Annotated in this window: 98 protein-coding genes and 1 pseudogene (2 of these 99 running past the window's edge); 47 read left to right on the top strand and 52 right to left on the bottom strand. The window is 71.0% G+C overall.

Annotated features, from left to right (window positions below):
* Window positions 1-1,929: the 3' portion of an AfsR/SARP family transcriptional regulator gene (locus ABEA10_RS22955; protein ID WP_345467094.1), read on the top strand. 1,371 nt of this gene lie to the left of the window's left edge; 1,929 of the gene's 3,300 nt are visible here — the last part of the coding sequence; its start codon lies beyond the left edge, outside the window; it ends in the stop codon at window positions 1,927-1,929.
* Here the strand turns inward: ABEA10_RS22955 and ABEA10_RS22950 are convergent.
* The 3 genes from ABEA10_RS22950 to ABEA10_RS22940 form a co-directional block, all read right to left on the bottom strand.
* Window positions 1,913-2,656, bottom strand: coding sequence for an ABC transporter permease (locus tag ABEA10_RS22950; RefSeq protein WP_329256030.1), 744 nt, complete (start codon window positions 2,654-2,656; stop codon window positions 1,913-1,915). The two genes, ABEA10_RS22955 and ABEA10_RS22950, sit on opposite strands and share 17 nt — an antisense overlap.
* Window positions 2,653-3,594, bottom strand: coding sequence for an ATP-binding cassette domain-containing protein (locus ABEA10_RS22945; RefSeq protein WP_345467090.1), 942 nt, complete (start codon window positions 3,592-3,594; stop codon window positions 2,653-2,655). Before ABEA10_RS22945 ends, ABEA10_RS22950 begins: the two co-directional genes overlap by 4 nt.
* 134 nt (window positions 3,595-3,728) lie before the next feature.
* The gene (locus ABEA10_RS22940; RefSeq protein ID WP_345467087.1) at window positions 3,729-4,610 is read right to left on the bottom strand and encodes a pentapeptide repeat-containing protein; all 882 of its coding nucleotides are present in this window, start codon (window positions 4,608-4,610) and stop codon (window positions 3,729-3,731) included.
* Between the two features lie 203 nt (window positions 4,611-4,813).
* Here ABEA10_RS22940 and ABEA10_RS22935 point away from each other — a divergent pair, with 203 nt between their 5' ends.
* Entirely contained in the window at window positions 4,814-7,867 is a 3,054-nt protein-coding gene (locus ABEA10_RS22935) for an AfsR/SARP family transcriptional regulator (protein ID WP_345467085.1), read from the top strand.
* Here the strand turns inward: ABEA10_RS22935 and ABEA10_RS22930 are convergent.
* Both ABEA10_RS22930 and ABEA10_RS22925 read right to left on the bottom strand, forming a co-directional pair.
* Window positions 7,846-9,261, bottom strand: coding sequence for an FAD-dependent monooxygenase (locus tag ABEA10_RS22930; protein WP_345467083.1), 1,416 nt, complete (start codon window positions 9,259-9,261; stop codon window positions 7,846-7,848). The genes ABEA10_RS22935 and ABEA10_RS22930 overlap by 22 nt on opposite strands.
* Before the next feature lie 31 nt (window positions 9,262-9,292).
* The gene (locus ABEA10_RS22925; protein WP_345467080.1) at window positions 9,293-9,922 is read right to left on the bottom strand and encodes a TetR/AcrR family transcriptional regulator C-terminal domain-containing protein; all 630 of its coding nucleotides are present in this window, start codon (window positions 9,920-9,922) and stop codon (window positions 9,293-9,295) included.
* Between the two features lie 98 nt (window positions 9,923-10,020).
* Between ABEA10_RS22925 and ABEA10_RS22920 the strand changes: the two genes are divergently transcribed.
* The 4 genes from ABEA10_RS22920 to ABEA10_RS22905 all read left to right on the top strand — a co-directional run bounded on the left by ABEA10_RS22920 (window position 10,021) and on the right by ABEA10_RS22905 (window position 14,427).
* Window positions 10,021-10,944: a quinone oxidoreductase family protein gene (locus ABEA10_RS22920; RefSeq protein ID WP_345467078.1), complete on the top strand. Its 924-nt coding sequence runs from the start codon at window positions 10,021-10,023 to the stop codon at window positions 10,942-10,944.
* A gap of 42 nt (window positions 10,945-10,986) precedes the next feature.
* On the top strand, window positions 10,987-12,159 hold the full coding sequence (gene hutI / locus ABEA10_RS22915; protein ID WP_425550938.1) for an imidazolonepropionase: 1,173 nt from the start codon (window positions 10,987-10,989) through the stop codon (window positions 12,157-12,159).
* A 402-nt stretch (window positions 12,160-12,561) separates the two neighbouring features.
* Window positions 12,562-13,359, top strand: a complete 798-nt coding sequence (locus tag ABEA10_RS22910; protein WP_345467076.1) for a hypothetical protein — start codon at window positions 12,562-12,564, stop codon at window positions 13,357-13,359.
* A gap of 468 nt (window positions 13,360-13,827) precedes the next feature.
* Window positions 13,828-14,427, top strand: a complete 600-nt coding sequence (locus ABEA10_RS22905) for a response regulator transcription factor (RefSeq protein ID WP_345467074.1) — start codon at window positions 13,828-13,830, stop codon at window positions 14,425-14,427.
* Between the two features lie 42 nt (window positions 14,428-14,469).
* Here the strand turns inward: ABEA10_RS22905 and ABEA10_RS22900 are convergent, their stop codons facing one another.
* The 6 genes from ABEA10_RS22900 to ABEA10_RS22875 all read right to left on the bottom strand — a co-directional run bounded on the left by ABEA10_RS22900 (window position 14,470) and on the right by ABEA10_RS22875 (window position 22,453).
* On the bottom strand, window positions 14,470-16,176 hold the full coding sequence (locus ABEA10_RS22900; RefSeq protein WP_345467072.1) for an ATP-binding cassette domain-containing protein: 1,707 nt from the start codon (window positions 16,174-16,176) through the stop codon (window positions 14,470-14,472).
* 83 nt (window positions 16,177-16,259) lie between these two features.
* Window positions 16,260-17,885 carry an ATP-binding cassette domain-containing protein gene (locus ABEA10_RS22895; RefSeq protein ID WP_345467070.1) on the bottom strand — a complete coding sequence of 542 codons (1,626 nt, stop codon included), beginning with the start codon at window positions 17,883-17,885 and terminating at the stop codon, window positions 16,260-16,262.
* 55 nt (window positions 17,886-17,940) lie between these two features.
* Complete coding sequence (locus ABEA10_RS22890; protein ID WP_329256053.1) at window positions 17,941-18,060, bottom strand: SapB/AmfS family lanthipeptide; 120 nt, start codon at window positions 18,058-18,060, stop codon at window positions 17,941-17,943.
* 53 nt (window positions 18,061-18,113) lie between these two features.
* Window positions 18,114-18,233 carry a SapB/AmfS family lanthipeptide gene (locus tag ABEA10_RS22885; protein WP_329256053.1) on the bottom strand — a complete coding sequence of 40 codons (120 nt, stop codon included), beginning with the start codon at window positions 18,231-18,233 and terminating at the stop codon, window positions 18,114-18,116.
* Between the two features lie 7 nt (window positions 18,234-18,240).
* A complete protein-coding gene (lanKC, locus tag ABEA10_RS22880; protein ID WP_345467065.1) occupies window positions 18,241-20,796 on the bottom strand; it encodes a class III lanthionine synthetase LanKC in 2,556 nt (851 codons plus the stop codon).
* Between the two features lie 745 nt (window positions 20,797-21,541).
* Entirely contained in the window at window positions 21,542-22,453 is a 912-nt protein-coding gene (locus tag ABEA10_RS22875; RefSeq protein WP_329256059.1) for a helix-turn-helix domain-containing protein, read from the bottom strand.
* A gap of 750 nt (window positions 22,454-23,203) precedes the next feature.
* Here ABEA10_RS22875 and ABEA10_RS22870 point away from each other — a divergent pair.
* A complete protein-coding gene (locus tag ABEA10_RS22870) occupies window positions 23,204-23,407 on the top strand; it encodes a hypothetical protein (protein ID WP_345467061.1) in 204 nt (67 codons plus the stop codon).
* On the opposite strand, the gene ABEA10_RS22865 is transcribed toward ABEA10_RS22870, so the two are convergent.
* Together ABEA10_RS22865 and sppA are read right to left on the bottom strand one after the other, a co-directional pair.
* Window positions 23,388-23,873 carry a flavin reductase family protein gene (locus ABEA10_RS22865; RefSeq protein ID WP_345467059.1) on the bottom strand — a complete coding sequence of 162 codons (486 nt, stop codon included), beginning with the start codon at window positions 23,871-23,873 and terminating at the stop codon, window positions 23,388-23,390. The two genes, ABEA10_RS22870 and ABEA10_RS22865, sit on opposite strands and share 20 nt — an antisense overlap.
* A 178-nt stretch (window positions 23,874-24,051) precedes the next feature.
* Window positions 24,052-25,755, bottom strand: coding sequence for a signal peptide peptidase SppA (gene sppA, locus ABEA10_RS22860; RefSeq protein ID WP_345467057.1), 1,704 nt, complete (start codon window positions 25,753-25,755; stop codon window positions 24,052-24,054).
* A 107-nt stretch (window positions 25,756-25,862) separates the two neighbouring features.
* Here sppA and ABEA10_RS22855 point away from each other — a divergent pair, with 107 nt between their 5' ends.
* The 3 genes from ABEA10_RS22855 (at window position 25,863) to ABEA10_RS22845 (ending at window position 27,484) form a co-directional block, all read left to right on the top strand.
* Window positions 25,863-26,489, top strand: coding sequence for a prepilin peptidase (locus ABEA10_RS22855; RefSeq protein ID WP_345467054.1), 627 nt, complete (start codon window positions 25,863-25,865; stop codon window positions 26,487-26,489).
* A gap of 112 nt (window positions 26,490-26,601) precedes the next feature.
* A complete protein-coding gene (locus tag ABEA10_RS22850) occupies window positions 26,602-27,105 on the top strand; it encodes a GNAT family N-acetyltransferase (RefSeq protein ID WP_345467051.1) in 504 nt (167 codons plus the stop codon).
* A gap of 196 nt (window positions 27,106-27,301) precedes the next feature.
* Window positions 27,302-27,484: a hypothetical protein gene (locus tag ABEA10_RS22845; protein WP_345467048.1), complete on the top strand. Its 183-nt coding sequence runs from the start codon at window positions 27,302-27,304 to the stop codon at window positions 27,482-27,484.
* Between the two features lie 109 nt (window positions 27,485-27,593).
* Here the strand turns inward: ABEA10_RS22845 and ABEA10_RS22840 are convergent, their stop codons facing one another.
* On the bottom strand, window positions 27,594-28,457 hold the full coding sequence (locus ABEA10_RS22840; RefSeq protein WP_345467046.1) for a YmdB family metallophosphoesterase: 864 nt from the start codon (window positions 28,455-28,457) through the stop codon (window positions 27,594-27,596).
* Between the two features lie 189 nt (window positions 28,458-28,646).
* Here ABEA10_RS22840 and ABEA10_RS22835 point away from each other — a divergent pair, with 189 nt between their 5' ends.
* From ABEA10_RS22835 to ABEA10_RS22820, 4 genes are all read left to right on the top strand, one after another.
* Window positions 28,647-29,510: an adenosyl-fluoride synthase gene (locus ABEA10_RS22835; protein ID WP_345467044.1), complete on the top strand. Its 864-nt coding sequence runs from the start codon at window positions 28,647-28,649 to the stop codon at window positions 29,508-29,510.
* A 69-nt stretch (window positions 29,511-29,579) separates the two neighbouring features.
* A complete protein-coding gene (locus ABEA10_RS22830) occupies window positions 29,580-30,950 on the top strand; it encodes a cation:proton antiporter (RefSeq protein WP_345467042.1) in 1,371 nt (456 codons plus the stop codon).
* Window positions 30,877-32,598: a dihydroxy-acid dehydratase gene (gene ilvD, locus ABEA10_RS22825; RefSeq protein ID WP_345467040.1), complete on the top strand. Its 1,722-nt coding sequence runs from the start codon at window positions 30,877-30,879 to the stop codon at window positions 32,596-32,598. The genes ABEA10_RS22830 and ilvD overlap by 74 nt, the downstream gene beginning before the upstream one ends.
* Window positions 32,595-33,356, top strand: a complete 762-nt coding sequence (locus ABEA10_RS22820) for an SDR family NAD(P)-dependent oxidoreductase (protein WP_329256080.1) — start codon at window positions 32,595-32,597, stop codon at window positions 33,354-33,356. Before ilvD ends, ABEA10_RS22820 begins: the two co-directional genes overlap by 4 nt.
* A 72-nt stretch (window positions 33,357-33,428) precedes the next feature.
* On the opposite strand, the gene ABEA10_RS22815 is transcribed toward ABEA10_RS22820, so the two are convergent.
* Both ABEA10_RS22815 and ABEA10_RS22810 read right to left on the bottom strand, forming a co-directional pair.
* Window positions 33,429-34,760: a M20/M25/M40 family metallo-hydrolase gene (locus tag ABEA10_RS22815; protein ID WP_345467036.1), complete on the bottom strand. Its 1,332-nt coding sequence runs from the start codon at window positions 34,758-34,760 to the stop codon at window positions 33,429-33,431.
* Between the two features lie 24 nt (window positions 34,761-34,784).
* Complete coding sequence (locus ABEA10_RS22810) at window positions 34,785-36,227, bottom strand: MFS transporter (protein ID WP_345467034.1); 1,443 nt, start codon at window positions 36,225-36,227, stop codon at window positions 34,785-34,787.
* Window positions 36,228-36,455: 228 nt separating this feature from the next.
* On the opposite strand from ABEA10_RS22810, the gene ABEA10_RS22805 reads away from it, so the two are divergent.
* Window positions 36,456-37,517: an Lrp/AsnC family transcriptional regulator gene (locus ABEA10_RS22805; protein ID WP_345467032.1), complete on the top strand. Its 1,062-nt coding sequence runs from the start codon at window positions 36,456-36,458 to the stop codon at window positions 37,515-37,517.
* Here ABEA10_RS22805 and ABEA10_RS22800 read toward each other — a convergent pair.
* Together ABEA10_RS22800 and ABEA10_RS22795 are read right to left on the bottom strand one after the other, a co-directional pair.
* Window positions 37,498-38,298, bottom strand: a complete 801-nt coding sequence (locus tag ABEA10_RS22800; RefSeq protein WP_345467030.1) for an HpcH/HpaI aldolase family protein — start codon at window positions 38,296-38,298, stop codon at window positions 37,498-37,500. The two genes, ABEA10_RS22805 and ABEA10_RS22800, sit on opposite strands and share 20 nt — an antisense overlap.
* A complete protein-coding gene (locus ABEA10_RS22795; protein ID WP_345467028.1) occupies window positions 38,295-39,299 on the bottom strand; it encodes a carbohydrate kinase family protein in 1,005 nt (334 codons plus the stop codon). The genes ABEA10_RS22800 and ABEA10_RS22795 overlap by 4 nt, the downstream gene beginning before the upstream one ends.
* A 196-nt stretch (window positions 39,300-39,495) precedes the next feature.
* On the opposite strand from ABEA10_RS22795, the gene ABEA10_RS22790 reads away from it, so the two are divergent.
* The 3 genes from ABEA10_RS22790 to ABEA10_RS22780 are packed head-to-tail and all read left to right on the top strand — an operon-like array spanning window position 39,496 to window position 41,674.
* Entirely contained in the window at window positions 39,496-40,497 is a 1,002-nt protein-coding gene (locus ABEA10_RS22790; RefSeq protein ID WP_345467025.1) for an SAM-dependent methyltransferase, read from the top strand.
* The gene (locus ABEA10_RS22785) at window positions 40,497-41,312 is read left to right on the top strand and encodes a 2-keto-4-pentenoate hydratase (RefSeq protein WP_345467023.1); all 816 of its coding nucleotides are present in this window, start codon (window positions 40,497-40,499) and stop codon (window positions 41,310-41,312) included. The genes ABEA10_RS22790 and ABEA10_RS22785 overlap by 1 nt, the downstream gene beginning before the upstream one ends.
* Window positions 41,313-41,326: 14 nt before the next feature.
* Window positions 41,327-41,674, top strand: coding sequence for a nuclear transport factor 2 family protein (locus ABEA10_RS22780; RefSeq protein WP_345467021.1), 348 nt, complete (start codon window positions 41,327-41,329; stop codon window positions 41,672-41,674).
* Window positions 41,675-41,720: 46 nt separating this feature from the next.
* On the opposite strand, the gene ileS is transcribed toward ABEA10_RS22780, so the two are convergent.
* From ileS to ABEA10_RS22765, 3 genes are read right to left on the bottom strand one after another with little or no spacing between them, the layout of a single operon-like run.
* Entirely contained in the window at window positions 41,721-44,963 is a 3,243-nt protein-coding gene (gene ileS / locus ABEA10_RS22775) for an isoleucine--tRNA ligase (RefSeq protein ID WP_345467019.1), read from the bottom strand.
* A gap of 41 nt (window positions 44,964-45,004) precedes the next feature.
* Window positions 45,005-46,183 carry an acyl-CoA dehydrogenase family protein gene (locus tag ABEA10_RS22770; RefSeq protein WP_345467016.1) on the bottom strand — a complete coding sequence of 393 codons (1,179 nt, stop codon included), beginning with the start codon at window positions 46,181-46,183 and terminating at the stop codon, window positions 45,005-45,007.
* A gap of 52 nt (window positions 46,184-46,235) precedes the next feature.
* Window positions 46,236-47,564: an APC family permease gene (locus ABEA10_RS22765; protein WP_345467014.1), complete on the bottom strand. Its 1,329-nt coding sequence runs from the start codon at window positions 47,562-47,564 to the stop codon at window positions 46,236-46,238.
* A 92-nt stretch (window positions 47,565-47,656) separates the two neighbouring features.
* Here ABEA10_RS22765 and ABEA10_RS22760 point away from each other — a divergent pair, with 92 nt between their 5' ends.
* Entirely contained in the window at window positions 47,657-48,604 is a 948-nt protein-coding gene (locus tag ABEA10_RS22760; RefSeq protein WP_345467011.1) for a LysR family transcriptional regulator, read from the top strand.
* 47 nt (window positions 48,605-48,651) lie between these two features.
* Here ABEA10_RS22760 and ABEA10_RS22755 read toward each other — a convergent pair whose 3' ends face one another.
* The 6 genes from ABEA10_RS22755 to mtnP all read right to left on the bottom strand — a co-directional run bounded on the left by ABEA10_RS22755 (window position 48,652) and on the right by mtnP (window position 53,993).
* On the bottom strand, window positions 48,652-49,494 hold the full coding sequence (locus tag ABEA10_RS22755) for a cyclase family protein (protein WP_345467009.1): 843 nt from the start codon (window positions 49,492-49,494) through the stop codon (window positions 48,652-48,654).
* A gap of 28 nt (window positions 49,495-49,522) precedes the next feature.
* Window positions 49,523-50,191, bottom strand: coding sequence for a response regulator transcription factor (locus tag ABEA10_RS22750; RefSeq protein WP_329256108.1), 669 nt, complete (start codon window positions 50,189-50,191; stop codon window positions 49,523-49,525).
* Window positions 50,175-51,008 (bottom strand): sensor histidine kinase, encoded by an 834-nt coding sequence (locus tag ABEA10_RS22745; protein ID WP_345467004.1) that lies wholly within the window; start codon window positions 51,006-51,008, stop codon window positions 50,175-50,177. Before ABEA10_RS22745 ends, ABEA10_RS22750 begins: the two co-directional genes overlap by 17 nt.
* Window positions 51,009-51,332: 324 nt before the next feature.
* Complete coding sequence (locus ABEA10_RS22740; protein ID WP_345467002.1) at window positions 51,333-51,887, bottom strand: adenine phosphoribosyltransferase; 555 nt, start codon at window positions 51,885-51,887, stop codon at window positions 51,333-51,335.
* A gap of 2 nt (window positions 51,888-51,889) precedes the next feature.
* Window positions 51,890-53,077: a methionine adenosyltransferase gene (metK, locus tag ABEA10_RS22735; protein ID WP_345466999.1), complete on the bottom strand. Its 1,188-nt coding sequence runs from the start codon at window positions 53,075-53,077 to the stop codon at window positions 51,890-51,892.
* Window positions 53,078-53,114: 37 nt separating this feature from the next.
* Window positions 53,115-53,993 carry an S-methyl-5'-thioadenosine phosphorylase gene (mtnP, locus tag ABEA10_RS22730; protein ID WP_345466997.1) on the bottom strand — a complete coding sequence of 293 codons (879 nt, stop codon included), beginning with the start codon at window positions 53,991-53,993 and terminating at the stop codon, window positions 53,115-53,117.
* Window positions 53,994-54,230: 237 nt separating this feature from the next.
* On the opposite strand from mtnP, the gene ahcY reads away from it, so the two are divergent.
* Window positions 54,231-55,667, top strand: a complete 1,437-nt coding sequence (ahcY, locus tag ABEA10_RS22725; RefSeq protein WP_345466995.1) for an adenosylhomocysteinase — start codon at window positions 54,231-54,233, stop codon at window positions 55,665-55,667.
* 17 nt (window positions 55,668-55,684) lie between these two features.
* Complete coding sequence (locus tag ABEA10_RS22720) at window positions 55,685-55,876, top strand: hypothetical protein (RefSeq protein ID WP_345466993.1); 192 nt, start codon at window positions 55,685-55,687, stop codon at window positions 55,874-55,876.
* Between the two features lie 24 nt (window positions 55,877-55,900).
* Here the strand turns inward: ABEA10_RS22720 and ABEA10_RS22715 are convergent, their stop codons facing one another.
* A complete protein-coding gene (locus tag ABEA10_RS22715) occupies window positions 55,901-56,137 on the bottom strand; it encodes a hypothetical protein (protein ID WP_345466991.1) in 237 nt (78 codons plus the stop codon).
* Between the two features lie 209 nt (window positions 56,138-56,346).
* Between ABEA10_RS22715 and ABEA10_RS22710 the strand changes: the two genes are divergently transcribed.
* Together ABEA10_RS22710 and ABEA10_RS22705 are read left to right on the top strand one after the other, a co-directional pair.
* Entirely contained in the window at window positions 56,347-56,673 is a 327-nt protein-coding gene (locus ABEA10_RS22710) for an antibiotic biosynthesis monooxygenase (RefSeq protein WP_345466989.1), read from the top strand.
* A 53-nt stretch (window positions 56,674-56,726) separates the two neighbouring features.
* Window positions 56,727-57,068, top strand: coding sequence for a DUF190 domain-containing protein (locus tag ABEA10_RS22705; protein ID WP_345466987.1), 342 nt, complete (start codon window positions 56,727-56,729; stop codon window positions 57,066-57,068).
* Between the two features lie 9 nt (window positions 57,069-57,077).
* Here the strand turns inward: ABEA10_RS22705 and ABEA10_RS22700 are convergent, their stop codons facing one another.
* Window positions 57,078-57,449: a thioesterase family protein gene (locus ABEA10_RS22700; protein WP_345466985.1), complete on the bottom strand. Its 372-nt coding sequence runs from the start codon at window positions 57,447-57,449 to the stop codon at window positions 57,078-57,080.
* Window positions 57,450-57,687: 238 nt separating this feature from the next.
* On the opposite strand from ABEA10_RS22700, the gene ABEA10_RS22695 reads away from it, so the two are divergent.
* Window positions 57,688-58,851, top strand: a complete 1,164-nt coding sequence (locus tag ABEA10_RS22695) for an acyl-CoA dehydrogenase family protein (protein WP_345466983.1) — start codon at window positions 57,688-57,690, stop codon at window positions 58,849-58,851.
* A 41-nt stretch (window positions 58,852-58,892) separates the two neighbouring features.
* Here the strand turns inward: ABEA10_RS22695 and ABEA10_RS22690 are convergent, their stop codons facing one another.
* A complete protein-coding gene (locus ABEA10_RS22690) occupies window positions 58,893-60,875 on the bottom strand; it encodes a glycosyl hydrolase family 18 protein (RefSeq protein ID WP_345466981.1) in 1,983 nt (660 codons plus the stop codon).
* 159 nt (window positions 60,876-61,034) lie between these two features.
* Here ABEA10_RS22690 and ABEA10_RS22685 point away from each other — a divergent pair, with 159 nt between their 5' ends.
* Window positions 61,035-61,889, top strand: a complete 855-nt coding sequence (locus ABEA10_RS22685; protein WP_345466978.1) for an NUDIX domain-containing protein — start codon at window positions 61,035-61,037, stop codon at window positions 61,887-61,889.
* A gap of 51 nt (window positions 61,890-61,940) precedes the next feature.
* Window positions 61,941-62,870 carry a hypothetical protein gene (locus ABEA10_RS22680; protein WP_345466976.1) on the top strand — a complete coding sequence of 310 codons (930 nt, stop codon included), beginning with the start codon at window positions 61,941-61,943 and terminating at the stop codon, window positions 62,868-62,870.
* A gap of 123 nt (window positions 62,871-62,993) precedes the next feature.
* On the opposite strand, the gene ABEA10_RS22675 is transcribed toward ABEA10_RS22680, so the two are convergent.
* Window positions 62,994-63,947 carry a ribonuclease Z gene (locus ABEA10_RS22675; RefSeq protein WP_345466974.1) on the bottom strand — a complete coding sequence of 318 codons (954 nt, stop codon included), beginning with the start codon at window positions 63,945-63,947 and terminating at the stop codon, window positions 62,994-62,996.
* A 314-nt stretch (window positions 63,948-64,261) separates the two neighbouring features.
* Here ABEA10_RS22675 and ABEA10_RS22670 point away from each other — a divergent pair, with 314 nt between their 5' ends.
* Both ABEA10_RS22670 and ABEA10_RS22665 read left to right on the top strand, forming a co-directional pair.
* On the top strand, window positions 64,262-64,522 hold the full coding sequence (locus ABEA10_RS22670; protein WP_345466972.1) for a hypothetical protein: 261 nt from the start codon (window positions 64,262-64,264) through the stop codon (window positions 64,520-64,522).
* 282 nt (window positions 64,523-64,804) lie between these two features.
* Window positions 64,805-65,575 (top strand): SAM-dependent methyltransferase, encoded by a 771-nt coding sequence (locus ABEA10_RS22665; protein WP_345466970.1) that lies wholly within the window; start codon window positions 64,805-64,807, stop codon window positions 65,573-65,575.
* 48 nt (window positions 65,576-65,623) lie between these two features.
* Here the strand turns inward: ABEA10_RS22665 and ABEA10_RS22660 are convergent, their stop codons facing one another.
* Window positions 65,624-67,564, bottom strand: a complete 1,941-nt coding sequence (locus ABEA10_RS22660) for a Xaa-Pro dipeptidyl-peptidase (RefSeq protein WP_345466968.1) — start codon at window positions 67,562-67,564, stop codon at window positions 65,624-65,626.
* A 928-nt stretch (window positions 67,565-68,492) separates the two neighbouring features.
* Here ABEA10_RS22660 and ABEA10_RS22655 point away from each other — a divergent pair.
* Together ABEA10_RS22655 and ABEA10_RS22650 are read left to right on the top strand one after the other, a co-directional pair.
* A complete protein-coding gene (locus ABEA10_RS22655) occupies window positions 68,493-69,737 on the top strand; it encodes a phenylacetate--CoA ligase family protein (protein ID WP_345466967.1) in 1,245 nt (414 codons plus the stop codon).
* A gap of 8 nt (window positions 69,738-69,745) precedes the next feature.
* Window positions 69,746-70,789: a hypothetical protein gene (locus tag ABEA10_RS22650; protein WP_345466966.1), complete on the top strand. Its 1,044-nt coding sequence runs from the start codon at window positions 69,746-69,748 to the stop codon at window positions 70,787-70,789.
* A 10-nt stretch (window positions 70,790-70,799) separates the two neighbouring features.
* Here ABEA10_RS22650 and glgB read toward each other — a convergent pair whose 3' ends face one another.
* The 9 genes from glgB to ABEA10_RS22605 all read right to left on the bottom strand — a co-directional run bounded on the left by glgB (window position 70,800) and on the right by ABEA10_RS22605 (window position 82,351).
* Window positions 70,800-73,001 carry a 1,4-alpha-glucan branching protein GlgB gene (gene glgB, locus ABEA10_RS22645; RefSeq protein WP_345466964.1) on the bottom strand — a complete coding sequence of 734 codons (2,202 nt, stop codon included), beginning with the start codon at window positions 72,999-73,001 and terminating at the stop codon, window positions 70,800-70,802.
* Window positions 73,002-73,175: 174 nt separating this feature from the next.
* Entirely contained in the window at window positions 73,176-74,702 is a 1,527-nt protein-coding gene (locus ABEA10_RS22640) for a polyamine aminopropyltransferase (RefSeq protein ID WP_345466962.1), read from the bottom strand.
* A 113-nt stretch (window positions 74,703-74,815) separates the two neighbouring features.
* Window positions 74,816-75,241, bottom strand: a complete 426-nt coding sequence (locus tag ABEA10_RS22635) for a DUF350 domain-containing protein (protein WP_345466960.1) — start codon at window positions 75,239-75,241, stop codon at window positions 74,816-74,818.
* Window positions 75,242-75,251: 10 nt separating this feature from the next.
* Window positions 75,252-75,686: a DUF4247 domain-containing protein gene (locus tag ABEA10_RS22630; RefSeq protein WP_345466958.1), complete on the bottom strand. Its 435-nt coding sequence runs from the start codon at window positions 75,684-75,686 to the stop codon at window positions 75,252-75,254.
* A 14-nt stretch (window positions 75,687-75,700) separates the two neighbouring features.
* A complete protein-coding gene (locus tag ABEA10_RS22625; RefSeq protein WP_345466956.1) occupies window positions 75,701-76,216 on the bottom strand; it encodes a DUF2617 family protein in 516 nt (171 codons plus the stop codon).
* Window positions 76,217-76,834 carry a DUF4178 domain-containing protein gene (locus tag ABEA10_RS22620; RefSeq protein ID WP_345466953.1) on the bottom strand — a complete coding sequence of 206 codons (618 nt, stop codon included), beginning with the start codon at window positions 76,832-76,834 and terminating at the stop codon, window positions 76,217-76,219.
* 360 nt (window positions 76,835-77,194) lie between these two features.
* Entirely contained in the window at window positions 77,195-78,580 is a 1,386-nt protein-coding gene (locus ABEA10_RS22615; protein ID WP_345466951.1) for a maltokinase N-terminal cap-like domain-containing protein, read from the bottom strand.
* A 43-nt stretch (window positions 78,581-78,623) separates the two neighbouring features.
* Window positions 78,624-80,339, bottom strand: coding sequence for a maltose alpha-D-glucosyltransferase (gene treS, locus ABEA10_RS22610; protein ID WP_329262320.1), 1,716 nt, complete (start codon window positions 80,337-80,339; stop codon window positions 78,624-78,626).
* A gap of 14 nt (window positions 80,340-80,353) precedes the next feature.
* Window positions 80,354-82,351: an alpha-1,4-glucan--maltose-1-phosphate maltosyltransferase gene (locus ABEA10_RS22605; protein WP_345466949.1), complete on the bottom strand. Its 1,998-nt coding sequence runs from the start codon at window positions 82,349-82,351 to the stop codon at window positions 80,354-80,356.
* A gap of 529 nt (window positions 82,352-82,880) precedes the next feature.
* On the opposite strand from ABEA10_RS22605, the gene glgP reads away from it, so the two are divergent.
* Window positions 82,881-85,478 carry an alpha-glucan family phosphorylase gene (glgP, locus tag ABEA10_RS22600; RefSeq protein WP_345466947.1) on the top strand — a complete coding sequence of 866 codons (2,598 nt, stop codon included), beginning with the start codon at window positions 82,881-82,883 and terminating at the stop codon, window positions 85,476-85,478.
* A 63-nt stretch (window positions 85,479-85,541) separates the two neighbouring features.
* On the opposite strand, the gene ABEA10_RS22595 is transcribed toward glgP, so the two are convergent.
* On the bottom strand, window positions 85,542-86,279 hold the full coding sequence (locus ABEA10_RS22595) for an SDR family NAD(P)-dependent oxidoreductase (protein WP_345466945.1): 738 nt from the start codon (window positions 86,277-86,279) through the stop codon (window positions 85,542-85,544).
* Between the two features lie 48 nt (window positions 86,280-86,327).
* On the opposite strand from ABEA10_RS22595, the gene ABEA10_RS22590 reads away from it, so the two are divergent.
* Window positions 86,328-86,879 (top strand): MarR family winged helix-turn-helix transcriptional regulator, encoded by a 552-nt coding sequence (locus ABEA10_RS22590; protein ID WP_345466942.1) that lies wholly within the window; start codon window positions 86,328-86,330, stop codon window positions 86,877-86,879.
* Between the two features lie 36 nt (window positions 86,880-86,915).
* Here ABEA10_RS22590 and ABEA10_RS22585 read toward each other — a convergent pair whose 3' ends face one another.
* On the bottom strand, window positions 86,916-87,311 hold the full coding sequence (locus tag ABEA10_RS22585) for a winged helix-turn-helix transcriptional regulator (RefSeq protein ID WP_345466940.1): 396 nt from the start codon (window positions 87,309-87,311) through the stop codon (window positions 86,916-86,918).
* Between the two features lie 98 nt (window positions 87,312-87,409).
* Here ABEA10_RS22585 and ABEA10_RS22580 point away from each other — a divergent pair, with 98 nt between their 5' ends.
* The gene (locus ABEA10_RS22580; RefSeq protein WP_345466938.1) at window positions 87,410-88,294 is read left to right on the top strand and encodes an alpha/beta fold hydrolase; all 885 of its coding nucleotides are present in this window, start codon (window positions 87,410-87,412) and stop codon (window positions 88,292-88,294) included.
* 33 nt (window positions 88,295-88,327) lie between these two features.
* Here ABEA10_RS22580 and ABEA10_RS22575 read toward each other — a convergent pair whose 3' ends face one another.
* From ABEA10_RS22575 to ABEA10_RS22555, 5 genes and pseudogenes are all read right to left on the bottom strand, one after another.
* A complete protein-coding gene (locus ABEA10_RS22575; protein ID WP_345466936.1) occupies window positions 88,328-89,050 on the bottom strand; it encodes a hypothetical protein in 723 nt (240 codons plus the stop codon).
* Window positions 89,051-89,108: 58 nt separating this feature from the next.
* Window positions 89,109-89,921 (bottom strand): SWIM zinc finger family protein, encoded by an 813-nt coding sequence (locus ABEA10_RS22570; RefSeq protein WP_345466934.1) that lies wholly within the window; start codon window positions 89,919-89,921, stop codon window positions 89,109-89,111.
* Window positions 89,921-92,518: an SNF2-related protein gene (locus ABEA10_RS51225; protein WP_425550946.1), complete on the bottom strand. Its 2,598-nt coding sequence runs from the start codon at window positions 92,516-92,518 to the stop codon at window positions 89,921-89,923. The genes ABEA10_RS22570 and ABEA10_RS51225 overlap by 1 nt, the downstream gene beginning before the upstream one ends.
* A gap of 366 nt (window positions 92,519-92,884) precedes the next feature.
* Window positions 92,885-93,790: pseudogene (locus tag ABEA10_RS51220) on the bottom strand (SNF2 helicase-associated domain-containing protein); the annotation flags it as partial.
* A 602-nt stretch (window positions 93,791-94,392) separates the two neighbouring features.
* A complete protein-coding gene (locus ABEA10_RS22555; protein ID WP_345466932.1) occupies window positions 94,393-95,436 on the bottom strand; it encodes an SCO2583/SCO2584 N-terminal domain-containing protein in 1,044 nt (347 codons plus the stop codon).
* Window positions 95,437-95,574: 138 nt separating this feature from the next.
* Here ABEA10_RS22555 and ABEA10_RS22550 point away from each other — a divergent pair, with 138 nt between their 5' ends.
* From ABEA10_RS22550 to ABEA10_RS22535, 4 genes are all read left to right on the top strand, one after another.
* Window positions 95,575-96,354 (top strand): enoyl-CoA hydratase/isomerase family protein, encoded by a 780-nt coding sequence (locus ABEA10_RS22550; RefSeq protein WP_345466930.1) that lies wholly within the window; start codon window positions 95,575-95,577, stop codon window positions 96,352-96,354.
* A 66-nt stretch (window positions 96,355-96,420) separates the two neighbouring features.
* The gene (locus ABEA10_RS22545; protein WP_345466928.1) at window positions 96,421-97,293 is read left to right on the top strand and encodes a heavy metal-binding domain-containing protein; all 873 of its coding nucleotides are present in this window, start codon (window positions 96,421-96,423) and stop codon (window positions 97,291-97,293) included.
* 73 nt (window positions 97,294-97,366) lie between these two features.
* A complete protein-coding gene (locus ABEA10_RS22540; protein ID WP_329256178.1) occupies window positions 97,367-98,182 on the top strand; it encodes a heavy metal-binding domain-containing protein in 816 nt (271 codons plus the stop codon).
* A 13-nt stretch (window positions 98,183-98,195) separates the two neighbouring features.
* Complete coding sequence (locus ABEA10_RS22535; protein ID WP_345466924.1) at window positions 98,196-98,582, top strand: hypothetical protein; 387 nt, start codon at window positions 98,196-98,198, stop codon at window positions 98,580-98,582.
* Window positions 98,583-98,592: 10 nt separating this feature from the next.
* Here the strand turns inward: ABEA10_RS22535 and ABEA10_RS22530 are convergent, their stop codons facing one another.
* Window positions 98,593-98,976 (bottom strand): RidA family protein, encoded by a 384-nt coding sequence (locus ABEA10_RS22530; RefSeq protein WP_345466922.1) that lies wholly within the window; start codon window positions 98,974-98,976, stop codon window positions 98,593-98,595.
* A gap of 413 nt (window positions 98,977-99,389) precedes the next feature.
* Between ABEA10_RS22530 and ABEA10_RS22525 the strand changes: the two genes are divergently transcribed.
* Genes ABEA10_RS22525 through ABEA10_RS22510 form a run of 4 tightly spaced genes read left to right on the top strand, consistent with a single transcriptional unit; the run spans window position 99,390 to window position 104,857 of the window.
* Entirely contained in the window at window positions 99,390-102,749 is a 3,360-nt protein-coding gene (locus ABEA10_RS22525; protein WP_345466920.1) for a phosphodiester glycosidase family protein, read from the top strand.
* Between the two features lie 59 nt (window positions 102,750-102,808).
* Window positions 102,809-103,651 (top strand): M55 family metallopeptidase, encoded by an 843-nt coding sequence (locus ABEA10_RS22520; RefSeq protein ID WP_345466918.1) that lies wholly within the window; start codon window positions 102,809-102,811, stop codon window positions 103,649-103,651.
* Between the two features lie 17 nt (window positions 103,652-103,668).
* On the top strand, window positions 103,669-104,304 hold the full coding sequence (locus tag ABEA10_RS22515; protein WP_345466916.1) for a maleylpyruvate isomerase N-terminal domain-containing protein: 636 nt from the start codon (window positions 103,669-103,671) through the stop codon (window positions 104,302-104,304).
* 13 nt (window positions 104,305-104,317) lie between these two features.
* The gene (locus ABEA10_RS22510; RefSeq protein ID WP_345466914.1) at window positions 104,318-104,857 is read left to right on the top strand and encodes a YbaK/EbsC family protein; all 540 of its coding nucleotides are present in this window, start codon (window positions 104,318-104,320) and stop codon (window positions 104,855-104,857) included.
* 7 nt (window positions 104,858-104,864) lie between these two features.
* Here the strand turns inward: ABEA10_RS22510 and ABEA10_RS22505 are convergent, their stop codons facing one another.
* A complete protein-coding gene (locus ABEA10_RS22505) occupies window positions 104,865-106,304 on the bottom strand; it encodes a sulfatase family protein (protein WP_345466912.1) in 1,440 nt (479 codons plus the stop codon).
* Window positions 106,305-106,447: 143 nt separating this feature from the next.
* Between ABEA10_RS22505 and ABEA10_RS22500 the strand changes: the two genes are divergently transcribed.
* Window positions 106,448-106,933, top strand: coding sequence for a hypothetical protein (locus ABEA10_RS22500; protein ID WP_345466910.1), 486 nt, complete (start codon window positions 106,448-106,450; stop codon window positions 106,931-106,933).
* Between the two features lie 32 nt (window positions 106,934-106,965).
* On the opposite strand, the gene ABEA10_RS22495 is transcribed toward ABEA10_RS22500, so the two are convergent.
* A complete protein-coding gene (locus tag ABEA10_RS22495) occupies window positions 106,966-108,483 on the bottom strand; it encodes a DUF885 family protein (protein WP_345466907.1) in 1,518 nt (505 codons plus the stop codon).
* Between the two features lie 50 nt (window positions 108,484-108,533).
* Here ABEA10_RS22495 and ABEA10_RS22490 point away from each other — a divergent pair, with 50 nt between their 5' ends.
* The 5 genes from ABEA10_RS22490 to ABEA10_RS22470 all read left to right on the top strand — a co-directional run bounded on the left by ABEA10_RS22490 (window position 108,534) and on the right by ABEA10_RS22470 (window position 113,758).
* Entirely contained in the window at window positions 108,534-109,355 is an 822-nt protein-coding gene (locus tag ABEA10_RS22490; RefSeq protein ID WP_345466905.1) for a serine/threonine-protein kinase, read from the top strand.
* 45 nt (window positions 109,356-109,400) lie between these two features.
* On the top strand, window positions 109,401-111,023 hold the full coding sequence (locus ABEA10_RS22485; protein ID WP_345466903.1) for a serine/threonine-protein kinase: 1,623 nt from the start codon (window positions 109,401-109,403) through the stop codon (window positions 111,021-111,023).
* 108 nt (window positions 111,024-111,131) lie between these two features.
* Complete coding sequence (locus tag ABEA10_RS22480; protein ID WP_345466901.1) at window positions 111,132-111,791, top strand: hypothetical protein; 660 nt, start codon at window positions 111,132-111,134, stop codon at window positions 111,789-111,791.
* Window positions 111,792-112,016: 225 nt separating this feature from the next.
* A complete protein-coding gene (locus ABEA10_RS22475) occupies window positions 112,017-112,796 on the top strand; it encodes an electron transfer flavoprotein subunit beta/FixA family protein (protein WP_345466899.1) in 780 nt (259 codons plus the stop codon).
* An 11-nt stretch (window positions 112,797-112,807) separates the two neighbouring features.
* Entirely contained in the window at window positions 112,808-113,758 is a 951-nt protein-coding gene (locus tag ABEA10_RS22470; RefSeq protein WP_329256203.1) for an electron transfer flavoprotein subunit alpha/FixB family protein, read from the top strand.
* Window positions 113,759-113,835: 77 nt separating this feature from the next.
* On the opposite strand, the gene ABEA10_RS22465 is transcribed toward ABEA10_RS22470, so the two are convergent.
* On the bottom strand, window positions 113,836-114,197 hold the 3' portion of the coding sequence (locus ABEA10_RS22465) for an MFS transporter (RefSeq protein ID WP_345466896.1). The gene runs 859 nt beyond the window's last position; only the last 362 of its 1,221 coding nucleotides appear in the window; its start codon lies beyond the right edge, outside the window — the gene reads right to left on this strand; its stop codon occupies window positions 113,836-113,838.

The raw sequence follows: 114,197 nt of genomic DNA, 5'->3' as shown, positions 1-114,197 counted from the left end.
CGGGACCGGGCCGGCGCGGTGCGCAAGGACCTCGCGACCGACGTCCGCACATCGTCGACCCTGGCGCGCGTCTGCCGGGCGCTGGACGGGATGCCACTGGCGATCGAACTCGCCGCGGCCAGGTTGCGCACCATGTCCCTCGATCAGCTCGCCGACCGGCTCGACGACCGGTTCCGTCTGCTGACCGGCGGCAGCCGTACCGCGCTGCCGCGGCACCGGACGCTGCGTGCGGTGATCGACTGGAGCTGGGAACTGCTCACCGACGCCGAACGGATGGTCCTGCGCAGGCTCTCGGTGTTCTCGGGCGGGGCGAGTCTCGAAGCCGCCGAACGTGTCTGCGCGAGCACGGGGGGTGGGCCCGAAGGGCAGGGGGGTGGGAAGAACGTCGCGGGTGGGCCCGAAGGGCAGGGGGGCGGGAAGGACACAGCGGTCGAGGCGGGACAGGTGCTGGAGCTGCTGACCGCGCTGACCGAGAAATCGCTGGTGGTCACCGAGACCGAGGGGGCGCCACGCTACCGGATGCTCGGCACGATCAAGGAGTACGCCGAGCAGCGTCTCGCGGAGGCGGGGGAAGCGGATCTGGCGCGTCGTGCGCATCTGGCATACTTCACCGAATTCGCCGAAATCGCGGAGCCGCGCCTTCGCCGTGCCGAGCAGTTGGAATGGCTCGCCACCTTGGAGGCCGAGCACGACAACATCGGTGCCGCGATGCGCGGTGCGCTCGCGGCCGGCGAGGCGGACGGGGCGATGCGGCTCGCCGCGGCCGCCGGCTGGTACTGGTGGCTCGGCGGGCACAAGGCCGAGGGCAACGAGCTGATCCTGGCGGCCATCAGCCTGCCCGGCGACGTGGCCGATGAGATCCGGGCCGTGGTGTACGCGCTCGCCACGGGGTTCATGACCTCCGGGCGGGAGAGCGACCAGTACCAGGCGGAGGAGTGGATCCATGAGGTGCACGAGATCGACCAGCGTGTCCGGATCCGTCACCCGGCGGTCGGGCTGGTCGCCGCACTGGAACGCCTGCTGCGAGCGCCGGACGCGTACCTGTCCGCGTGGGAACCGCTGCTCGCCGCCGAGGACCCCTGGGCGCGCGCGCTCGCCCGGCTGCAGCTCGGCAAGATGCGGATCATGCTCGGCGACGGCGACCGGGACGCGGACGCCTCACTCGAGGCGGCGCTCACCGAGTTCCGCGCGCTGGGCGACCGCTGGGGGATCTCGCTCGCCCTGACCGAGCTGGCGGATCGGATCGCCGTGCGCGGGGAGTTCGCCGGTGCGTGCGAGCACTACGAACAGGCGATCACGGTCGTCACCGAGGCCGGTGCCATCGAGGACGTCGTACGGATGTGGTCACGGCAGGCCCAGTTGTACTGGCTGTCGGGAGACGAGGAGTCCAGCGCGGCCGCCATGGCGGAAGCGCAGCGGTCCGCGGAACGGGTCGCCTGGCCGGGGGCGCTGACCGAGCTGGCCCTGTCGAAGGCGGGGCTCGCCCGCTGGAGGGGCGACGCCGAGCAGGCGAGGCGGCAACTCGACGTCGCGACGGCCATGCTGGGCGACGCCGTCGAGCGGGCATCGGTCCGGGCGATGGCACACGACCTGCTCGGCTACCTCGCCGCGGATCTCGGCGAGGCCCGTGAACACCGCGTCGCGGCCTTCCAGGCGGTGTCCGAGGTGGGGAGTTCGGCCCTCATGATCGCCCAGGTGCTCGTCGGGATCGCGGATCTGGCGTTGCGTCAGGAACAGTACGAGCAGGCCGCGCGGCTGCTCGCGGCGAGCACCGGCGTGCGTGGTCTGCCGGACCGTTCCCACCCGGATGCGGCCCGGATCGAGCAGGTCGCGCGGCGTCGCCTCGGTGAGGTGCGGTTCACCGAGGCGACGCGGGAGGGGGCGCGGGCGAGCTGGCGTGAGCTGGTCGCCGTCACGCTCGCTTGCTGAACGTGGAACGCGCCCACAGGTACCCGACGAGACCGATGCCGACGCACCAGGCGAGCGCGGCGATCAGGTCGCTCGTGTCCGGCGCACCGGCCAGCAGCCCGCGCAGGGTTTCGATGATCGGCGTGAAGGGCTGGTACTCCGCGAACTGCCGCAAACCCTGCCCCATCTTCTCCGCCGGGACGATCGCGCTGCTGAAGAACGGGAGCATGACCAGCGGCACTGAGGCCAGACCCGCCGTTTCCGGGGACTTGGCCGCCAATCCCAGGGCGACCGTGAGCCAGCCGGCCGCGAAACCGAGCAGCACGACGATGCCGACCACGCCGAGCCAGTCGAGGAAGCTCGCCGACGGGCTGAAGCCCAGCAGGAAGGCGACTCCGGTGAGCGCCGCGATGGCGAGCAGGTTGGTCAGCAGGCTCGCGATGACGTGACCGGTCAACACCGCGCTGCGCGAGACGTCCATGACCTTGAACCGGTTGATGATGCCCTTGGTCATGTCGGAGTTCACCGACGTGGCCACGGACCCCAGCCCGTAGCAGACGGCCAGCAGCATCAGGCCCGGCGTCGCGTAGTCGACGTAGTCGACACCGACGCTGAAGGCGTCACCGAGCATGTACACGAACATCAACATGACCACGATCGGCATCAGGACCGCGTTGAACACCGTCATCGGGTTCCGGGCGATGTGTTTGAAGTTGCGGCGCAACATCACCATCGAATGGGACATCATTTCGCGACCACCTCCGTGGCGTGGCCCGTCAGGGCGAGGAAAACGTCATCGAGGTCCGGTGTCTGGACGGAGAACTCCTCGGCGCTGACCGAGTACTCGTCGAGCCTGTCCAGCAGAGCCCGCAACGACCGCGTGCCACCGTCGCCGGGAACCCGCAGGGTCAGTGCCTCGTCGTCCCGCGTGGAGCCGGGGAGGATCCGCGCGGCGGCGTCGAGTTCCGCCGCGGTGGTGAACCGGAGCCGGACGTGGGTCCCGGGGATCTGGCGCTTGAGCTCGCCGGGAGTGCCCTGAGCGACCAGGCGGCCCTGGTCGAGCACCGCGACCGAGTCGGCGAGCTGGTCGGCTTCGTCGAGGTACTGGGTGGTGAGGAAGATGGTCACGCCATCGGCCACCAGCTCGCGGATGATCGACCACATCGTGCGGCGGCTGCGCGGATCGAGGCCCGTCGTCGGCTCGTCCAGGAAGATGATCTGCGGGTCGCCGACGAGCGTCATCGCCAGGTCGAGCTTCCGGCGCATGCCGCCGGAGTAGGTCGACGCGGGCTTGTTCGCCGATTCGACGAGGTCGAAGCGCTCCAGCAGCCCGGTGACGACGCGCCTGCCGTCCTTGGCACGCACCGGGCTCAGATCCACCATCAGCTGGAGGTTCTCCTGCCCCGTCAGCAGCTCGTCCACCGCCGCGAACTGACCGGTGACCCCGATGGCGCGGCGCACCGCCTTGGCCTCGGTCGCGACGTCGTGTCCGGCGACGCGGGCCGTTCCGCCGTCGGCCTTGATCAACGTGGTCAGCACGTTCACCGTCGTCGTCTTACCGGCCCCGTTCGGACCGAGCAGGGAGAAGACCGTGCCCGCGCGGACATCGAAATCGACACCGTCGAGGACGATCTTGTCCCCGTACGCCTTCCGCAGCCCGGAGACTGCGATCGCTGAACTACTCATGCGACCACCATCGGCGCGCGGCCTGTCACGCCCCTGTCACGCCTCTGACACGGCCACTGTCACGACCACTGTCGCGGCGCTCCATCGTGTCGTACCAGGTCAGGAGGCCGCGCTGCCCCCTGACGGCCGCCGGGTCAGCTCGGGCGGACGCCGTGGTGGGCGGTGCCGCCGAGCACGAGCCAGACTCCGGGTTCGACCTCGCGGGACCGGGCGCGCAGCTCGTCGCCGAGGTGCTCCGGCCACCGGGTGCGCGCCGACCAGCGGACCGCCCTGAGCCTGGCCCCGGTGAGGTCCGCTCCGGTGAGGTCGGCGCCGGTCAGGTCCGCTCCCGTGGCGTCGGCGCGGACCAGGCGGGCGCGGCCGAGCCTGGCCCCGGTGAGGTTCGCGCGGACCAGGCGGGCGCCGGTCAGGTCCGCACCGGTCAGCTCGGCCGGTGCCAGCTCGGCGCCGGTCAGGTCGGCTCCGGTGAGGTCGGTACCGGTCAGGTCCGCGCCGGCGAGGTTGGCGCGTGCGAGGTTCGCGAACAGCAGGTCGGCGTGGGCGAGGTTCGCGCTCATCAGCTGCGCCCGCGTCAGGCGGGCGCCGGCGAGGTTCGCCCGGACCAGGTTCGCCGAGATGAGATCGGCGTCGGTCAGCGTCGCGCCGACCAGCTCCCGCCCGGCCAGGTCGGCCCCGATGAGGTTCGCGCCGGTCAGGTCCCGGGCGACCAGGTCGAGGCCGACGAGGTCCGCGCCGGGGACGACCTGGAGCAGGGGCCGGTCTCTGGTGGGGTACACGTCGGCCGTGGCCTGGGCCCCGGCGGCGATCAGGAGCCGGGCCCACCAGGGTGAGACGGTCAGATGCACCCAGGGCCGCAGCGGCCGGGCCGCCGCGACGAGTCTGGCGGCCATGCGCCTGGCGTCGTTCGTCATCCGCGGCCCCCTCTCGTCCGGTGTCGCGCACCTCACCCGCAGAAGATACGGCTTTCCGAGCCGCTCGGAGGCCTGCTCGCGTTCGCCGAGCGCGATCGTGCTCACGGTGGCCACCCCGCCACCAGCGAAACGAGTACGGGAACCCCGCCGCCCGCACGCATCGACTCCCGCCGCGACGTCATTCGCCCAACCCGGACCCGGCGGTCGCGGCGTGTCTCCCGGACGCGCGCCGCGCCGCGGTGAAGGTGACTTCGATCATGCGCGTCTCCGGTGAGGAGACGCCCGGCAGCGCATAGGCTCGCGGCGAGATGCGCGTGGCGATGCTCGGGCCCCTGCGGGTCCAGGACGGGGACGGCCGGCCGGTCGAGGTCGGCGGGGCCCGGCTGCGCCTGCTGCTGATCCGGCTGGCGCTCGACCCCGGACGCGTCGTCACCGCGGACCGGCTCGCCGACGACCTGTGGGGAGACGACGCTCCCGCCGATCCCGCCGGGGCGCTGCAGACCCTCGTCGCGCGGCTGCGGCGTGCCTTCGGGGACGAGCGCGCCCGCATCGTGTCGCATCCGGCCGGTTACCTGCTCGACGTCGCACCCGCCGACGTCGACGCCGTGGCGTTCGAGCGGGCGGCGGCGGACGGCCGCGCCGCGCTGGAGGCCGGTGACCACGCGCGGGCGGCGGAGCTGTTCCGCGACGGCCTGGACCTGTGGCACGGGGCGCCCCTCGCCGACGCCGCCGGCGCGGCGTTCGCCCTCGCGCCCGCCGCGCGGCTCGAAGAGACACGCCTCACCATGGTCGAGGACCTCCTCGCCGCCGACCTGTCCGGACGGGCGCCCACGGCCATCGGTGAGATCGAGGCCCTGGCTCGCGCCCATCCCCTGCGCGAACGCCTGCACGCCCGGCTCATCCACGCGCTGCGCGCCGCGGACCGGCGCGCCGAGGCGCTGGAGGCGTACGAGCGGATCCGGCGGGAGCTGGCGGACCGGCTCGGCGTCGACCCCGGGCCGGAGCTGCGCGAGGCGCATCTCGCGGCGCTCCGCGAGGAGAACCGCCGCGGCGTGCCCGCGCGGGCGACCAGCTTCGTCGGCCGGGAGACCGAGCTGGCGCGGGTCCGTGAGCTGCTGGCGGCGCACCGGCTCGTCACGATCACCGGGTTCGGCGGCACCGGCAAGACCCGCCTGGCCCTGGAAGCGGCCGACGGGGCGGCGACGCCCGTACGCCTGGCCGAGCTCGGCTCGGTCGCCGACGCCGCACGCGTCGTGCCGGCCGTCACGGCCGCGGTCGGCGGCGGCGACCTGTTCGAGGCCGGCGCGGACCGCACGCCGCTCGAACGCCTCGGCTCCATGCTCGCCGGGCACGACCTGCTCCTCGTCCTCGACAACTGCGAGCACGTCGTCGACGCCACCGCCCGGCTCGCCGAGCACCTCCTCGCCGCGGCGCCGGGCGTCACCATCCTCGCCACGAGCCGGGAGCCCCTCGCGATCGCGGGCGAGGCCCTGGTGCCGCTGGCGCCACTCGACGTCGACGGGCCCGCCGTCGCGCTCTTCGCCGACCGTGCCCGTGCGGTGCGCCCCGGCTTCACCGCCGACGACACCGTGGCCGGCATCTGCCGTGCGCTGGACGGCATCCCGCTGGCGATCGAGCTGGCCGCCGCCCGGCTGCGGTCGCTGACGCTCGGGCAGCTCACCGAGCGGATCGGCGACCGGTTCGGGCTGCTCGAACGCGGCAGCCGCACGTCGGTGCCGCGCCACCGTACGCTGCGGGCGGTCGTGGACTGGAGCTGGGACCTGCTCGGCACGGCCGAGCGCGCGGTGCTCCGCCGGCTGTCGGTCTTCCTCGGCGGCGCCACGGTGGAGGCCGTCACCGAGGTCTGCGCGCCCGAGGGCGACCCCGTCGACCTGCTCGCCGGGCTGGTCGACAAGTCGCTGCTCATCATGGCCGAGACCGAGCAGGGCGTCCGGTACCGGATGCTGGAGACCGTCCGTGAGTACGCCGGGGAACGGCTGGACGACTCGGGCGAGGCCGAGCGCGTACGGGAGGCGCACGCCGCGTACTTCCTGGCCCTGGCCGAGACCGCCGAACCCCGGCTGCGCGGCCCCGGGCAGCTCACCTGGCTGGCACGCCTCGACGCCGAGCAGGGCAACCTCGACGCCGCGCTCGGCCACGCGATCGACCGCGGCGAACGCGAGCGGGCGCTGCGTCTCATCGCCGCGCGCACCTGGGCCTGGCTCATCCGCGGGCGGCGGCGTGAGGCGGGTGAGTGGGCGCGGGCGGTGCTGGCGGCCGTCGGCGACGAGCCTCCGCCCGGACACGAGGCGGCCTACGCCATGTGCGTGCTCATGGCTCCCCTCGACGACCCGGCGCGGGTGAAGAGCGCGCTGGAGGTGACCCGGCGCTCCGACCGGCCCGCCGCGCTCGCGGCGTGGACGATGACGAGCGGTTTCTCGGACGGGCCAAAGGCGATCCGCGAGCGGGCCGACGAGGCGATCGAGCGGTTCGCCACGGCCACCGATCCCTGGCTGCGGGCCATGGCCGACATGGCGTACGGAGTGATCACCTTGGAGTACGTCGCCGGAGGTGCGGGAAAGGCCGAGCAGCGGCTCCGCGCCGCCCTCGACGGTTTCACGGCCGTGGGTGACCGGTGGGGCCAGGCGGTCACCCTGTTCGCGCTGGGCAACGTGCTGGCCAACCGCGGCTCGTGGCCGGAGACCGTGCGTGTCCTCGAACGCGCCCGTGCCCGCGCCGCCGAGGTGGGCGGCGCGGAGGAGATCCCGGCCCCGATGATCTTGTTGGTCCGGCTCGGCGAGGCGCGGATGCGCGCCGGCGACCGGGACGGCGCGCGGGCCGACCTGGAGCGCGCGCTGCCCGCCGCCGAGCGCGGCGCCGATCCGATCGCCCTCGCCCGGGTGCGGCGTGCCCTCGGCGATCTCGCGTACGCCGAGGGCGACCTCGCCCGGGCCGCGGCCTGGACGAGGGCCGCGCTGGCCGGGGCGGGCGACGCGCCACCGCAGTTCCTCGCGCTGCTGCACATATCGGCGGCGCTCGCCGAGGACGCCCTCGGCGAGCGCGGGCGCGCCGACGAACTGCGCGCCCGCGCCCTCACCTTGATCGCGGACACCGGCGACGACGTGGCCCGCGCGAGCGTCCTGGAGGAGGCCGCCACGCGGTGCGCCGACCCGGCCGACGCCGTGACGGTCCTGGCCGCCGCCCGTAGGCTGCGCGGCATCGAGGACACCGCCGACCCCGGTGTGCGCGCCCTCCTCGCCCGCTGCCGTGCCGAGCTGGGGGAGGAGGCGTTCGCCGCCGCCTGGGCGCGCACTATCGCCGACCCCGAGGCGTTCGTCGCTCAGACCAGCGCCCGCAGGTAGTCGTCGACCGGTGCGTCGTAGACCCCGATGTGGCCGTCGGGCCGGACGAGCACGAGGCCGTCGGTGCCGTACGCGCGGCGCGCGTGTCCCGCCGCGTCGACCAGGTCGGCGCCCTCGTCGCCGACCGTGTAGGCGCGGACGGCGGCCCCGTACCGCTCGTTCACCCGGGCGACCGTCTCCGCGTGCCCCTGCCCGAAGGCCAGCAGCGTGAAGTGCGGGCCGCGGAAGACGTCGAACAGGTGTCCCTCCCGCAGCGGCGCGTCCGGCGCCCGCTCCCCGGCCTTCCCGCCGCCGACCGACAGTGAGGCGCCGGGGTAGCCGATGCCGAGCTGATCGGTCTCCTTGCCGCGGCGGTACGCCTCGGCCTGGCGTTCGGACATTCCCCGGTACAGCCGGGTGCTGAGGCCGAGCACGCCGGCGGCGACCGGGAGCCGCTCCTCCTCGTAGGTGTCCAGCGCCCGCTCGGCGGCGAGCTTCCAGCCGAGGTTGTAGGCGTCCTGGACGCCGGTGTTGAGGCCCTGACCGCCGGCGGGGGAGTGCACGTGCGCGGCGTCCCCGGCCAGGAAGACCCGGCGGTCCCGGAACCGCTCGGCCATCCGGATGTTGACCCGGTAGACCGACGCCCAGCGGACCTCGTGCAGCCGGACGTCCGACACCTCCGAGACGATCTTCTGGAACGTCGGGAGCGTCAGTTCCGGCGTGTCGGTGCCGGTGAGCGGGGCGACGAGTTGGAAGTCCTCGGTGCCCGGCAGCGGGCAGAGAGCGAAGTGCGGCGTCCGGCTCGCCATGTCGCCCCAGAAGTGCCAGTGGTCCCGGTCCACGTCGTCGGTGCGGACGTCGGCGATCAACATCCGCTCGGTCTCGTGCGTCTCGCCCGCGAACCCGATGCCGAGCCGCTTGCGCACGACGCTCCGGCCGCCGTCCGCGCCGACGAGGTAGGCCGCGCGGATCCGCTCGCCGCCGGCGAGCACCGCCGTCACCCCGTCGTCGTCCTGCTCGAAGTCGATCAGCTCGCCCCGCTCGACCCGCCCGCCGAGTTCGGCCAGCCGGTCGCGCAGGATCTGCTCGGTCCGCCACTGCGGGAGCATCGGCGCCAGGGGATACGGCACCTCCGGAGTCGGCTCCCTCGGCTCGTGCATCCGGCCCTCCCAGACGACCTCGCCGCCCGCGTACGAGCGCAGCGGAGGGTACGGCGCGCCGGCCGCCCATATGGCGTCCAGCACCCCCAGGTCGTCGAAGACCTCCAGCGTGCGGGGCTGCAGCCCCTTGCCTCGCGACCCGGCGGGCCGCTCCTTTTCGATGATCCGGAAGTCGGTGCCCCGCCGCGCGAGGTCGCAGGCCAGGGTCAATCCGGTCGGCCCGGCGCCGACGATCAGTACTCGTGTGTCGTTCATGGCCCGTACGGTGCCGGGCGCCGCTGTCAGCTCACCGGCAGCCCGCTGTCAGCCGGATGCCATCGACGATCAGCCGCAGTCCGTGCTCGAAGTGCTCCTCCGGGTGGGGTGCGGTCAGGTCGCGGGCCGCGGCGTGCAGGTGCGGGTGGGTCCGCGGGTCGAGGGCCCGCGTGAGGCGCGCGGTGGCCTCGGCGCCGCCGTCGGGAAGCGAGGCGGCGAGCTGCTCTTCGATGACGTGGCCGACGACGAAGTAGTTGAGCGTGTCCACCGTCCAGGTGGCGTCCCGACCGTTCAGCCCGGCCTCGCGCAGGGTGGCGACCATGGTCTCGCCGTACGCCAGGGCGTTCGGCAGGGGAAAGAACACGCCGGAGAACACCCGGGCGCCGTCGCGGCGGGACAGCAGCGCGCGGCGGAGGCGGCGGGCCATCTCGGCGGCCCGCTCGTGCCAGGGCAGGCGGGCGTCCAGGTCCTCGGTCAGGCCCGTGAGCATCGCCTCGGCCATGGCCTCCAGCAGGGCCTGCTTGCTGGGGAAGTGCCAGTACGTCGCGCCGTTCTTGACGCCCAGCGCGGTGGCGAGCCGGCGCATCGTCAGGCCGTCGAGACCCACCTCGTCCAGCAGGTCCAGGGCGGCCGTCAGCACGTGGTCGCGGGTCAGCCGCATGACGCGTCCTCTCGATTTCACGTTGACAGGCACGATCAGTATGGCGCAGACTTCAACGCCGTTGAAGTTCAACGGTGTTGAAGTTTCGGGGAGGTCGCATGCGCCGGGTCTGTTTCCGCTCCTACGGCGGGCCGGAGGTGCTCGAGGTCGAGGAGGCGCCGCGGCCGGAGCCCGGCGAGGGCGAGCTGCTGGTCGAGGTCGGCGCGGCCGGTGTGACGTACCCGGTGGTGCGGCTCACGCACGGCCCCGACGTTCCGCTGCCGCACGTGCCCGGCGGTGACGTCGTCGGCCGCGTGGTGGCGGCCGGGCCGGGGCTGGACGGCCGGGTCGGCGAGCGGGTGGCGGCCCTGGCGTTCACCGGGGCGTACGCCGAGCTGGCGGTCGTTCCGGCGATGTTCGCGTTTCCGGTGCCCGACGCGGTGGACGACGCCGGGGCGGTCGGGCTCGTCCGCGGCGGGCAGGTGGCGCTGGGCGCCCTGCGCGCCGGTGCCGTACGGGCGGGGGAGTCGGTGGTGGTCACCGGCGCGGCCGGAGGCGTGGGACACCTCGCCGTGCAGCTCGCCCGGGAGCTGGGCGCCACGCGTGTGGTGGCGGCCGTGGGCGACCGGGCCAAGGCCGCCTTCCTGCACGACCTCGGCGCCGACGCGGTCGTCGCCTACGACGAGGACTGGGGCGAGCCCGCCGACGTCGTGGTCGATGGGGTCGGCGGCGAGGTGCAGGCGGCGGCGCTGCGCGCACTGGCCCCGCTCGGGCGGCTCGTCGCGTACAGCGGCGCGGGGCGCCCGGTGGACGTGAACGAGCTGCGGGCGCACGGGCGGTCGGTGATCGGCTTCGCCATGCGGCCGTTCGCGGCCGGGCGGCCGGAGGCGTACGCGCGGCAGCGGGAGGAGCTGTGGGACCTGTACGCGCGTGAGCGGCTGACCGTCGGCGTGCACCGGACCCTGCCCCTGGAGGAGGCCGCCGAGGCGCACCGGATGATCGAGCGCCGGGAGAACCGGGGCCGGGTCCTCCTGCGCCCGTGATGTCTCGGATATGAGACGGCGCGCGGGTCGCGGGGGTGCCGCATGCCGTCTCGCCGGTGGGATGCTGGCGGCGTGAGCACCGTGATCACGAACATCGGTGAGCTGGCCGGCGCGGCCGAGGACCGCTGGCTGATGAAGGACGCCGCGCTGGTCATCGACGGCGGGCGCATCGCGTGGGCGGGTCCGTCGCGGCAGGCGCCCGCCGCCGACGAGGCGTACGACGCGGGCGGGCGCGCGGTGCTGCCCGGGTTCGTGGACTCCCACGCGCACCTGGTGTTCGCGGGGGAGCGAGCCGAGGAGTTCGCCGCCCGGATGAGCGGCCGCCCGTACGCCGCCGGAGGCATCCGCACCACCGTCGAGCGCACGCGCGCCGCCTCCGACGCTGAGCTGGCGGCCAACGTGCGGCGCCTCGTCGGGGAGATGGCCCGGCAGGGGACGACGACGGTCGAGTGCAAGTCCGGCTACGGCCTCACCGTCGAGCAGGAGGAGCGGGCCGTGCGCATCGCGGCCTCGCTGGTGGACGAGGTGACGTTCCTCGGCGCCCACGTGGTGCCCGCGGACATGGAGCCGGAAGAGTACGTGCGGCTCGTGACCGGGCCGATGCTGGAGGCGTGCGCGCCGCACGCGAGGTTCGTCGACGTCTTCTGCGAACGCGGGGCGTTCGACGCGGACCAGACGCGGGAGATCCTGACCGCCGGGCGGGCGGCCGGGCTGGTGCCACGGCTGCACGCGAACCAGCTCGGGCACGGTCCGGGCGTGGCCATCGCGGTGGAGTTCGACGCCGCCTCGGCCGACCACTGCACCTTCCTGTCCGATGAGGACGTCGCCGCGCTGGCGGGCTCGCGGACGGTGGCGACGCTGCTGCCGGCGGTGGAGTTCTCCACCCGCCAGCCGTACCCGGACGCCCGCGCGCTCATCGACGCCGGGGCGGAGGTCGCGCTGGCCACCGACTGCAACCCGGGCTCGTGCTACTCCTCCAGCATGGCCTTCTGCGTCGCGCTGGCCGTACGGGAGATGCGGATGACGCCGGAGGAGGCCGTGCGCGCGGCGACCGAGGGCGGGGCGAAGGCGCTGCGCAGGACGGACGTCGGGCACCTGCGCCCCGGCGCACGTGCGGATGTGCTGGTGTTGGACGCGCCGTCGCACATCCATCTCGCCTACCGGCCGGGGGTTCCGCAGGTGGCGCGCGTATGGCGCAACGGCCGGGCCGTGTAATTCCGGAACGGCGTTCGGCGGACGACCCTGCGTGCGGGGTTCGTGCCGCCGGTCGGGCTGTCGGTAAGCGGTAAGTTCATCTCACTCGCCGTGAACCTGCAACTTTCGATGTTATATATCACAACGCTCCGACGTCGTGATCGCTCAGAAGCGGCTCACCGGCGAGTGGAGCGCTATCCGACGAGCGTCCCAGCTGGCGCGCTGACTCGCCGACCTCGGAGTTCTCGGGACTTTGTGATCGGGTCTTGACGTGTCGACATGACTACCTCAAGCTCTGTTAAGTATGCAACAGTAGGGGTGAGAAAAAATCATAAAAACCGTTATGTTTGGAGCTCCTTCTCACTCCTGAGCCCGCGCACCACATGACCTCGGGATCTCATCGAAACAGGAGGCAGAGAGCGCATGGCCGGACGCCAGGAAGGTGCGATCACGCGCCGCAGAATGCTGGGATACGCCGGTGCGGCAGGGCTGGCCGGAGCCGGAATCGTCGTGGGCGCCAGACCGGCGTCGGCGAGCACGTACGGCTTCGACCAGCTTTTCGAGCTGCCCGACACCGACAACATGCAGGGCCTGGCCTACCGCCGTGGCCGCTACTACGTCGGGTTCGACGTGGGCGACGGCCACGGAGTGATCCGGGTGTACGACGGCTCCGGGAACAAGCTGAAGGAGACCACACAACTCGCCGTAGGGCACGCGGCCGAGCTGAGCTTCCGCGACCGCGACGGGCACCTGTACGTGGCCACCGGAGGCGGGACCAACCCGACCAAGGTGCACGTCGTCGACATCGCCGCCGCGAACCCGCAGGTCATCCGAACGATCGACTTCGCCTCGCTTGGCAACTCGGGTCTGGTCGCCGTGGACAACCGGCGCGACGGCCTGCTCGTGCACGCGGGCCCGGACGATGACGGCCCATTCGTCTTCGCCTTCGCCGGCTTCGATGGCACCGTGCGATCGAAATTCACGCTCGAGAGTCAGGGAGTTCCGCAGGGCCTGGAGATGGCTCGGGACAAGATCCTCTACTACACGAACAACACGATCACCGTACTGAGCCGTAAGGGCGCCATCCTGGAGGTGATCAACGTGCCCGAGGCCGGTGAGAGTGAGGGCCTCGCCGTCGCGGAAGCCGGAACTCGCACGCGGGTGTTCGTCGGCTACAACAAGCCCAACCGCGTCTACGCCATGAGGCCCGCCTTCAGCTGATAAGCATCGCGTCCATCAGTACGTCCGCACCTGCGCCCCGGCGCACGTGCGGACGTACTGATACTGGACGCGCCGTCACACATCCATCTCGCCTGCCGGCCGGGAGTTCCGCAGGTGGCGCGCGTATCGCGCAATGGCCGGGTCGTTGAATTTCGGAACGGCAATTCGTCCTAAAATTGAGCAGTAGAGCTTTCTGCTCGCTGCGGGGAGAAGTATTCACCGACGTCAGGACCTTTCTCGGCCACCGTTGGGCGTTGACTGATCACCGGTCGTCATCCACTGTGGGTGGTGCACTGGCCCTAGCCCCTCGGGAGTCCATGATGCGCGACCTTGATCGTTCGCGGCCTCAGGCGGACCGGTATCGGTTATCCGCGACCTGAGCGTACGTTCTTACGCTGCCGGTAGAAGTTTGCCCGGACGACGAAATTGATTTCGTCCGGCCGAAATCGACTATGCCACGAGGCGAAAGTGATCAACATTCTCATCGTCGAGAATATGAACCTTGTCAGAGGCGGCCTTGTCGCCTTACTTTCCGGACATTCGGACATGGAGGTGGTCGCGGCGCTGGAGTCGGCCGACAAGGTGCTCCCGACCGCACTCGAACTCGAACCCGATGTCGTCATCCTCGGAGCGTGCATGGACGACGGCTTCGCCGTCGTCCGATCCCTCCACGAGGAGGTGCGGTCCTGCGCGACCGTGATCATGGCGAACCGCCGCCGCCCGGGCGACCTGCGCCGGGCCGTCGCCGCCGGCGTGACGGGCTTTCTGCTCATCGACACGCCACCGGCCGACCTGGCCGACGCGATCCGGCGTGTCGCCCAGGGGGAGCGGGTGATCGACTCGGAGCTGGCGTTCGCCGCGCTCCACCGCCCGGAGAGCCCGCTGACCGAGCGCGAGGTGGACGTACTGCGGCTGGCCGCCCAGGGAGCGTCGTCGGCGGAGATCGCCGGTCATCTGTTCCTGTCGGTCCGCACGGTCCGCAACCACATCTCGCGGATCATCGGCAAGATCGGCGCCCGCAACCGCGTCGACGCCATCCGCATCGCCGACGACGCGGGCTGGCTCTGACCAGGGACCGTCTCAAAAACCCTTTGGAACCCGCCTGCGCGATCAGCGGACCGCCGGCGCCTGTCCTTCGGTCGTCCAGTGGCCGTGCAGTTCCCGGTAGAGGGGGCAGTCCTCCAGCAGGTCCTCGTGCGCGCCGAGCCAGGCGCGGGTGCCGTCCAGGACGAGGACGCGACGCGCCCGGCGGGCCGACGTCATCCGGTGCGCGATCACCACGAGCGCGCCGGGCCGGGCGGCGAAGGCACGCTCGGCGCGCTCCTCGGCCGTGGCGTCCAGGTGACAGGTCGCCTCGTCCAGGATCACCAGCCGGGCCGGTGACACGTACGCGCGGGCGAGCGCGATGAGCTGGCGCTCGCCGGCCGACAGGGCCGCCGGGTCGACCGTGCCGCCGAGGCCGCCCAGCCGCTCGGCCAGCGGCGTGGCCCCCACGGCGGCGACGGCGTGGTCCAGCGCGTGGTCGGAGGCGCCCGGCCGCAGGTAGGACAGGTTCTCCCGGAACGTTCCGCCGAAGACGTACGCCTCCTGCGGTATCAGCGCGCGGACCGACGGGTCGGCCTCGGCGGCCGGCACCCCGCCCAGCGTGACCGACCCCCGCACCGGCGCGAGGAGCCCGGCGGCGAGGCGCGACAGCGTGGACTTGCCGATGCCGCTCGGGCCGACGACGGCCAGGTGGTCGCCCTCCGGCACCCGCAGGGACAGATCGTCGATCACGGGCTCGGCGTCCGGCCCGTACGCGTAGGTCACCCGGCACAGCGCCAGTTCGCTCCCGCCGGCCCGGCTCGGGCGCGGGACCGGCGGCACCTCGGCGGCCGACATCACGCGGTCGAGCGTCACGGCCAGCCGCAGCCCGCTGCCGCCCACGCCCCGGATGACCGTGGCGAGCGCGGGGGACAGCCCCTGCAGCACGTACGTCAGCGAGCCGAGCACGACCCCGGGCGTCGCGCCACGCCGTACGAGCCACGGCGCCGCCGCCAGCACGAGTAGCAGCGGCAGCCGTCCGCCCACGGCCAGTGCGACCGTACGGCCCGCCGCCAGCCGGGCCATCGACCGCGCCGCCGCGGCCTGGAGGTCGATCAGCCGCCCGGCCGAGGCCGCCACGGCCTCCTCCGTACCGCACGCCGTGATGTCGCGCAGCCCACCCGCCAGGGCGGTGGCCGACTCGGCGATCCGCTCCTCGGCCAGGATCAGCTCCCGCTGCCGCCGGACCGACCGGGCGACGAGCCCGAGGAACAGCCCGAGCCCCGCCACGACCGGCGGCACCACCAGCAGGAGCGTCACCGGCATCAGCGTCAGCAACCCGATCAGCGCGCCCGCCAGCGTGAACGCGAAGCCGGACGCGATCGACAGCAGGCCCGAGAACGTGTCACGGACGATCTCCACCTGCTGGGTCAGCCGGGCGACGGCGCCGTCGTCCGCCCGCCCCGTACGGACCGACTCGTGTACGGCGCCGCGCACGACGTGGCGGACGAGCGCGTCGCGGAACGGTTCGACGATCGCGGCCAGCGGCCCGTACGCCCGCGCGGCGCCCACCGCGCCGACCGCGGCCCCGCCGGCCAGGGCGCCCAGCCAGGCCAGCGCGGGCCACGTCCGGTGCGCCAGGAACGCGTCGGTGGCGCCCGCGACCGAGCGGCCGAAGACCAGCACGGGCACCGCGCCGAGTGCGGACCACAGGCCGAACATCACCAGCGCGCGCCGCCGGCGCCGCAGCGCGGCCGCGAGGACGCGCCGGGCGCGCACCCGATGGTCACTCACCGAACACCTCGCGGTACTCCGGGCCCGGCCGCACAGCGCGTGCGGCCGGCGCCTTAGTGCGGCCGTCAGCACGCGCCGGATGGTCACTCACCGAAGACCTCGCGGTACTCCGGGTCCGGCCACAGCTCCCGGTGCGGCGCGCAGGCGCGCACCGTCCCGCCGTCGAGCCAGGCGACCAAATCCGCCCGGGCGGCCGTGCCGACGCGGTGGGCGATGATCAGACGGGTCCGGCCGTCGCGGGTCAGCACGTCGCCGACCTGCGTCTCGGTCACGGTGTCCAGGCTGGAGGTGGCGTCGTCGAGGATGAGGACCCGGCCGGGATGGGCGAAGGCCCGCGCCAGCCCCAGCCGCTGCAGCTCACCGCCGGACATCGGAGCCTCCGACGGCGGTGTGCGGTAGCCGAGCGGCAGTCGGCGGATGAAGGCGTCCGCGCACGCCGCGCGGGCGGCCGTCTCGGCGTCGCCGCCGATCGCCTCGGCGATCGTGTCGCCGAACAGCGCGGGCCGCGCGAAGGCGTACCCGACGGCGTCCCGCAGCGCGCCGTGCTCCAGCGACGTCAGGGGCACCCCGTCGAGCAGGACCTCGCCGTCGTCGGGGTCGGCCAGCCGTCCGGCCAGAGCGGCGAGCAGCGACTTGCCGCCGCCCGAGCGCCCGACGACGGCCACCGCGCCGCCGCCCGGGACGACCAGGTCCAGGCCGTCGAGCACCGAGGCGGCCGACACACCGCGAAACTCCAGCAGCCCGGGGCCGTCGGGCAGGGACGCCGGACCGTACGCGGGCGGTGCCTGGTCCAGCACCGGGGCGAGCCGGGCGGCGCCGGCGCGGGCGCGCGCCAGGCGCCCGAGCTGGGCGATCACCGGGCCGATGTCCGCGCCGAGCCCCGCGTACTGCGTGCCGGCGAGCAGCCCACCGGCGGTGAGCCGTCCCCGGGAAAGCTCGTAACCGGCGACGGCGAGCACCGCGACCCGCAGGAGGGGGACGGCCAGCGTGCCGCGTCCGGAGATCGTCGCCTGGATCCGCCAGGTCGCGTGCCCGTGCGCGGCCAGGTCGGGCAGCGGGGCGAGCACCCGCGCGGCCTCACGCTCGGCGGTGCCGGCGGCGGCGACCGTGCGGTTCCCCGCCAGAGTCTCCACCAGTCGCGTGGCGATCCGACCCTGCGCCTCCAGATAGCGGCCGACGACCGCGGAGGTGTCGCGCACGAACGCGCGCAGCAGCGCGACGATCGCGGGCAGCCCGAGACCGAACGTCAGCGCCAGCCAGGGGTCGAGAAGAATGAGGGCGATCACCCCGCCGAGCGGCGGGACGACCGCGGTGGCCGTCAGGATCGCGGCGGACGGGGCGTACGCGGTGTCCGCGGTCGCGGTGACCGCCCGGCTCGTCAGGTCGCCGGCGGGCAGGCCCGCGGACGGGCCGAGCCGCAGGACGTGCCGGGTGAACAGGTGCCGGAGCCGCGCCGTCGCGGCGGCCGTGCCGGTGCCGATCGACAGGTCGGTGAGCGCGTCGCAGGTCATCGAGACCGCGACCAGGCCCGCGTACACGAGAGGCCAGGTGAGGGAGCGTGAGCCGCCGAGCACGCCGTCCACGGCGCGGCCGAGCACGGCGGGCAGGAGGAGCGTGGCCCCCGCCTCGAGCAGGGAGGTGACAGCGAGCAGGCTCGCCCAGACTCCGCCGTAGCGGACGGTCCGGATCACAAGCCTGCTCGCCGTCATCGGTCTCCTAGTGCTGTCGTGGTCCTGCCATGGCTACAGGGCCACGGGGCAGGCATCAGAGGCAGAGCACAATGCTGTTGGAGCTGTGGCAGAGCAGGCTGAGCGTGCTGTTGGCCTCGCCGCCGCCACCGTGGCCGCCGGGGGTGTCCATCCCCTGCATGTCGAGAAGCGCCATCGTCGTGTCACCTCCTCACGTCGAGAGATGTCTCCGACCGGGAAGACCGGTCATCAGAGGCAGAGCACAATGCTGTTGGAGCTGTGGCAGAGCAGGCTGAGCGTGCTGTTGGCCTCGCCGCCGCCACCGTGGCCGCCGGGGGTGTCCATCCCCTGCATGTCCAGAAGCGCCATCGTCGTGTCACCTCCTTGCCGTGTAGGTCGTCGCCGTCCCCGCGAGGGTTCTCGCGGGAAGTCTCGGTGCCGCGAGGAACGGCAGGTGGACCGGCTGGTCGTGCAGCGCCGCGCCGATCGCCAGCAGCACCCCCGCCGTCCCGGTGCCCAGGTCCATCGACATCCGCAGCAGGTTCTCGCCCGGGAAGGCCAGCCCGCCGCCGTACGAGAGCGCGTGCCAGGACAGGTCGCGTACGTGCATGGCGGCCCGCGTGTCGCGCCGGCGCGCGAGGTGGAGCAGCATCCCGGCACGCCCGCTGAACAGCCCGGACTGGGCGTAGTAGCGCGTCAGCGCGGCGGTGCGGATCCGGTCCGCGGCCTCGCGGAGGCGTTCGTCCTCGCGGTGGGCGAGGTAGTCGTCGATGACCATGCCGATCCCGACGCTGCCCCGCGAGAGATAGGGCAGGAGGCGGGCGCCGTCGCCGACGTGCAGCGCGCCGTTCTTGTCGGTCGTGCACCCGTCGAGGTCGAGCCCGATGGCGCGGGCCGCGAGGTCGAGCAACTCCGTCTCGCCGGTGCGCTCGTACCTGCGGATCAGCATCAGGGCCGGACCGGACATGCCGCGCATCAGCCCCGGCCGGGCCGGTGTGCCGTCGGCGGTCGCGACGTGGTCCGCGACGATCCGCGCCGCGCGGTCCGCCGCGTCGCGCAGGGCCGGTGAGGACAGCACGCCGGCGAGATGGTCCAGGTTGAGGGCGATGCCGGACAGGCCGCCGTGCAGGTCGGCGCCGAGCTTCTCCCAGCGCTCGCCGAGGCAGATGTCGATCACCCGGGCCGCGACGTCGAGCCGCCCGAGGTGGGCCAGGCCGTACGCGGCGCCGTGCAGCCCGTCGTACAGGCCGAGGCCGGTGCCGCGCGGCGGGTCCGTCGCGTGGCCGGCGAGCCACTCCACGTGCTCGGGCCGTACGCCGTGGCCGGTGACGTCGAGGGCGTACAGGACCCCGGCGGCGCCGTACGCCAGGCCGAGCCCGCCGCTGCCGAACTGCTGGATGTCGCCGGGGAACAGCCGGTCGTCGCGATCCGGTGTGGCGCTGGCGAGGATCGCCGTGGCGAGAGCGCCACGCGCGTCCTCCCAGCCGGCTGGCTCCGGGGCGAACCGGGGGATCGGGTGCCGGCCCGGTCCGCCCCGGGTGATCTCCTCGACCGCCTGCTGGAGGTACCCCTCGGGGACGGGGAACCATTCGGCGATCACCTCGGCCAGGTGCGCGGCCTTGGCGAGGTCGAGCATGAACAGGTTCGTGGTCGGCGTGAACAGCGCGATCTTCAGACAGGCGAGGCCGTACCGGTCGACGGCCGTGCCGCGCCGGTCGGGCGGCGCCAGGAAGCCGGGGTTGGCGAGGGTCTGCCGCCGCTGCTCGGCCACGGGCGCCGCCGCCTCGAAGTCGATCAGGGACACCGTGTCGTCGGGCGCCACCATGATGTTGAACATGTGCAGGTCGTTGAAGGCGACTCCGCGCGCGTGCACCTTCTCGATGATCCGTTCCGTGCCCGCGTAGATCTTCATCGCCCAGTCGGCGTACGCGGCGAGGTCGCCCGGGTCCGGCTCGGGGTCCAGGAGCGGGTGCCGCAGGGCGAAGAAGGTGTTCAGCGGGCGGCCCTCGACGAGTTCCTCGACGAGGAAGTGATGCTCGCCGACGACGAAGTAGTCGAGCGCGGCGGGCACCCCCTCGACGCCGGCGAGGAGCCGGAGGATGTCGTACTCCCGCCTGAGCCGCGTGACGGCGTCGGCGCCGTCGGAGGCGAGCCCGGCGTGCGGCCGGCCCTCCTTGAGCACCACCTTCCGGCCCGTACGGGTGTCCTCGGCGACGTACACACCGCCGCCGTTGGAGAAGTGCAGCGCCTCTTTGATCTCGTACGGGACGCCGGTCATGGTGACGGCGTTGCGCGCCTCCAGGTGCGGGGCGAGGCAGGCGGGCAGCGTCACCCAGGAGGGCACGGTGAAGACCGGGTTGCGACGGTCGGGGACGAGGCGTCCTTCGCCGTCCTCGATCGCGGCCACCAGCCGGCCGTCCTCGTCCTCACAATGGCGCTCGATGAACCCGCCGTATCGGACATAAAGGGGGCCTTCGCCGATCCGGAGGTCGCTGAGAATGTACGGTCCGGGCTCTCCCCGGAGAAGGTCCCCGAGCTCGGCGAGAAGGGTCGCGAACTCCGCCTCGTCGCGCGGGTAGATGGTGACGAGTTTTCCGCTGGCGCCCCGCGGCGAGTATTTCGCATTCCGCATGAGCAGCATGTTCACGCTGCGCAGGTGTTTGAAGGAGACGCCGCGGGGGACACAGTGGTCGCGGACGCGTACGAGCACGTCGGAGGCGTTCTCGTGGCCGGCGGAGACGTGGATCTTCCAGCCCTGGGCGGGAATGTCCTGCGCCGGCGGGACGTAGACGACCCATTCACCGTTCCGCACGCGCTGCCAACCCTCGGGGAGCGGGTCGTCGACGATGGCGAAAGCCGGGCTCTCCTGTCCGTCGAGGACGTCATAGAAGAGCCTGTCTTTCTGGCAATACACCTCGTACTGCTTTTCCACCGCGGCTTCCTCTGCTCGTCGAACACCGGGGGCGAACGTCGGATGCGACCGTTCGTTCCGAGATCAGAGACTCGCAGGCCCGGGGCGGTGAAACCTAGGGACAAGTGTCACTAATGGCCTGTGAACTTATCCCAGAGGGCTAAGTGAGTCACTCTAGGTAAGAGTGGTGGTCATGGCCATTCTTCCTGCATGGGGCGAGTTCAAGGGTATTTAGGACGCGCCAAATGGCGGGTCATTGGTGTGTCATGGTCATGACGCCGCTTATCGCTTATGTCGGTTACGCGGGCATCTGACACTGACTCGTGTGTCCTCGCCAGCCTCCTTGCCGGCGCCGGCCGGTGGAGGGAGGTGGCGGTGGCCGCGGTCGCCGGGTGCTGCCGTAAGCCCGCCCCGCCGGCGCGAAGTGATCTTCCGCGCGAGTTTGCCGATCATCCTTCGTCCGTCGGCGCGGCTCTAGTAGATTCGGTCCGCCCGTAGCTTTCGACGCACATACATGCGGGTATTACTCTGCGTGACTATTAGTGGGCTGCCCGCGGCAGCCCATGTGAAGTTTGAGGAGAGGGCAATGGCGGCCGATCCAGATTCGCTCATACTCGCCGAACCTTGGCGAAAAGGCTCGCGCAGTGGTGGCGGCGGCTGTGTGGAGGCCGCTCGCGTCGCGATGCCCCACCCTCGGCCGGCCGACGCGCCGATCGGCACGGAGGGCGACATCGCCCGGTGACGGCCGGCGGTCGCCGCAACCGCCTCAACCCACCGGGGCCGCGTCCTCGTCGTTCATCTGTTCGGCGGCCGTATCGCCTTTCATTTGTGCGGCGGCCGCTTTGATGAACTCGATGGTCTCGTCCTCGCGCAGCGCCAACTGGCGCAGGTGATCGAACGCCTCGAGATATTCGGCCACCTCTTCGCTGTCGGTGACCGTCACCGACCTTTGCGTATTCTCCAGGTACAGCACGCCGGGCGGGCCCATCTCGAATCCGAGCACGGTGAACTCCCCGCGCATGCCGAAATGCGCGCCCTTCTCGAAGGGGATCAGCTCGATCGTGATGTCGGGCCGGCGGGCGAGCTCGAGCAGATGGGCGAGCTGGCGCGGCATGATGCCCTGGTCGCGCTGGCCGCCGACTCTGCGCCGGATGACGGCCTCGTCCAGGACGTAGTGCTGTTGCGGGAGGTCCTCCCGGCTGAACATCTTGTCCTGGCGCTGCATGCGGACCTCGATCACCGTCTCGGCGACCGGCTGGGGCTTGTACTCGATGGTCAGCGCCCGCGCGTAGTCCTCCGTCTGCAACAGGCCGGGGACGAGCAGCGGGCTGAACGAGCGAATGAACGAGGCGCCGAGCTCGTATCCCAGGTAGGTCGAGTAGGCGTCGTCCAGATGCTCGCGGTAGAGCGTCCACCAGCCGCGTTCGCGCGCGCCGCGGGCCAGCTTGGACAGCTCCGCGATCCGCTCCTCGTCGGTCACGCCGTAGTGGCGGAGTAACGCGTGAAGGTCAGTCGTCGAGATGCGGACGTTGCCGCCCTCGATGCGGATCAGCTTCGACGCCGACCAGTCGAGTGCCCGGGCGACCTCATCCTGGGTCTTGCCGGCGTCACGCCGGAGCCGCTGGAGCTCGGCGGTGAGGCGTGCGCGCTGAACGACGGGGCCGGGGTCCAAGGCCATCTCTCCCCTCGCGGGCGACGATCGAGTGTCCGGGGGGCTACCGGACATCTCGCTCATCGCTGCCTTCCAACGCGCTTAGATTAAATCAGCGAGGTGGCAATGTGCCATACCTGTTTTGAGCGAGGTGGCAAGCGTCCACCCGGCGACCCGGAACGTCACATCAATTGATCATGACGGGATCGTTCCAATGAAATGCCGCCCCGGCCGAAAACGCGAGGCGGCGCGGACTTAACGACGGCCTCCGGGTTCCTTGTCACCGCAGGTGGATGCCGAAATCGCCTGGGGCGAAGCGATCATTTTCAGTCGCCGGAACAGGGGATTCGGCCAGTCTCGGGCCGGGGCCGGCCCGGCGGTATGCGTCTCGGCTTTTCGCCACCTGGCCACCGGCGAGACCGTGCGGTGCCGGTCGGCCCGACGCCGCCGGGCGCGGCGACAGGCGGCGGTGCGGCCACCGGCACCGCGCGGGCAGGCGGGACGCGCGGCGGCGGGACGCGGGGCGGCGGGACGCAGGGAGGCGGGACGCGGGGAGGCATCGCGGTGGGAGGCGGCCCGGCGGTACGCACGACGCGTGGACGCATTCTGGAATATGAAGAATGGCATGCTGCCGTCTTACTTCATGGCAAATAAACAGTAGGCGACCTGCGTCATTGCATTTATTAAAGCCTATTGGAAATGGTGTGATAATGCGTTAATATTACGTTCAACGGAAGAGTAGACGGGAGCTGTTCTTCCGTAAAGGAGGTGACTCTCGTGCTTATCCTGATCGTAGTGGTCGTCGCCGTGTTCATCGGAATGCGTTCCGAGCGCGCGCGTCAGGCCCACCAGATGTGGGGCAGCTACAAGGCCCGCATCGCGACCATGCGCGGACTGCGCATGAAGGAGACGATGAACGCCCTCTTCGGCATCTGCGCCCTCGTGCTGGTCGTCATCATGGTCACCGGTATCGGCGGTTGACGCGGATCAAGGGAGGCCGGCCGGCGGCGATGTACTCGACCGAGAGGACCTCGGCGATGAAGAGCACATGGTCGCCGGCCGGCACCCGCTGCCGGGTCTCGCACTCGAGCGCGGCCAGGCCGTCGTCCGCGATCAGGGCGTCGGACAGCCGCCCCCGGTGATGCGGGACGCTCGCGATGAGCAGCCGGGCGCTCGGGCGTCCGGCCGCCGCGAACCGGCCGGCGATGGCCCGCTGTTCCGCCGACAGCACGGTCACCGCCCAGCGGTCGCACCGGTCGAGCACCTCGGCGAGGTAGGACTCGTTCGCCACCGCGATCATGACCAGCGGCGGGTCGAGCGACACGGACGAGAACGCCGTCAGCGTGGTGCCGATGTCGTCCCGCCCGTCGCGTACGGTCACCACCACGACGCCGGTCGCGAAGGTCGCGAGCGCGTCGGTGAAGTCCCGCGACGGGACCTCCTCCATGGCGAATCCTCCCCTCAGATCGAGGGTTCCGCGGGGCCGTGCCCCTGAGGCGAAACGACGAAGGACCGGTGGAGGCCCGGCCCGGCGACGCTCGGGTGACCGCCGGGCAGGTGCGGCGTCGGGCCGGCGGCGCCCGCCACCGCTCCGCCGCCCTTTCGGCGACCGGACGGCGGTGCCGTCACACGATCTCCCACGTGCCCGGCAGCATCAGCGGCCCGCCGGACGGCAGCCCCACGCGGGACGCGACGGCGGTCAGCGGGCCCCAGGCGTCGAGGCGGGCGGTGGCGGCCGTGCGGTCCTCGCTCGACTCCGCCGGGCGCAGCCGGTCGACCGGCGACACGTGCGGGTACAGGCGCACCGGGGCGTCCACCGCCAGTCCCGCCTTCTTGCGGGCCAGGTCCAGTGCCTGCCCGAGACCGCCCAGTTCGTCCACCAGCCCCCGCTCGTGGGCGTCCGCGCCGGTCCAGACACGGCCGCGCGCCAGGGCGTCGACGCGTTCGCGCGGCAGGTCGCGGCCCTCGGCCACCTTGCCGACGAAGTCGTCGTAGATGCGGTCCAGGAAGGAGTTGACCCGGCCCCACTCCTCCTCGGTGAAGTCACGGGTCGGGGCGTACATCCGCGCGTGCGCGCCCTGCTCGACGCTGTCCAGGCCGATGCCGAGCCGGCCGAGCAGGTCGCCGACGACGGGCTTGCCGAACACGACGCCGATGGAGCCGGTGAGCGTGCCCGGCTGGGCGACGATCACGGTGGCGGGGGCGGCGACGAAGTATCCGCCGGACGCGGCGACGTTGCCCATCGACACGACCACCGGCTTGCCGGCCTTGCGGGCCAGCACGATCTCGCGCCAGATCGTGTCGGAGGCGACGTACGAGCCGCCGGGGGAGTCGACGCGGAACACGATCGCCTTGATCTTGTCGTCGCGCACCGCCGCGCGGATGGCCGTGGCGATCGTGTCCGATCCCATGGACGAACCCTGCCCGGGCAGGGCGCCGCGCCCGCTGCGGCCGAGCCGGATCGGTCCTTGGCCCTGGATCAGCGCGACCCCCTGCTGCCGCTGCCGCGGCAGCCGTTTGGCCAGCCCCTGGGCGCGGTTGTAGCGGGCGATGTAACGCAGCCGCGCGTCGGCGTCGCCCACGGCCGCGCGCACGTCGGCGTACACCTCGTCGCGGTAGGCCAGCTTGTCGACCAGCCCGGCGTCGAGCGCCTCGGCGCCCAGGAGCGGCGCGCGGTCGATCAGCTCGCGCACGCGCTCCGGCGAGAGCCCGCGCCCCTCGGCGACGCCCGCCACCACCTGTTCGCCGGCCGAGGCGACCAGGCGGCCGGACATCTCCTTGTGCTCGGGCGTGTAGGCCCGCTCCATGAACGTGTTGGCGGCCGTCTTGTACTCGTGGCGCTTCGCGAAGCGCGGCGTGACACCGATCTTGCCGAGCGCCTCGTTGAAGAACGGCTCCTCCAGCGCGACCCCGGTGAGCGCCAGGTCGCCGGACGGCTGGAGGTAGATCCGCTCGAACGCGGTCGCCAGGTAGTACGGCACGGTGCCACGGCCGGTCTCGCCGAACGACTCCGCCCACGCCACCGCGAGCTTGCCCGCGTCGCGGAACGCGCGGACCGCGTCGCGCAGCTCCTGGGCCATCGCCAGCCCGAGACGGTGACCGCCGATCCTGACGACGAGCGCGCGGACCCGCGGGTCCGTACGGGCGCGGCGCAGGCCTCCGAGGACGTCGCGCAGATGGGTACGGCGCATGCTGAGCAGGGCCGACACCGGGTCGGCCGGCTGTCCCTCCACGATCCCGTCGGTCAGGTCCAACTCCAGGATCAGCGAGGCGTTGCGCCGATCACGGGCATCTTTGAGCAGGTCAACGACTGATCCGGCATCCACCATGGGCTAACTCTATGTGCGCCGTGGCGAACGTGGACCGGACTCGGGCAACCGCGCCCCGCGGCCGGGGCCGCTATTCTCCGGTCGGGCGGTGACGGGGAGGCGGATCGGTGGACATCTGGCTGGTGCCGCTGTGCGCCCTCGGCGGAGCGATCGCCGGCTGGCTCGCCGCGCCGCTGGCCGAGCGCTACTTCGAACGCCCCGCGCGATGGGCGCGGCCCGGTGTCGCGCTGACCATGGCCGTGACGTTCGGGGCGCTGGCCTGGCGCTTCGCCGGGCGGGCCGAGCTGCCCGCCTTCCTCTACCTCGCCGCCGTCGGGTCGCTCCTGGCCTTCGTCGACGTCGCGGTCAAACGCCTCCCCGACCCGTACACCCTGCCGTCCTACCTCATCGGACCGGCGCTGCTGTGCGTCGCCGTGCTCACCGGCGGCCGTCCCGTACGCCTCGGGCACGCCGCGATCGGGCTGGCGGTGCTGTGGGTCCTGTACGCCGTGCAGCACCTGGTCGCGCCGGGAGCGATCGGCTGGGGCGACGTCAAGTTGTCCGGCGTTCTCGGCCTCTACCTCGGCTGGCTCGGCGCGGCGGCGTGGTGGCTCGGCGTGCTCGCCGGATTCGTGCTCGGCGGCCTGTACGCCGCGGCGCTGCTGATCACGCGCCGGGGATCGCGGAAGACCGAGATCCCGTTCGGGCCGTTCATGCTCGCCGGAGCCCTGGCGGGCATCCTGCTGACCGGATGAGTCCGCCGGTCTCCGCGGGGGAGGCGCTCCGTACGGCACCGGATTCCGCCCCGGCCGGGGCCCTGCGCTATCGTTGCGTCACTCAGAGTCATCGCGTGATCGGGGGCGTTCCATGAAAACCGCACCGGCGGCCGAACACGCCGAGGTCCTGCTGCGCGCACCGTCGCCGGGCGACTTCGGCTGGGTGGTCCAGCGACACGGAGCCCTGTACGCCGCCGAGTACGGATGGGACGAGACCTTCGAGGCGCTGGTCGCCCGCATCGTCGCCGACTACGTCGAGGGCCGCGGCCCCGGCGACGCCGCCTGGATCGCCGAGGTGAACGGCGAGCCGGTGGGGTGCGTGTTCTGCGTACGCGATACCGACCAGGTCGCCAAGCTGCGCCTGCTGCTGGTCGAGCCCACCGCGCGCGGGCGGGGAGTCGGCGCCGCCCTGGTCGGAGAGTGCGTCGAGTTCGCCCGCCGGACCGGCTACCGCGAGCTGACGCTGTGGACCAACGACGTGCTCACCGCGGCCCGCAGGATCTACGAGCGGGCCGGCTTCGAGCTGGTGAAGGAAGGGCCGCACCACAGCTTCGGCCACGATCTCGTCGAGCAGACCTGGCGCCTGGAGCTCTGAGGCCGCAGGAGCGCGGGGGAGTCGGAGCGCGCGGCAACGCGAGCGCGGAAGCTCTGCGAGCCCGGGTTCCGGCGCCGCCGAGCGTTCAGCCCGGCTTCAGACTGCCCGCACATTTCGTCGCTTCACCGGCATCCGCGCGGCGCGCATACTGATCGACCAACGGGACCCCTCGCAACGCGGCCCGGGAGTGAGTGCCGTGCTCGTCGCATTCCTGCTCGCCCTGACGACCCAGGCGGTGACCTCCGCCCTGACCGTGGTGCTGCTGCGGACGGCGACGTCACGGTGGGCGACGTCGGCGGCCCGGACGCTCCGGGAGCGCTGGGACCGGCAGCTTCGGCTCTGGGACCTTTACCTGAACGGACACCTGAAGGGCCCCTAGCGGCCGGCGAACCGCCGGAAGCGTCCGTACGCCGCCGGTCCGGGCGTCTCGGCCAAGCGTTCGCGCGCCGTCGGTCCGGGTGCGTCGGATGCGCGCCGATGTCCGGTCGTCAGGCCGGTGGCCACTCGGTGATGCGCTGGATGCGGGTCGTCCGGCCTCCATCGATCTCCAGCAGGACCGCGCCGAGGACGATCGGGCCGTCGAGCGGCGAGGGCAGCGGCGGCGCGAAGGGATCGCCCACCGTCGTGAGGCCCGCGACGAAGCCGTCGTAGGCGAACCCCTGGACGCCGCCGTCCGGGCCGGTCATTCCGACGTCGGACACCAGCGCGGTGCCGCCGGGAAGGATGTGCAGCGCGCGGGTCGCCTCGTGGGTGTGGGTGCCCAGCACCGCGGCGGCCTGACCGTCGACGGCCCGGGCGAAGATCTGCTTCTCGAGCACATGGTCGCCGTGGTAGTCGACGATGACCGTGCCGCGCCGGTCGGCCTCGCGCCACGCGGAGTAGGCCGGGCGGAACTTGCCGGCGGTCGCTCGTACGCTCTTCATCGCGCACGCGTCGGCGAGGTTCAGCACCGTCACGGTCTCCCCGGCGTGGTCCAGCCAGGCGATGCCGCGCCCGGGAACGCCGTCGCAGAGGTTGAGCGGGCGGATCACCTTCGGGTTCGCGAGCGCGTCGACCGAGTCGGGGCTGTCCCAAGAATGGTTTCCCCCGGTGATCAGGTCCACTCCCGCGTCGAGCAGTGCCTCGACCTGTTTCGTCGTCATTCCGAGCCCGGTCGGCGCGCAGTTCTCGGCGTTGACGATGACGATGTCGGCCCGATGCTGGTCGCGCATTTTCGCCAGATTGAAAATTATCTTGCCGGTTGCCACGTCTCCAACGACGTCGCCGAAGAATAGAACGTTCACGGCCGGCCTCACATTCACTCTCGGCTGAGCGGCGACCGCAATCCTCGCGTGAGCTTTCGGGGAGGGCATCGCCCCAAGCGATGAGTGCGGCTACAACTTTAGGCGCATGCCCGCTACATCATGCGGCGTTATGTGAATTGGCACTTCAACCCGCCTTCTGGATTCGTGGTGCGGTACTTATGATGCGAATCAAGCCCGCACGGAAAAGTGGAGGAAGGCATGTCAGAGAACAATTCCCGACGACCCATCATCGCGTTCATGAGCGACCTCGGGACGACCGACGACTCGGTCGCGCAGTGCAAAGGCCTCATGCTGAGCATCTGCCCCGACGTCACCATCGTGGACGTGTGCCACTCGATGACGCCGTGGGACGTGGTGGAGGGCGCGCGGTACATCGTCGACCTGCCTCGCTTCTTCCCCGAGGGGACCGTGTTCGCCACGACGACGTACCCGGCGACGGGCACCGCGACCCGGTCCGTGGCGATCCGGCTCAAGCACGCCTCTCCGGGCGGGGCGCGCGGACAGCTCGCCGGGTCCGGCAAGGGCTTCGAGCGGGCGGACGGCTCCTACATCTACATCGCGCCCAACAACGGCCTGCTCACCCGGGTGATCGAGGAGCACGGCTACCTGGAGGCCTACGAGGTCAGCTCGACCGACGTCATCCCCGAGCAGCCAGAGCCGACGTTCTACAGCCGCGAGATGGTGGCCATCCCGTCGGCGCACCTGGCCGCCGGCTACCCGCTGGAGAAGGTCGGCCGCAAGCTGTCGGACGACGAGATCGTGCGGTTCGACACCGAGCGCGCGGTGCCCGCCGGCGAGGGAGCGCTCACCGGCGTCGTGTCCGCGATCGACCACCCGTTCGGCAACGTGTGGACCAACGTGCACCGCCGGGACCTGGAGAAACTGGGCGTCTCGTACGGCACCCAGCTGAAGATCACGTTGGACGGCGTGCTGCCGTTCGACCTGCCGCTGTCGCCCACGTTCGCCGACGCCGGTGAGGTGGGCGAGCCGGTGGCCTACCTCAACAGCCGGGGCTTCCTGGCCGTCGCCCGGAACGCCGCGAGCCTGGCCTACCCCTACAACCTCAAGGAAGGGATGTCGGTCCGCGTCGTCAAGGCGTGACCGACGGTCCCGCTCCCGGCTCGCGGCACCATCGGCGCCGCGAGCCGGGCTTGTGATCGGAAGACGTCTATGTCCCTCCACCTGGTGGATGTCGCGCACATCCTGATCGCGTTAACGCTCCTCATCCTGCTGGCGCACCTTTTCGGCCACCTCTTCGGAGTTCTGCGGCAGCCGCCCGTGATCGGTGAGATCCTCGGAGGCCTGCTGCTCGGCCCGACCGTCCTCGGCGCGTTCGCTCCCGGCGTCAAGGACTCGCTGTTCCCCGAGTCCGGGCCGACCGCGTCGGTGCTGGGCGGCTTCTACCAACTCGGCCTCATCTTCTTGATGTTCCTCGCCGGAACCGAGTTGCGATCGGCCGGTTCGGCGGCGGAGAACCGGACCGTCCTCGGCATCACGGTGTTCGGGCTGGGCCTTCCGTTCGGGGCCGGCCTGCTGATCCAGCGTCTCGTGGATCCGGCGAGCCTGTCCGGCCCCAAGGGGTCGGACACGTCGTTCGCGCTGGTCTTCGGCATCGCGATCGCCGTGACGAGCATCCCGGTGATCTCCCGGATCATGCTCGACCTGGGAATCCTGGGGACGCCGTTCGCTCGCGTGGTGCTGTCCGTCGCGGTGCTGGAGGACCTCACGCTGTACGTCGTGCTGGCCGTCGTCCTCGGACTGGTCCAGGCGCACTCGGGTGACGCGTTCGGGCTCTGGGATCTGACGGGCATCGACTCGGTGTCGCTGACCTCGGTGTACTACGTCACCGTCTCGCTGGTGTTCCTGCTGCTCTTCCTGATCTTCGGCAGGCACCTCTTCCGCCTGCTGACCACGGGCCGCATGGGCGCGCTGGAGCGCCGCAACCCGACCGCGCTGCGGATCGCGTTCCTGTTCGTCGCGGTGTTGTGCTGCATCGCGCTGGGTATCAACGCCGTGTTCGGCGCGCTGATGGCGGGGGTGAGCGTTGCCGGGGCGACCGACGGCGCGGATCCGGTAGGCGACGCCGGCCCCGCGTCCGGCGATGTGTCGCAGACCGTTAAACACTTCTCCCTCGCCCTGTTCGTGCCCGTCTATTTCGCGATCGTGGGCCTTCAGCTCGACCTGCTGCACCACTTTCCGGTCGTTTTCTTCCTGTGGTTCATCGTGGTGGCGTGCGCGGTGAAACTGGTCGGCGTGTGGGTGGGGGCGCGGTTGGCGGGAGAGGACAGCCGGTCGGCGACGAACCTGGCGGTCGCGATGAACGCCCGGGGTGGTCCGGGAATCGTCCTGGCCACGGTCACGTTCACCGCCGGAATCATCAATGAGGAATTTTTCACGGTTCTGGTGCTCCTATCGATCATCACGTCCCAGGCGGCCGGAATCTGGCTCGACTTTAAACTCGTCCGGAATGCGGACGGCGGCAATGAAATGGAAGGCGAGGATGTCTGGTCTGAGGAGTCGGAGGCTGTTCGAAGGCCGTGACCGTGCCCCGACGAGAGCTTTTCTCCGGGCGATCGGTTATTCCGCCGATGATCTGCGTAAGCCGGTGGTCGGAGTAGCCCATTCCTGGGTCGAGACGATGCCCTGTAACTTCACGCATCGCCGTATCGCCGAACTGGTCAAGCAGGGCGTCCGCGAGGCCGGCGGAACGCCGATGGAGCTCAACACGATCGCGATCTCCGACGTGGTCACCATGGGCACCGAGGGGATGAAGACGTCGCTGGTCAGCCGGGAGGTGATCGCCGACTCGATCGAGCTGGTGGCGCGCGGTCACATGTTCGACGCGCTGGTCACGATCGTCGGATGCGACAAGACGATCCCCGCCGCGGCCATGGCGCACGTACGGCTCGACATCCCCGGGCTGGTGCTCTACTCCGGGTCGATCATGCCCGGCTCCTTCCAGGGACGGAGCGTCACGATCGCCAGTGTCTTCGAGGCGGTCGGCGCGAACGCCGCCGGGCGGATGAGCGACGACGACCTGCGGGAGCTCGAACGCACCGCCTGCCCGGGGGCGGGCGCGTGCGGCGGGCAGTACACCGCGAACACGATGGCGATGGCACTGGAGTTCCTGGGGCTGTCGCCGCTGGGCTCCGCCGGCCCGCCGGCGGTGAGCCGGGATCGCGAGGAGGCCGCGGTCGAGGCGGGCCGCCAGGCGATGCGGCTGCTGTCGGCCGGCCTTTCGCCCAGCGGATTCCTCACCCGCGCATCGTTCGAGAACTCCATCGCGGCCGGTGTCGCCACGGGCGGCTCGACCAACCTGGTGCTGCACCTGCTGGCGATCGCGCGTGAGGCGGGAGTCCCGCTGGACCTGGAGACGTTCCACGCCGTCAGCGAGCGGACGCCCACCATCGCCGACATGATGCCGCACGGGCGGTTCACCGCCGTCGACCTCGACCGGGCGGGCGGGAGCAGGCTCGTGGCCCGGCGGCTGCTCGAAGCGGGTCTGCTCGACGGCGGGGCGGTCACCGTGACGGGCCGATCGATCGGCGAGGAGGCGGCGGAGGCCGCCGAGACCCCCGGGCAGGAGGTCGTCGTGCCGGCCGCCGACCCGCTCTCACCGACCGGCGGCCTGGCCATACTGCGCGGCGATCTCGCTCCGGAGGGCTGCGTCGTGAAGACGGCCGGTTGCGAGCACCTGTTCCACCGCGGTCCCGCCCGCGTGTTCGACACGGAGGAGTCCGCGATGGCCGCGGCGCAGGCCGGCGACATCAAGGCCGGTGACGTCGTGGTGATCCGGTACGAGGGGCCGCGCGGCGGTCCGGGAATGCGGGAGATGCTCGGGGTCACCGCAGCGCTCGTGGGGCGCGGGCTCGGCGGCGACGTCGCGCTGCTCACCGACGGCCGTTTCTCCGGGGCCACCCGCGGGCTGATGGTGGGACACGTGGCGCCGGAGGCGGTGCTCGGCGGCCCGATCGCGCTCGTGGAGGACGGTGACGTGATCACGATCGACGTCCCGGCGCGTCGCGTGGACCTGGCGGTCGACCGCGCGACGCTCGACGCGCGGCGGTCCGCGTGGAAGGAACCGCCCGCCCGCTACACGGGTGGAGTGATGGGGAAATACGCCGGGCTCGTGGGGTCGGCGGCGCTCGGGGCGGTCACCACGCCGCCCGGTGAAGGGAGCCGGTCGTGAACTCTCTCGCGGGACTTTCCTGCCTGGTGACCGGGGCGGCCAACGGGATCGGGCGGGCCACCGCCGCGCTGTTCTGCCGTTCGGGCGCGAAGGTGACACTGGCCGACATCGACGAGGCCGGGCTCGAACGGGCGCACGCGGAGCTGACCGAGGCGGGCGGCGTCGCGAACATCGTCGTCGGCGACGTGTCACGGGCCGAGGACGCCCGCCGGATGGTCGAGTCGGCGGTCGACCGGTTCGGCGGGCTCGACGTCCTCGTGGCGAACGCGGGAATGATCCCGCTCCTGGACATCGCCGAGGCCAAACCCGAGGACTGGGACGAGGTCATGGCGGTGGACGGCCGCGGCATGTTCCTCACCTGCAAGTACGCGATCGAGCAGATGGTCGGGGACGGCGGAGGCGCGATCGTCTGCCTCTCGTCGATCTCCGGGATGGCCGGGCAGAAGAGCCAGGCGACGTACGGGCCCGCGAAGTTCGTCGCGACGGGCCTGACCATGCACCTGGCCGTCGAGTGGGCCGACAGCGGCATCCGGGTGAACGCGGTGGCGCCGGGCACCATCCGCACCGAACGCGTGCGACGGCTCCCGGACGAGCCGGGCGGGACGGAGTACCTGGCCGCGATCGAGCGGATGCATCCCATGGGCCGGCTCGGAGAGCCGGAGGAGGTCGCGGCCGCGATCGCCTTCCTGGCCTCCCCGGAGGCCTCCTTCATCACGGGCGCGATCCTGCCGGTGGACGGCGGTTATCTCGCGCAGTGACGCGGTGAGGCGGTGGGGGTGGCGGGGCCGGGGCGACGCGTCGCGTCCCGGCCCCACCAGTGGGCGCCGCGCTCAGCAGAGGTCGAAGAACCGGTCCAGGACGCGGGCTCCGAACCGCAGGCTGTCCGCCGGGACGCGTTCGTCCACCCCGTGGAAGACGCCGGGGTAGTCGAAGTCGGGCGGCAGACGAAGCGGCACGAAGCCGAAGCAGGCGATGCCCAGCCGGCTGAAGTGCTTCGCGTCCGTACCCGCGGACAGGAGGTAGGGCACGACCCGCCCGTCCGGGTCCTCCGCCTCCAGGCTTGCCCGCATCGCGTCGGTGATCGGCCCGGTGAAGTCGGTCTCGACCGCGATGTCGTAGTGCAGCTCCTCACGCCGCACACGGGGACCGAGGAGGGTGTCGAGCTCGGCGAAGAAGGTCTCCTCCGAACCCGGCAGGTAGCGACAGTCGATCTCCGCGTGCGCCTGACCCGGGATGACGTTGGTCTTCATCCCGGCCGTGAGCACGGTCGGTGTCGCCATGTCGCGGAAGGTGCCCCCGACGATGCGCTCGACCGGTCCGAGCGCCTTGAGCAGCGGGGCGGGGTTCTCCAGGTCGAGCGGTTCGCCCAGCTCGGCGGCGAGTTCCTCCATGAAGTGCCGCAACGCCGGGCGGATCCGCTGCGGGAACCGGTGTCTGCCGATCCGGGCGACGGCCTCGGCGAGCTCGATCACGCTGTTCTCGTCGTTCAGCATCGAGCCGTGCCCGGCGACCCCGCTGGCCGTCAGGCGGTACCAGGCGATGCCCTTCTGGGCGGTCTCCACCAGGTAGAGGCGGCGTCCGGTCGGCAGCGTCACCGAGTAACCGCCCACCTCGCTGATCGCCTCGGTGCATCCTTCGAACAGGTCGGGCCGGTTCTGGCAGAGCCATCCCGCCCCGTGATGGCCGCCGGTCTCCTCGTCGGCCACGAAGGCCAGGACCACGTCCCGCGCCGGTGGGCGAGACGCGCCCTGCCGCGCCCGTACGACCGCCAGGACCATGGCGAGGAGGTTCTTCATGTCGACCGCGCCGCGGCCCCACACGCATCCGTCGGCGATCTCGCCGGAGAACGGCGGGAACCGCCAGTCCGCGGCGTCGGCGGGGACGACGTCGGTGTGGCCGTGCACCAGGAGCCGTGGCCGGTCCCGATCCGCGCCGGGCCAGACGGCGACCACGTTCGTCCGGCCGGGCGTCGGCTCGATGATCTCCGGTTCGAGCCCCGCGTCCGCGAGTATGCCGGCGATGTACTCCGCCGCCGCGCGTTCCCCGGGACCGCTGCCGTCGCCGTAATTGGTGGTGTCGAAGCGCAGCAGGTCGCGGCAGATCGTGACCGCGTCGTCCATGGCGGTGCCGTCGAGGGGCGCTCCGGAGGCTTGCGAGACCATGCGTCTCCCTTCGTTGTCGGGGTTTCAGCCGGCGGGTTCGGATGAGGGGCGTGGTTCGAGCCTCTCGGCGCCGTCGGGCCGGTCGGCGGCCTCCAGGGCCCGCCCCGTGGTCCGTGGCCCGAGGAGGAGCACGTCGACGATGAGGAGGCCGAGGGCGACGGCGACCACCGTGAAGACCGCGGAACCGCCCGAGTGGTCGAGGACCGGGATCAGGATGTACGGCAGTGCCGCGGTGACGATCCGGCTGACCGAGTACGCCGCTCCGGCCGCGGTGGCGCGTACCGCCGTCGGGTAGATCTCACCGAGGTAGACGTGGAAGGCGTTGGAGAAGGTGTTACTGATCACCGTGAAGAGGAAGCCCCAGAGCACGATCCAGAAGGGCGAGGGGGCGTAGCCGAACAGCAGTCCGGTGATCGCCATGCCCGCGGCACCGGCCGCGATCAGGACCTTGCGCTCCATCCGCTCGATGATCGGCAGCGACAGCGCGGAGCCGATGGGGTAGCCGATGTAGACGAACGCGAGGAAGCTCAGCGAACTGACCACCGAGTACCCCTTGGCCAGGAGCACCAGAGGCGCCAGAGTGCCGAAGCCGTAGTAGCCGAACACCTCCAGGCCGTTGATCGTCCACTGCATGAAGGTCCGGCGGGCGTACTCGCGGGTGAACAGGACGCGTACGGGCAGCCGGTCCTGTGACACGGGCGCCTCGTCCGGCTGCGGCGGGGGAAGCTGGGCGCCCGAGCGACGCGCGTCCTCCTCCCAGGAGGTGACGATCCGGTCGGCCTCCCGGGACCGGCCCACCGACTCCAGCCAGCGCGGTGACTCGGGGAGCGCACGCCGCAGCACCCAGACGAGGATGGCGCCGAGCGCGCCGATGAAGAACATCCACCGCCAGCCGGAGACGCCGAGCGGCTTGAGCGGAACGAGCCACCGGGCCAGGAAGCCCGCGGCGGGAATGCCGAGGAACGCGGTCGTGTACGCCCACGCGATGTAGCGGCCGCGGACCTTGGGCGGCAGCACGTCGGACAGGTAGGCGTCGGCGAGGGCGAGTTCGGCGCCGAGCCCGAGACCCGCGATGAAGCGGGCGAGGACGAGGATCGTCGCGTTCGGCGACAGGCCCCCGATCAGCGAGAACACCGAGTAGATCGCCAGGTTGAGCAAGAACGCCTGCCGGCGGCCGAGCTTGTCGGCGAGCCGCCCGAAGAAGATCGCGCCGAGGAACTGGCCGACGAAGGCGCTGGCCAGCACTGCCTTGAGCGTGTCGGGGGACAGCCCGAACTGCGTCTTCAGGACCGCCGAGAGCGTCCCGGCGAGGAAGACCTCGTAAGTGTCGAAGAAGAGCCCGAGGCCGACGAAGATGACCGCGAGCCGGTGGACGCGGCCTATCGGCAGCCGGTTGAGGCGGGCCGCGATGCTGCCGCGCTCCTTCGACTCCTCGTCGGGAATCGCCGGCGGATATTCGTCTGGCATGTGCGAACTCCCGTCCATTCCAACTGGGACCTAATCGTTACGGACCGGACTCGGTGCCCCGAGCCGATGGGGATTCGGCCGGAAGTGCGTTCCGGCAAGGAACGCATGTCAGTCATAGTGCGGTGCCGGCGTCTTCCCCTTCCCCCGAGAAAAGGACCGATGCCATAATGCTGTAACAACTGCCTGATTCCGCGACATTGCAGTTATCCGACTACGGTGGGGCTATCTGTGCACGAAACCGGCAACGCACTTCGAGAGCTCGATCTCGCCCTGATCAACGCCCTGCAGATCGCGCCGCGCGCACCGTGGCGGCTGATCGGCGAGGTGCTCGAGGTCAACCCGGTCACCGCCGCGCGGCACTGGGAGCGCCTGAGCACGGAGGGGCTCGCCTGGGTCACCGCGTACGGGGCTCCGTCGCTCATGCGGAGCATGTCGTTCGCCCTCGTCGCGGTGCACTGCACCGCCGATCGGGTCCACGACGTGGCGGCGGCGCTCGCCGACGACCCGCAGGCCGTGACCATCGCCCACACCGTGGGGACCTGCGATCTGCTCGTCACCGTCTGGACCCCGGACCTGCCCACGCTCTCGCACTACCTGCTGCGCCGGCTCAACACGCTGCCCGGTGTGGTGTCCAGCCGCACGTCGGTCGCCAACGAGATGTTCGTCGAGGGCAGCCACTGGCGATTAGGCTCGCTTTCCCCCGCGCAGCGGCGCCGTCTCCAGGGTGGGTCGCCGAGCCGGACCCGCGTGGCCGAACTCCGCCCCGAGGACCGCCGGCTGGCGGTGGCGCTCAGCCGCGACGGCCGCGCGTCGTACGAGGAACTGGCCACGGCCACCGGCGCGAGCCCGAGCACCGTGCGCCGCCGGCTGTACCGCCTGCTCGACAGCGGTGCGCTGACGCTGAGGTGCGAGGTCTCCCGGTCGTTCTCCGGCCGCCCGGTGTCGGCGACCCTGTGGATCGACGTGCCGCACCACGCCCTGGCCGACGCCGCGGCGCACCTCGCCGGTCTGCCGCAGACCCGGATGTGCGCGGCGGTCGTGGGCCACAGCGACCTGGCACTGACGGTGTGGCTGCGGTCGGTCGAGGAGCTCCAGCCTCTGGAGATGGAGATCGCGGCGGCCGTGCCGAACCTCGTCGTCGCCGAACGCACCCTGACGTTACGGCACGTGAAGCTGATGGGCCGGGTGCTGCGCGACGACGGACGTGCCGCCCGAGCCGTGCCACTCGACATCTGGCGCCACCCCGTGCCGCCGACTCTGGAATCTCGGCTCACGCTCCACCAGCGGTGAGCCGCTCGCCGCTCACCGCCGGGGGACAGGCCCCTTCGGCGAGCCGGAGCAGGCGCTCCCGTACCAGCTGGGCGTCCACGCCGCAGGCGACGAGCTGGATTCCCGCCTCCCACCACGTACGGGCGTGGGCCTCGTCGGGGGCGAACACCGCCGTGGCCATGTTCCGGGCGGACGCGGCGGCGGCCGCCTCCTCCAGGGCGGCACGGACACTCGGGTGATCGATATGGCCCGGCACGCCGAGGGAGTGGGACATGTCCACCGGCCCGAGGAAGACGCCGTCGAGGCCGGGGACCTGGAGGATCTCGGGCAACGCCGCGATCCCCGCCGTTCCTTCGATCATCACCATCACCGCGACGTCCCGGTTCGCGGCGGCGAACCAGTCCGCCGTGGCGCCGTAGCGGGCGGCGCGCACATAGGGGTTGGCGCCGCGCGCCCCCTCCGGCGCGAACCTGGCCGCCTCGACCACGGCCCGCGCGGCGTCGGCCGACCCGACCTGCGGCACCAGTACGCCGTCCGCGCCGACGTCCAGCGCCGCCCCGACCAGCGCCGCCTCCGCCGTCCTCACCCGGACCACCACTCGCAGGCCGTGCGCCCGCGCGGCCATCAGCCCGGCGCGCACCGTCTCCGGCCCGAACGGCCCGTGCTCCATGTCGATGATCACGAAGTCCAGGCCGCTCAGCGCGATGATCTCGATGAGGTCGGCCGACGGGATGATGCTGAACGTGCCGAGGAGCCGCCGTCCCTCCGCCAGGAGGGACCGCAGCGACCGCGACGCGCTCACCGGACCGCACCGGTCTCGCGCACGGCCGCCCGGAGGAGCGGCCCGACCGCATCGGCGCTGCCCGCGCCGTACGCCGAGGTCAGCATGGTGGTGAACCGGCCGGGATCGAGCCGGTACCCCTGAGGCCCGGTCACCTCCAGCACCAGCGTGGCGAGGGCGCATCCGATCTCGGCCGCCCGCTCCGGCCCCAGGTCCCACGCGACGCCGCACACGAAACCGGCCCGGAAGCCGTCCCCGACGCCGGTCGGATCCACCTCGTTCTCGGTCAGGACGGCCGGCACGCCGATCCGCGGCCGGTCCACGGCCTCGACCACGACGCCGTCCCGTCCCCGGGTGGTGATCCACTGCCCGACGCGTCCCAGCACGTCCTGCTCGGACCAGCCGGTCTTCTGGCACAGCAGCTCCCGTTCGTACGCGTTGGTGAACAGGTACCGGGCGCCGTCGACGAGCCGCCGGATGGCGGGGCCGTCCATCCGCGCCAGTTGCTGGGACGGATCGGCGGCGAAGGGATATCCGTACCTGCGGCACTCGTCGGTGTGCCGCAGCATCGCGTCCGGGTCGTCCGGAGCGATGAGCACCAGATCGACGCCGCCGAGCCGGTCGGCCACCGGCCGCAGGTAGACCTCGCGCGCCTCGCTCATCGCCCCGGGGTAGAAGGTCGCGATCTGGTTTCCGACGGCGTCCGTCGTGCAGACGAAGCGCGCCGTGTACTGCTCCGCCGAGACCCGGACGAACGCGTTGTCCACCCCTTCGTCCTCGAGGTCGGCGCGGTAGTCGGCGAAGTCCGGACCGGCCGCGCCGACGAGGACGGGCCGGTGCCCGAGCCGGGCCAGCCCGAGCGCGATGTTCGCCCCGGTACCGCCGCGGCGGACCGTCAGCCCGTCCGCGAGAAAGGACAACGAGACCTCATCCAGGTGGTCGGCGATCAGGTGCTCCGCGAACCGTCCCGGAAAGGTCATCAGATGGTCGAGCGCGATGGAACCTGTGATAACGACTCGCACGAATCTCGCTCCTTGGGTACCGGCGTCCCAGAAAGGATGACCGGGCGCCCGGCGGGCGGACAATCACGCAATGGTGGAACCCGGATTTACGCCTTTGCGGGTACGCGTCATACGTCTTTGTGGGATTCCTGACGTGAGAGGCGCCGAATAGGCTGTGGCTGTTCGTTATTCTCCAAGGAAAGGGCATTGAACAGCGATGACGGCTGACACTGAGCGGCGCGCCGAAGCCGGCCGCCGAGCGTTCGACCTTTTCGAGGGATATGCGGTGAGCAGCGTGCTGGCCGCGTTCGAGATGGCGGACCTGCTCCCCGATCTGGAGAATGGCACGCTGACGCGGGCGGCGGTCAAGGGCCGTGGCCGGGACGAGGCCGCGCTGCTCGGCGCCTCGCTTCGCTATCTCACCCAGCGCGGCCTCGTCGAGGAGAGCGGCGACGCGTTCGCCCTCACGGCGTACGGGCGCGACGTCTGCCAGGACAAGGGCTACCTGGTCTGGCTCGTCGGCGGGTACGGCGAGCCGCTGCGGCGGATGGACGCCTTCCTGAGCGGCGACAAACGGTACGGCGCCGACTATCCGCGCGACGGACGCTGGGTGGCGGACGGCGCGGCGATGCTCGGCCGCAAAGACGTCGTCCCGCACGCCCTGCGCCTGCTCGACGGTGTGGAGTTCGGCCACGCGCTGGACCTGGGCTGCGGAAACGCGAAATTCCTGCTGACCGTGTGCTCGCGCTTCGGCGCGAGCGGCACCGGCGTGGACATCAGCCCCGAAGCCTGCGCCGAGGCCGACAAGGCGGTGCGCGAGGCCGGGCTCGCCGACCGCGTGCGGGTCGTCCGCGGTGACGCCGGCGACCTTTCCGCCATCCCGTCACTGGGCGACACCCAGCTGGTGATCACGTTCTTCCTGCTGCACGAGATCCTGGCCCAGGGACGGGACGCGCTGGTGGCGTACCTGTCCGACCTGGCCGGCCGGCTGCCGGAGGGGGCCCGGCTGCTCATCGCCGAGGTGCAGCCGCCCGCCGCCGGTGAGGATCGTCCGCGGTTCACCCCGGAGTTCACCCTCGTGCACGCCCTGATGCGCCAGACGCTCCTGGACTCCAAGGGCTGGAGCGAGGCCCTGGCCGACGGCGGTTTCACCGTACGCGAGGTGCTCGAAGACGACATGCCGGGCGGCATCCTCATCCTCGCCGAGAGGACACGATGATGGCCGGCACCCCGACCGGCGACGTCAAGACCGTCGACGTCGAGGCGATCGTCGCCACCCTCGATCGCGCCTGGGAGGAGCGGCACACCGTCCGGCCGCTCAGCGAGACGACCGGCCTCGACTCGCCGGCCGTCGCCTACCACATCCAGACCCGCTGGTCGGAGCTGCGGGCCGGGCGCGGTGAGCGCGTTCTGGGCCACAAGATCGGGCTGACCAGCCAGGCGATGCGGGACCAGATCGGGGTGAACGAGCCCGACTACGGGCGGCTCTGGGAGTCGCGCTTCTTCGCCGCCCGCGAGGGCCGGTCGAGCGTTCCGGCCGAGGTCTTCCTGCAGCCGCGGGTCGAGGGCGAGCTGGCCTTTCTGATCGGCAAGCCCCTCGACCGCGACGACTGCACCGCCGAAGAGGTGCTGGCCGCGACGGACGCCGTCGCGGCGGCCGTCGAGGTGATCGACAGCCGGATCACCGACTGGCGGATCAAACTCGTCGACACCATCGCGGACAACGCGTCCTACGGCGCCTTCACCCTCGGTCCCTGGAGCCCGGCGTTGCGGGACGCCGACCTGCGCACGATCGGCATGCTCGTCCAGCAGAACGGCAGGACGGAGGTCGAGGCGCTGGGCAGCGCGGTGCTCGGTCACCCGGCCGAATCGGTCGCCTGGCTGGCCCGCACGCTGAACCGCCTGGGCACCAGCCTGCTCCCCGGCGACGTCGTGCTGTCGGGCGCGCTCGGCCGGTCGCTGCCCGCGACGCGTGGCGATGAGTTCGTGATCGAGACGCATGGTCTGCCCTCGCTGACCGTCGTGTTCGAGTGACCTGGAGGGACGCGATGGACGACGCACGGCTCCGGGCGATGTTCGCCACCATCGACGCGATGGACTGGGACGCGCTGCCGGAGTTCTTCCACCCGCAGATCGTCTACGAACGGCCGGGATTCCCAGCGCTCGACGGCCTCGACCGCGTCCTGCGCTTCTACCACGACGAGCGGAAGATCCTCTCCAGCGTGCACGACGTCGAGCACACGGTCGTCCAGGACGGGAGGGCCGCCGCCTGGGGACGCGTGAGCTGCGTGCTGCCCGGCGGCACCCGCACCGAGGTGGGGTTCGCCGACATCTATGAGTTCGACGGCGGGCTGATCCGGCTGCGGCGGACGCATTTCTTCGTCCCGAGCGTCTGACGCACCGCCCGGAACCCTCCCGGCGAGGGTTCCGGGCGGCCCTTCGTCACACGCCGGACAGCCGCAGGTCCAGGGTGATGTCGCCGTCCGCCAGCGAGACCCGCTCGGCGCCGTCGCCGGCGGGACCTCGCCGGATCTCGTCCGCGAGGACGTTCTGCCCGATGACGGCGGTGTGCGCGGAGAGCATGTCGGCGATCTCTCCGCGCGGGTCGGCGCCGACGTCGACCGTCAGCGTGACGCGGTCGGCGAAGCCGAGGCCACGACGCTTGCGCAGGTCGTTGGTGAGCCGGACCAGCTCACGGGCGAGACCTTCCAGCCGCAGCTCACGGTCGATCGACACGTCGAGCGCGACGCTGTGCCCGCCGTCGCGGCACACCTGCCAGCCGACGACCGGGATCTCGGCGATCTCCACGTGCTCGGCGTCGAGTGTGATCGGCTCGCCGTCCACCTGGACCGTGAACCGCCCCTCCTCGCGGACGGCGGTGGCGACGGCCTCCGGGTCGGCCTCGCGGACGGCGGCGGCGACCACCTGGGTCCGCTTGCCGAACGTCGCGCCGAGCGCGCGGAACACCGGTTTGATCGCGTGCGACACCGGCTCGGCCCGGCCACCCCCGGTCAGCTCGAGCTCCTTGACGTTGAGCTCGGCCGCGATGACGCCGCGAACGTCGCCGAAGCGGTCGTGCAGTCCGGCCGGCAGCGTGACGACCGCGCGCCGCAGCGGCTGGCGGACGCCGATGCCGGAGTTGCTGCGCGCCTCCCGGCCCAGCGTGACGAGCCGGCGCGCGGTGGCCATGGCCTCCCGCAGCCCGTCGTCCCGCACTGTGGTGTCCGGCTCGGGGAAGTCGGTCAGGTGCACCGACTCCGGAGCGTCCGGATCGACGCCGAGCACCAGGTTCCGGTAGAGGACCTCGGCCAGGAACGGCGTGATCGGGGCGAGCAGCCGGCTGAGGGTGGACAGACACGTGTGCAGCGTCGCGAAGGCCGCGGCGGAGTCCGTGGCCGGCGCCGCCGGGTCGGTGTTCCAGAACCGGTCCCGGCTGCAGCGCACGTACCAGTTCGACAGGTCGGTGACGAAACCGGCGAGCCGCCGGCCGGCGGACGTCACGTCGAACCCGGCCATGGCCGCGTCCACCTCGGCGGTCACGTCGGCCAGCTCGGCGAGGATGTAGCGGTCGAGCACCGGGCGCCGCTCGACCGGAGGCACGTCCTGGCCGGGGCGCCACTCCGCGAGCCGGGCGTAGGTGACGAAGAAGTAGTAGGTGTTCCAGATCGTCAGCAGGACCCGGCGGATCGCCTCCTCCAGGGCCCGCTCGCCGACCCTCCGCGACTGCCAGGGGTTCCCCTCGACGAGGAGAACCCAGCGCAGGGCGTCCGCACCGTAGGCGTCGACCAGCGCGAACGGGTCCAGGACGTTGCCCGCCGACTTGGACATCTTGCGTCCCTCGTCGTCCACGATGTGGCCGAGGCACAGCGACCGCCGGTAGGCGTTCTGGCCGAACAGCAGGGTGCCGACCGCCTGCAGCGAGTAGAACCATCCGCGGGTCTGGTCGATGGCCTCGCAGATGTAGTCGGCGGGGTAGGCCGCCTTGAACCGCTCCTCGCTGCCGGGCACGTGCGGGTACCCGAACTGCGCGAACGGCATGGAGCCCGAGTCGTACCAGGCGTCGATGACCTCCGGGACCCGGGTCATGGTGCCGTCGCAGGACGCGCAGCCGAAGGTGATCTCGTCCACGTACGGGCGGTGCGGGTCGAGCCCGGACAGGTCACGTCCGGCCAGCTCACCGAGCTCGGCGCGGGATCCGACGGCCACCGTGCGGTCGCACCCCGAGCAGCGCCACAGCGGCAGCGGGGTGCCCCAGTAGCGTTCGCGGGACAGCGCCCAGTCGACGTTGTTGGCCAGCCAGTCGCCGTACCGGCCGTCGCGGATGTGCGGTGGCCGCCAGTCGACCTCGGCGTTGCCGGCCAGCAGGTCGTCCCGGATCCGGGTGGTCGCGATGAACCAGGACGGCTTGGCGTAGTACAGCAGAGGCGAGGAGCACCGCCAGCAGAAGGGGAACGAGTGCCGGTGCGTGCCCTCCTGCACCAGCAGGTCGTTCTCGCGGAGGAAGTCGATGATCGGGGCGTCCGCGTCGCGGATGAACATGCCGGCGTACGGGCCGACCCGGTCGTCGAACCGCCCCTCGGCGTCGACCGGCTTCACGACGGGCATGCCGTTGGCGCGGGCGACGCGCATGTCGTCCTCGCCGAACGCCGCGCCGGTGTGCACGATCCCGGTGCCCTGGTCGATCTCGACGAAGTCGTCGATCACGACGAAGCGCCAGGAGGCCGGGTCGCCGTCGGGGTCGGCCGGCGAGCCGGGGCCGACGAAGTCGAAGGGCGGCCGGTAGCGCGCACCCGCCAGCTCGTCGATCGCCACGTCGCGGATGATCTCCGCCGACTCGCCCAGGGCGACCTTGACACGCTCGGCGGCGAGGACCACGTAGTGGTCGCCGGCGCGCCCGCCGCGGGCCAGGACGTACCGGATCTTGTCGCTGACGACCGCGGCCGTGGCGGGCACGAGCGTCCACGGCATCGTGGTCCACACCAGGAGCGACACCTCGGCGCCCGGCTCGGGCAGGTTCGCGCCGCCGGGGCCCAGCGGGCCGGTCAGCACCGGGAAGCGCACGTAGATGCTCGGGTCGTCGGTCTCGCGGTAACCCTGGGCGACCTCGTGGTCGGACAGCGCGGTGCCGCAGCGCGGGCAGTACGGCACGACCCGCTGGTCCTGGTAGATCAGCCCGCGCTCGTACAGGGTCTTGAGGGACCACCAGACGCTCTCGACGTACGTCTCGCTCAGCGTCCAGTAGGCGTCGTCGGTGTCCACCCAGAAGCCGGTGCGCTCGGTGAGCCGCTCGAACTCGCCGACGTAGCGCATCACCGACTCCCGGCAGCGGGCGTTGAACTCCGCGACGCCGTACTCCTCGATCTGCGTCTTGCGCGTCAGCCCGAGCTCGCGCTCCACCTCCAGCTCGACCGGGATTCCGTGGCAGTCCCAGCCGGCCTTGCGGGGCACGGCCTGGCCCTTCATCGTCCGGTAGCGGGGGAAGACGTCCTTGAACACCCGGGCCTCGACGTGGTGCACGCCGGGCCGCCCGTTGGCGGTCGGCGGACCGTCGTAGAACCGGAACAGCGTGCCCCCGGCGGTCCGGTCCAGGGATTTGCGGAACACTCCTTCGTCATTCCAGCGCCGCAGTACTTCTTCCTCCAGCTTCGGCAGCTCGGGTCGCTGGGGGACCGGGTCGAACGTCACAAGTCTCCTCCGTGTCTGGGATCGGTGCGATGGCCGGTGGATCAGCGGGTGAAGGCCGATCGGCCGGTGATACTGCGGCCCAGTATGAGCTTCTGGATGTCCTGGGTTCCCTCGTATGTGTAAAGGGCCTCGATGTCGGCGTGGTGGCGGGCCACGTGCCGGTCGATCAGGAGCCCGTCGCCGCCGAGGATGTCGCGCGCGTCCAGGACGATCTGGCGGGCGGCGGCGGCCGTGTGCAACTTGGCGGCCGACGCCTGCGCGAGGGTCGCCCGGCCCTCCTCTTCCAGGCGGGTCAGCCGCCAGCACATCAGCCGCATGCTCGTGAGGTCGGCGAGCATGCGCGCCAGCTTGGCCTGCACGAGCTGGAAGTCGGCCAGCGGATGGCCGAACTGCCGCCGGTTCACCGCGTGGGCGGCGGCGACCTCGTACGCCGCGACGGCGTGGCCGAGCGCCTCCCAGCAGACGTCCTGGCGGGCCTTGAGCATCAGCGGCGTGATCGCGCGCCACGACGTCGCCTCGGTCAGGCGGTTCTCGGCGGGCACCCGCACGCCGGTCAGCGAGATCTCGGCGTGGACCGCCACGCGGCAGGCGGTCTTGCCGCGCATGGCCGTCGCGGAGTACCCCTCCGCCGGAGTCTCCACGACGAAGCCGCCGACCTCACCGTCGTCGTCGCGGGCCCAGACCACGACGACGTCCGCGAAGGTGCCGTTGCCGATCCAGCGCTTGGCGCCGTCCAGGACGTACGCCGCGCCGTCGCGCCGCGCCCGCGTCTCCAGCGAGGAGACGTCCGACCCGTGCGCCGGCTCGGTCATCGCGAACGCGCCGATCGTCTCCATCGCGGCCAGCTTCGGCAGCCAGCGGGACCGCTGCTCGGCCGAGCCCAGCAGGCCGACGGCCATCATGGCCAGGCCGTGGCCGACGCAGAAGACCCGCAGGCCGCCGTCGGCGCGGGCGAGCTCGGCGGCGACGAGGCCTTCGGCGACCGGGCTCATCCCGGGGCAGCCGTCGCCCCGCAGCGCCCCTCCGGCGATCCGCAGGCCGCCCAGCCCGGGGACGAGCGGGAACGGGAACTCGGCGCGCTCCCAGTAGTCGTTGATGACCGGCAGCACCTCCGCGTCGACGAAGCGCCGGACCCGGTCGCGGATGTCGCGTTCCTCCGGCGTGAGCAGTTCGTCGACGAGGAACAGATCTGTCCGCGTGATGTCGTCACCGGCCGCCATGCCCCGACTCCCTCGGTCGTGTTCTGGTCTTTCCCCACGGGTATCGCCGCGCTCAGCCCACCCGCCCGGCGCGGTCGGTGCGCTGTGTGTACAAGTAACCGATGTAGAGCACGACGCCGACGAGGAGCCACGCCGAGCCGATGGTCACTCCGGTGACGCCGCTGGCGATGAGCAGACCCGCGCTGCACGCGAAGGCGAGGGGCACGACGATCCGCGGTGCCGGCGTCGAGAACGCGGGGCGCTCGCCGGCGTTGTCGCGGCGCAGCCGGACCAGGGCGAGCAGGGGAGGGACGAAGTGCAGGACGTACAGGAAACCGCCGGTCGAGGAGGACATCGAGACGGTGCCGACCACCGCCACCCCCTCGATCAGGAGACCGTTGATCACCACGGCGACCCACGGGGACCCGGTGCGGGCGCTCACCGCGGCGAACGGCGCCGGAAGCATCCGGTCGCGTGACATCGCGAAGACGGTGCGGGACGTCACCACCACGATGGCGTTCGCCGTCGCCGCAGTGGTCAGCAGGGCGCAGAACACGATGAGGTGCCGCGCGACGTCGCCGCCGAAAACGCCGGCGGCGTCGGCCAGCGGCGAGGTGGAAGACCCGAGATGGGCGGAGGAAACCGTGCCCACCGCGACGAACGCCACGATGAGATAAAGGAAGAGCACGCCGGCAAGCGTCAGCAGAATCGCGCGCGGCAGGTTGCGTTCGGGGCGTTTTATCTCTTCTCCGGCGGCAGCCACCATGTCGAATCCGCCGAACGAAAGAAATGCCACGAGTGCGGCCAGGAATATTCCGTTGATTCCGTGCGGCGCGAACGGGGTCAGATGGTCGAGGCTGACATGGGGCAGGCCCCAGAAAGAGAATCCGGCCAGGCCGATGATCGCCGCGGCGATCACCGCGGTCTGGACGCCTCCGGACACCTTGACGCCCAGGAGGTTCACGGCGATGCAGGCGGCCACCAGGATCGCCGCGCCCGCCGTGGTGGGGAACCCGGTGGCGGCGTGGAGGTAGCCGCCGAAGCCGATCGTCACGTAGCCGGACAGGAAGACGTAGGCGCCCCAGTAGATCCAGCCCATCAGGAATCCCCAGTGCGGGCCGAGGACCTGCCGGGCGAAGGCGTACCCGCCGCCCGCCATCGGCAGCCGGCACGCGAGTTCGGCATAGGGGAGCGCGATGAAAAGAGAGGCGACAAAGGCTAATGAGAACGCGATAAGGGCCGCGGGCCCGGCTTTCCCTCCGGCGACGCCCACGAGAACGAAGATGCCACCGCCGACGGTGCCTCCGATCCCGATCGCGACCGCTTCCTTGAGCCCCAGCTCACGCCGCAACTCTGCCGTCGTCCGGCGCTGGGGCCGCCGATCCGCGTCTACTTCGGCCATGAATACTTCCTATCGTGGCCAGAGGGGAGTTTTGTCCGGCTCGGAGTTTTCTGCAGGCAACTTTTCCTGCAAGCTCCTGTTAGAGTGCTTAAATGCTTGATGTGCGCCGCCTGTGGATCCTTCGCGAGGTCTCCAGACGGGGCTCGTTCACCGCCGCGGCCCAGGCGCTGGCCTACACCCCGTCCGCGATCTCCCAGCAGATCGCGGCGTTCGAGAGAGAGCTCGGCACCCGCCTGGTGGAGCGTGGCGCACGCGGCGTCTCGCTCACCGAGCCGGGGCGGCTGCTCGTCAGCCAGGCGGAGTCGGTCTTCCATCAGCTCGACTCGATCGAGAAGGAGCTGCGGGCGTTCGCCGGGCTGGAGTCCGGGCTGCTGCGGCTCGGCTGGTTCGCCACCGCGGGATCAACACTGGTGGCACGGTCGATCGCCGCCTTCCGCGTTCGCTACCCCGGCATCGAGCTCGACCTGTTCCAGGGCGATCCGGACGAGTGCGTGGCCGGCCTGCGCGCGGGCGAGATCAACCTCGCCCTCGTCTACCAGTTCGAGATGGAGCCTCCGCTCCCCGACGACATCGAACAGCTGGACCTGGTGGACGACCCCCTTCACATCGGGCTTCCCCTCGGGCACCCGCTCGCCGACCGGGACAGCATCGGGCTCGCGGACCTGGCCGACGAGCACTGGATCCAGGGAGTCCGGCACGGTCCGACCCTGGAGGTCCTGCCCGAGGCCTGCCGCGAGGTGGGCTTCGAACCGGTGGTCGCGCTGCGCACCGACGACCGGACCGTGGTCGAGGGGCTCGTCGCCGCGGCTGCGGGGGTGGCCCTGATCCCGCAGCTCACCGTGCCCACGGTCCGGACGGACGTCGTCGTACGGCCGCTGGACACCAAGGCGCTCTCGCGGAAGATCCGGGTCGCCCTGGCGCCCGCGTCCTACCGTTCGCCGGCCGCGCTGGCGATGCTGAGCGTGCTCAAGAGCGTCTGCGCCGAACTGAAGGACGAGGCGGCCCGCCGGCTCACGAGCGGACGAGGACGGACGGAGTAAGCCGCCAAGAGCCCGCGCGGACTCCGCGAACGGCGGCCGCAGGCGTGTCATCCCGCCGGCAGCCAGGCCACGGCCCGGCCGGGCGCGCCGGTGGCGTGTTCGACGTTCAGCGGCAGGAAGCAGAAGAACGCGCCGCGCTCCGGAAGCCGGTCCAGCCCGGTCAGGCACTCCACGTAGACGGCTCCCTCGCTCAGCCCTCGCACGTGTACGGCCTGCCCGCGGTCCCCGTGCGCCGGCCCCATGGTGGGCGCGTCGCTGCCCACGCAGCGGACGCCGCGCTCCAGGAGCAGTCCGATGGTGTCCACCTCGGGCGCCGGCCAGGCGGGACGCCGCCCGGTCACGACGATGTCGTGCAGGTACGCCGAACCGGCCTCGCCGCGCCGGTAGTGGACGTCCCAGCCGGTGCGGAACAGGCACACGTCGCCGGGCCGGAACCGGCCGTGCTCCTCCTCCCACTCCGTGATGACGCGGGGATCGATGATCGGGCTACGGCCCGGCTCATCGACGGTCCCCACGAGCGCGGACACGTCGACGACTCCGGCCGGCCCCATGGGGCGCTCCAGCGGCACCCGGTCGATCGACACGGCCCCGGCCGGCCCCGCGTACGGCAGCCCCGACCCCTCGGGCGGAATGAAGTGACTGGGGGCGTCGAGGTGGGTCCCCGTGTGCTCGTCGATCGCCATCCACCGGGTCGCGTACGGCCCGGAACGGTTGACGACACAGCCGCTGGGATCGCTCCTGCTCTCGAACCAGTTCCACGTCTTGTGCTGGAACGGCTGGTGGGTCGACCAGTAGCAGGGCAGGTCCTCGGCGATCAGTACGGACAGGTCGACGAGGACGTGATCTCCCGTCAGCATCGGGGGCGCTGCCGCGGTCGAGCTCTCGGTCATCGGTTTCTCCCTCCGGATCGACGCTGGATCAGTAGTGCTTCGGGTGCCGGAAGCCCCGGGGTTTGATGAGCCCCATCTCGATCGCCTTGTTGATGGCGTTCATCCGGGTCGTCACGTCGAGCTTCACGTACACGTTCGTCAGGTGCCGCTTCACCGTGCCCTCGGTGATGAACAGCCGGGCGGCGATCTGCGCGTTGCTGAGTCCGGCCGAAACCGCCGTCAGCACCTCGAGCTCGCGTGGTGAGAGCGGGGATTCCGGTGGTTCTCTTAACCTGATCACCGTCTCGCGGGACACCGAAACGACCACGTGCTGGTCGTCGTGCCGGGCACCCCGGATCGCGGCCAGCAACGCCTCGCGGGTGGCGCCCTTGATGACGTACGCCCGGGCTCCGGCGGCGAGCATCTTCTCGACCAGTCCCGGGTCGTCGTGCATGGTCAGGATGATCACGCGCGTGTCGGGAAGCTCGCTGACGATCTCCCGTACGGTCGCCTCCGCTCCCGGCCCGGGCATCTCGACGTCGAGCATGATCGCATCGGGATGTATCTTGCGGGCGATCGCCAGCAGTCCGCGGCCCGAATCGGCCTCGCCGACGACCTCCAGATCCTTCTCCCGGGACAGGATCTCCGCGATCCCCTCGCGGAACAGCGTGTGGTCGTCCGCGATGAGCACCCGGATCCGCCTATCCCCCGTGCTCACGCAAGGCTCCCCGTAGTGGCATCCCAATGGTGACGCGAGTGCCACAGCAGGGACAGGAGGCGATGTCGAGCCGGCCGCCGACGCGGACGGTGCGTTCGCGCATCGAGACCAGCCCGACGCTCTTCGCGGGTGGTAGCCGATGGGGTTCGAAGCCGCTTCCGTCATCTTCCACGACCGCGTCGATCCAGTCCCCGTTCGCCCGCACGTCGACCGCGACGCATTTGGCGCGCGCGTGGGTGACCGCGTTGAACACCGCCTCCCGTACGACCAGGAACAGCTCGTCGTGCACCTCGCGCGCGTCGCCCGGCGACGTCCGGGCCGGACCGGCGGGCTCGGCCGGGACCTTGCAGACGCGGTCGGCCCTGCGGTGTGCATCGTTCCAAGGCTCGGCCCTGCGCGGTGCATCGTTCCAAGGATGGGTGACGCGTTCGGCCATGGCGCGAAGGCGGGCGGAAAGCCGCCGGATCTCCTCAAGCGTCTCCGCGGTGGATCGCTTCGCCTGTGCGAGGCGAGATCGCGCCGCGGGTTCGGTCGCCTCCCGTTCCAGGTCCACCAATTCGAGGCTGTTCAGGACGGTGAGGACCGAATGGGCGATTCGATCATGGACATCCCGGCTTAACTCACGGAGTTCCTCCGTGCGTTCCTCCGTGCCCGCGAGTCGATCATCAACGACTTCAATGGTGGGCTCGGTCGTGCTGCTGGCGTGTGCGTTCATTCGTTCTCCAATGTGCAGAGAATTTCCCGGGCGTTCACGGACGTCGGCAGAATTCGCAAAGATGCCGCGTCCGGCTCGGCGGAGTGGACCAGAATAGGCCACGTCCGGTATGGGCGCGGAGCCACTAACTTGATCTTGCTGCTGTCGGCCTCATTGGCCTGCCGGTACGCTCGGGCGGCGGTGAAGATCGTGCTCGGACCGTGCATGAACGCATCGCCTCATTGACGAATCTGTTGATTTCCGCTGACGGAGACCTGCTAATGCGAAATATTTCGTCTGACCACGAAGTGGGCAGGGGGGCTTGCTCCGTGGTCAGATGGACGGTTCCATATCAACCTTTAGGTGTCAAGTCGATGACGCTGCCGGTAAATTTGTAACCGATGTTGTTGGTGTTAGAGCAGACACATCATGGAACGAGTTTTGACCTCAATTCCCGGTCGGCAGGACCGAAAACACCTTTTCCGCGCCGAGTCGGCGTTCACCGCCGAGCCCGGGAATGGTGACCACGACGGCACACCCGGCGACGGCCGCCCCGCTGCGGCGGACCAGTTCGCCGGCGGCCGCCATCGTGCCGCCGGTCGCCAGCACGTCGTCGACGACGATCACCCGCTCGCCGGGACGCAGGGCGTCTCGCTGGATCTGCAGTTCGGCGCTGCCGTACTCGAGGTCATAGCGCACCGACTCGACCGGTCCGGGCAGCTTGCCGCTCTTGCGGGCCAGGACCAGCGGCCGGCCTGCGTGGCGGGCCACCGCCGTTCCGACCACGAATCCCCGCGCCTCCACCGCCAGCACCCGGTCGAAGGCGCCGGAGAAGGCGTCGCTCATGGCGCCGGCGAGTGCCGCGAGCAGGTCCGGTTGCGAGAAGACGGGACACAGGTCGAGGAAGGCGATGCCGGGCCGGGGAAAGTCTGGCACGGTCCGGATGCTGTCGCGGATCCGTTCGGCGAGCCGCCGCCGGTCGGTCAGGGCGTCGAAATTCATGTTCAGATCCCCGTCACGTCGCGCAGCGCCGCGACCCGGTCACAGCGTTCCCAGGTCATTTCCGGTTCCTCCCGGCCGAAGTGCCCGTACACCGCGGTCTGGGCGTACTTGGGGCGCCGCAGGTCCAGATCCGCGATGATGGCCGCCGGCCGCAGGTCGAAGACCTCGTTGATGGCGTCCTGGATCTGCTCGGTGGGGATCTTCTCGGTGCCGAAGCACTCGACGAACAGGCCGACCGGCCGCGCCTTGCCGATCGCGTACGCCACCTGCACCTCGCACCGCCCGGCCAGCCCCGCCGCGACGACGTTCTTGGCCACCCAGCGCATGGCGTACGCCGCCGAGCGGTCGACCTTGGAGGGGTCCTTGCCCGAGAACGCGCCTCCGCCGTGCCGGGCCATGCCGCCGTACGTGTCGACGATGATCTTCCGGCCGGTCAGTCCCGCGTCGCCCATGGGCCCCCCGACCTCGAACCGTCCCGTCGGATTCACGAGGAGCCGGTAGTCGTCGGTCGCCAGGTCGAGCGAGGCGACCTCCGGAGTGATCACGTGCTCGATGATGTCCGGAATGAGAAGCCCCTCCAGGGACACGTCCGGGGCGTGCTGAGTGGAGACCACGACGGTGTCGAGACGGACCGGAAGGTCGCCCTGGTAAGCCAGGGTGACCTGGGTCTTGCCGTCCGGTCGCAGGTACGGCACCGTGCCGTCGCGCCGCACGGCCGCGAGACGGCGCGCGAGCCGGTGGGCCAGGGTCAGCGGGAACGGCATCAGCTCGGGGGTCTCCGAACACGCGTAGCCGAACATCAGGCCCTGGTCGCCCGCGCCCTGACGGTCGAACTCGTCGGCGCTCTCCGTACGGGCCTCGTAGGAGCGCTCGACGCCCTGCGCGATGTCCGCGGACTGCGCGCCGATCGACACCGCGACGCCGCAGGAGGCACCGTCGAACCCCTTGGCCGACGAGTCGTACCCGATGTCCAGGATCTTCTTCCGTACGAGCGCCTCGACGTCGGGGAGCGCCCCGGAGACCTCACCGGTGACATGGACGAAACCGGTGCTGATCAACGTCTCGATCGCGGCGCGGCTGTACGGATCGGCCTCCAGCATCGCGTCGACGACCGTGTCACTGATCTGATCCGCGATCTTGTCGGGATGGCCTTCGGCGACGGATTCCGAGGTGAACAGCCGATAGCTCATGAGAGTCCTCCGTTCCGGATGGTGTGTTCGTGGTCGATCAGCCGGTGAGATATCTGCCGATGAGGAGGTCCAGCCGCTCGCGCACAATGGGCGGTACGGCGGCCCGGTCGGTGATGATCGCGTGGGCCAGTGCCGTCTGACATTCGCACTCGGAGTCGGCCGGAAGTTTCTCGATGAGGCGGACGATCGTCCTCTTCGCGGCGTCGGCGTTGCGTGCCATGACCGCGGTGACCAGATCGGCGTCGACGGCCTCTTCGCCCGAACGCCAGCAGTCGTAGTCGGTCACCAGCGCCAGCGCCGAATAACACAGCTCCGCCTCTCGCGCGAGCTTGGCCTCCGGAACGGCGGTCATGCCGATGATGTCCAGTTTCAAAAGCCGGTAGAGCTCCGACTCGGCGCGCGTGGAGAATTGCGGTCCCTCGATGCAGATGTAGGTGCCGCTGTCGTGCACCGTGGCATCGGTCGCGCTGTACGCCGCCGCCATGAGTTCTTCGCGCAGCCGGCCGCAGTACGGGTCGGCGACCGAGGCGTGCACGACGATCCCGTCACCGAAGAACGATTTCGGCCGGCCGCTCTTCGTCCAGTCCACGATCTGGTCCGGCACCACCAGGCTTCCCGGGCCGTATTCCTCGCGCAGGCTGCCGACGGCGCTGATGCTGATGATCTGGCGGGCGCCCAGTGCCTTCAGCGCGTAGATGTTGGCCTGGACCGGGATTTCGGTGGGGGAGAGGCGGTGACCCCTGCCGTGCCGCGGTACGAATGCCACCGGCCGTCCGCAGATCCGGCCGACGACCAGGTCGTCACTGGGCGACCCGAAAGGTGTCTCGACGCGGACCGTCTCGGCGTTCTCCAGCTCCGCCAATTCGTACAGACCGCTGCCGCCGATTATCCCGACTTCTGCGCGTGCTTCGTTCATTTTGATATCGACCGCCTTTGCCTTCCGCCGGCTGTAATGGTTAGGTCCAGATGCACCGCTGCGCCGAAGATAACCCGATGCCTCAGTGGATGAATCCGCTGTAGGGAGAACACGTGTGCGACTTTGGTCGCAGCGTGATTACACCAATGGTGGTTATGCGAAAGATTGCCGCTCTACCTATTCTCGGGCCTCAAGGCGCGTAGAGACGTCCCATCGCCCAAGCGAATGGAGAGCGGGTTGAGAAATTACGAGTACAAGGTCGCCGATCTGTCGCTGGCGGCGTTCGGCCGCAGGGAGATCCGGCTCGCCGAGCACGAGATGCCGGGCCTGATGGCCGTCCGCAGGGAGTACGCCGAGTCCAAGCCGCTGCGCGGTGCGAAGATCATGGGCTCGCTGCACATGACGATCCAGACCGCCGTGCTGATCGAGACCCTGGTCGAGCTGGGCGCCGATGTCCGGTGGGCGAGTTGCAACATCTTCTCCACCCAGGACCACGCCGCCGCGGCGATCGTGGTCGGTCCGGACGGCAGCCCCGATGACCTGCGGGGTGTGCCGGTGTTCGCCTGGAAGGGGGAGACGCTGGAGGAGTACTGGTGGTGCACCGACCAGGCTCTGTCCTGGCCCGGCGGTGAGGGTCCGAACATGATCCTGGACGACGGCGGTGACGCGACGCTGCTGGTCCACAAGGGCGCGGAGTACGAGAAGGCCGGTGCGGTGCCGTCGGCGTCGGAGGACGACCCGGAGGAGTGGAAGGTCATCCTCGGCCTGCTGCGCCGTACGGTCGACGGCTCCGGCCGCTGGACCAAGACCGCCGAGCGGATCAAGGGCGTGACCGAGGAGACCACCACCGGCGTCCACCGGCTGTACGAGATGGCCAAGGCGGGCACGCTGGCGTTCCCGGCGATCAACGTCAATGACTCGGTGACCAAGTCCAAGTTCGACAACAAGTACGGCTGCCGGCACAGCGTGATCGACGGCCTGAACCGCGCCACCGACGTGCTGATCGGCGGCAAGGTGGCGGTCGTGTGCGGCTACGGCGACGTCGGCAAGGGTTGTTCGGACGCGCTGCGCGGCCAGGGCGCCCGCGTCATCGTCACCGAGGTCGACCCGATCTGCGCGCTGCAGGCCGCGATGGACGGCTTCCAGGTCACGACGCTGGACGACGTGGTGGAGATCGCCGACATCTTCGTGACGTGCACCGGGAACACCCGGATCATCAGCGCCGACCACATGGCGCGGATGAAGCACCAGGCGATCGTCAGCAACATCGGCCACTTCGACAACGAGATCGACATGGCCGGGCTGGCGAAGATCCCCGGGATCAAGAAGGAGGAGGTCAAGCCGCAGGTCCACACGTGGACCTTCGAGGACGGCCACTCCATCATCGTGCTGGCCGAGGGCCGCCTGATGAACCTGGGCTGCGCCACCGGCCACCCGTCGTTCGTGATGTCGAACTCCTTCACCAACCAGGTGATCGCCCAGATCGAGTTGTTCAACCACACCGAGAACTACCCGGTCGGCGTCTACACCCTGCCCAAGCACCTGGACGAGAAGGTCGCCCGTCTGCACCTCGACGCGCTCGGCGTCAAGCTGACCACGCTCACCAAGGAGCAGGCCGCCTACATCGGCGTCGACGTGGACGGCCCCTACAAGGCGGATCACTACCGGTACTAGTCAAGCCGGGAATCTCGATGAACGAGCAGAACGAGGTAGCGCGGGGCGGCCTGCCCGAGCCGCCCGAGCGCACCGGCCTGACAACGGGCCACGACGAGACCGACGACGTGCGGGCAAAGGCCGCCGGCGCCCTGCAGATCGCCCTGGACCGGCGAGACAACGGCGGGCCGCGAAACGATCCACCGGGAGGTCCCGGCAGCCCGGAGTGACGGCGATCTACGATGCTCCGGGCCTCAGAGTGTGCGGGCCGGTCCGCCGGGCGACGGCACGGTCACACGGCGCCCCTGGGACGAGTCGACGGAGGTTCGTCCCAGCGGCCGCCGGTTCCAGCGGTCACCGGCCGGGTCGTCGCCGCCGGGGTAGGGCCAGAGGTGATGGGCGGACCAGTCGTGTCCGTCGCGGCTGTCCGTCCCGAGCCAGGGGGCGAGCAGAGCAAGAACTGCGAGTGCCGCAAGAAGCATCCATGCCATGTGATTTCACCTCACTGGCATTGCCGGATCGAGACGTTGACTCCCTTCAACTATTGATTATGATGGCTTATCATGCCACCGACATCTACTTAAAGCTCGATTAAGTAGAACTAATGTCTTCGATATTCGTTTTGATTCATCGGTCGCGCGTTATTATCGGGTGACCCGGAAGAGGTGGCCCGCGGGTGCCGCCGATATCGGAGGAAGCGATGATCGCCAGGAGCTGGAGCGCTTCTGCGACCCCCGACGGGGCGGCCGCCTACCAGCGACATTTCGAAAGTCACGTGCTCTCCGAGCTGACCGAGGTGCCGGGATACCTGGACGCTTTCCTCTTATGCCGAGAGGAGTCGGGCCGCGTCGAGCTGACGGTGCTCAGCCTCTGGGATTCCACCGACGCGATTCGCCGCTTCGCCGGCCCGGAGTACGAGACGGCGGTGATCCACGATGACGCCAAGGCCGTCCTCGACCACTACGACACGGTCGTCCGGCACTACTCCGTGGCGGTGGCCGCCTCGCGGGCGGGTGGCACGGAGTGACGCGACGCGATCCGGAGCGGAGGCCGGTTCCGCCGGTTCGGGTCGCGCGACTGATGATCCTTGTGAGCGAACGCGCCCGGCGGAACCGCCGGCCCGTGCATACCGAGATCGTGAGCCGTGCCCGCGAGGCCGGGCTGGCGGACGTCGCCGTGTTACGCGGCCTCGACGGGCACATCGGCACCTCCCGGCGGTCGAGCAGAGGTCTCCTGCGCCGCCCCGACAACGTCCCGGTCGCCGTGCTCATCTTCGACCAGGAAGAACGCCTCCGGAAGTTCCTCGCGAGCCTGACCGGCATCACGGAGGACTGCATCGTGACGCTCGACATCGCCGAGGCCTATCGGTACGGGAGTGCCGGCTCGGACACCCGGAGCCGTGACCGCCGTGACACCGGCTGAGCGTGTGGATCAGTGGCCGGCGGCGCCCACCTGGCCATCACCGCGCCCGCCGGTGCGCGCCGCGAGCCGATCCGTGAACCGCGCCACGTCGATGACCGCACGCTGGTGGGTGCCCCGGCAGACCACGCCGGCGTCGTCGGACGCCCGTACGGAGAAGGTGAGCCGGCGCCCCTCGACGGAGACCAACTCCACCTCCACCGTGAGGTCGGCACCAGGAGGCGTGGGCGCCTCGTGGCTGAGATCGACATGGATGCCAAGGGTGCGTTCGGCGTCATTGAGCCGATCGGTGAGCGCGCGGATGCACGTCCACTCGACGATTCCGACGAGATAACCGGTGGCCAAGACGTCCGGAAGTGCCGCGAATTCGGCCGATTCGGGCAACAGATGCGGGACTGTCCTCTCGGGCGGGACGGTATACGTCATCGTCGCCGTCAGGCCGGGCCGCAGACCGTCGCGCATTCGCATCGTCCCATCTCGGTCACCGCCATCGCCGAGGGTAGCCCCGCATCGTGACGAGGGCCTACGTTATCCGGTCGAGGCGCTCCGACCGGGCACCCGCACCTCGTGAAGTCAACATCACTAAAACAGAGCTGTCAGCGCGGAGCAAGGGAGAGCGAAAATGCCGATGACTCCGGCCGTCCCGGGCGAACTCCTTCCCCGGCTGCGGGAGCTGGTCGCGCGGGAAATCCGTCCGCGCGCCGACGAGGACGAGGCCCACAGCCGCTTTCCGCGCGACCTGTGCCGCAGCCTCGGGAGCCTAGGCGTGCTCGGCCTGCCCTACCCACAGGAGTTCGGCGGGAGCGGATGGTGCTTCGAGGACTACCTGCGAGCGATCGAACTCCTGGCCGGCGGCTGGCTCACCATCGCCGAGACGGTCGCGGTGCACACCCTCGCGTGCTTTCCCGTCGCGACGTACGGCGACAGCGCTCAGCGTAAGGAGCTGCTGCCGGCCATGCTCGGCGGTGACCTGCTCGGCTCCTACTGCCTGTCCGAACCGGGGGCCGGCTCCGACGCGGCGTCGCTGACCACAAGAGCGGTGCTCGACAGCGAGCACTTCGTCGTCGACGGGACCAAGGCGTGGATCACCCATGCCGGGCACGCGGACTTCTACAACCTGTTCGTCCGGACCGGAGCGGAGGGTCCCGGTGGGATCAGCTGCCTGCTGGCGGACAAGGACACTCCCGGGCTGTCCCCGGACCGCCCCGAGAAGAAGATGGGGCTGACCGGGTCGCCCGTCGCGCAGGTGCACCTGAGCGAGGCGAGAGTCCCGCGGGCGCGGCTCGTCGGTGAGCTCGGAAAGGGGTTCTCGATCGCCATGTCCGCCCTCGACCGGGGCCGGCTGGGGATCGCCGCGTGCGCCGTCGGGCTGTCCCAGGCCGCACTGGACGTCGCGACCGACTACGCGATGACCCGGCGCCAGTTCGGCCGCCCCGTGGGCGAGTTCCAGGGTGTCGCCTTCATGCTCGCCGACATGGCCACCGCGATCGAGGCGGGGCGTGCGCTCTACCGCTCCGCCGCGCGCCGGCTCGACGCGGGTGAGGACATCACCAAGGAGGCGGCGATGGCGAAACTCTTCTGCACCGACACCGCGATGCGGGTCACCACCGACGCCGTGCAGATCCTCGGCGCGGTCGGTTACACCGACCGCTACCCGGTCGAGCGCTACATGCGGGAGGCGAAGGTTCTGCAGATATTCGAGGGGACCAACCAGATCCAGCGCCTGGTGATCAGCCGGCGCCTGGCCGCGCAGCGCCGGGACGCCGCCGCGGACGAGAACCGCTGAGCCGAGGAGCGGCCCCCCGGGGGGAGCCGCTCCTCGCTCCGTCACTTCAGGCCGCTGTCCAGGGCGGACATCAGGGTGCCGGTGTCACCGGACATCTCCCAGATCATCGCGCCGCCGAGGTTGTTGGCCTTGATGTAGTCGGTCTTCTTGCCGATGGACCACGGGTCGTCGAAGGTCCACCACTGGCCGTTCGCGCCCGTGTAGCAGTACGTCGCGACGGACTGCTCGTTGTGGTGGACGGTGCAGCCGGGGACGTTCGCGGCGATGTTCTTGTAGCCGCGCGTACCGGCCTCCTCGGGGAAGTCGCCCGGCGCCGCGCCGTTCGCCTGCTGCCACTCGCCGTTCGCGCCGCCGTCGGCCACCTGCTGCCAGCCGCGGCCGTAGAACGGGATCCCGACGAGGACCTTGCGTGGGTCCACGCCGGCACCGGTGTAGAGCTTGACGGCCGAGTCGACGCTGAAGTGGGTCGGGTACGGGTCGTTCGGGTCGACGTACAGGTTGGCCTGGTCGCCGGTGCGGTTCGGCTCCCAGGAGTTGTCGCTGCCGGAGCCGTGGAAGTCATACCCCTGCATGTTGGCGTAGTCGAGAGAGGAGAAGACCTTCGGCAGGTCCCAGCCGGCGTCGATCTTCGCCTGGTCGGCGGGGGTGAACGCGGTGAGCAGGTAGCCGGAGCCCAGCGCGTTCAGCTCGGTACGGAACTCGGCGAGCAGCGCGGCGAAGTCGGCCTTGTCGTCGGCCGAGTAGTGGTTGCCGGGATGTCCGTCGGGGCTGCCCGGCCACTCCCAGTCGATGTCGAACCCGTCGAACACGCCCGCGCCGGTGCCCGGTCCGCCCGTGCCGTCGGAGGAGGCGGGCAGGTTGCCCCTGATGAACATGTCGATGCAGGAGCCGACGAACTTCTTGCGCGACGCGTCGGTCTTGGCCACGTCGGAGAAGAACTTGGAGTACGTCCAGCCGCCGAGCGAGACGAGCACCTTGAGGTTCGGGTGCTTGGCCTTGAGCTTCTTGATCTGGTTGAAGTTGCCCTTGAGTTTCTGGTCCCAGGTGTCGGCGACGCCGTCGACGCTGTGGTCGGCGCTCACGGACGCGCCGTAGTCGGCGTACGCGTCGCCGGCGCCGGTGCCCTGGTCCGGGTCCTCCGGGTTGGTGGTGGTCGCCTTGGTCGTCTCGAAGCAGGTGAGGTTGTTCGGGTCGATGTTCTCGAAGGCGTAGTTGAGCACGGTCAGCTTGCCCGCCGCGCCGTTCGCGTCCAGGTCCTTCATCCAGAAGTTGCGGCCGTAGATGCCCCACTGCGGGTAGTAGCCGATCTTCTGGTAAGTGCCGCCGGTGCCGCCGCCTCCGCTCGCCTGGGTCGTGCCGGTGACGGACGCGCTCTTGGCCGACTCGTTGCCGGCGGCGTCGAGGGCGGTGACGGTGTAGGTGTGACTGGAGCTCGCGGCCAGCCCGCTCACGGTCGCGCTCGCGCCGCTCACGGTCGCGACGACCGTGGACCCCTCGTACACCTTGTAGCCGGTGACGCCGACGTTGTCGGTGGAGGCGGTCCAGGCGAGCGCGATCGAGGAGGAGGTCGTGCCGGTCACGTGGAGACCGCCGGGAACGGACGGCGCGGAGGTGTCGGTGCCGCCGCCCCCGCCGCCCGCGCAGGGCGAGCCGTTGAGCGTGCAGTTGGTCGGCGTGGCCGACTCCGGGGCGCCGTTGAACCCGAAGCTCACCGAGGCGCCGGGGGCCAGCGTCCCGTTGTAGGAGGCGTTCGTGAACGTGTAGTGGTCGCCGCTGTGGGTCAGCACGGCGTCCCACGCGGAACTGATCGATCCGCCGGCGGGCACGTCAACCTCGACCTTCCAGCCGTTCAGCGTGGTCGAGCCGCCGTTGGTGATCGTGTACTTGCCCTGGTAGCCGGTGCCCCAGCCGGAGTCCTTGGAGAATGTCGCGGTCGGCGTGCCGGCCGCCTGGGCGAGGTGGGGGAGCGTGAGGAGCGCCGTCGCGGAGAACGCGACGACGAGTCGGAGGACCGTTCGTTTCACTTGTTGCTCCTCGGTCTGGCGGGAAAGAGGAGCGCGACGCCGCACTAACAAAAAGGAAACTTTCCTGTAAGTCCGGACCGTAGCCTGACGGAAGCCGTGCGTCAATGCCCTCGGCCGGGCCGTCCCGCGGACCAGGCCGGCAAGGCCTAAGCTCCAGCCATGGGCGACGGCGACGGCTGGGCGAACTGCGAGGCGGGACATCGGCACTGGGGACGGTACGGAGCGGCGGGAGTGCTGGCGTACTGCATGGACCCCGACCCGTACATCCTGCTGCAGAAGCGGTCGCGGCTGTCGATCGGCGGTGGCACGTGGGGCCTGCTCGGCGGCGCCCGGCACAGTCACGAGAACCCGGTCGAGGCGGCCCTGCGCGAGGCGTCCGAGGAGAGCACGCTGGATCCGGCGACCGTCCACGTGCAGTGGCTGTCGCGCGAGGACCACGGCGGCTGGTCGTACGACACGGTGATCGGCCGGTTGCCCTCCCGGGCCGACATACGCCCGCAGTCGTTCGAGAGCGCCGCGGTCGCGTGGGTGCCGGCCGGCGAGGTCGCGAGCCAGAAGCTGTTCCCGGCCTTCGCCGAGGCGTGGACGCGGCTGTACCGGTCGCTGTACCAGATGGTCCTCGTGGTCGACGTGGCGAACGTCATGGGCTCACGGGCCGACGGCTGGTGGCGCGACCGCCGGGGTGCGGCCGAGCGTCTGCGCGACGAGATCGTCGCCATCGACGGCTTCGAAGACGTCCCGGGGGCGGTCGCCGACCTGTGCTATCCGGAGATCGTGCTGGTCGTCGAGGGGGCGGCGCGCGGCGTGGGCGATGTGGAGGGCGCCGAAGTCGTGGCCGCCCCGGGCAGCGGAGACGACACGATCGCCGAGCTGGCCGCGCCGCGGACACCGGACGAGCAACGTCTCGTCGTCACCGCCGACCGCGAGCTCCGCGCCCGCTGCGAGACCGCGGGCGCGACGGTCGTGGGCCCGCGCTGGCTCCTGGAGGCGATCCGCCGCTCCTGTTCCACCTGAGCGCCGGTCCGGTTCCGGTCGTCAGAACACGTCGCCAAGAAGGGTCGGAAATTGGGATACGCGGTTCATCCGGCGAGTCTCACGCGGTATCACGATCACGCACTCGCCCCCCACGTCCAGGCGCTGCGGGACCTGGAGAGGAGCCACGCCGACCAGGCACTGCCGGCCTTCCCCCAGGGGCTCGCGGCCAACGGCACCGCCGACCTGTTCAAGACGGTCAACGACCGGCTCGGTCGCGTACTCGGCGACGCGGTTCAGCACGCGGCGTCCAGCCAGACCAGGCTGGCCGAGACGACGCGGCGCTACAGCGGGGCGGAGGCCGTGAACCTGTCCTACTTCACCGGCGGCGCTCCGGACTCGGGAACGGTCGCCACGCCGCCTCTGCCGGCGCTCGACGGCCCTTCGTCACCGTCCTCCACGACTGAGGACCCGCAGGATCTGCTGGCGCTGCTTCGTGCCGGTATCGAGAGGCTGACCTCCACGGTCGCACCGCTGGGCGGGCTCTCACTGGTCCGGCCGGTCATCGACCAGCTCCGGGCGAACGCCGTCGACCCGCGGCACTATGACACGGCGGCGAGCGCGCACGCCGCACACGCGCGGCACATCTCGGCGTTGAAGTCCCGGCTCGACGAGTCGGCCAAGGCGACCGTGTCCTGGAACGGTGCGGCGCGGGACGGATTCGAGACGGACCGGAGACGCCACCTCGCCATCCTGGATGACGCGGAGGCGCACTCTCGTACGCTGTCCGCCGCGTACGGCGAGATGGCCACCACGATGCGCCGGTTCCTCTCGCACGCGGCACTGGCGATCGCCGCCTTCCTGTCCGCGTTCGCTGTGACGTTGTTCATCTCGCACTTCTTCGAGTCGGCCTTGTTCGTCTGCCTGGCGGAGATCGCCGCGTTCGTGCTCTACCTGGCCGGCTGGCTCGTGGTACGCCTCGTCGACATGGCCCAGACGGTCCGGAAGACACTCGCCGCCTAGTGCGACGGTCCAAGACCGGCCCGCCGGCCGGCGCGTAGCGTCAGCGCGCGCGGAACATCGCGGCGACCAGCGCGCTCACCACGCCCTGTAGAGCGGACGTCTCGGTGGTCACGGCGCGAGGCCCTATGGGCGCGACGCGGTCCCCGGCCGGTGTCGTGACGGCATCGGTACCCGAACGAGATCGCGCGCCATGACGATGTCGCCCGCGTACGCCGCGGCGGCCTCCTCGGCGAACCTCGGCTCGTCCTCCGCGCCGTACCGCTCGGAGAAGTGGGTCAGAACCAGGCGCCGTACGCCGGCGTCGGCGGCGACCCGTCCGGCCTGACGCGCGGTCAGGTGCCCGTACTCCTCGGCCAGCGCGGCGTCGGCGTCGAGAAACGTCGACTCGATCACGAGCAGGTCGGCCCCGCCGGCGAGCGGCTTGATCGCCTCGCAGAGCCGGGTGTCCATGACGAACGCGACCTTCTGGCCGGGCCGGGGCACGCTGCACTCCTCGAGCGTGACCGTACGGCCCCCGGGCGCGGTGACCCGCCCCTCGCGCTGAAGCCGCCCGACGAGCGGACCCGCGAGGCCGTACGCGGCGAGCCGGTCGGGAAGCATCGTGACGCCGCCGGGCTCCTCGATCCGGTAGCCGTAGGACTCGACGCTGTGGCAGAGCCGCCGCGCGGTGACCGTGAACGGCGCACCGTCCACCGCGACCTCCTGCACGTCCCCGCCGACGGGCCGCTCGACGATCACCCGCGTGTCGTTGAAGAGCGTGGCGTGGCGCAGCCGCCGCCAGTACTCGGCGCCGCTGCGGGGAAAGACCGCGCTGACCGCGTGCTCGACGCGGTCCCGCGCGATCCGCTGCACGACCCCGGGCACGCCGAGACAGTGGTCGCCGTGGAAGTGCGTGAGGCAGATCGCGTTGACGTCATGGGCGCTGACCCCGGCGCGGACCATCTGCCGCTGCGTGCCCTCCCCGGGGTCGAACAGGACGCCGAACCCGTCCCAGCGCAGCAGGTACCCGTTGTGGTTCCGGCTCCTGGTCGGCACCGCACTGGAGGTTCCCAGGACCACGAGTTCCCGTGAGGACATGCCCTCATGATGCCGGGCGCAGGGCGGGGCCGGCCGGATGGCCGGGCTCCCGATGGCCGGCGATGTTTTATCCGGCGTTGATTATTCCGGAGAAAAACGACCCGGAGCGAGATCCGGACGTTTCACCGCCACGATGCGCGCCTGTTCGCACCTTCGCGGGTGCGACCATCGAGTATCTGTTCCGCGCCACTCGCCGAGAGACGGATATGAGATATCAACGATGTACGTTGAGCCGCCGGATAGTGCTTTCCGAGGAGGCTGACATGCGGGATCCGTTCTAGAAGAAAACGCCCGATGCGCCCTTTGCCACGCTTGTGCGGATCGCCGGAACGTACTGTCGGCCGGAGGCCGACGAAGACGCGTACGACGACCTCAAGACGCTCGCTCGGCGTGGCGACCGTCAGGAGATGGCCGATTTCAAGATCGATTTACGAAAGGCGATCGTCGATCCTTCCGAGCTTCCGGAGTGGGAGCTCTACCGAGAAGTCCAGTTCGACGATGGGAGCACGGAGAAGTTCCTCCGCCGGCTGTGGCGCGACCTGTATCCGGACGAGCCCGTACCGGAACAGAGGTGAGGACGGGCCCGGCCGCGACCTGACCGCTCGCGCCGTCGAACGCGAAGCCGGTCACGCACCTCGGGGTGGGTCGGTGTCCCGGGGCCGAGACCAGCCCTCTGGCAGGTCGTCTCGAGGCTGGTCGGTGTTGATCACGCGGGGCCGGCGACCATGCCACCATCGGAACTCGAGGTCATCCGGGTCGGATGACGGCCGACCGGAGATCGGGGACGGTCACCCGGCGGTAGCGGTCGTCCAGGGCCTGAAGCTCCGGCAAGATTAGTCGGCGTGGCAGACTTTGACGTGAGTAAGCCGAGTACCGCCCGGGTCTACGACTACTGGCTCAAGGGCAAAGACAATTTCGCGGCCGACCGGGAGGTCGGGGATCGGCTGATGAAGATCGCCCCGGAGCTGCCGGTCATGGTCCGGGAGAACAAGGAATTACTTACCAGGGCCGTCGACTGGTCGGCGAGACAAGGAATCCGCCAGTTCATCGATCTCGGGTGCGGTCTGCCGACCAAGCCGAGCACGCATCAGACCGCGCGACTGGTCGCGCCGGAGGCCATGACCGCTTATGTCGACAACGACCCGGTCGTGATCAGCCATCTGGCCGTGCTGCGGGCCAAAGACCCGATGGTCACCGTGATCGACAACGACGTGGACGACTCGGGGACCGTTCTCGCCGCGGCGGGCGAGCGCATTGACCTGTCCCGGCCCGCCTGCCTTCTGCTGGGTGCCCTGGTGCACTTCTACCGGCCCGACGCGGCGCGTGATCTCATCGCCAAGTACGTGCCGGCGCTCGCCCCGGGAAGTCATGTCGTGCTGACCGCGGGCTACATGCCGCCCGGACCGGATGCGGAGCGGTTCGTGACGGTCTACAGCGCGGGCCCGCGCCCGTTGTACGTCCACTCGGCGGAGGATCTCCTCTCGTTCCTCGACGGCCTGGAGGTGCTGCCTCCCGGCGTCGCCGACGCACGGGTATGGCGCCCGGGCCGTACCGCGGTACCTGCCCCTGAGCGGCGCGCCATCTGGATGAACGGTGTGATGGCCCAGGTTCCCGCGCGGAACGACTGATCGCAACGGGCCCGGGACCTGTGTCCCGGGCCCGTTGTCGTCAGGCGGTCAGTGGAAGAAGCGAGGCTGGCGGGGGAGGACCACGTGCGTCGGGCCGCGCCAGGCCTGTTCCGTCGAGAACGTCCGGTCCTTCGACGGTGTGCCGGCGCTCACCACGACCGGCAGGCTGACCCGGCTGCCGCCCAGGTCCACCTTCACCGTCGCGCCCGTGGCCTGCTCGTCGTACTGCACGTCGCCGTCGACGCCGAACAGGATCAGCGCCAGCCGGTGGCCCGCCTTGAACCGGTAGTCCTGCGGCAGGGTCTGCCAGTGCACCGAGTACGTCCTACCCGGCGTCAGCGGCGACGTCCTGCTCAGCGACGTGCGGTTCTGGGCGTCCAGGAAGCCGCGCGTCACCACGTTGACGTCCGAGGTCACCGTGTCGGTCACCACCTGCCGGTAGCAGGCGTCGTCCGTCGCGGTGCTCTCGCCGTGGCAGTCCTCCGTCGTCAGGGTCTTCACGCCCGAGCCCGCGCCGAGGTAGTTCACTCGCGTGTCGGTGCCGTAGTCGACCAGCAGCGCGCCCAGGTCCGTCGCGGGACGGTCGGTCGTGAACTTCAGCGACACCGTCGGCGTGCCCGACAGCCGTACGTCCTGCTTGAGCGGGGCCGTGGTGTACGCCAGCCGGTACGGCTGCGCCGTCGTCGGATCGCTCACCAGGGAGCCCTCGTCCTCCTTGGTGTCGGTGAACGTCGCGCTGCCCGAGGCGGCGGACAGACCCAGCGTGCCGTCGGCCTGGGGACGCAGGGACAGGCTCCGTGCGTCCGGCGCCGGCCAGTCGGACTCGGTCGCCCACCGGTCCGGGCCGACCTCGATGTCGGCGCGCGGCTGCTTCATCACGCCGTTGTGCACGTGCCAGAGCCAGTAGTCGAACCACTGGTGCAGGGTGTCCACCCACGCGTCGCGGCGGAAGTCGAACGGGTCCACGTGCCCGTACTGCGACAGCCACACCTTGCGCGGCACGCCCCGCGCCGCGAGGCCGGCCCACCACGTGGAGAACTGGCTCGGCTTGACGTTCAGGTCGTTCGTGCCGTGGACGGCGAACACGCTCGCGTGCACCCGGCTCACGTCCGGCACGGGCGCGGACCGGTAGTCGCGGGAGCTCCAGAACGCGTTGTAGTTCCCGGTCGCGTCGTCCTGGCCGGTCGCCATGGCCTGGTTGACGGCGGCGCACTTGGCCGGCGGGTCGGTGTCGACCGTGTCGGCCAGGCCGTCCTCCTCACCCGTCCACCACAGCGTGCCGTTCATCCGGCTGTAGTCGTACCAGGAGCTGATCGCCGAGATCGGCACGATCGTGTCCAGGCCCTCCACGCCGGTCGCCGCCACGCCGTTGGCGAGCGTGCCGTCGTAGGACTTGCCGATCATCCCCGTACGGCCGTTGGTCCAGGTCGCCTTGACCTTCTTGCCCTGAGCGTCGTACGCGGTCGCGCGGCCGTTCAGCCAGTCGATGACCGCCTTGCCGCCGAGGACGTCGGACAGGCCGCCGGAGGTGGGGCAGCCGTCGGACTTCGTCGTGCCGTCCATGTCGACGTCGAGCACCGCGTAGCCGCGCGGTACGAAGTAGTTGTCGTAGAAGAGCGGGAACTTCACCGGGTTGCCGGCCGCGTCGTAGGTCTTGCGCTCGCCCTCGTTCCCGCGGCCGAGGTTGTCGTAGTACGGGCTCTCATCCATGATCACCGGCACCTTGAAGTCCGGCCCGCTCTGCTTCGGGCGGATGATGTCCACCCGGATGAGGTCCTTCTTGCCGTCGTGGTCGGCGTCGACCGACGACTCGACGTTGACGTACTCCCGTATGGCGTCCTGGTAGGAGAAGACCGGCTGGGTCACTCCGCCGGACACCTTGATCGATGGTCTGCCGGCCGCGTGGGCCGCCGGTGCCCCCGTGGCCGTGAGTGCGGCCACGATGGCGATCGCGGAGCCGAGGATGCCCCGCCGCGATGAGATCGGCACGCGATACCTCCTGTGGTGTGCGCGCATATCCTTCGCGCGGCAGGGTGCCGGTACAAGATCTCTAGCCACATCTGGCCCTGACCATCGGGTCCGGCCTGGCCGGTAGTGGCCGAAGTCGTACGTCCGGTCCGCGCGCCGGCCGAGGAGGCAGGCGCCAGGCGGCGCGGGTCATCCCGGGGCCCTGCCTCGGAGCGCCGGCGTCCGCGGCCTGAACGCGTGTGCGGCGGCGCCGCGGAGCACGCCCCCCGAAGCGGGATGACCCCTGTCAGATCAGGCGCCCTGCGTACGGGGTGATTTCCGCGGCGATCGCATTCGGTGTTGTCAGGAGAATCGACCGGGCATGAAAAAGCCTGAAACCGCATCATCGGCAAGTCCCGAACAAAGATGGGGTCATACATTGCCGGGAACGAGCCCGAGATCCGGTGTCCCAATTGAGTGGCATTTTCATCACGTACGGTGACCGTGGCGTCGCGATCGTCGGCCGGATTCTTCGTATTGGGACCACTTGACTTGCCTTGAGGGGTCGGTATATCTCTCGAATATCGTCGTCTAAACGCGCCTCAATGAGAGGAGGTGGGCAATGGCCAAGGCTATTTTCCACTACGCGCGGCACGCGGTCGTCGCGCTCAGCGGCGCCATGTTCGCGCACCAGATGTGATCATTTCCCCTTGACGCTCGGGTCGGGCGTTCCCGCTCGACCCGGGCACCCTTTCACTCACTGGATGAGGGTGGCGCATTGCTGGGAGCGGCATTCAGCCAGCTTAGGTATGGCTACTCGATCCTGCGCGGAACACACCTTTCCCCGCAGGATCTCGAACGAATCTGCGACGAAATGCTCGCCACGATTCGTGAGTACGGGGATATGGATGCCGATGGTCAACAGGTTCTCGGGGGGCAAAGACACACGCCACCCGATGTTCAGGAGACGATGACGAATCGTGCGCTGCGAGTCACGGCACGGGCCGCCGCGACCGACACCGCCTATTACGGTGAACTTTTCTCCCGCGCCGGCCTGGACCCCGGCGACCTCACGGTGGAAAGCCTGAAACGCCTCCCGGTCACCACGAAGCCGACTCTCCGGGGGAGGCTGGGGGCGTTCGTGTCGAGCAAGGCGCACCCGGCCCTCCTGGCGACCACCACGGGGACGACGGGGATGCCGACCTCGGTGTGGTTCTCCCACCGCGAACTGCGGATCTTCTCGGCCCTGAGCACGATCGCGGCGGTCACGACACTCGGGCTGCGCGGCAGGCATGTTCTGGCCTACGCCGGATGCTCACGGGCCACCCTCGCGCTCACCATCAGCAAGGAGTCGGTCACCCGGTCGGGGGCGTCGTTCGTGCAGCTGGGGATGATCGACCCGGACATCTGCCTGGAGCGTCTGGCGGCTCCGCTCGGCCTGCGCGGCAAGCGTCCCCAGATCAGCCATGTCACGGCGCCGACGTCGTATCTCGCCGCCCTCGTCCACGCGGCCGAGACCAACGGCTGGCAAGGCGGCGACTTCGGCCTTGAGCACATCGAGGTCGCCGGGGAGATCCTGACGGACGCGCTCAAGGCACGGGCCCGGGCCACGCTCGGCGCGGAGGTCACCGACGGGTACCTCGGCACGGAGACGGCGCCGGCGGGCGCCGCCTACTGCGAGGAGGGGCACCTGCACTTCGGGCGGGAGTTCGCTCATTTCGAGGTGGTCGATCCGTTCACCTTCGCGGAGACCGCGTCGGGGGAGATCGGCATGCTGGTGGCCACGCCCTATGTGCCCTACCGCGACTGCACCATTCTCCTGCGCTACGCGACCGGAGATCTCGTCCGCAGGCTTGGGCCGGCCCTTTCCTGTGCGCAGGGCCACCTCCCGGCGACGTCCCCGATACTCGGCCGGTTCTCCGGACCGCTCAGCCTGAGAGTCCATTCCCGGCAGGTGCTGGAACTCCTCGAGTCCGAACCCGACGTGCCGCTCCCGGCGAGATACAGCGTCACCGGCGACGCCGACCGTGCGGTCCTGCACGTACTCGTGAAGAAGGACACCGCGTTGACCCTTTCGCGACTTGAGGAGAGAGCTCAGAAGCTGGGCCTTCCCGTGTCGCGAATACGCCTCTACGGCGACCGCGATGACATGCCCCCTACGGTTCCCGTCCGCGCTGATCTTCGCGAAGAGACTTTCGAGATGAAGGGGTGCTGAGCCGAGAGATGTCGAGCGAGTCGGCGTACTTGTTCTCCTACGTGCTGCTGGGCTGTGAGTCCCTGCTGGTCGCGATCGCCCTCGTGTATCACGCGAAAGTGCGCATGCCGCGCCCGGCGATCGGGGTGTACAACCGGGCAGACATCCTGATCATGTCGCTCTTGGTGGTCGTCATGCCGGTCATCTACGTCGCCATTTCGGGGGCGATCGTCTCGGCGTTCTTCTGCCTGATCTGTTATGCGGCGCTCCAGGTCACGATCGCGCCCCTGGCTCGTGGAAGAGCGAGCTGGCTGATCGCGGCGGGCCTTTGCGCCGCGGATCTGGTCGCCACCGAGTGGGGAGGTCCTCACCAGGCTTTGCTCGTCAACGATGTCGTCATCGGGATCGCGGTCGTCGGCGCCGCCAACCTGTGGGTCCAGTCCGGCATGCGCTCCGCGCACATAGCGTGGTTCGCCGGCTTCCTGGCCGTCTACGATTTCGTCGCCACCTCCGTGACGTCCTCGACCGACGACTTCATCGCGCGCGTGAGCGGCATTCCGTTCTCACCGGAGTGGGTCTTCACCCTCGGCCCGAACCCGGTCGCGATCGGACTGGGCGATCTGCTGCTGCTCTCCGTCTTTCCCCTGGCCGCCCACCGATCGTTCGGCGCGGTCGCCGGGATCGTCGCCATGGCGATCGGTACGGCCGTGGTGGCCGCGGACACGGTCGCCTACCACTATGGCGTTCTGCACGGTGCCGCGCCCGTTCTCACCGTGCTCGGCCCGCTGGTCGTCGTCCAGCATCACCTCTGGCGCCGCGCGCGCGGCAGGGAGCGTACGACCGGAGAATGGCGCCGGAACGCGGTACCGGTCGCGGCCGGCGCCGTGCTCGCGGACCACGACATCCGGAGCACGGATGCCGTCCCTCTTCCGGACGGCCCCACCGGGTTCTGGGTCGCCATCGACGGGACACGGGTCGTCGGGGTGGCACCGACACCGGGGGCGGCCCGGCGCAAGGCCCGGGAGAACGGCTGCACGGCCGTTCCCCAGGTCCGGGAGATCACAGCGACGTGAGCCCGCGTGGTCACTCGGGGGCGAGCCAGAGCGCACCGAGCGGGGGCACGCGCAGCAGCGCGGACGCGGGCTGGCCGTGGCACGGCTCCGCGCCGGCCTCCACCGCGCCCAGGTTGCCGACGCCGCTGCCGCCGTACTCGAACGCGTCCGTGTTCACCACCTCGCGCCAGCGGCCCGTACGCGGCAGGCCCAGGCGGTAGTCCTCGTGCGGGATGCCGGCGAAGTTGACCACGCAGGCCAGCGGCGTGCCGTCCGGAGCGAACCGCAGGAACGAGATCACGTTGCCGGCGACGTCGTCCGCGTCGATCCAGCTGAAGCCCTCCGGCCGGGTGTCCTGGGTCCACAGCGCCTCCGACGAGCCGTAGGCGCGGTTGAGGTCGCGGACCAGCCGTCGCAGACCCGCGTGGAAGTTGTCCTCCGCCTTGTCGAGCAGCCACCAGTCGAGCGGCCGCGACTCGGCCCACTCGGCGCCCTGGCCGAACTCCTGTCCCATGAACAGCAGCTGTTTGCCCGGGTGCGCCCACATGTACCCCAGCAGGGAGCGCAGCCCGGCGAACCGCTGCCACTCGTCGCCCGGCATCTTGCCCAGCAGCGAGCCCTTGCCGTGCACGACCTCGTCGTGGGACAGCGGCAGCACGTAGTTCTCCGAGTAGGCGTACACCATCGAGAAGGTGATCTCGTGGTGGTGGTAACCGCGGAAGATCGGCTCGTGCTTGAGGTAGCCGAGCGTGTCGTGCATCCAGCCCATGTTCCACTTGAGGCCGAACCCCAGCCCGCCCAGATGGGTCGGCCGGGTCACCCCGGGCCACGCGGTGGACTCCTCGGCGATCGTCATGATGCCGGGGGAGCGCTTGTAGCAGGTGGCGTTCATCTCCTTGAGGAAGTCGATCGCCTCCAGGTTCTCGCGCCCGCCGTAGATGTTCGGCGTCCACTCGCCCTCGCCGCGCGAGTAGTCCAGGTAGATCATCGAGGCGACGGCGTCCACCCGCAGGCCGTCGACGTGGAACTCCTCCAGCCAGTAGCAGGCGTTCGCGACGAGGAAGTTGCGCACCTCCGAGCGGCCGAAGTCGAAGACGAACGTGCCCCAGTCCTTCTGCTCGCCCCGGCGCGGGTCGCCGTGCTCGTACAGCGGCGTGCCGTCGAACCGTGCGAGTGCCCACTCGTCCTTGGGGAAGTGGCCCGGCACCCAGTCGACGATCACACCGATGCCGGCCTGGTGCAGCCGGTCCACCAGGTGGCGGAACTCGTCCGGGTCGCCGAACCGGGCGGTCGGCGCGTAGTAGGAGGTCACCTGGTAGCCCCACGAGCCGCCGAACGGGTGCTCGGAGACCGGCAGGAACTCCACGTGCGTGAAGCCCATGTCGGCGACGTAGTCGACCAACTCGGTGGCGAGCTCCCGGTAGCCCAGCTCCGACCGCCACGAGCCGAGGTGCACCTCGTACACGCTCATCGGCGAGCGCAGCGGGTCGTAGGACTTGCGCCGCGTCATCCACTCGTCGTCCTCCCACGTGTAGCGGGAGGTGAAGACCTTCGAGGCGGTGGCGGGCGGCCGCTCGGCGTACCGCGCCATCGGGTCGGCCTTGCGCCGCCACATATGGTCGGCGCCGAGGATCTCGAACTTGTAGTTCGTGCCGTCGCCGACGCCGGGTACGAACAGCTCCCACACCCCGGAGGCGCCGAGCGAGCGCATCGGGTGCGCGCGGCCGTCCCAGTGGTTGAAGTCGCCGATCACCCGGACGCCGCGGGCGTTCGGCGCCCACACCGCGAACGACGTGCCCTCGACCGGCCCGAACACCGACCGGTACGTGCGGGTGTGCGCGCCGAGGGCCTTCCACAGCTCCTCGTGCCGGCCCTCGCCGATCAGGTGCAGGTCCAGCTCGCCGAGCGTCGGCGCGTGCCGGTACGGATCATCCTGGACGATCTCGGGCCCGTCGCCGTACGCGACCGCGAGGCGGTAGTCGGGCACCGCCATCGGCTCGTCGCCGGACAGCGGACTGCCGGGCGCCAGGGTGGTGGCGAAGACGCCCTCGTGGACGTGGCGCATCGGGCGGCGCTCGCCGTCGGGGAGGACGACCTCGACCCTGCTCGCCAGCGGCCGTAGCGCACGGATCGTCACGCCGTCGTGTCCCGGGTGCGCGCCCAGGATCCCGTGGGGGTCGTGATGGTCCCCGCCGATCAGCCGGTCGATCTCGTCGTGGGTGACCCGCGCCATGACGCTCCTCGAACTGTCGCTGCCAACTCGTACCTTCACCCTGCCCGATGAGGGGAGCGTAATCCTCTTCGATCACGAGATCCGTGCCGCCACGGCCGGGCGGCACCTGGGCCTGCCGCCGCCCGCGCGGACAGGTCGATCACGTGATCTCCCCGCGAAGCGCCTGCTTCGCCATCAGGAGTCCTTCCACTCCTCGCTCTCGTACTGGACGAGGCGGGGGTGCACGAGTGTGTTGACCTGCACGTCGCGGGACCGGCGGTCCTTGGGGAAGACGGACGCGGCCTGCAGCACGGACGCGTCCAGGAACCGCAGCGGCGGAACGTCCGGCGGCAGTGCCAGCGCGGGCGGCTTCGTGGTGGGCGCGGCGAGGACGAACCCCCAGTCGCCGAAGCTCGGCACGTCCACGTGGTAGGGGGTGGTCGTGAGGCCCGCGGCGGCGATGGACTTCTCGATGCTGTAGAACGACTTTGGCGCGAAGTAGGGCGAGCCGGACTGGACGACCATCCGGCCGCCGGGTGCGAGGACCCGTTTCACCAAGCCGTAGAACTCGACCGAGTACAGCTTCGCGGTGGGGACGTCGTCCGGGTCCGGCATGTCCACGATGACCGCGTCGAACCGCCGACTCTGGCCGCGCAGCCAGGTGAACGCGTCCGCCCTGACCGCGGTGGCGCGTGGGTCCTCGAACGAGCGGTGGTTGAGCGACACCAGTGGCTGGTAGGTGCGGGCGAGACGCAGCATCTCCGGGTCGAGCTCGATCAGGGTCGCGCTGCGGACGTCCGGGTAGCGCAGCACCTCGCGCAGCGCCAGGCCGTCGCCGCCACCGAGGATCAGCACGTTCCGGTGCGGGCCGGACATCAGCGGGTGGACGAGCGACTCGTGGTACCGGTACTCGTCCGCCGAGGAGAACTGAAGGTCCCCGTTCAGGTACAGGCGCAGGTCCGTGGAGCCCGCGAGCGTGATCTTCTTGGTGATCACGATCTCCTGGTACGGGGTGTCCTTCGCCAGCACGATCGGGTCCTGGAACAGTGCCTGCCGCGCGGTCACCTCGATCCGGTCGGCGAGCGCGTAGGTCGTCCCGAGGACGGCCAGGACCGCCACCATGCCGATCCCCAGCGCGACCCGGGCGACACGGCTGAGCTGCCGCCGGAACAGCCACAGCACGACCGCGACCCCGGCGACCGCGTTCACCACGCCGACCAGCAGCGCGCCCTTGATGTGTCCGAACGTCGGCAGCAGGAGGAACGGGAACGCGAGCCCGCCGACGAGTGCCCCCACGTAGTCGGCGGCGAACAGGTCGGCGACGGCGCTGCCCGCGTCCTGCTTGCGGATCTTCTGGAGCAGCGTCATCAGCAGTGGGATCTCCGCGCCGATCAGCGCGCCGACCGCGGACGCCACCGCCACGAGCGCCGGGACGTACAGGTCCAGCCAGGAGAACGCGGCGTACAGCGCGAGCACCGACAGGCCGCCGACCAGCGCGAGCACGCCTTCGACCAGCGCGAACGCGGCCGCCGCGTGCCGCTGCAGCGGTTTGGCCAGCAGCGACCCGACGCCCATCGCGAAGACCATGACCGACAGCACGATCGACGCCTGCGTGACGGAGTCGCCCACCAGGTAGCTGCCGAGCGCCACCAGCGCCAGCTCGTACACCAGCCCGCACGCCGCGCAGGCGAAGACCGCGGCCAGCACGAGCGCCCGCGCCACCCGGGCCGGGGCCCCCAGTTTCCCGGCCGGCGGCGCGTCCGGCGCGTCGGGGACGGCAGGGTCCGCCTCCGGCGCGGACGGCGGCGGGGCGGACCGGCCGAGGTCGCGGGCGGTCAGGAGACCGCCCCGGACACGATCGCGGCGACGGCGATGTCAGTGGCGGCGACCACCCAGCCCGCCGGATGGATGGCGGCGCCGTTCACCAGCGTCGCGCCGAGCTTGCCGGGCGTGATCAGGGCGAGGAAGTAGAACGCCACGACCATCAGCACGATGCCGATCCCGCCGTAGACCGCGGTGTCGACCAATCCCTGGCTCAGGTCGTTGTCGCTGGTGACGATCGCGGTGGTGACGATCGCGCCGATGCCGAGCAGCTTGACGCCGAGGAGCAGCGCGGCGCCCTTGTTGGCCTCGGTCCAGATCTGGCGGCTGAGCCGGCCGGGCGTCGTCACCTCCACCACCAGGTAGCCGAGCGCCATCAGCACGATCCCGACCGCGCCGTAGGCGAAGGTCGCGCCGATGTCGTGGAGGGTGTCGTTCATCGGTTGCTCCTTACTTGCCCGACCCTGGACCGCCACCGCGGAAGGATGGGATGCCGTGGCTGTTCCAGCCGTTGCTGCCCGGGGCACTCCAGCGTCTGCCGACGTGGGAGTAGTACCGGTTGTAGCCGCCGGACGGCTTGTCGACGGTGATCCTGCTGCCCGGCCCGTACGGCGTCACGCCGACGACGAGCTTCGGGTAGCGCAGGAAGACGCCGCCCTGCGAGCCGAGCGTCGCCAGGTCGTCGACCTGGTCGATCGCCTTGAACTTGCGGTTGATCGCCGCCGCCACGGCCTGCGGTGGCAGGGACGCCTGGTAGGTGTTCGTCCCGACCCGGTGGTACTTCTTCGCGATCCATGACGACGGCGAGGGGCCGCAGCCGGTGAGGGTCACGGCCAGCAGCGCGGCGGCGAGCACGCCGACCACGGCCCGGTGCGTCCTGTTCATGCCCCGGGTCCTGTTCATGCAGGTCTCACCAGCCGGCTCCGCGTCATCACGATCTCCCGGGTCTGGGGATAGGCGTGCCAGGTCCGCCAGCCGATCCCGGACTGCTGTGCGGTGGCATGCGCCGCCGCCTCGAGGGCGATGGCGGTGACGGCGTGCGGGGAGCCGGGGAACGCGCCGGTCAGCGCGTCGCCGCGGTCCGCGAGCTGCGCGCACACCGTCTCGACGGCTCGTCCGAACGCCGCCTCGTCGTCGTGCGCGGCGGTCTCCGCGGTGAACGCGTACGTCCAGCCGGGCAGGGCGGTGGCCGCGCTGCCGGGCAGCGGCGATGCGGCGCCCGGCAGGCACGCGACCGTCTCGCTGAGCGGCCCGGCCAGCACCTGGTGGGACGCGCCGAGCAGCCGGAGTTCGACGGTCACCCCGGCGCGCTCGACCGGCAGGACGGCGAGCGCGTCCAGCGGCGGCAGGCCGAGCGCGAACGAGAGACCGTCGGCGCGCGCGTCCTGGTAGGGGGTGTCGAGGACGGCCAGCATTCAGGCGCCGCTCGGGTAGATCGTCATCGTGCCGGCGGGGACCCGCTCGCCGAGCCCGGCCTCCCACTGGCCGCCGCCGTACTGCTCGAACGACAGGTAACGCCCGCCCGGGCCCTCGTAGTCGACGTACTCGACGCGGCCCTGGGCCCCGACGCCGGTCGTCCCCTCACTGGTGTAGCCCGCGGTGCCGTGCTCGTCGCGGCGGTACTCCACGCCGTCGACGGTGACCGTCTTCGCGCCCGGGCGCAGGTCGCCGATCTCGTATTCGGTCCAGAAGACGACCTCGAGGTCGGGGTCCTCTTCGACCGACAGCCACACCTTCTGCCCCTCGATCGTGTCGGCGTCCAGGAGATGCTCGCTCCAGGTGAAGCCGCCCTCGCGCAGCCGCAGCGAGCCCCGCACGAAGTAGCGCGTGCCAAGGTACTCGACCAGGTCGCCCGCCTTGAGCGTGCGAGGGTCGCCGGCGACGCTGTCCTCGGCGGCGAACGGGTCGCGGGGCGCCGCGGGCGCGGGCGGCGGCGCCGGGCGCCGCCGGGTGAGCACCACGATGAGCAGGATCGCGAGCGCCACGACGAGGACGATCAGTGCCAGCACGAGCACCAACACGATCCCACTCACCGACATACCTCCATCGATTCGCCTATGTCCGGAAGGGCGGAAGATGGCGGATCATACCGACTGTGGCCACTTACGCCCATGCCGCGATCAGACGCTAAGAGGAAACATCCGGTTCCATGCGGAAAATCTTGCTCCGTGGTGGCGGTTCCGGATTTTCGGCGTACGCGGAATCTGGGACGGACACCGTCGGCTGACGGCACAGAGCCTCTGGGCCGTGCCCGCGCGCCTCTCGCCGCGACCGGAACCCCGGTTGCCGGAGAGGCGCACCTGCGGTCACCGGGCCGACGACGGCATCGACGCAGGGGCGTGTGGTGTCGCGTCGGCCGCGGGGCTTTCGGTGAGGCCCCCGATGGACACGCGTCAGCGGGTGGGCGAACCCGGGGCGGGTGAGGCGCTCAGCGCGGCGATGGAGCCGAGCGGGATGTGCAGCCATGACGGCCGGTTCCGCGCCTCGTACATGACCTCGTAGACGGCCTTGTCGAACTCGAAGGCGCGGATGATCTCCTCGTGCGCCGCCGGATCGACGCCGCCCGCCTCGGCGTAGCCGCGGCAGAACGCCGTGCGGTTGCGCTCGGCCCACTCGTGCGCGCGGTCCTCCAGCCGTTCGGGGTTGCCCGAGACCGCCTTGCCGTTCACCAGCAGGTGCCGGGCCGCGTAGTCATAGGAGCGGAGCATGCCCGCGACGTCGCGCAGCGGGTGCGCCGGCCGCCGGCGCTCCTCCAGCGGCTTGGCCGGCTCGCCCTCGAAGTCGAGCAGCATCCAGCCCGTCTCGGTCCGCATGACCTGGCCGAGGTGGAAGTCGCCGTGGACACGCTGGACCATCAGGGGTTCGTCGATCTTGGCGAAGGCGTCGAAGGCCTCGCTGAGCCCGCCGGCGTACGCGACGAGCTGGGGAACGGTGGCGCAGGCCTCGCTCAGCCGGGTGTGCATCTGCCGGGCCAGCTCCCGTACGTCACGGGCGGACATCACGCCGGTGCCGAACGCCGTCGCCAGGTCGCGATGGACCTCGGCCGTGGCGGCGCCCAGGCGTTCGGACTCGGCCGCGAAGTCACCGCCGACCTCGTCGGCATGCAGGTCGGCCTCGGCGTACAGGTCGCGCACGCTCGTGCCGGCGAGCTGCCAGCCGTCGGTGCCGGTCCGCAGGAACTCCGACAGCATCGCGAGCGTGGAGACGGTGCCGTCCAGCTCGCAGGAGATCCATCCGTGCAGCGCGGGCACGTGCTTGCTGCCCGCGCCCATGAGGCCGCGGCTGAGTTCGAGGTCGGGGTTGATGCCGGGGGTCAGCCGCCGGAACAGCTTGCAGATGTAGACGTCGCCGTAGATGAGCGAGGTGTTGCTCTGCTCGGCGGGGCTGGCGAGGCTGTCGAGGTCGGTCTCCAGGCCGGAGATCGACCGGAAGGCCAGCGGCCCCACGTCGGCGCAGTCGGCCATCTTCTCCAGCAGCACGCGGGTCAGGTCGGGGTCGTGTACGGCGTCGTAGACGTGCACGCCGTCGACGCGCCCGATCTCGGCGTACTCCAGCCGGCCGGGCAGCTCACGGCGGAGGCCGACCGGTACCTGGTAACGGTCGACCTGCTCACCCTGGCGTACGGCGATCACTACGTGGCGTAGCGACGGATCGCCGGAGACCAGCTCCGTTTCGGTCACGACCGAGACGTCGTCGATCCCTCGGTCCTTGCCCGCGAACCACCGCTGGCGCGGGAGCCAGTCCGCGATCAGATCGTCGAGTCGTTCGGTCAGCCGCACTGGCTACGTCACCTCGCCTGTTCCTCCTGCCCGGCCCACATGGCTATTCGCCACCACCTCCGTGGTTCGCCGGTAGGAGGAACCAGTAGAAACCGTGTCCTGGAAGTGTCAGGAGATATGGCAATTCCCCGATTGGGGGGAATTGAACACCACCCATGCACTCGACCGGATTGACGCCCTCGAAGCGCCGCAGGTCGAGCTCCACGGGTTGGGGGAACCGTGACAGGTTGTTCACACAAAGTACGCGATCCGCGCCGAACTCCCTAACGAAGGCCAGGACGCTCGGGTTGGACGCGGACAGCTCCGTGTAGTCACCGACCCCGAAGACGGGGTGGCGCTTGCGGATTTCGATCATCTTGCGCGTCCAGTGCAGCAGCGAGCCCGGGTTGTTCTGCTGTGACTCGACGTTGATCGCCTGGTACCCGTAGATCGGGTCCATGATCGTCGGGAGGTAGAGGCGGCCCGGGTCGCACTTGGAGAAGCCCGCGTTGCGGTCCGGGGTCCACTGCATCGGGGTACGGACCGCGTCGCGGTCGCCGAGCCAGATGTTGTCGCCCATCCCGATCTCGTCGCCGTAGTACAGCACCGGCGATCCGGGCAGCGACAGCAGCAGCGCGGTGAACAGCTCCAGCTGGTTGCGGTCGTTGTCGAGGAGCGGGGCCAGCCGCCGGCGGATGCCGATGTTGGCCTTCATCCGCGGGTCCTTGGCGTACTCCGAGTACATGTAGTCGCGCTCTTCGTCCGTCACCATCTCGAGCGTCAGCTCGTCGTGGTTGCGGAGGAAGATGCCCCACTGGGCGTTCTCGGGGATCTTCGGCGTCTGGGCCATGATCTCCGAGATCGGGTAGCGCTGCTCCCGGCGCACGGCCATGAAGATCCGCGGCATGACCGGGAAGTGGAACGCCATGTGGCATTCGTCACCTCCCGTGGCGGGGTCGCCGAAGTACTCCACGACGTCCGCCGGCCACTGGTTGGCCTCGGCCAGCATCACCCGGTCGGGGTAAAGCCGGTCGATCTCCTTGCGGACCGTCTTGAGGTAGTCGTGCGTCTCCTTGAGGTTCTCGCAGTTGGTGCCCTCACGCTCGAAGAGGTACGGCACCGCGTCGAGGCGGAACCCGTCGATGCCGAGGTCCAGCCAGAACCGCAGGACCTCCAGCATCGCCTCCTGCACGGCCGGGTTGTCGAAGTTGAGGTCCGGCTGGTGGCTGAAGAAGCGGTGCCAGTAGTACTGCTCCCGCACCGGGTCCCAGGTCCAGTTGGAGGTCTCGGTGTCGACGAAGATGATCCGCGCGTCGGCGTACCCGGTGTTGCTGTCGGACCAGACGTAGAAGTCGCCGAACGGCCCGTCCGGGTCCTCCTGGGAGGCCTTGAACCACGGGTGCTGGTCGCTGGTGTGGTTCATGACCAGGTCGGCGATGACCCGGATGCCGCGCTTGTGCGCCTCGTCGACCAGCTCCACGAAGTCACCGAGGTCGCCGAACTCCGGCAGGATCTTCATGAAGTCGCTGATGTCGTAACCACCGTCACGCAGCGGCGACTCATAGATCGGCAGCAGCCAGATGCAGTCGATGCCGAGCCAGACGAGATAGTCGAGCTTCTCGGTGAGGCCCTTGATGTCGCCGGTGCCATCGCCCGTCGAATCGTAGAAGCCGCGGATCAGCACCTCATAGAAGACCGCGTTCTTGTACCAGTGCGGCTCGTTCGGCGTCTCGCGCGTGAACGTGTCCGGAACCGGCTCTACGGCGCCGCCTCCGAGCAGGGGATCGATCTGGGTCAACTCTGGCCTCTCGAAACCGTGAAGATGTGTGCAGACTGGGTGTGCGGGTCAAGGCGCACGTAGTTCGATTGCCGCCAGGTATAGGACGCCGCGGATAGTTCGTCTCTGACGACGAACTCGTCCGGCCAGTCCAGACCGAGCGCGGGCATGTCGAGGTGGACGGTCGCCTCGCGAACCTGATGTGGATTGAGGTTGACGACGACCAACACGACGTCCCCGAGGTCCGCGGCGTTCCCGTCGGTCGGAGGCACGCGTTTGGAGAAACAGATCAGCTCAGGCTGGTCGACGTTATGGAAGCGTAGATTACGCAGCCTGCGCAGGGCGGGGTGTGCTCTTCGCAAAGAGTTGAGGGTCGAGATGAACGGCGCGAGGCTCCGGCCCTCGCGCTCGGCCGCCTCCCAGTCACGCGGCCGGAATTGATACTTCTCCGAATCGCGATACTCCTCGCTGCCCGGTCGCACCGGGGTGTTCTCGAACAGCTCGTAGCCGGAGTAGACGCCCCACGTCGGCGACAGCGTCGAGGCCAGCACGGCCCGCACCGCGAACGCCGGCGGCCCGCCGTGCTGGAGGTACTCGTGCAGGATGTCGGGCGTGTTGACGAAGAAGTTCGGCCGCATGTACGCGGCCGCGGGGCCGGACAGCTCGTGGAGGTACTCCTCGAGCTCCTGCCTGCTGTTGCGCCAGGTGAAGTACGTGTAGGACTGGTGGAAGCCGATCTTGGCGAGCGTGTGCATCATCGCCGGCCGGGTGAACGCCTCGGCCAGGAAGAGCACGTCGGGGTCGGTCTCGGCGATGCTCGCGAGGAGCCGCTCCCAGAACGCCACCGGCTTGGTGTGCGGGTTGTCCACCCGGAAGATCCGCACGCCGTGGTCCATCCACAGCCGTACGACCCGCTCGACCTCGGCGTAGATGCCCTCGGGGTCGTTGTCGAAGTTGAGCGGATAGATGTCCTGGTACTTCTTCGGGGGGTTCTCGGCGTAGGCGATCGAGCCGTCGGCGCGCGTGGTGAACCACTCGGGGTGCTCCTTGACCCACGGGTGGTCCGGCGAGCACTGCAGCGCCAGGTCGAGCGCGACCTCCATGCCGAGGTTCTTGGCGTAGTCGACGAACGCGTCGAAGTCGGCGAACCCGCCCAGCTGCGGGTGGATCGCGTCGTGCCCGCCGTCCGCGGACCCGATCGCCCACGGCGACCCGGGGTCGTGCGCCTCGGCGTGCAGCGTGTTGTTCGGGCCCTTGCGGAACTGCGAGCCGATCGGGTGGATCGGCGGCAGGTAGACCACGTCGAAGCCCATCTCGGCGACCGCCGGGAGCCGCTTCATCGCGCTTCGGAACGTTCCCGACTGCGGTGCGCGGCGGCCCATCGGGTCGTACGAGGCCCCCTCCGAGCGGGGGAACATCTCGTACCAGGAGCCGTACAGGGCGCGCTCACGCTGGACGAGCAGCGGGTGCCAGTCGGTCACCGTCACGTGCTCGCGCAGCGGGTGCCGCTCCACCAGCGCGTGGATCTCCGGCGCGTCGGCCGCCTCGAAGCGCATGAGCGGCGGGATCGCGGTCTCGCGCAGCGCGCGGACCACGCCCGCGACCGCCGCGCGCTCGGACTTGGGCACCTCCTCGGCGAGGCGCTCGAACAGGCGGGCGCCCTCCTCGAGCATCAGCTCGGTGTCCTGGCCGCGGGGGATCTTGATGCCCGCGTCGTGCCACCAGTGCGCGATCGGATCGCCCCACGCCTCGACCCGGAAGTGCCACATCCCGGTCGAGGAGGGCGTGACCTCCGCGGCGTACCGGTCGGTGCCCGGGGTGACCTCGTGCATGCGGGCCGGCGGGCCGGTGTGGCCCTCGGGATCGCGCAGCACGACACCCGCGCCCAGCATCTCGTGCCCCTCGCGGAACACCGTGGCACCGACCGTGAAGGTCTCGTGGGGGACGGCCTTGGCCGGCCAGCGACCGCAGTCGACCACGGGCTGGACGTCGAGAATGGGAATTCGTCCGATCATCGCAGGCGAGCGTACCGACGTGGAGGCGGGATCAACCGCGTCTTCCGAAATAAATGATCTTTCTTGACCACCGGTGGCGCCACGCGCTTGGGGGGTGCTCGGCGAGGGCTCGCGCATATGGACTCCGTTGCCAATCTCCCGCATGCGAAACGGGAGAATTGTCGGTTTTCATGATCGGGAGGATCTCGGCACGTCGGCGGTACCGGGAGGGGGATCCCGGGGGAGGTCCTGCGCGGCCAGATCCGGTGTTCGTGCCTGTATCGATGGTACGGCGAGAGCGTGACCGGCCCGTACGCGGCGGCGTCGTTCGGCGCGTACGGCGCGGGCGTGACGACCGGGGTGTGCCGCGCACGCGTCGGCTCGCCGGGGATCGGCCCGGCGGTCCTCGGCCAATGGTGTCATCACCTGGCGAGCTTCGCACTTCGCCGGTCTCCGCCGTACGGAGGCGGCAAACATAGATCCAAGGATGTGGGCGGCTGTGCGGGTTTGGGTCGCGAGCATGGCCCGCTACCGATTAGTGTCGCGCCACGTGAAGGCCATCCGGAGATTCACCGTACGCACGGTCCTGCCCGAGCCGCTCCAGCCGCTCGAGGAGCTCGTCCTCAATCTGCGCTGGTCGTGGCATCCAGAGACGCTCGAGCTCTTCCAGTCGGTCGATCCGGAGCTCTGGGAGAAGACCCGCCATGATCCGATGCGGTTGCTGGGGGAGGTCTCGGCCGAGCGCCTGGACGCTCTCACCGGTGACCGGCGTTTCCTGCGCGCCCTCGGCGACGCCGTCGAGGACCTGCGCGAATACGTCACCGCCCCGCGCTGGTACCAGGGGCTGTCCGACGTTCCGGCGGCCATCGCGTACTTCTCTCCGGAGTACGGCATCGCCTCGGCGCTGCCGCAGTACTCCGGCGGTCTCGGCATCCTCGCCGGCGACCATCTGAAGACCGCGAGCGACCTCGGCGTGCCGATCATCGGGGTCGGCCTGCTGTACCGCCACGGGTACTTCTCCCAGTCGCTTTCCGCCGAGGGCTGGCAGCAGGAGCACTACCCGCCGATCGACCCCGACGGCCTGCCGCTGACGCTGCTGCGCGAGCAGGACGGGACGACCGTGCGCGTCTCCGTCGGCCTGCCGGACGGCGACCGGCTGAACGCCCAGGTCTGGGTCGCCAGTGTCGGCCGGGTCCCGCTGCTCCTGCTCGACTCCAACGTCGAGGAGAACTCCCCCGCGTCCCGCGACGTCACCGACCGGCTGTACGGCGGTGGAACGGACCATCGCCTGTTGCAGGAGATGCTCCTGGGCATCGGCGGCGTCCGCGCGATCCGCCAGTTCTGCCGCGTCACCGGGCACGCCGCCCCCGAGGTGTTCCACACCAACGAGGGGCACGCCGGCTTCCTCGGCCTCGAGCGCATCCGGGAGTACATCGACGAGCAGGGCCTCACCTTCGACGAGGCCCTGGAGGCCGCCCGCGGCGGCACGGTGTTCACCACCCACACGCCCGTCCCGGCCGGCATCGACCGGTTCCCCCGCGAGCTGATCAAGAAGTACTTCGGCACCGACAACGAGGCGTCCTCCGTCTCCAGCGAGCGCATCCTCGCCCTGGGCGCGGAGACCTACGATGAGGGCGACCCCGACGTCTTCAACATGGCGGTCATGGGCATGCGCCTCGCGCAGCGCGTGAACGGTGTCTCGGTGTTGCACGGCGCCGTCAGCCGGGAGATGTTCGGCGGCCTGTGGCCGGGCTTCGACACCGACGAGGTGCCGATCGGCTCCATCACCAACGGCGTGCACGCCGAGACCTGGGTCGCGCCGGAGATGGTCGACCTCGCCCGGCGGCAGCTGACCGGCGCCGTCGAGGAGGGCGAGGGCTGGGACGCCGTCGCCCGCGTGCCCGAGCCGGAGATCTGGCGCATCCGCCGGACGCTCCGGGAGCGCCTCGTGTTCGACGCCCGGCGGCGGCTGCGCGAGTCGTGGCGCCAGCGCGGCGCGAGCGACGCCGAGCTCACCTGGATCGACGACGTCCTCGACCCCGACGTGCTGACCTTCGGGTTCGCCCGCCGCGTCCCCTCCTACAAGCGGCTGACCCTGATGCTGCGCGACCCGGAGCGGCTCAAGTCGATCCTGCTCGACCCCGAGCGTCCGGTGCAGATCATCATCGCGGGCAAGGCGCACCCCGCCGACGAGGGCGGCAAGCGGCTCATCCAGGACATCGTCCGGTTCACCGACGACCCGGCCGTACGCCACCGCATCGTGTTCCTGCCCGACTACGACATGGCGCTCGGCCAGTCCCTGGTCCAGGGCTGCGACGTGTGGATGAACAACCCGCTGCGGCCCCTGGAGGCCTGCGGCACGTCGGGCATGAAGGCGGCGCTGAACGGCGGGCTCAACCTGTCGATCCGCGACGGCTGGTGGGACGAGTGGTTCGACGGCAACAACGGCTGGGCCATCCCCTCGGCCGACCGCGCCGCCGACCCCGACCGCCGCGACGACGTCGAGGCGAACGCCCTGTACGAGCTGATCGAGGACCACGTCAGGGCGCTGTTCTACGACCGGGCCACCAACGGTCTCCCGCGCCGCTGGCTGGAGATGGTCAAGCACACGCTGACCACGCTCGGCCCGAAGGTCCTCGCCGGGCGCATGCTCCGCGACTACGTCCGCGACCTGTACGCTCCGGCCGCCGCCTCGGGCCGGCTGCTGGCCGCCGACGAGCACGTGGCGGCCAAGGCCCTGGCCGCCTGGAAGCTGCGGGTGGCCAAGCTCTGGCCGGGCGTCACGGTCGAGCACGTGGAGTCCAGCGGCGCCGCGCAGAGCCCGCAGCTGGGCGGCACGCTCACCGTCCGCGCGACGGTGGAGCTCGGCGGCCTGGAGCCGTCGGACGTCGCGGTGGAGGTCGTGTACGGCCGCGTCGGCGAGACCGACACGCTCGTGGACCCGTCGTACGTCGAGCTGACCCAGGTGGAGAACATTGAGGGCGGCCGGCTCCGTTACGCCGGCGAGGTCACCCTCGACCGGGCCGGCGCGTTCGGCTACAGCGTGCGGGTGGTGCCCAAGCACGAGCTGTTCGCCTCCCGCGCCGAGATGGGCGTGGTGGCCCTGCCGCCGGCCCCGACCGGAATGACCAACGGCGACCTGCGCTGACGGTTCGCCCGGAACCCTCGCCCGGCATCCCCGGGCGAGGGTTTTCTGCTGTCGCGACCCGGGTCAGCGGCCGCGGAAGGCGCCGCCGTTGACGTGGATCACCTGGGCGGTGATGTTGCCGGCCTCGGGGGAGGCCAGGAACGCCACCGTGTCGGCGACGTCCTCCGGGCGGCCGGCACGGCCGTTCGCCGTCTGGTCGATCAGCCAGGACCGGCGTTCGTCCCCCGGACCGCCGGAGCCGAAGAACTCGGTGTCCTCGATGTAGCCCGGGGCGATGGCGTTCACCGTGACGCCGTGGCCGCCGAGCTCGAAGGCCAGGTCGCCGGTCCAGGCGTGGAGCGCGGCCTTGGCCGCCCCGTACGAGCCGCCGGCGCCGCTGCCGCGCGAGCCCGCGATCGAGCCGATGGAGATGACGCGGCCGCCGCGGGCCAGCCGCGGTGTCAGCGCGCTCGTCACCAGCACCGCGCTGATCAGGTTGGCCTCCAGCTGCGCCTCCCACAGGTCGCGCAGCCCGGCCAGGTCGCCTTCCTCGGGGGCGGTCCGGTGCCGGGTGACGTTGCCGCCCGCGTTGTTGACCAGGACGTCCACCTGGCCGGGCAGGGCGGGCAGGGCGGCCTCGACCGCCGCGACGTCGGAGGCGTCGAAGGCGACCGCGCGGACGCCCAGCTCCTCGGCGGTCTCCTCGAGCACCTGCTTGCGCCGCCCGGTGATCACAACGTCCAGGCCGTCGGCGGCGAGCCGCCGCGCGACCGCGCGGCCGATGCCCGTACCGCCGCCGGTGACGATTGCCGTGCGTGGCATTGACCCTCCTTGTTTAGGCCTAAACAGCGTGCCCTACGCTAGGCGGGCATGACGCCACCACGCAAACCGGACGGAGCGGAGCGGATCCAGCTCGCCTGGACGCGCGAGCGCCCCGGCACGCCGGTCGAGTCGATCGGCGTGATCACCCGCATCTGGCATGCCGGCAAGCTGCTGGCCGACGAGCGCCGCCGTACGCTCGCCCGGCTCGGCATCGACGCCGCCACGCTGGACCTGCTGTCCACGCTGCGCCGCCACGGCGCGCCGTACCGGATGACGCCCGCGGCGCTGAAGGAGGCCAGCCTGGTCAGCGCGGGAGCGATCAGCCAGCGCGTCACCCGCGCCGAGGCCGCCGGCCTCGTACGGGCCCACCGCAGCAGCGGAGGACGGACCGGCGCGGTCGAACTGACCGCGGAGGGCCACGCGCTGATCGAGGGCAGCGTCGACGAACTGCTCCGCCACGAGCAGAGCCTGGTCGAACACCTGACGCTCGCCCAGCGCGAGCAACTCGCCGAACTGCTCCGCGCCCTCCTCGACGGCCTGGTCGCGCGGCTCGCCGAGCCGGGGACGGCGGAGCGTCCGCCGTCCCCGGAATCCGGCTGACGAGACGTGAGCGGCGTCTGCCGCGGCCGAAGACCGCTACCCGTCGGTGTGGGCGAGGTTGGCGCGGTCGATCTCGGCCATGTGCTCCTCGGCCCAGGCCCGGACGGTGGCGAGCGCGCCCTCCAGCGACAGGCCCAGGTCGGTGAGCCGGTAGTGCACCCGTGGCGGCACGGTCGGCTCCACCCGGCGGGAGACCAGGCCGTCGCGGGTCAGGCTCTGCAACGTCGCGGACAGCATCTTCTGCGAGACGCCGGGCATCCGCCGCCGGAGCTCGGCGAAGCGCACCTCGTGCGGGGAGGCCTCGGCGAGGACCTTGACGGCCATGGACGTCCACTTCGTGCCGATGCGATCCAGCAGCCGGCGGGTCGGGCACGCGGGGTCGAAAAGGTCGCCCCGCGCCCCCTTCGCCGTACGGGGCCGGGAGGAGGTCACCTGCGGCTCACCACCTGTCGCGAAAGTGCGGTCTTGGCCACGCGGTAGAGGTTACCTAACCTTTCCTGGTCACCATCGGTTACCAGCAAGGAGACCTCATGCCCAGCGCGGCTCCTCCGCCTACCTCCGGCCACGCCGAGGCCGGGACGTCCCTGCACCGGGTGGCGGCCAACGGCATCGAGATCAACGTCGCGGTCGTCGGGAAGGGGCCCGCCGTCCTGCTGCTCCACGGCTTCCCGCACACCTGGCGGCTGTGGGCGAAGGTCATCCCCGGCCTCGCCCGGCATCACCGCGTCATCGCCCCGGACCTGCGCGGACTCGGCGCGACCACGAGAGCCGCGGACGGCTACGACGCCGCGACCCTCGCCACCGACGCCGAGGAACTCCTCACCGCGCTCGGCGAACCGTCGGCGGCAGTGGTCGGTATCGACGCCGGCGCCCCGCCCGCGTTCCTGCTCGCCCTGCGGCGCCCCGGACGCGTACGACGGTTGGTGCTCATGGAGTCGTCGCTGGGCCCGTTGCCCGGTGCCGAGGACTTTTTCGCCGGCGGGCCGCCGTGGTGGTTCGGCTTCCACGCCGTGCCCGGCCTCGCCGAGACGGTGCTGACCGGGCACGAGGCGGAGTACGTCGACTGGTTCCTCGCCGCCGGCACCCGTGGCCGCGGGGTGCCGCGCGAGATCCGGGACGCCTTCGCCGGCGCGTACACCGGAACCGAGGCCCTGCGCTGCGCCTTCTCCTACTATCGGGCCGCTCCCGCGAACGCACGCCAGATCCAGGACGCCACGGGGTCCCACCGGCTCACCGTGCCCACGATGGCGATCGGAGCCCACCCCGTCGGCACCGCCCTCGAACGGCAGCTGCGGCCCCTCACCGACGACCTCACCGGCCATCTCGTCGAGGACTGCGGCCACATCATCCCGCTGGACCGCCCCGACGCCCTGCTGCCACTGCTGACGTCGTTCCTGGGTGCGGACCGGCAGTGACCGTCCGTCCCCGGACGGTGCGGGTGAGCCCCGTCAGTGCTGGGTGAGCACCGTCATGACGCCGTCCGCCGGCCCCGTCACGGTCAGGCGTATGCGGGTCCGGCCGGTCAGTCCGTCGCTGATCCGGGGGAACCTGGCCTCCATCTCGGCGGTGGGCGCGGCCTGCTCGGCGTGGGTCGTCGGATGGTCGAGACCGTGCACCGCGTCCAGTACGGCGTCCACGACCTGGTGGACCCCGGCGGCCCGGCAGGTGAACGCCAGCGGCCGCGCGTCTCGTACGTGGGCCAGGTGGAGCTCGATCGCCTCGTCCCGGTACGCGCCCGTGAGGAACTCCTGTACGTCGCCGTGTGCCAGGGTCAGCGGGGTCTCGAAGATCAGCTCGTGCTCGGGCAGCTCCAGCACCGCTCGCACCATCGCGTACCGGCCGAGGCGGTGGCCCTGGAGGAACAGATCGGCGCCCTTGCGCCGGATCAGGTCGTCGAGGCCGTCGAGGTCGGTGCGCATCCGGCCGGACAGGCACAGCAGGATCGCGGGCCGGCCGCTCACCCCCACGTAGAGCGGTGCGTCGTACCGGTCCCGCAGCAGCTCGACGTAGGAGAAGACCTGCGTGTGCGACCAGTGCTCGTCCGCCGGGCGATCGAGGCGCCCACTCTCGGTGTACTGCTCCGTCTTACTGGGCTCGGTGACCGGCGGCATCCGTGCCCCGAGATCGGAACCGGCGGCGCTCGCGGACCTCTTCCTGCCGAACCATGCCATGGGCGGCAGACTACGCCGACGGCTCGGGACCCCTCCCGGACGGATCCGGCCGCCGGGGCTATTCGTCCTCGCTCAGGCCGGACAGGGCCTCGTACGCGGGGCGGAGCACGTCGGTGAGCTCCTTGCGGCGCACCTTGACCTTCGGCGGGTCGAGGAGCTTCAGCAGCAGGCCCGGCGGCATCGGGGGAGCGGGCGGGCGGTCGCGGACCGCGGCCGGGGTCCAGAAGTCGTCCAGGCGCTCGGCGATCGGCGTCTCCTCGACCTCCAGCGGGTCGGCCTCGGCCGCCGCGTCGGCCGAGTCGAGGCGGCGCAGGCTCGCCAGCAGGTGTTCTTTGGTGCGGCCGTTCCACGCGAGGATCAGGAAGGGATCGTCGTCGAACGCCTCGGCCAGGAGGTAGAGGACGGCGGCGGCGTGCTTGCAGGGCTCGCCCCAGTCGGGGCAGCTGCACATGATGTGCATGTCGCCCGAGGCTCCGGGGAACAGCGGGATGCCGAACGCACCGAAGACGTCCTCGATCTCCGGCGGCATCTCGCCCGCCAGCAGCCGCGCGCGGAAGACCGCCTGCGAGGCCAGCGCCTCCTCGATCGCCGCCCAGGTCGGCTCGTCGATCGCGTCGATGCCGATCGCCACGTCGTACGGATCGGCCTCCGAGCCCTGCACCCGGGCGGTGACCTCGTACGCGTCCACCTTCAGGTCGATCACCTGGCCCTTGCGGGCGTACGCGCGTCCCCGGCTCAGGCGGCCCTTGTCGGCGAAGGACTCCAGCACGTCGATGAAGCGGCGCGACCACCACTCCTCGCCGATCGTGCCGCGCTCGCTGCGGGCGCGCAGCCCGCCCTCGACCGGGCGCGGGGGACCGTACATCGGCATCAGGCGCTCACCGCCTCGGACCCGAGGCGTACGACGTCGCGCAGCTCGGCGACGGACAGTTCGGTGAGCCAGCCCTCGCCGGTGCCGACGATGCGCTCGGCAAGGGCCTTCTTGCGCTCGATCATCTCGTCGACCCGCTCCTCCATGGTGCCCACGCAGATGAACTTGCGGACCTGGACGTTCCTGGTCTGGCCGATGCGGAACGCCCGGTCGGTGGCCTGGTCCTCGACGGCGGGGTTCCACCAGCGGTCGACGTGGATCACGTGGTTGGCGGCGGTGAGGTTCAGCCCGGTGCCGGCGGCCTTCAGCGACAGCAGGAAGACCGACGGCTCGGCGTCCTGCTGGAACCGGCGGATCAGCTCGTCACGGCGTTTCTTGGTGGTGCCGCCGTGCAGCCACAGCACCGGCCGGTCGAGCCGCGCCTCCAGGTGGGGCTGGAGCATCGCGCCGAACTCCGAGTACTGGGTGAAGACGAGGGCCTTCTCGCCCTGCTCCACGACCTCGGCGCAGATCTCCTCCAGGCGCTCCAGCTTTCCCGAGCGGCCGGGCAGCCGTGAGCCGTCCTTCAGCAGGTGGGCGGGGTGGTTGCAGACCTGTTTGAGCTTGGCCATGGTGGCCAGGACGAGGCCGCGCCGCTCCATGCCCTCGCTGTTCGCGATCCGGTCGAGCATGTCCTCGACCGTCGCCTGGTAGAGCGAGGCCTGCTCGGGCGTGAGGTTGCACCAGACCTTGATCTCCTGCTTCTCCGGCAGGTCGGTGATGATCGACTTGTCGGTCTTCAGGCGCCGCAGGATGAACGGCCCGGTGGCCCGGGCGAGCGCCGCCGCGGCCTCCTGGTCGCCGTGCGCCTCGATCGGCGCGGCGAACCGCTCGCGGAACGCCTGCCGCGGCCCGAGCAGACCCGGGTTGGCGAACTCCATGATCGACCACAGCTCGGTCAGGTGGTTCTCGACGGGCGTGCCGGTGAGCGCGAGCCGGCCGCGCGCGGGAATGCTCCGCACCGCCTGCGCCTGCCGGGTGCCGCTGTTCTTCAGCGCCTGCGCCTCGTCGCAGACCACGCGGTCCCACTCGATCGCGGCCAGCGCCTCACGGTCGCGGGCGGCCGTGCCGTAGGTGGTGAGAACGAGGTCGGCGTCGCGCACGGCCCGCTCCAGATCCTCCCCACGATGCCGCCCACCGCCGTGGTGGACGTACACACGCAGCTTGGGCGTGAACCGCGCCGCCTCCCGCTGCCAGTTGCCGATGAGCGACATCGGCCCGATGAGCAGCGTCGGTCCTCCGGCGGGCGACGTGCGGCCGCGCTCCAGCAACGCCAGCGTCTGGGCGGTGTTGTGGCAGAACATCCCCGCCGCGACGTAGTTGTGGTGCTCGGGAACCTCGAAGTCGTAGACCCAGCCCTCGTAGTCGACGTCGTCCACTGACACGACGGTCGTGTAGAACACCTGCCGGTCCACTCGGTCGTTCAACGTCTCGCGGATGGCGATCAACTTGTCGCGGTCGAGCCGCGCGTACGCGGTGAGTGTCGCGGCGGTCCACTTGCTCTTGGGGCGGGCGGAGTACTCGGCCAGAGCCCGGCCGTCGAGGACGCGGTCCATCGCCGCGACAACAGCCTTCGCCGAGTTCTTGGAGAGTTGCTGGCTGCCGTCGAAGTACACGGGCTTCACGCCGAAATGCCGCATCGGTAGCCCGGTGAGAGTGCGTGCCGCCGACAGCAGATCACTGCCGGGTATGCCCTCGACATTGGTGTTCGCAGGGAGTTCGCAGACCCTGTCGAGCTTTTCCTGTTTTTCTGGGTCGGCGATGCCGATGTGCTCGCGGAAGAGCCGAGCGCTCGACCCGCCGATCAGCCCTACGGTGTACGGCCGTTCGATCCGGGTTCCATTAGTGGCGTGCTTCATTTTTGTGGACAGCCGAAGCCAGATGCCGAACCGTCGAAGCATCGTGGAGAGCTGCTGCATCAAGAACGATGACGCAGAAGAGATCTCGATCGTGCGCGTCCTGGCATTCACCGAGGCTTCGGCGGCGAAGTAGTGGCGAAGGAAGAGGCGCACGGTGTGGTCGTCCGCCGTGACGATGAAGTCGGGGATCTTCTTGCGGGCGGATACGCGACCCCAGCGATATCCGCGTTCCTCGAGGAAGCGCGCGTATGCCTCGCTGCAGAGCCGCAGTGTCGAGCAGGAGCGGGGTGGAGTCGGCGCGAGTACGGCCGGCTTGTTGAGCCTGAGAGCGAATCGAGTCCCTATCCCCAGCAGGCGCCGGTGAAGATCTTCAAGGACCTCGACCTTCTCCTGTGTGATCCTGAGGCGCCGGTTCTCGTCTTCGTGTCCTTCGCTGATCTGCCAGGCGAGGAGGACCGTCAGATCGGGATCGACCGGCCGGCCGGTCTGAAGCAGCCGTGCGGGTACGCAGAGCCGGTCGCCGGGGCTGATGTCGTTCGTCCACCCGTTGGGGCCGAGGAAGCGATGACGGCGGGTCACCGTGATCGAACTGCCATCGGAAAGAGTGAGGCGGCGTAGCGGCTCGCGGACGTGCTGTCGATACAGGCGCGATATCTCGGTCGTGACGACGCGGCCGCTCTGGTCCAGTGAGTTGGTCATCAGGGGCTCGGTGGGACGTGCCCATTCGCCTTCGCCGTCGGATTCCGCGGGGCCGGCGAAGCGGGCCCATACGTCCTTGGCTTTGGCCGGCGCACCATCGACGAAAATGGGAGTTTCGGGTGAAACGCACTTTCCCAATCCCATATCGTCTGCAAGTACTGCACCTAGCCCCAAACTGTCCAAAAAGGACAGCCAGGCCAGGCCGCGTTCCTGGTACGGGCGCAGGGTGCCCTCGAAGCCGTCCGGGGTCGGGATGGGCTCCAGGCGGCGGTCGGCCTCGCCGGACAGCAGGTCGCCCAGAGCGCCGTCGGCGTCGATCTGGAGCAGCGGCAGTGTGTCGTCGCCCGCGTGGATGGCGGCGCGGACCGCCTGGGCCGCGCTCATCTCTCCCGCGCGGCCCCGGCTGAGGAAGTCCAGCGCCGCCTTGAGCTGTGCGTCGTCCAGCTCGACCCAGCGGCCGCGCAGCCGGACCAGCGGCGCCTTCAGCCGGGCCAGCTCGGCCAGCTCCTCCTCGGTGATGTCCTCGCCCTCGATCGCCAGGTCCCAGCGGAAGTCGACGAGGTCGCCGAGGCCGAACCCGGAGGAGGCGGTGGCGCCGGAGGACTCGGTCTTGGTGCGCGTCGTCAGCTTCATGCCGAGCCGCGCCCGTCCGGCCCACTGGGGCAGCTGCACGCCGAACCCGGCCGCCGACAGCAGCGGCGCCACCTCGCGCAGGAACGCGAACGCGCCCGCGGCGTCCGTGGTGACGCTCGTCGGCGTGGCCACCCGCAGGGCCTCGGCGATCGACGGATAGAGCCGCAGCGCCCGGCCCAGGCCGGCGAGGAGCGTCTCCTCGGCGTCGGCGACCGAGGTGACCTCGCCGGTCCAGATCGCGGCGGCCGGTACGTAGAGGCTCGGGTCGTCGGTGCCCTGCAGCGCGAACTGCACCGACCACGGCCCGCCGGGATCGTCCTCGGGCGGCTCGGCGAGCCGGAAGCAGACGCGCAGCGGGCCCGACGGACGGCTCGCGGCCGCCGCCCAGTCGTCGAGGGCGTCGGCGAGGGCGGCCGGATCGTCGCCCGGCTCGCGTGCCACGGCCGGATCCGGGCCGGTCAGCGCCGCCGCCCAGCGTTCGGCGAGCGGCAGCCGGTCGGGCACCCGGCCGGTGCGCTCGGGCAGCAGCGGGTGCGGGACGATGCCGCGCACCGCCGCGTCGGTCAGGCCGGTCAGCGCCTCCAGCAGCAGCTCCGCCGCGGGACGCCCGCCGTCGGCGGCGCGGCAGGCGGGCGGCATCGCGTGGGCCAGCTCGCGGAACCGCTCGGCGTCCGCGCCGGTGATCACCGGCCGCCAGCGGGCGGTCAGGTCGCCGTCCTCGCGTACGAGCGCGGGCAGCACCCGGCCGCGCCCGGCGAGGTGCATCGCCTCGTCGGCGACGAGCGCGAAGAACCGCAGGTCGGCGCCGCGTACGACGTCGTCGGCGGTGTCGCCGGAGGGCGAGAGCAGGGCCATCGCGGCGAACGGGTCGAGGGCCAGCGCCGGCACGCGCCACAGATGGGCGGCGGGACGCTTGGCGGACGGCTCGCGGGCCAGCTCCGGTGAGGGCAGCGGGCCGCCGGCCGAGCCGGGCAGGAGCAGCGGCAACGTGACCCGCATGGCCCCGGCCGTGAGCCCGGCGTAGGAGGTGCCGGCGAAGTCGGCCGCGGCGAACGGGTGCGGCCGTGGAGTGACGCGGACACGCGTGGTCGCCGGCAGCGCGGGGTCCTCCGCCCACAGGCACAGCGCACCGCCGTGCCAGGCGGCGTGCGCGACCAGCATCCCCCGTGCCTCCCAACGTGACGGACCCCGGCGAAGCTACCAGCCGCCTCCGACTCCCGCGGCCCGTGACGGCGTACCGGTCAGGTTCCGGACGAGCGGTAGCACTTCTCGTCGCCCGTCACCGGCCGGGACTGGTCGTACGGGTCCCGTACCGATCCGGTCCTGGGCGACCGCTCCGGCGCCGAGTCGTGGTAGCTCGGATGGATGAACCCGTCGCGTACGTCGCACCGGGCCGGGTCGGAGAAGACCTCCCAACGGGAGGTGTGGCCGTGCAGGGTGCCGCCGCGTGAGTAGAAGACGAGTTCGCCGCTGAGCCGCACCACGAGCCGCTCCAGCGTGGCGGGGGCGCCGGGCCGTTGGATCGGATAGACGAACAGGTAGTCGAACCGCACACCCGCGCCGCGCACGCCGGAGACGGTCGACGGGTGCGCCGACATGGTGCCGTGCACCTTGATGACCGGGCCGGAGAGGGCGGCGGTGTTCGGCGCGAACGTCACGGCCCACGAGCGGGTGCGCTTGTCGAGGTCGGGATTGTTGAGGTTGTTGACGAAGTAGGACCGCTCGTCCGGGCCCACCGCCCGGGCGAGGGCGTCGGGGCTGCCGCCGAGCAGTGTCCGCCGGTCCAGCCCCGCCGCGACGAGGCGCTTCCTGGTCCTCGCGTACGCCGCCTCGACGTTGCGCGCGGACAGGCCGCCCGTCGCGGTCGCGGGCGGCGGCGTGATGCCGGCGGCGCCGTCGGCGTACGACGCGGCGGGCGAGCCCTCGAACGGATCGGTGGCGCTCAGCGTCGGAACCGCGCCCCTCCGAACCGGCGTCGTCTCCGGGGACAGGCCCCGGCCACCGCGGACCTTCCAGCCGAGCGCGCCGACCGCGGCGCACGCGACGAGGACCACGAGCACCGTGACGGTCGTTTTCGCCCGCGAGCCGGTGCCGGGCCGCTGCCGCCCCGCCGCCCGGCGTCGCCGTCGTTCCGCGCGGGCGAGCCGCCGGCGCTTCCGCCATCCGGGGCGCCTGCCGCGCTCCCGTGCCGATGGTTCGGTGAACGCTGCGCTGTTGACGAAGTCCTCGTCGAAGGAAAGGTGGTCGGGCTCGCCCGGCATGGCGGTGTTCCATTCAATGATCAAAGATGAGCGGCTGAACAGTAGCGATCCCGGGCCTCCTGACGGAAGAGGTGACTGCGCCGGGTTGACCTGCCGTTACGCCAGGAGCGCGTCGCGCGTTAGGCTCGCGGACGCAGCGCAGTCGATCATTTGGGAGGGGCAGTGGGGGAGTTCGTGCGTCTCGAGGTCTCCGGCGCGGTGGCGACGATCCGGCTGGACCGGCCCAAGATGAACGCCATCAACGCGCGGTTGCGCGACGAGCTGGCCGAGGCGGCACGTGCCGCCGACGCCGACCCGGCCGTGCGCGCGGTGGTCCTTTACGGCGGCGAGCGCGTCTTCGCGGCCGGCGCGGACATCAAGGAGATGGCCGAGCTGTCCTACGTCGAGGCGGCCGAGCACTGCCGCGCCCTCCAGAGGGGGCTGGACGCCGTCGCCGCGATCGGCGCGCCGGTCGTGGCCGCGATCACCGGGTACGCGCTCGGCGGCGGCCTGGAGCTCGCGCTGTGCGCCGACTTCCGCGTCGCCGGCGAGTCGGCGAAGGTGGGGCAGCCGGAGATCCTGCTCGGCGTCATCCCCGGCGCCGGAGGCACGCAGCGGCTGCCGCGGCTGATCGGCCCGTCCCGTGCCAAGGACCTGATCTTCACGGGCCGCCACGTCCCGGCGGACGAGGCCCTCGCGCTCGGGCTCGTCGACAAGGTCGTGCCGGACGCCGAGGTGTACGAGGCGGCCAGGGAGATGGCCGCGCGGTACGCCGGCGGTCCCGCGGCGGCGCTGCGCGCCGCCAAGCAGGCCGTCGACGCGGGCCTGGAGGCCGACCTCGCCACCGGTCTGGAGATCGAGCGGCTGCACTTCTCCGGCCTGTTCGCCACCGATGACCAGAAGATCGGGATGCGCAGCTTCGTCGAGGAGGGACCGGGAAAGGCCAAGTTCACCGGCCGCTGAGCGGAACCTGCCTCCCGTCCCGTACGTCACAGCTCGTGGACCCGTACCGAAGACCAGGAGGTGAGCGTGGTCCAGCCGCAGTTGCCGCCGGTCGCCATGGCCCGGCTCGGCCAGGCACGGCAGGCCGGCACGTGGACCTCCAGCCTGAGCGTCGGTGAGTTCGCCGGCCTGCGCTCCATCGGGTTCGAACCGGTCGGCCAGGTGATGGGCAGCACGGTCCACAACCTCGGCTGGTGGTACCGCGCGCGGGCCGACTGCGGCTACCGCGGCGGGCTCTTCGGGTCGGGCACCGCCGTGACCATCACCTCGGGCATGCAGGGGGCCTGGAGCGGGTACGGCGCGTACGTCGACACGCTCTACCGCGCCCGGCACGCCGCGATGAGCCGCATGGCCGCGGAGTGCGCGGCGCTCGGCGGCGACGGCGTCGTCGCGGTCGAGCTCACGATCGCGCCGTTCCAGGGGGCCTCACACCACCTGGAGTTCCAGGCGGTCGGCACGGCCGTGCGCGCGGCCGGTCCCGTACGGCCCGGCCGGGTCTTCATGTCGCATCTGAGCGGCCAGGACTTCGCCAAGCTCATCCAGGCCGGCTGGGTGCCGGTCGACCTGGTGATGGGCGCCTCGGTGGGCGTACGCCACGACGACTGGCGCACCGGCTGGTCGACCGGGACGTTCGCCCCCGCCCAGGAGGTGATGGGCTGGACCGAGCTGGTCTCGGTCACCCGGCACGAGGCACGCGCGCACTTCATGTCCGACACCGCGCGGACCGGCGCCGACGGCGTCGTGGTGTCCGGCATCGACCTGCGCGTGAGCGGGCGCGAATGCTCCTACAACGACAAGCAGCACGACCACGTCGTCGAGACGACGGTCATCGGCACCGCCGTCGCCGAGTTCCGTACGTCCCACCACCCGCCCTCCTCGCTGACGATCATGAGGTTGTAGCCACATGACCGAGCGAAGCGAGGGAATCGGCAAGCACAGCACCGTTGGTCATGAGGCCGACGAAGGAGGTCTTATGACCGATCCGGTTTCCCAGGGAGTCCCCGCCGACGCGATGGCACGCCTCGCCGAGCTACGGCCGGGCGCCCCCGGGGCACTGTTCACCAGCGACCTGTCCGTCAACGAGTTCCTGCTGGTCCGCGAGGCGGGCTTCCGGCCGCTCGGCCTGGTGCTGGGCAGCTCGATCTACCACGTCGGCATCCAGGTCGGCCGGTGGAGCAAGAACATGGAGCTCGACCAGCTGTCCGGCGCGATGTACCACGCGCGTGAGTTGGCGATGACCCGCATGGAGGCCGAGGCCGACCAGCTCGGCGCGGACGGAATCGTCGGGGTGCGCCTGCGCGTGGAGTTCCGCGACTTCGGCAGCGACATCGCCGAGTTCATCGCCATCGGCACCGCGGTCAAGGCCGACGACACCTCCCAGAACTGGCGCAACAACAAGAACCAGCCGTTCACCTCCGACCTGAACGGCCAGGACTTCTGGACCCTCATCCAGGCGGGCTACGCCCCGCTGGGCATGGTGATGGGCACGTGTGTGTACCACGTCGCCCACCGGCGGCTCGGGTCGGTGCTCGGCAGCATGGGGCAGAACGTCGAGATCCCGGAGTTCACCCAGGCCCTGTACGACGCGCGGGAGCTGGCGATGAGCCGCATGCAGGCCGAGGGCCAGGCGCTGCACGCCGAGGGCATCGTCGGGGTGTACCTGGACCAGTTCCACCACCAGTGGGGCGGCCACACGATGGAGTTCTTCGCCATCGGCACCGCCGTACGCCCGCTGCGCGCCGATCACGTGATCGCCAAGCCGCAGATGGTGCTCGGCCTCGACCGCTGATTCACTGGTGGTCATGGAATTCGACATGGTGGCCGCCGCGCTGCGGCAGGACGCGGCGGACGTCGCCACCTACGCGCGTGTGCTCACGGTGACCCTGGCCGACGCCCTCCCGCCGGGCAGCGTGACGGTCGAGTACGAGCGGAGCCTCGGCGACCGTCTCAAGGGCCGCCAGGGCCACCCCAGCCGGATCGTGGTCCGGCTGGGCGAGCGCACCCTCTCGCTGACGGGCGGTCACCGGCCGGTCGCCGAGGTCCATCACGAGGTACGCGGCGTGGTGCTGTCCCGCGACCAGGTGAGCCTGGACGCGTGGGTCCAGACGCTGGCCCGCGAGCTGGTCGCCCAGGCCGAGGCGGACGCCCGCGCCGCCGAGGCCCTGCGCCGCCTGGTCACCGGCGCCTGACCCGCCCGTCTCACGGCCGTCGCGCGTCCACCTCGATCTCGATCTTCATGCGGGGGTCGGCGAGACCGCACACGAGCATCGTGGCGGCCGGCCGTACGTCGCCGAAGCGGCGGCGCAGCACCGGCCAGCAGGGCTCGAAGTCGGCCCGGTCGGGCAGCAGATAGCGCACCCGCACCACGTCGGCGAAGGTGCACTTCGCCTCGGCCAGCGCGGCCTCGATGTTGCGCAGGCACTGCTCGGCCTGCTCCACCACGTCATCGGAGATCGTCATGGTGGTGTAGTCGAACCCGGTCGTCCCGGACACATGGACCCGATCGCCGTCGACCACGGCGCGGGCATAGCCGATCTGCTCCTCGAAGGTCGAGCCGCTGAGGATCGCGCGTCGCTCTGTCATGCGCCGAACGCTAAGGGGACCAGCACGGATACGTCTAATACGGCCTAGGAACGTCACGCTCACCCCGGCGGGCCGCGAACTTCTCCCGGCCGCCCGGCGGGCCTTCGCCGACCTCGCGGCCGGTCTGGCCACGGCCCGGGCCGTGGGCAGCGGCGAGGCGGGCCGCCTTGCGGATCGGCTTCGCCGCCTCCCTCGCCCTGACGGTCCTGCCGGCCTGCTGCGCGCCTTCCGGCAGCGGTTTCCCGCGCCGATGACCTCGGGGCCCACGGCGGGGCCGGTCCGGCAAGGGGACTGACCACGGGCGGTCATCCGTTCGTAGGAAACTTGCCGATCAAGAGTCGCCTCCCGTAAAGAAATTGCTGCTGTGGTTTGTGTGCCATATCGCGGCTTTTGAGAACTTCATGGGAGGCGCCGTGCTCGCGGCGAACCGTCTCGGCAGGATCACCCTGGCCGCCGTACTCTCGGCGGCTCTGACGGCCCTCGGGCCACCCGGGCAGGCTCACGCGGCGACGGACGCCGCCGGCTGGCTGCCGAAGACCCCGGACTTCTGGCCGGTCGTGGTCGACCAGAGCCACACCTCGCGAACGCCGGTCACCCACGGCGTCGACGTCTACTCCGAGACCTACGACGCGGTCGGCGGGCGCCAGCACTCGCAGGTGCTCGACGTCGACCTGGGCGACCAAAACGTACGCGTCGGCGCGGTGGAGGCGGGGAACCAGATCACCTACCCCGCCGATGAGACCGTCACCTCGATGGCGAACCGTACGGGCGCCGTCGCCGGGATCAACGGCGACTACTTCGACATCAACGCCACCGGACGCCCGACCGGCGGCGTCATCGCCGGCGGGCGGCTGCTCAAGAGCCCTCAGCCCGGCTTCAACGCCCAGCTCGGCGTACGGCCGGACGGCAGCATGGTCATCGGCCCGCAGTCCTACACGGGCACCGTCGCCGACGGCGCGGCCACGCACGCCATAACCTCGGTGAACACCGTCACCGACATCGGCAAGGGCGGCGTCGGCAAGGTCACCCCGGACCTCGGCGGACCCACCGCCGTGGCGGCGTCGACGTTCGTGCTCGGCCACGCGGACGGCGACACCCTCACCGTCGACAGCGTCACGCCCGGGGCCACATCGATCCCGCGGCTCACGGCCGGGCAGGAGGGCCTGGCCGGCGCCGGCGCGGGCGGCCAGTGGCTGTCCGCGAACGTGCACCCCGGCGACACGCTGAAGCTCAGCGAGAAGACGCCGGACCTGAAAGAGATGATCAGCGGCGCGACCGTCCTGATCAAGGACGGCAAGGCGTACAAGGACCCGGCCGGCACGCCGCCCGGGGGCGCCAACCCCGGCCGCAACCCCGAGACCGCCATCGGCCTGAGCAAGGACGGCCGGCACGCGACGTTCGTGGTGCTCGATGGGCGCGCCGGGGAGTCGGTCGCCTCGGGCGTCACGCCCGACGAGGCGACCGGATACCTGCTCGCCCACGGCGCCGACAGCGCGATCCTGTTCGACGGGGGAGGCTCCAGCGAACTCGTCGCCCGCAAGCCGGGCGACACGAAGCCGTCCGTGATGAACGCGCCCTCGGACGGCCACGAGCGGCCCGTCGCCAACGGCCTGTTCGTCTACTCGACCGCCAAGGCCGCGGGCGCGGCCCGCAAGGTGGTGATCAACGACGGCACGCCGGTCACGACCGTGCCGGGCGCGACGGCGGACGTCCCCGTCTACGCCACCGACGCCGCGTGGAACCCGGCGACCGGCACGCCCGAGGTACGGGTCGAGCCGTCCTCCCTGGCCACCTGGCAGAACGGCACGCTGACCGCCCGGCGCGCCGGCGACGGCGTCATCATCGCCCGCGACGGCCACGTGACGACCACCGAGCCGCTGCACGTGCTGTCGAAGCTGGACTCCCTCGCGATCGGCCCGGACGAGCCCGACACCGTCAACGGGGCCACCCAGCAGTTCACCCTGACCGGCAACGGCTCGGTCCCGATCCCGGCCGAGACGGCGCACTGGACGGTCACCCCGGCCAACCTGGGCACGGTCGACGCGCACGGGCTGTTCACCGCGGCCGCCGGCGGATCCGGCCTCGCCACCGTGACCGCGACGGCGGGCGGCGCCTCGGCGAGCACCACGGTCGCGGTCGGCAGCGTGTCGGCGCCCATCGACGAGATGAGCGACCCCGCCGGCTGGAACCTGCGCAACACCACCGGGCAGCCCGCCGACCTGAGCCTCGCGAGCGGCGTCGTACCGCCCGGGTCCACGGCGTCCGGCTCGCTGCGACTCACCTACACGGTGCCCGGCGGCTCCGGCGTCAAGCAACTCGTCCTCTCGTCGAAGACGACGCTCCAGGCCGAGACCGACTCCGAGGGCAGGAATCCGACCGGCATCGGCCTGTGGGTCAAGGGCGACGGCAGCGGCATCAACCTGGCCGAGTCCTACATCGGTGCCGACGGCCTCACCACGACCCTCTACCCGACGACCGTGACCTGGAAGGACTGGCGGCTCGTCGTCGCCCAGCTCCCGCCCGGCCTGAAGTTCCCGCTGAAGATCAGCTTCATCGACTTCCTGGGCATCAACGCGCCGACGACCATGAGCGGCACCCTCAACGTCAGCGGCCTGCAGGCGCTCTACTCGCCGCGCCCGGTCACCGCGCCGCCGTACACACCGATCCCGAAGAACCCCTCCTGGCTGTCGTACGAGGAGAGCGCGAAGGACTTCGGGCGGGGCGGCACCACGCTGCTGACCGGCGACGACGCCCACATGGTCGCCTCGGACCCCGGCTCGGCCGCCGGTCACGTCATGGCCGCGATCGCCGAGCGCGCGCCGGGGCTGAACGTGGACCGCGCGCAGTTCCTCGGTGACATGTCCGACGACGGGCAACCCGCCGACCTGGCGTACGCCGACCAGAAGATGAAGGCTCTCGGCGTGCCGTGCCGCGACGTGGTCGGCAACCACGAGATCAGCCAGGGCGTCCTGCCGGAGAACGCGAACTTCGCGCAGGTCTTCGGCGACACGCACTACGCCTACACCGCGGGCGCCGCGAACGTCATCGTCACCGACAACGCCCACGGCGGCCTGCTGTCCTCCGACGCGTACCAGCGGCCGGCCGAGGCGCAGTACCCGTGGCTCGTGAAACAGCTCACCGCGAACCGGTCGAAGGCGCTCATGGTCATCACGCACGAGCCGGCGTACGACCCGCACCCGGAGGCCAACAGCCAGTTCGGCGACCGCTGGGAGGCCCGGATGTACCTGCGGCTCATCCAGCGGTACCAGCAGAGGCACCGCGGCACCCACGTGATCATGCTGTACGGGCACGCGCGCGGCTTCGCCGAGCAGGTGCTGGACCCGCTCGGGCAGCCGTCGGCCGACGGTGTGCCGCAGCTCACCTTCGCCGACCTCGGCATGCCCGCGTACGCCTCGGCGGACAGGGGCGGCTTCTACCACTTCGGCCTGATCCACGTCACGCCGTCGGGCACGTTCCGCTTCACCGTCGAGCCGGTGCTCGCCTCGATCGCGGTGACCGGGCCGTCGTCGCTCGCGGCGGGGGCGAAGGCGACGCTCACCGCGACCGGCACGGCCGTCGGCGGTGACAACCTGCCCTCGCTCACCCTGCCGATCGCCGACCCCGCGTCGCACGTGTGGAGCTCCAGCGACCCACGTGTGGTCTCGGTCGACCGGTCCACCGGCGCGCTGACCGCGCATCGGCCGGGCACGGCGACGGTTTCGGTCACCAGCGGAGGCGTGACCGGAACGCGCACCCTGACCGTGACCGGGTGAACCATCCACCCTCCTCGCGGTACGGTCGTGGTTGCCGTATCGCGAGGGGGGTTCTCCACATGAGGGTTTTCGTGTCGGTCGACATGGAGGGCGTCTCCGGGCTCACCGATCCGGACGAGATGCGCGCCGGGGGCCGCGGGTACGAACGCGGCTGCGAGCTGATGACCGCGGACGCGAACGCCGCGGTCGCCGGGGCGTACGAGGCCGGCGCGGGTGACGTCGTCGTCACCGACGCGCACGGCAGCACCAAGAACATCCGCGCCGACCTCATCGACGAGCGGTGCACGCTGATCCGCGGGCCGTACCGCCCGCTGCGGATGGGCCAGGGCATCGGCCCGTCGCACGACGCGGCCATGTTCGTCGGCTACCACGCCCGCGCCGGCGTGCCGCACGGCGTGCTCAACCACACGTGGATGGGCTATGAGATCCAGAACCTCTACCTCAACGGCGAGGTCTGCGGCGAGATCGGGCTGATCGCCGGCCTGGCCGGCTCGATGGGCGTGCCCGTGGTGCTGGTCACCGGCGACGAGGCGGCCTGCGCCGAGGCCCGTGTGCTGCTCGGCGACGTGGAGACGGTCGAGGTGAAGAAGGGCATCGACCGCTACTCCGCCGAGGTGCTGCCGCCCGCGCGGGCCCAGTCGCTGATCCGCGCCGCGGCCGCCCGCGCGCTGCGCGACCTCGACCGGTTCCGCCCCTACGTGGTCGAGGCGCCGTACACGCTCGGCATCGACTGGGCGTCGACGTCGATGGCCGAGTCGTGCGAGATGATCCCCGGCGTCAAGCGCGCGGGCACCCGCTCGGTGGAGTTCACCAGCGACGACTACGGTCAGATCATGTCGGTGCTCGGCATCCTGGCGACCATCGGCGGCAGCGTCGGCTGCACCGGCCAGCACTACGGCTGACGAGACGGAGACATCGCGTGACCGCGTCCAGACAGCGTTTCCTCGACGCCGCCTCGGCGGCGGCGGCCCTGCTGGCCGCCCCGGAGGTGGCCGCCGCGTGGGAGGAGCCGAGCGCCCTGGCCGAGTTCAGCGTACGGGGCCTGGCCGGGCACCTGGCGGCGCAGATCTTCTTCGTCCGCGACGCCCTCGAGGGCCCGGAGGCGGCCGAGGAGATCGTCTCGATCCACGACTACTACGCGCGGGCGAGCTGGATCGGCTCGGACCTGGACGACGCGTTCAACGAGGGCATCCGCGCCAAGGGGGAGAAGGACGCCTCCGACGGCCCGCGGGCGCTCGCCGAGCGGGCCGCGGCGGCCGTCGCGGAGCTGCGCGTCGCGCTGCCGGCCGCGCCGTCGCGGCGGGTACGCCGCTCGGGCTGGGCGGTCTCCCTCACGCTGGACGACTTCGTCACGAGCCGGCTGCTGGAGGTCGTGGTGCACAGTGACGACCTCGCCTGCAGCGTCGGCGTGTCAACGCCCGAGCTGCCCGCCGAGGCCGTCGAGACCGTCATCGACCTGCTGTCCCGCATCGCGATCCGCCGGCACGGCGCCGTCAGCGTGCTCCGCGGCCTCAGCCGCGCGGAGCGCGCGCCCGCCTCCATCTCCGCCCTGTGAGAGGGTTCGACACATGTGGGGACTGACACTCGAGCCCGCCCTCGACCGCACCGACCTGCTCGCCGCGCCCGTCGCCGAGGCGCTGCGCGGCTGGAAGGGCGAGGGCTCCTTCCAGGTCGCCGAGATCGATCCCGAGCTCGCCGACACGGCCGCGTTCTGCGAGCGGTACGGCGTGCCGCTCGAAGCATCCGCCAACTGCGTGATCGTCGCGGGCAAACGGGGCGGTGACGTGCGCCTCGCCGGCTGCGTGGTGCTGGCGACGACCCGCGCCGACGTCAACGGCGTGGTCCGCCGGCACCTCGACGCGCGCAAGGCGTCGTTCGCGCCCCAGGACCAGGCGGTGTCGGAGACCGCGATGGAGTACGGCGGGATCACCCCGTTCGGGCTCCCGGCGGCATGGCCGGTGCTCGTGGACGCGGCGGTCGTCGAGCAGCCGTACGTCGTGGTCGGCAGCGGCGTGCGCCGCTCCAAGCTCGTGGTGCCCGGCTCGTCGCTGGCCGAGATCGCGACGGGTGAGGTCCTGCCGGACCTCGCCCGCCCCGTGGCCTCCTGACCGCCTCTCACCGGCAGGCCGTGCCGGAGCACTTCTCCAGGCGGTGCAGCGTCGACCTCAGCCGGGCCAGACGCTTCGCCGGCACCCGGCCCACGGTGTTGTCCAGCTCGTCCGGGTCCTTGGCGAGGTCGTAGTACTCCCGCTCGCCATCGGCGTACTCCACATAGACCTCATGGGCCGTGCGGACCGCCTCGTAGCTCGGCGGGTTGCCGCTCGCCTCGGTCGGCCGGTCGGGGTCGTTCACCGCGTTGTCGGGACCGTGGTGCTCGACCAGGACCGCGTCGCGCGTGTCCTTCACCGTGTCGCCCGTGAAGAACGGCGTGAGCGAGCGGCCGTCCACCGCGTCCGGCACCTTGACGCCGCCGAGCGTCTCGAAGGTCGGGCACAGGTCGGTGTTCTGGGCGAGCGCGGAGGTCCGGTGGCCGGCCGCGACGCCGGGCCCGGTCACCACGAGCGGCACGTTGACGTCGGTGTCGTAGGCGGTCATCTTGCCCTGAGTGAGCCGGTGCTCGCCCATGTGGAAGCCGTTGTCGGAGCCGAACACGAGGTAGGTGTCGCGCTCGACGCCGTTCGCCTTCAGGGCCGCCTGGAGGTCGCCGAGCATCTTGTCGACCGCCTGCACGGCCTGGGCCCGCTTGCGGAACGAGGTGTCGATCTTGTTGATCTGCTTCGCGGTGAGCTCCGGATGGTCCTTGATCCACGCAGGCTTGTCGGACATGTCAGCCTCGTTGAACGCGGGTCCGCGCGGAGCCTTGAGCCCGGGGAACCTGGCCGCGTCACGCGGCGCGGGCGTGAACGGGCCGTGCGGGGCGAAGGTCGCCAGCTCCATCATGAACGGCTGCCCGGCCCTGGCCGACCGGGCGATGAAGTCCTGGCCCTTGCGGTTCAGCACGTCGGTCAGGTAGTCGCTCGGCCGGTGGCCGTACCTGACGACGCGGCCGTTCTCGTTGAGCGAGTAGTCGAACTCCGGGTAGCCGTCGCCCGCGACGTCCCACTCGCTCCAGCCCGGCGGCACCGGGTCGGCCGGCTGGTAGCCGTTGAGGTACTTGCCCATCATGGCGGTGCGGTAGCCGGCCGACCGCAGCGCGGTCGCGAACGTGTTCCGCTGGTTCCCGTGGGCGTTGAACGCCCGGTAGCCGCCGTCCGCGCCGCTGTTGGTGAAGACGCCGGTGTCGTGCGGGAACTTGCCGGTGAACGTCGTCGACCGCGAGGGACAGCACAGCGAGTCGGTCACGAAGTAGTGCGTGAAGGTCGTCCCCTGCCGCTCCATGCGCTGAAGCTGCGGCATGTAGGGGACGAGGTTGCTCGCGAGGTCGTCGGTCAGCACGAAGACGATGTTGGGCCGCTCCGCCGCGTGCGCCGCCTGGTGCGAGGTCCGCGCGGCCCCCGCCCGGCAGGATGAGAGCGCCAGGCAGGCCGCGATGGTCAGGGCCATGAGCCGTTTCATCTCTGGCCTTCCGTCGGTGACATGACAGTCCGTCAGCGTGACCGAGGAGTCTTGGAGAACCGTGGGATCGCCCTTGCCCACGCATGGGAAGCCCGAGGGATCGGTCAGGGAACCGTAAGGGCGCCGGAGTACGCTCCCGGGTCATGCTCCCGCCCGACTTCGGCCCTGAGGCCTCCGAGCACGGCCGCGCGCCGATCCGCCGCGTCCGTACGATCGGCCGGCGCGGCCGGCCTCTTTCCCTGGTCGTCGCCGTGGCCCTCTTCACGGCCTTCTGGCTGTGCTCGGTGGGGATGGCGACCTGGGGCATCGCCCGCGCCCACGAGGGCGGCGACGCGAGCGACATCGCCTACATCGTGTTCTGGACGCTGGCGTTCGCCCTCCTGGCCTGGCGTGCGTGGCGCGGGGGGCGCGTCGCGATCGCGTTCATGTCACGCGTCGGCACGCTGATCGGTGCGCTGTTCCTGGCCGCGATGGTGCCCTTCACCGTGCTGTTCGTCGTCGAGCCCGCGGGCGGGTCGGTGCTGGACTTCGTGCCCTACATGCTGCCGATGCTGTTCTCGGGCGCCGCACTGCTGACGGCGGGCCTGCTCCTGCGCCGCGGCGAGGTCTCCCGCTGGAGCGGCTTTTGAAGAGCGGCACCGCCGGCAGCACCGACGGCGACTCAGCCGACCTTCAGCGCACTGTCCAAAAGGCCCAGCGGCGGCGAGCCGAGCTCGAACAGCGCACGGTGGAAACGCTGCGGGGAGTACCCGTCGCCCCACTCGCGCCGGGCGCGTTCGCGCAGGCGCAGGATCTCCAGCTTGCCGTGCGTGTAGCGGCCGTACGTCGGGTCGAACACGGCACGCGCCGCCTCGGCGTGGGCCGCGGACCCGGCGAGGTGGGTGTCGGCGGCGAAACGTTGCGCCCCGTCCTCCACCGTCATGGCGCCCGTGTGCACGCCGATCGCGCAGGCGAGCCGGGTGACGCGGACCAGCGCCTCCAGCCACACGCCGATCTCGAACCGCGGGTCGTCGGCCAGGAAGCCCTCCTCGACGCACAGCTCCTCGGCGTAGTGGGCCCAGCCCTCGACGAAGGCCAGGGAGAACAGCGTCCGGCGCACGACGGTCGGCGCGTGGCGCAGCGCGCGGCCGTGCGAGAAGTGCCCGGGGGCGACCTCGTGCACCGTCACGCCCGGCAGGGTCGTGGCGCTGAACACCTGGAGCCAGTCCTCGATGTCCTCCTCCGGCCAGGACGGCTCCGGCGGCGTGATGTGGTACCAGGACGGCGCGTCCGGTTCGCCCGGCGCCGCCCACGACATCATCGCCATGCCCCAGCGGCGCGACTCCGGCGCCAGGCCGACCCGGCACTCGCCGTCGTGGTGGGGCACCAGGTCGCGTTCGCGGGTGAACGCCAGCGCCTGCCGGGTCCAGTCGCGTGACGCGTCGATGACGCCGTCGATGTCCGGATGGTCCCGTACGAGCTCGCGGCACAGCTCCAGCGCCGGCCGCGCCGGGTCCAGGCGCGCACAGGCCTCGGTGAGGCGCGCCATCAGCCGGTCGCGTTCGCGGTCGGCCTCGGCGGCCAGGGCCGCGAGGTCGAGGTCGAGCGCCTCCGAGGCGCCCATCAGCCGGGCCAGCGCGGGGCCGCCGAGCGCGGCGTCCGGGTCGCCGTGCTCGGCCAGGTGCTCCAGGTGCGCGACGAGCCGCGCGTGCGCCGTACGGGCCTTGTCGCCGGCCTCGCCGGAATCGGCCGGGATCCCGGCGGCGAGGCCGCGCACCGGGCCCAGCAGCGCCCGGGCGACCGGCGCCGGCACGCGGTCGAGCGTGCGGACGGCGACGTCGGCCGCCTCCGGCCAGCCCGCCAGGTGCCGCGACCGGGCCGCCTCGCGCTCGGCGGCCGGGGCGTACTCCCGGTCGTAACAGGCCAGGTCGAGGGCGTCGAGATGGTCGAGCGGGTTACGGCGGTGCATCTCCAGCTCGCCGTAGGAGATCCGCAGGAACTCCTCGAACGCTCGCAGGTGCGCCTCGTCGTGCGGATCGTCGAGGGGCTCGCCCGCACCGACCCGGCTCAGGGCGTCCGCGACGCCGGCGACCGAGTAGTCGGGCAGCCGGCCGTCGTATTCGTGCCGGCCGGCCGCTTCGCGTACCCCGGGCATGAGAAGGTCGCAGACCGCGCGCAGCCGCGGAGGCAGATCGTCCATGTCCCGACATTACTCGGAACCCGCGGGCGTGATCTCACGTCGAACCGGTCATGAACGTCATAGGGGTTCGGCATCTGGGCTCCTACGACCTGCTGGAGCCGGTCGGGGAGGGCGCCACGTCCGTCGTGCACCGCGCGATGGACCCTTATCGACGCGTGGTCGCGGTCAAGGAACCACGGGGGGACCTGGCCGGTGACCCGGCGATCCGCCGCCGGCTGGCCCGGGAGGCGCAGACGATGGCGCGGGTGCGCAGCCCGTACGTCGCAGAGGTGTTCGACGCCTGCCTGGAGGGGGAGAGGCCGTTCATCGTGACCGAGTTCGTCGCTGGTGTGCCGCTGCGCGACCTGGTGGCCAGGTTCGGCCCGATGCGGGGTGAGATGCTGACCGGCTTCGCCGGGCGGCTCGCGACGGGCCTCGCGGCGATCCACGGCGCCGGGGTGCTGCACCGCGACCTCAAGCCGGGCAACGTCATGGTGGCGGCGGGTGCGCCGAAGATCATCGACTTCGGCATCGCGCAGGACGCGAGCGCGGTGCAGCAGACGCAGGCGGGGGTGCTGACCGGCACGCCCGGCTACGTCGGGCCGGAGCTCATCGACGGCGGGCGGTCCAGCGAGGCCTCCGACGTCTTCTCGTGGGCGGCCACGGTCGCCTTCGCCGCGACGGGCCGGCCGCCCTTCGGCGCCGGGTCGCTGCACGGCGTGTGCTTCCGCGTGCTGCGCGGCGCGGCCGACCTCGACGGGGTGTCAGAGCCGGTCGTGTCGCTGCTGCGGCTCGCCCTGCGGCGTGACCCGGCCGCGCGGCCTTCGGCTGCGTGGCTGGCCGGCCGCCTTACGGTAGGGGAACCGGGCCTCGCGTTCGCCGCGATGTCCTGATTGGCACCCGCTTGACCGCACTTGCACGGGTATCGTGGCGGAACTATGGAGGGGGTAGACACGTCCGGGCAGATGATCGGCCGGTACCGCTTGCTCGACAAGATCGGGGAAGGCGGGATGGGCGTCGTGCACCTGGCGACCGACCCCCAGGGGCGGCGGGTCGCCGTCAAGGTGCTGCGCCCGGGGGTCGCCTCCGACCAGACGGCGCTGCGCCGGCTGGCCCGCGAGGTCGACTCGATGCGCCGCGTGCGCAGCCTGCACGTCGCCGAGATCGTCGACGCCGACGTGACGGCCGAGCCGCCCTACGTCGTCACCCAGTACGTCCCGGGGCAGACGCTGGAGCAGACCGTACGCGACCGCGGCCCGCTGGGGATGCGCGAGCTGCGGCGGCTGGCCACCGGCCTGGCCGAGGCGCTCGCCGCGATCCACGGTGCCGGGATCATCCACCGCGACCTCAAGCCCGGCAACGTCATGTTCGCCGAGAACGGCGAGCCGGTCGTCATCGACTTCGGCATCGCGCAGGGCGTCGACGCGACGCGGCTCACCGCGACCGGCCTGGTCATCGGCACCCCCGGCTACCTCGCGCCGGAGATCATCGAGGGCGAGGACGCCGCGGCGCCGGCCGACATCCACTCCTGGGCCAGCACCATTGCGTTCGCCGCCACCGGCCGTGCGCCGTTCGGCTCCGGCACCTTCGAGTCGATCTTCTACAAGATCATGGAGGGCCGGCCCGACCTCGACGGCGTACCCGCGGCGCTGCTGCCGCTCATCCGCGCCGCGATGGCCCGCAACCCGGCCGAACGCCCCACCGCGCAGGCGCTCGTCGGCCTGACGTCCCGGCTCGACGTCGAGCGCACGGCGTTCGACGCGCCGGTGCCGCCGCACACCAAGCCGCTGACGGCCGTGGCCGCGCCGCCGCTCGCCAACCCACGCGACTTCCGGGGGCAGCTACCCCCGGCACCGCCGCCGCAGCCACAGCCGTCGATGTACGGGCGGCAGCCGTACCCCCCGCCCGCGCCGACGCGTGAGCGCCCGCCGGAGCGGCCGCCGCGACCCGACGGACCCAAGCCGTACGGCCTCTACCGGCTGCTGAGCTTCATGCTCCTCGCCGGCGCGGTCGGCCTCGCGATGATGGTCCCGTCGATCGCGCTGATCGTCGTGCTGATCGCCATGCTCCTGCTGCGCACCGCGGACCGCGCGTCGCAGACCCTCGCCTCCAAGCGCACCCGCCGGGGGCCGCGGCCCGCCGACGTCGCCGGGGTGATCGTCAGATCGCCGTTCTCGGTGGTCCGCTCCGGGCTGGTGATGGCGCTGATCAGCCCGCTCGCCATCCTCGCCGGCGTCGTCGTGCTGTTCGTCGCGATGCTGGCCAAGTCGGAGATGACGATCGCGCGCGCCCTGTCGCTCAGCGTCGCCGCCTTCATCCTCGTCACGTGCCTCGGCCCGGGCAGCGAGCCCGCACGCCGCCAGCTCGTGCGGATCTGGGGAGCTGTCGCGCCTCAGCGCGAACGCGCCTGGATCGTCGTGGGCGTCGTCGGCCTGCTCGTCTTCTTCCTCGTGTCCTTCTCGCTGAGCCAGACGCCCGAGCTGCGGCCCTTCAACTTCCCGCAGTTCAACCAGGACCTGAAGGACCTGCGGCACTATCTGCGCGACCTGCGCGGCGGCTGAGCCTCCGCGTAGCGGCGCGGTGCCTCTGCGAAGTCCCTGCCCGCCCGGGCGGGCAGCCGTTCGCGCCTCACCCCCGAAGGGCCGCCGCGCCGGTAGTGTTGCCTCGCGATGACGTCGGACGAGACACACCCGGTCCCCGCCCACCGGCTCGCGGCCGAAGACGCCGCCGACGCCGTGATCGAGGGATGGTCACGCCTCTTCACCTACCTCGTGGTCGCCATCGAGGTCGCCTTCACGGTCGTGCTGCCCTTCTTCGGGCTCCTGCTCGCCCTGGCCGGCGCCTCGTACCTGCGAGCCGCCGACGCGCACTCGCGCCGCCACGGAGGCGGCCTGCTGCGCGCGCTGGCGGGGCCGCTGACGGCACCGCTCGACCTGGTCCGCGGCGTGGCGGGCACGCTCGTCACCGTGCCGTACGCCGGGGCGTTCGCCGTCCTGCTGCCGCTGGCGGTGATGCTGGGCGCGGCGGTCGACGTGGAGGTCTCCCCGCTCGTCGGGGCGGCCTGGGGCGCGGGAGCGGCGGCGTACGTCCTGCTGGCGGCGCCCGGCATCCGCACGCCGCGCCGCCACCTCATGCGGGTGTTCACGGCGTTCGCCGACGACCCGCGGCGCATCGCGGTCGCCGGGGTGCTGCTGTGCGCGCTGGCCCTCGGCGCGGTCGCGGGCGCGATCGTGCTGCAGCCGAGCTTCGGCCCCATGTACGAGCTGGAGAACTCCATCGTGCAGGAGCTGTCCCACTTCCAGCACTCGGTGCACCGCTACGCGCTGTGAGAGAGGCCGCGGGCCGGGGTTTTGCGCCTACGCTACTCATGGGTAACATCAGGGCGGTACCCCTGCTGTGCCCCCGAAGCCGAATGTCCTTCGGGAGTTTGGCAGGCTTATGGTGCGAAAGCATGACCACCCCGTGCCGGCCCGACCGGGCGGCGCCCGCTCGACGCGGGCGAGGCGGGAGGGAGAGAGGCGCGTCATGGAGTGTGCAGGGAGGGCGTACACGGAATGAACATCGTCGTCTGCGTTAAGCAGGTGCCCGACACGGCGACCGAACGGAAGTTGAAGGCCGACGACAGCACGCTCGATCGTGAGGCCGCCGACGGTGTCATCAACGAGCTCGACGAGTACGCCGTTGAAGAGGCCCTGTCGATCAAGGAGTCCCAGGGCGGTGAGGTGACCGTCCTCACCATGGGCCCGGAGAAGGCCTCCGAGTCGATCCGCAAGGCCCTCGCGATGGGCGCCGACAAGGCGGTCCACCTGTCGGACGACGCGCTCGTGGGCTCGGACGGCCCGTCGACGTCGTACGCCCTCGCCCAGGTGCTGAAGAAGATCGGGTTCGATCTGGTCATCCTTGGTTCGGAGTCGACCGACGCGCGCACGGGCGTGCTCGCCGCGATGCTGTCCGAGCGGCTCGGCGTCCCCCAGGTGACGCTCGCCAACAAGGTCGAGGTCGACGGCACCTCGCTCAAGGCCCAGCGGCTGACCGACTACGGCTTCGACCGGGTCGAGGCCACGCTGCCCGCGGTCGTGAGCGTCGTCGAGAAGATCAACGAGCCGCGTTACCCCTCGTTCAAGGGGATCATGGCGGCCAAGAAGAAGCCCGTCGAGAAGCTCGCCGTCGCCGACGCCGAGATCGACGCCGCCCTGGTCGGGCTCGCCGGAGCCTCCACCGAGGTCGTCGACTTCGCCGACGCGCCACCGCGTGAGAAGGGTCAGATCATCAAGGACGAGGGCGACGGTGGCGTGAAGGCCGCCGACTTCCTCGCGTCGAAGAAGTTCGTCTGAGGGGCGGGGAGATGGCGGAGATTCTCGTCCTCGTCGACCATGTCGACGGGGAGGTCAAGAAGGTCACGTTCGAGCTGCTGACGCTCGCCCGTGCGTACGGCGACGCCGCCGCGGTCTGGGTCGGGCCCGGGTACGAGGGCGCCAAGGACAAGCTGGCCGAGTACGGCGTGAGCAAGGTCTACGTCGCCGCCGACGAGGAGCTGACCTCCTACGTCGTGGCGCCCAAGGTCGAGCTTCTGGCCCAGCTGGTGGCCGACAGGTCGCCCGCCGCGGTGTTCGTCGCGGCGACCGGCGAGGGCAAGGAGATCGCGGGCCGGCTCGCGGTCCGCACCGAGTCGGGCGTCCTCACCGACGTCGTCGGTCTCGCCGACGGCTTCGTGGGTGAGCACTCGATCTTCGGCGGCGCGATCGTGACGCACGCGAAGGTGACCAAGGGCACGCCGATCATCGCCGTACGCCCCAACTCCACGGCGCCCGAGGCGTCCCCCTCCACTCCGGAGGAGGAGCAGGTGTCGGTGACGCTGTCCGACGCCGCCAAGGGCGCTCGGGTGGTCGAGAAGGTCGTCCAGGAGAAGGGCGAGCGGCCGGAGCTGACCGAGGCCGCGATCGTGGTCTCCGGCGGCCGTGGCGTCGGCGGCGCGGACAACTTCAAGCTCATCGAGGAGCTGGCCGACTCGCTCGGCGCGGCGGTGGGCGCCTCGCGCGCCGCCACCGACGCCGGCTGGTACCCCCACACCTTCCAGGTCGGCCAGACCGGCAAGACGGTGTCGCCGCAGCTCTACATCGCGGTCGGCATCTCCGGCGCCATCCAGCACCGGGCCGGCATGCAGACCTCCAAGACGATCGTCGCCATCAACAAGGACTCCGAGGCGCCGATCTTCGAGCTGGTCGACTTCGGCGTGGTGGGCGACCTGTTCCAGGTCGCGCCGCAGCTCACCGAAGAGATCAACAAGCGCAAGTAGCCAAGGTGCGGAACGCCCCGGCGGACTCCTCCAGGAGCCGCCGGGGCGTTCCGTCGTTCGCCGAGCCCTGCGGCGGGTCAGGCCGCGAGGGTCACGGTGTCCCGCTCGACCTCGCGCTCGCCGCGGAACGCCACCAGGCGCCGCATCGGTACGTACCGCGCGCCCGCCGCGATCAGCAGGCCCAGGACGGCCGCCACGCCGAGCCCGACGCGCAGCGACGACACGTCGGACAGGAAGCCGATCACGACCGGGCCGAGGACCAGGCCGCCGTACCCCATCGCCCCGACCTGCGCGACCGCTCCGGCCGACCGGCCGGGCGCGACGGTGCCGGCCACCGAGATCGTCGTCGGGGTGACCGTGCAGATCGCCAGCCCGGCGAGGAAGAACCCGAGCAGCGCGACCTTGGGCACCGGCGCCAGGACGACGACCATGACCGTCG

The sequence above is a fragment of the Actinoallomurus oryzae genome (assembly GCF_039541955.1).
Taxonomy (GTDB): domain Bacteria; phylum Actinomycetota; class Actinomycetes; order Streptosporangiales; family Streptosporangiaceae; genus Actinoallomurus; species Actinoallomurus oryzae.
Note: the sequence above shows the minus strand (reverse complement) of the source record. Positions and strands in the feature narration are given on the sequence as shown.

Excerpts from the sequence above, each read along its gene's own strand:
- ABEA10_RS22950 (WP_329256030.1), bottom strand. The coding sequence starts at position 2,656 with ATGATGTCCCATTCGATGGTGATGTTGCGCCGCAACTTCAAACACATC.
- ABEA10_RS22945 (WP_345467090.1), bottom strand. The coding sequence starts at position 3,594 with ATGAGTAGTTCAGCGATCGCAGTCTCCGGGCTGCGGAAGGCGTACGGG.
- ABEA10_RS22935 (WP_345467085.1), top strand. The coding sequence starts at position 4,814 with ATGCGCGTGGCGATGCTCGGGCCCCTGCGGGTCCAGGACGGGGACGGC.
- ABEA10_RS22930 (WP_345467083.1), bottom strand. The coding sequence starts at position 9,261 with ATGAACGACACACGAGTACTGATCGTCGGCGCCGGGCCGACCGGATTG.
- ABEA10_RS22925 (WP_345467080.1), bottom strand. The coding sequence starts at position 9,922 with ATGCGGCTGACCCGCGACCACGTGCTGACGGCCGCCCTGGACCTGCTG.
- ABEA10_RS22920 (WP_345467078.1), top strand. The coding sequence starts at position 10,021 with ATGCGCCGGGTCTGTTTCCGCTCCTACGGCGGGCCGGAGGTGCTCGAG.
- hutI (WP_425550938.1), top strand. The coding sequence starts at position 10,987 with ATGCCGTCTCGCCGGTGGGATGCTGGCGGCGTGAGCACCGTGATCACG.
- ABEA10_RS22910 (WP_345467076.1), top strand. The coding sequence starts at position 12,562 with ATGGCCGGACGCCAGGAAGGTGCGATCACGCGCCGCAGAATGCTGGGA.
- ABEA10_RS22895 (WP_345467070.1), bottom strand. The coding sequence starts at position 17,885 with ATGACGGCGAGCAGGCTTGTGATCCGGACCGTCCGCTACGGCGGAGTC.
- ABEA10_RS22890 (WP_329256053.1), bottom strand. The coding sequence starts at position 18,060 with ATGGCGCTTCTCGACATGCAGGGGATGGACACCCCCGGCGGCCACGGT.
- ABEA10_RS22885 (WP_329256053.1), bottom strand. The coding sequence starts at position 18,233 with ATGGCGCTTCTGGACATGCAGGGGATGGACACCCCCGGCGGCCACGGT.
- ABEA10_RS22875 (WP_329256059.1), bottom strand. The coding sequence starts at position 22,453 with ATGGCCTTGGACCCCGGCCCCGTCGTTCAGCGCGCACGCCTCACCGCC.
- ABEA10_RS22865 (WP_345467059.1), bottom strand. The coding sequence starts at position 23,873 with ATGGAGGAGGTCCCGTCGCGGGACTTCACCGACGCGCTCGCGACCTTC.
- sppA (WP_345467057.1), bottom strand. The coding sequence starts at position 25,755 with ATGGTGGATGCCGGATCAGTCGTTGACCTGCTCAAAGATGCCCGTGAT.
- ABEA10_RS22850 (WP_345467051.1), top strand. The coding sequence starts at position 26,602 with ATGAAAACCGCACCGGCGGCCGAACACGCCGAGGTCCTGCTGCGCGCA.
- ABEA10_RS22840 (WP_345467046.1), bottom strand. The coding sequence starts at position 28,457 with ATGCCCTCCCCGAAAGCTCACGCGAGGATTGCGGTCGCCGCTCAGCCG.
- ABEA10_RS22835 (WP_345467044.1), top strand. The coding sequence starts at position 28,647 with ATGAGCGACCTCGGGACGACCGACGACTCGGTCGCGCAGTGCAAAGGC.
- ABEA10_RS22830 (WP_345467042.1), top strand. The coding sequence starts at position 29,580 with ATGTCCCTCCACCTGGTGGATGTCGCGCACATCCTGATCGCGTTAACG.
- ilvD (WP_345467040.1), top strand. The coding sequence starts at position 30,877 with ATGCGGACGGCGGCAATGAAATGGAAGGCGAGGATGTCTGGTCTGAGG.
- ABEA10_RS22815 (WP_345467036.1), bottom strand. The coding sequence starts at position 34,760 with ATGGTCTCGCAAGCCTCCGGAGCGCCCCTCGACGGCACCGCCATGGAC.
- ABEA10_RS22810 (WP_345467034.1), bottom strand. The coding sequence starts at position 36,227 with ATGCCAGACGAATATCCGCCGGCGATTCCCGACGAGGAGTCGAAGGAG.
- ABEA10_RS22790 (WP_345467025.1), top strand. The coding sequence starts at position 39,496 with ATGACGGCTGACACTGAGCGGCGCGCCGAAGCCGGCCGCCGAGCGTTC.
- ABEA10_RS22785 (WP_345467023.1), top strand. The coding sequence starts at position 40,497 with ATGGCCGGCACCCCGACCGGCGACGTCAAGACCGTCGACGTCGAGGCG.
- ABEA10_RS22780 (WP_345467021.1), top strand. The coding sequence starts at position 41,327 with ATGGACGACGCACGGCTCCGGGCGATGTTCGCCACCATCGACGCGATG.
- ABEA10_RS22770 (WP_345467016.1), bottom strand. The coding sequence starts at position 46,183 with ATGGCGGCCGGTGACGACATCACGCGGACAGATCTGTTCCTCGTCGAC.
- ABEA10_RS22765 (WP_345467014.1), bottom strand. The coding sequence starts at position 47,564 with ATGGCCGAAGTAGACGCGGATCGGCGGCCCCAGCGCCGGACGACGGCA.
- ABEA10_RS22760 (WP_345467011.1), top strand. The coding sequence starts at position 47,657 with ATGCTTGATGTGCGCCGCCTGTGGATCCTTCGCGAGGTCTCCAGACGG.
- ABEA10_RS22755 (WP_345467009.1), bottom strand. The coding sequence starts at position 49,494 with ATGACCGAGAGCTCGACCGCGGCAGCGCCCCCGATGCTGACGGGAGAT.
- ABEA10_RS22740 (WP_345467002.1), bottom strand. The coding sequence starts at position 51,887 with ATGAATTTCGACGCCCTGACCGACCGGCGGCGGCTCGCCGAACGGATC.
- metK (WP_345466999.1), bottom strand. The coding sequence starts at position 53,077 with ATGAGCTATCGGCTGTTCACCTCGGAATCCGTCGCCGAAGGCCATCCC.
- mtnP (WP_345466997.1), bottom strand. The coding sequence starts at position 53,993 with ATGAACGAAGCACGCGCAGAAGTCGGGATAATCGGCGGCAGCGGTCTG.
- ABEA10_RS22720 (WP_345466993.1), top strand. The coding sequence starts at position 55,685 with ATGAACGAGCAGAACGAGGTAGCGCGGGGCGGCCTGCCCGAGCCGCCC.
- ABEA10_RS22715 (WP_345466991.1), bottom strand. The coding sequence starts at position 56,137 with ATGGCATGGATGCTTCTTGCGGCACTCGCAGTTCTTGCTCTGCTCGCC.
- ABEA10_RS22710 (WP_345466989.1), top strand. The coding sequence starts at position 56,347 with ATGATCGCCAGGAGCTGGAGCGCTTCTGCGACCCCCGACGGGGCGGCC.
- ABEA10_RS22705 (WP_345466987.1), top strand. The coding sequence starts at position 56,727 with ATGATCCTTGTGAGCGAACGCGCCCGGCGGAACCGCCGGCCCGTGCAT.
- ABEA10_RS22695 (WP_345466983.1), top strand. The coding sequence starts at position 57,688 with ATGCCGATGACTCCGGCCGTCCCGGGCGAACTCCTTCCCCGGCTGCGG.
- ABEA10_RS22685 (WP_345466978.1), top strand. The coding sequence starts at position 61,035 with ATGGGCGACGGCGACGGCTGGGCGAACTGCGAGGCGGGACATCGGCAC.
- ABEA10_RS22675 (WP_345466974.1), bottom strand. The coding sequence starts at position 63,947 with ATGTCCTCACGGGAACTCGTGGTCCTGGGAACCTCCAGTGCGGTGCCG.
- ABEA10_RS22655 (WP_345466967.1), top strand. The coding sequence starts at position 68,493 with ATGACGAATCGTGCGCTGCGAGTCACGGCACGGGCCGCCGCGACCGAC.
- ABEA10_RS22650 (WP_345466966.1), top strand. The coding sequence starts at position 69,746 with ATGTCGAGCGAGTCGGCGTACTTGTTCTCCTACGTGCTGCTGGGCTGT.
- glgB (WP_345466964.1), bottom strand. The coding sequence starts at position 73,001 with ATGGCGCGGGTCACCCACGACGAGATCGACCGGCTGATCGGCGGGGAC.
- ABEA10_RS22635 (WP_345466960.1), bottom strand. The coding sequence starts at position 75,241 with ATGAACGACACCCTCCACGACATCGGCGCGACCTTCGCCTACGGCGCG.
- ABEA10_RS22630 (WP_345466958.1), bottom strand. The coding sequence starts at position 75,686 with ATGAACAGGACGCACCGGGCCGTGGTCGGCGTGCTCGCCGCCGCGCTG.
- ABEA10_RS22625 (WP_345466956.1), bottom strand. The coding sequence starts at position 76,216 with ATGCTGGCCGTCCTCGACACCCCCTACCAGGACGCGCGCGCCGACGGT.
- ABEA10_RS22605 (WP_345466949.1), bottom strand. The coding sequence starts at position 82,351 with ATGATCGGACGAATTCCCATTCTCGACGTCCAGCCCGTGGTCGACTGC.
- ABEA10_RS22595 (WP_345466945.1), bottom strand. The coding sequence starts at position 86,279 with ATGCCACGCACGGCAATCGTCACCGGCGGCGGTACGGGCATCGGCCGC.
- ABEA10_RS22590 (WP_345466942.1), top strand. The coding sequence starts at position 86,328 with ATGACGCCACCACGCAAACCGGACGGAGCGGAGCGGATCCAGCTCGCC.
- ABEA10_RS22580 (WP_345466938.1), top strand. The coding sequence starts at position 87,410 with ATGCCCAGCGCGGCTCCTCCGCCTACCTCCGGCCACGCCGAGGCCGGG.
- ABEA10_RS22575 (WP_345466936.1), bottom strand. The coding sequence starts at position 89,050 with ATGGCATGGTTCGGCAGGAAGAGGTCCGCGAGCGCCGCCGGTTCCGAT.
- ABEA10_RS22570 (WP_345466934.1), bottom strand. The coding sequence starts at position 89,921 with ATGCCGATGTACGGTCCCCCGCGCCCGGTCGAGGGCGGGCTGCGCGCC.
- ABEA10_RS51225 (WP_425550946.1), bottom strand. The coding sequence starts at position 92,518 with ATGACCAACTCACTGGACCAGAGCGGCCGCGTCGTCACGACCGAGATA.
- ABEA10_RS22540 (WP_329256178.1), top strand. The coding sequence starts at position 97,367 with ATGACCGATCCGGTTTCCCAGGGAGTCCCCGCCGACGCGATGGCACGC.
- ABEA10_RS22535 (WP_345466924.1), top strand. The coding sequence starts at position 98,196 with ATGGAATTCGACATGGTGGCCGCCGCGCTGCGGCAGGACGCGGCGGAC.
- ABEA10_RS22530 (WP_345466922.1), bottom strand. The coding sequence starts at position 98,976 with ATGACAGAGCGACGCGCGATCCTCAGCGGCTCGACCTTCGAGGAGCAG.
- ABEA10_RS22520 (WP_345466918.1), top strand. The coding sequence starts at position 102,809 with ATGAGGGTTTTCGTGTCGGTCGACATGGAGGGCGTCTCCGGGCTCACC.
- ABEA10_RS22510 (WP_345466914.1), top strand. The coding sequence starts at position 104,318 with ATGTGGGGACTGACACTCGAGCCCGCCCTCGACCGCACCGACCTGCTC.
- ABEA10_RS22505 (WP_345466912.1), bottom strand. The coding sequence starts at position 106,304 with ATGAAACGGCTCATGGCCCTGACCATCGCGGCCTGCCTGGCGCTCTCA.
- ABEA10_RS22500 (WP_345466910.1), top strand. The coding sequence starts at position 106,448 with ATGCTCCCGCCCGACTTCGGCCCTGAGGCCTCCGAGCACGGCCGCGCG.
- ABEA10_RS22495 (WP_345466907.1), bottom strand. The coding sequence starts at position 108,483 with ATGGACGATCTGCCTCCGCGGCTGCGCGCGGTCTGCGACCTTCTCATG.
- ABEA10_RS22490 (WP_345466905.1), top strand. The coding sequence starts at position 108,534 with ATGAACGTCATAGGGGTTCGGCATCTGGGCTCCTACGACCTGCTGGAG.
- ABEA10_RS22485 (WP_345466903.1), top strand. The coding sequence starts at position 109,401 with ATGGAGGGGGTAGACACGTCCGGGCAGATGATCGGCCGGTACCGCTTG.
- ABEA10_RS22480 (WP_345466901.1), top strand. The coding sequence starts at position 111,132 with ATGACGTCGGACGAGACACACCCGGTCCCCGCCCACCGGCTCGCGGCC.
- ABEA10_RS22475 (WP_345466899.1), top strand. The coding sequence starts at position 112,017 with ATGAACATCGTCGTCTGCGTTAAGCAGGTGCCCGACACGGCGACCGAA.
- ABEA10_RS22470 (WP_329256203.1), top strand. The coding sequence starts at position 112,808 with ATGGCGGAGATTCTCGTCCTCGTCGACCATGTCGACGGGGAGGTCAAG.